Consider the following 115,343-nt stretch of genomic DNA (forward strand, 5'->3'; position numbering starts at 1 on the left):
GTGCTCGACGAAGGGCGCATCGTCGAGGAAGGCACGCACCAGCAGCTGCTGCAGGCGGGCGGCATCTATGCGGCGCTGTGGGCGCACCAGAGCGGCGGGTTCCTCGGCGAAACGGCGGATGCGGAGGGCGCGGCGCAGTAGGCGTCGTGCAATCGCAATCGGTTGCGGGCGCAACGACGAGGCGACATGCCCGGAAGGAAGGCGACCCATCGCATGGTTCGCCTTCCTCATAACGATCCGACAATTTATTGGTTCCCTTGACGATGCGCTGTCCGTATCGTTCACCGACTCGTCAGACAAATCGACCAACGGGGGAATCCAACAATGAAACGAATCCGCTCATTCGCACTGCTCGCGCTGCCGGCAGCGCTTTACGCCGCCGGCGCACACGCGCAAAGCAGCGTCACGCTGTACGGCATCGCCGACGCGGGTATCGCCTACGTGCACAACGCGCAGAACGCGAGCGGCGGCAACGCGTCGAGCCTCGTGAAGTTCAGCAGCGGCAACCTGTCGGGCAGCCGCTGGGGGCTGCGCGGCATCGAGGATCTCGGCGGCGGGCTGTCCGCGCTGTTCCAGCTCGAGAACGGCTTCAACATCGGCACCGGCGCGCTCGGCCAGGGCCAGCGCGAATTCGGCCGCAAGGCCGTGGTCGGCCTCGCGAGCAGCACGTACGGCACCGTGACGCTCGGCCGCCAGTACGATCCGGTCGTCGATCTGGTGCAGGGCCTCACGCAGGACAACTACTTTGGCGGCGTGTTCGCGACGCCGGGCGACCTCGACAACTACGACAACAGCCTGCGCGTCAGCAACTCGGTGAAATACACGAGCCCGCTGATCTCGGGCTTCCAGTTCGCAGCACTGTACGGCTTCGGCGGCGTCGCGGGCGCGACCGGCAACGGCCGCACGTACAGCTTCGGCGCGAGCTACGCGAACGGCCCGCTGTCGCTCGGCGCCGGCTTCTTCTACGCGAACGGCGGCACGACGGTTGCGAACGGCGTGCGCTCGTGGTCGAGCAGTTCGGACACGCTGTTCAACACCGTGATCAACCAGGGCTTCTCGAGCGCGAAGTCGATCCAGATCGTGCGCGTGGCCGGCCAGTACGTGGCCGGGCCGGCGACCTTCGGCCTCGCGTATTCGAATACGCAGTACGGCGCGGACACGCTGTCGGCCTTCAGCCAGAACGCGAAGTTCAACAACGGCTCGGCGTTCTTCAACTGGCAGTTCTCGCCGGCGCTGCGCGCGGGCGTCGGCTACAACTACACGTCGCTGACGGGCCCGGCTTCCGCGCACTACAACCAGGTCAACCTCGGCGCGGACTACGCGCTGTCGAAGCGCACCGACCTGTATGCGCTGTTCGGCTACCAGAAGGCGAGCGGCAACACGCTGAACGCGAGCGGCGCGACCGTGAAGGCCGCGGCGTCGGTCGGCTCGTACGGCGTGAACTCCGGCACCGATACGCAGGAACTCGCGATCGTCGGGATTCGCCACAAATTCTGATCGCGTCGCTGCATGACGGCCTGGCAGGCGCGCACCACGGTGCGCGCCTGCGCCGTTTACACTGGGCGCTTTCCCGTTCACGCGACTCGAGGAGGCCGGCATGCTGACCGTATGGGGGCGCCGCAATGCATTCAATGTCCAGAAGGTGATGTGGCTCGTCGACGAGCTGGCGCTCGCGCATCGGCACGTGCCGGCCGGCGGCCAGTTCGGCGTACTGGACACACCGGAATTTCTCGCGATGAACCCGCACGGGCGCGTGCCCGTGATCGACGACGGCGGCACGGTCGTATGGGAGTCGCACAGCATCCTGCGCTACCTCGCCGCGCGTCACGGGCGAGCGCACTTCTGGCGCGACGATCCCGCCGAACAGTCGCGCGCCGACCGCTGGATGGACTGGTCGCAAACGACGCTGCAGCCGGTGTTCCTCACCGGCGTGTTCCGGGGTTACTACCGGACGCCGCCGGAGCAGCGCGACATGGCGCGCGTCGAGCAGAGCGTCGCGCAGTGCGCGCAGCACTTCCAGACGCTCGATGCGGTGCTGGCCGGGCAGCCGTTTCTCGCGGGCGACGCGATCACGCTCGCCGACATCGCGGCCGGCACGCACCTGTATCGCTATTTCGAGCTCGACATCGCGCGGCCGCGCGTGCCGCACGTGCAGGCGTGGTACGAACGGCTGAAGGCACGGCCCGCGTATCGCACGCACGTGATGATTCCGTTCGACGACCTGCGCGGGCGGCTCGACGGCTAGATGACGGGCAGGCACCGTGACGCGTGCTCAGGATGTTCAGGCCGATTCGCGTTCGACCGCGCGATGCGGTTGCCGTACGGTGATACGCCAATACGCCGCGTTAATGCCGTCGCATCCCGCCAGCCCCGCTCATGCCGCCGAATTGATGCATCCCGCCGAACCCGTGCCCCTCGCCACCGCCGAACGCGCCACGATGAAACCCGGCCCCCATCGGCGTGCCAAAGCGGCGATGCTCGATCGGATTGAAATGCCCGATGTGATCAAAGTGATGGAAATGACGGAAGCGATCGACGAAGACGAAGCTCACGCCCGCGCCGATGAAAAGCGGCGGCCCCCAGTACCACGGGTCGGCGTACGGATAGCCCGCCGCCGGATACCACAGCACGCTGCCGTCGGGGCTCTGCACGATCTGCCACGTACCATCGCTTTGCAGACACGCGCGCCCGACGATTTGCTGCTCCGTACCGTCGATATCCGCTTGCGCGACCACCGCACGGCAGGTGCCGTCGTCCGTCACATCGTCGGCCATTTGCGCAAAGACGGACGCGGAAAAACCGAGACAGACGATACCTATCCCGGATCGAAACAAGTTGCACATGATCGGCTCCTGCATTGTTGCCCCCGACCACTTGATTCCCGGCGCCACTGACGGCGCCCGGCACATCGATTTGCTTGCGCAAGATTCATCGCGCGGCGGTAGCGGTCCGCCGCTTCGTATCGGGTCTCCTGACGACTAAACGTGCGGCGCGCCCGGTTATTCCAGGGGTCCGAGCACATGACGGAGGCGGGAGCCGCCGGCCCTCATGGCCGCGCTTGCCGTCTCACGAGGTGGAAGGTGGCCGCGGCCGTGATCCCGAAAACCAGGTGAGCGACCAGCGTGATCGCGCCGCGAACCGGAACGAACCACGGGAAGATCGCGGTGAAGGCGTACAGGTTGACGCCGTACAGGATGAGCCCGAACGCGCCGCCCGCGAGCAGCGCGACACCGCGCGACAGGTTGCCGATCAGCTTCGCCAGCGCGGCCGCATAGGCCAGCGACAAAGCACCATGCACGAGTGTCGCGACACCCATGACCAGCGGATCGAAGCCGGCGGACGAACCGAGCACGCGGCGCCCCATCACGATGGCGGCGGTCAGCCGCGCGTCGCGAAACAGGTTCCCGATGGTGTCGTCGCCGGCGATCGACCAGAGCAGCAGCTCGACGACGGTCGACACGACAGCCGCGCCAAACGCCGCCCAGAGAACCGGAACCAGACTGGACTGTTTCAATTGCCGCCCCCGTGGCGACCGGCTGGTGCATCGAAGCGGCATGCGACGCGTGCGCTTCGGCTCCGGTCAGACGACGTGTGCCCGTGCTGCCGCACCGGGCGACCGCGCGAAGTTACTTTGCCCCTTCGCAGTCCGTCCAGTACGCAAAAGGATCGCGATGTTTGGGGTAGTTCTCGTCGAGCCATTTCAGCAACGTCGCGCGGGCGTTGTCCATGTCGGCCTTCAACGACGAGGTCGTCAGTTCGTGCACTTCGATCGATTTTTCGCGATCGATCACGAAGCAGTTCCAGTCGGGGCCGTCCAGATCCGGATCGTCCGACGCCTTCGACGACTTGCCCCAGCCGAACCCCTTGCGGGCGTCGATGTAGTAGCGCGGGTTCACTTTCAGGTACGACATCTCGCCGCCCTGCAGGCTGCTTTCGGCGCGCAGCACGTCGTGCCCGTCGACGATCTGCGTGACTTCCGGAAGCCGGCGCGCGCGCCACCCGACGGGCAGCGACGCGATGGCCCGGACGCTGTCGTACATCCCCCACTCCAGCCCCCAGGCTTCGGCCATGCGCTTCATGAACGCGTTCGCATCCGGATAGCCGCGCAACTGGATTCGGGTCGACAGCGTGACTTCGACCCGGCCGCGACCGTCGACAGCAGCGCCTCCCTCGTCTCCCGCCGCTTCGAACGGATTGCCCGGGCGCGACGCGCGCTGCGCGTCCGAGGGCGCAACGCCCGAAAACAGCTGGTCGAGCGCTGCACGCGCTTTCGACGACTTGTCTGGCCTGTTCATCGCTTCACTCCATTGCATCCATGTAACTGCAAAAATTCCCGGTTTTCGTTCATCTCTCCCACCTCAATGTTCTTCGCGGACGCATTGTCCGCGATCCGGCGCCCCGCGCCTATCCCGGCGCGCAACGCCCGAACGGCGCGCCGCAGCAGGTTGCCGCGGCCACGCCATCTATCCCTGTTCCCCAACGCCGCGCGCATTCGCTCCATCAACGCCAGCACCTCCGGCCGATTCTCCCCCTTCGCGTGCACGAAGTGATACCTGAGCACCGAATCGACCTCGTGACGGCTCACGCGCACGAGGCCGCTGCGCTTCAGATATCCGTCGGCGAGCGGCACGCGCGCCAGCGCCACGCCGAGCCCCGCTTCGGCCGCCGCCAGCACGAGGTTGTAATCCTCGAAACGACGATCCTGCGCGCGCGGCTTGAACGACACGCCCAGCGCATCGAACCAGGTGCGCCAGCCGGTCACGTCGGAGTCGTGCAGCAGCGGCATCTCGAGCAACGCGGCATCGCCGGCCCGACGGCGCAACTTGGCGAGTTGCTCGGCCAGCCGCGGATGCGCGACCGGATAAAGCCGCTCCGGCATGAATGCGCGGGTTTCGAGCTGACGCCAGTTGCCGCGACCATACCGGATCGACAGATCCGCTTCGCCGCCGGCGATATCCACGTTACGGAGATCGATGCCGAGCTCGATGCGCAACGCGGGCGCTTCGCGCTCGAGCGCGCTCTGCCGCTCGAGCAGCCAGAGCTGCGCGAATGCGGGCACCACGCTCATCCTGACCAGCCGCGGCGTACGCGGCGAGCGCCATTGATCGGCCGCGCTGTCGATGATCGCGAACGCCTGTTCGATCCGGCCGACGAAGCGCTGCCCGTCCGGCGTCAGCCGCACGCCGCGCGCATGACGTTCGAACAGCGCCATGCCCAGCCAGTTTTCGACGGCGGCCACGCGCCGGCTGATTGCGCCGTGCGTCACGCCGGAGACGTCGGCGGCCGCCAGGAACGAACCTTCGCGCGCCACCGTACAGACGGTCTCCAGGCTGGCGAGCGGCGGCCGCGGGCCCGACGCCGATGATACGGCAAGCGCCTCCGCAACCTGGCTTGTACGCGCCGGGCCGCCAGCCCGACGCCGAATCGAGCTGTGAGCCATATTCATATCCGGGCGTTGATCTGTGCGCTAGCTTAGCATCTCGCGACATCGCACCATTGCCGCATGAACACTCTTTCCCAAGCTTCGTCGCGCGGCGCGCGACAGCCGCTGGTCGCGGCAGGCGCGGTAGCGTTCACGATCGTGTCGTGGGCTTCCGCATTTCCGTTCATCCGTATCGGTCTGCATGGCCTGACGCCGCTGCAGCTCGCGGCCGCGCGCTTCGCCACCGCGGCCGTGCTCGTGATCGCGTGGCTCGCGTGGCGACGGCCGCCGAGACCGACGAAACGCGACGCGTTGCGCTTCCTGCTGTGCGGTTTTCTCGGCATCGCACTCTACAACGCGCTGCTCAATACCGGCGAGCAAACCGTGACTGCCGGCGCGGCGAGTTTCATCGTGAACACGCTGCCGATCTTCACCGCGCTGCTGGCCACCGTGTTTCTCCGCGAACGGTTCAATCGCTGGGGATGGCTCGGCTCGCTGGTCAGCCTGGCCGGCATCGCGGTGATCGCGCACGGGCAGCCGGGCGGCCTCGTCCTCGGCTCGGGGAGCACGCTGATTCTCGGCGCGGCGCTGTGCTCGGCCAGCTATTTCGTGTTGCAGCGGCGGCTGATTCCCGTGTACGGCGCGCTCGCCTGTACCGCATACACGCTGCTGGCCGGCGCGCTGCTGCTCACGCCGTGGCTGCCCGGCGCGCTCGCCTCGCTCGGCGGCGCGTCGCGCGACACGGTGCCGGCGGTCTTGATACTCGGCGTGTTTCCCGCCGCGCTCGGTTACGCGGCCTGGACCTTCGCGCTCGGTTACTTCGGCGCGGCGCGCGCCGCGAACTTCCTCTATCTGACGCCGGCGGTCGCGACGGCGTTGTCGATGGCGCTGACGGGCGAGCGGCCCGGCATCGAGACGGTGTGCGGCGGCCTGCTGGCAATCGCAGGCGTGATCTTCGTCGCATTGCGCGGACGTTCCTAGGATCGCGATTGCATCGGATGACGATCCCGGCCACCGGCTCGACGAACCGCAAACGAGCCGGCCTATCCGGGCCTCCGCCTCTGCGTAGCTGAATGTACTGCCCAGGCTTGCGAATCCGCACCCATCCGCAGGCGCCGCCGGACTTGACCGTTAGTTGCATGAGAGGCATCGATCCCGATGAAACACAATCGTGAAACCCGGCGCGCGGTCGCGAACGGCCAAAGTGTGCAGACAAATCGACCGAACAGTTCCCGATTGATTGCATCGCACTGTCCATGGCCATCCGTATCGGCACGGTCGAATAATCGGAGCAATCGGCGATACACCCCCACCGCGATTGCACCGCCATCCGCCCGGCTACGCGATTCGCCGAAGCAGGCGGAAACGGGTTCGGATATATTCATGCCCATTGCATTTCGTCTGGAGAAACTGTCCGCTCGCCCGGGCAGCACACCGGCCACACGCATTCGGCCGGCCTGGCGGCGTGCAAGCGAACCCGTCATGGGTCTTGGAGACTCGTCCCGTCAGACCGATACCCCACGAGGGCAACCGGCTGCCCGGGACGTCAATAGAAATATCAATCGATTCGGAGATGGCAGATGGAACGAAGCACTGTCGGCATGCGCAGCAAACCCCTGATCACCGCCGTACTGGCCGCCGCCGCGTTTGCGGCCGCCTCGGCCGCGATGGCCGACCAGGTCGTGAAGATCGGCAGCGTCGAGCCGACCACGGGCGGGATCTCGCACCTCGGCAAGGACAATGAAAACGGCGCGCGCCTCGCGGTCGAGGAAATCAATGCGAAGGGCCTCACGATCGGCGGCAAGAAGATCACGCTGCAGCTCGACGCGCAGGATGACGCGGCCGACCCGCGCCAGGCCACGCAGGTCGCGCAGAAGCTCGTCGACGACAAGGTCGTCGCGGTCATCGGCCACCTGAACTCGGGCACGTCGATCCCGGCATCGAAGATCTACAGCGACGCCGGCATCGTGCAGATTTCGCCGTCGGCCACGAACCCGACCTACACGCAGCAAGGCTTCAAGACCACCTACCGCGTCGTGGCGACCGACGCGCAGCAAGGCCCGGCGCTCGCGAGCTATGCGCAGGCGAAGGGCGTGAAGAGCGTGGCGGTGGTCGACGATTCGACCGCGTACGGCCAGGGCCTCGCGAACGAGTTCGAGAAGAAGGCGAAGGCGCTCGGCCTGAAGGTGCTGTCGCACGACGCGACCAACGACAAGGCGGTCGACTTCCGCGCGATTCTGACGAAGATCAAGGGCGAGAACCCCGACGCGATCATGTACGGCGGCATGGACGCGACCGGCGGGCCGCTCGCGAAGCAGGCGAAGCAGCTCGGCCTGCGCGCGAAGATCCTGTCCGGCGACGGCGTGTGCACCGACTCGTTGGCCGACCTGGCCGGCCCGGCGGCCGACAACGTGCTGTGCTCGCAAGCCGGTGCGGCGCTCGAGAAGATGCCGGGTGGCGCCGACTTCCTCGCCAAGTACCAGAAGCGCTTCGGCCAGGGCATCAAGTTCGACGCGCCGTTCGCGTATGACGCGGTCTACATCGCGGTCGACGCGATGAAGCGCGCGAACTCGATCGACCCGGCGAAGATCCTCGCGGCAATGCCGGCGACGAAGTACGACGGCGTGATCGGCACGACGACGTTCGACGCGAAGGGCGACCTGACGCACGGGATCATCTCGATCTACGGCTACAAGAGCGGCAAGAAGACCTTCCTCGACCAGGTGAAGATGTAATCCGCCACGGAGCCGGCACGACGGGAACGCCACCCGTCGGCGCCGGCGCCGTGCGCGACGCATTCTGTTTTACGGAGACGAAGCAACATGTGTGCAATGGCGTATACCGAATTTCAGCAGGAGTTGAAAAAAGCGCAGCTGACGTCGCGCGAATTCGCGCGTCTGATCCGGATGAACGAAAGCTCGATCACGAACTATTCGAGCAAGGGCACGGTCCCGTCCCACCTCGCGGTCATCGCGAAACTGATCGGCACGCTGGCCGCGCACGAGATCGACTTCCGGCGCGTGATCCGGCAGATGCGGATCGAACCGAAACGGCCGCGCGGCGTCGGCGTGTTTCCGGCGGCCGACAAGCCGCGCGCGCGGAAAACCGCGAAAGCCGATTCCTGAGCCTCCGCATGCGTCGAGCGCGGCACGCATGCCGCCCGACGCACGATGCCGTCACACGGGCAACGCGAGACGCGCCGCCCGGTCGTCACCCCGCCGCACGCACGTGATCGAGCAGCGCCTGCAACGGATGGCGCAACTGCCGCGCGGACAGGCGCTTCACCTGGCTGCGGCACGAATACCCGGTCGCCAGCGCTTCGCCGTCTTCCTCCGGCGCCGCGACATGCGCCGCCCACGATTGCGCATAGATCGTCTTCGACGTCGCCAGATTGCGCGCCTCGTGCCCGTACGTGCCGGACATCCCGCAGCACCCGGTTGCCTGAACCTGCAAGCGCAGCCCGCAGCGCGCGAACACCTGCGCCCACTGCTTGCCGCTGTCCGGCGCATTGGTCTTTTCGGTACAGTGCGGCAGCAGCCGGTACGCGCGCGACACGCCGCCTGCGCCGGCCTCCGGCAGCGCCTGCAGCAGCCATTCCTGCGGCAGCGCGACCTGCGGCACGTCGTCCAGCCCCGCCACCTTCAGGTATTCCTGCCGATACGTGAGCGTCATCGCCGGATCGAGGCCGACCAGCGTAACGCCTGAACGCGCGAGCGCGGCAAGCTGCGCGGCATTGCGGATCGCCGCCTTCCCGAACGCGTGGAGAAAACCCTGCACGTGCAGCGCCTTGCCGTTCGGCGCGAGCGGCGCGAGCCACACCTGGAAACCGAGGCGCGCGGCCAGCTCGATCAGCGTCGCCAGTTGCGCGGTATCGAAATAGCGCGTGAACGTGTCCTGCACGATGACGACGCTGCGCGCGCGCTGCGCGTCGCTCAGCGCCGCGAGCGCATGCGGTTCGGCCGGCCGCACGCGCCATTCGCGCATCACGGCCGCGAGATCGAAGCGGCTCAGGAGCGGGCTGTCGACCATGCCGACGTGGCGCGCCAGCAGCGTGCGCACCCAGCCCGCGCCCATGAGCCCGTTGTACAGCGCGGGCACCCGCGCCATCCACGGCATCGTGAATTCGAGCGAGCCGATCAGGTAGTCGCGCAGCGGCCGCATGTAGCGCTGGTGATACAGCTCGAGAAAGCGTGAACGGAACTCGGGCACGTTGACCTTGACCGGGCACTGCCCCGCGCACGACTTGCATGCGAGACACCCGGCCATCGCGTCGTACACCTCGTGCGAGAAATCGGCTTCGCCGCTGCGCGCGGCGCGACTGTTGCGCCAGCGGGCGGCGAAACCGCGCAGGAACGGCTGCCGCTCACGCGCGGCCGCGACGACGTCGACGCCGGCCTGTCCTTGCAGGCGCAACCATTCGCGCATCAGCGACGCGCGCCCCTTCGGCGAATGCACGCGCTCGCGCGTCGCCTTCCACGACGGGCACATCGCGTCGTCCGGATCGAAGTTGTAGCACGCGCCGTTGCCGTTGCAATGCATCGCGGTGCCGTAGCTCTGCCACACGCGCTCGTCGATCTGCCGGTCGTGCTCGCCGCGCGTAGGCACTTCGTCGATCTTCAGCAGCCGCATCGTGTGGTCCGGCGGCGTCGCGATCTTGCCCGGGTTGAACTGGTTGTGCGGATCGAACGCGGCCTTCAGTTGCTGCAGCGACGGATACAGCTCGCCGAAGAAGACCGGCGCATATTCGGAGCGCACGCCCTTGCCGTGCTCGCCCCACAGCAGGCCGCCGTGGCGCTGCGTCAGCTCGGCCACCGCATCGGACACCGGCCGCACCAGCGCCGCCTGCCGCGGGTCCTTCATGTCGAGCGCCGGGCGCACGTGCAGGACGCCCGCATCGACGTGGCCGAACATCCCGTACTGCAGCCCGTGGCCGTCGAGCAGTGCGCGGAATTCCGCGATGTACGCGGCGAGGTTCTCGGGCGGCACCGCGGTGTCCTCGACGAACGGCTGCGGGCGCGCCTCGCCCTGCACGTTGCCGAGCAGGCCGACCGCGCGCTTGCGCATCGCGTACACGCGCTTCACCGCGTCGTCGCCGGCCGCGATCGTATGGCCGAGGCGTTCCACGCTCGTGTCGGTGCGCAGATGATCGACGAACGCGCGCACGCGCGCGTCGACGTCTTGCGCGTCGTCGCCGCTGAATTCGATCAGGTTGATGCCGAGCGTCGGCCGCTGGTCGTCCTGCGGAAAATACTCGGCCACGCTGCTCCACACGAAGTCCTTCATCGCGAGCATCAGCACTTTCGAGTCGACCGTCTCGATCGACAGCGGCCGGTGCGCGATCAGCGCGCGCGCGTCGCGCAGCGCGTCCATGAAGCCCGCATAACGCACGTTGACCAGCACCGAAACCTTCGGGATCGGCAGCACGTTGAGCTTCGCCTCGACGACGAAACCGAGCGAGCCTTCGGCGCCGCACAGCACGCTGTTCAGGTTGAAGCGGCCGTCGGGTTCGCGCAGGTGCGCGAGGTCGTAGCCGGTCAGGCAGCGGTTGAGCTTCGGAAACTTCGCTTCGATCAGCGCGGCTTTGTCGTCGCTGATGCGACGCGCGGTGCGGTAGACCTTGCCGATGCGGTCCTGCCGCGCGCAGCGGCGCTCGAGTTCGTCATCCGCCAGCGCGTCGCTGTGCAGTTGCTCGCCGCCCATCAGCACGAAATCCAGCTCGAGCACGTGGTCGCGCGTCTTGCCGTACGTGCAGCTGCCCTGCCCGCTCGCGTCGGTGTTGATCATCCCGCCGACGGTCGCGCGGTTCGACGTCGACAGCTCCGGTGCGAAAAACAGCCCGTGCGGCTTCAACGCCGCGTTGAGCTGATCCTTGACGACGCCCGCCTGCACGCGCACCCAGCGCCGCTCGACGTCGATTTCGAGGATCCGGTTCATGTTGCGCGACAGGTCGACGACCACGCCGTCGGTCAGCGACTGACCGTTGGTGCCCGTGCCGCCGCCGCGCGCGGCCACCTTGACGTCGCGATGCGCGGGTTCGGCGAGCAGCCTCGCCAGCAGTTGCACGTCGTCGGCATGCGCGGGACAGATCACCGCCTGCGGCAGGCGCTGGTAGATCGAGTTGTCGGTGGACTGGACCGTCCGGTTCGCATGGTCCGCGCGGATTTCCCCGGCGAAGCCGGCGGCCTGCAGGGCGGCCAGAAAATCACGGTACGGGCTCGCGGGCGGGCTGGCGGGACGGGGCAACGGGGCGATCGACATGGGGTGAAAGCGGGGCAAGAACACAATGTGGCTGGAACCGGTGGGCGGGCTTGCGTCAAAACATGAGTTTTGAGCAAGTTTCCGTGCAACCGGGAATTCCAGTATCTTGCTAATCTACGTGCGAAACAAACGAATTCTCGTCCGGCGAATATTGCATAAAACTCATGAATTACCGTCGCCTCACCCCGTCCATGTCGCTGCTGCTCGTATTCGAGGCCGCCGCGCGGCACGAAAGCTACACGCGCGCCGCCGAGGAACTGTCGCTGAGCCAGAGCGCGATCAGCCGGCAGGTCCAGACGCTCGAAGATCAGCTCGGCGTGCCGCTGTTTCGCCGCGAAGGGCGCTCGGTGAAGCTGACGGAAGTCGGTCGCCGCTACTTCGCCGAGCTGAGCGGCGCGCTCGGGCGCATCCGCGGCGCGACCTTGCAGGCAATGTCCCACCAGGCCGGTGCCGGCACGCTGCGGCTTGCGACATTGCCGACGTTCGGCTCGAAATGGCTGCTGCCGCACCTGCACGACTTCTACGCCGCGCACCCGGGCGTGACCGTGCACCTTCATTCGCGGATCGGCGCCATCGATTTCCTCAACGACGACCTCGACGCGGCGATTACCGTCGGCGCGGGCGACTGGCCCGGCCTGCACGCGCACCGGCTGTACAACGAGTTCCTGATCGCGATCGCGAGCCCCGAGGCGGGCAGCCGCAAGGCCGCCGCGCGCACGCCGGCGTGGGCCGCGAAGCAGACGCTGCTCGGCGTGACGAGCAACCAGCAGGCGTGGGCGGAATGGTTCTCGCACTATCGGCTCGACCATCGCCAGATGCGCATCGGCCCGAGCTTCGAGCTGACGTCGCACCTGATCCAGGCCGTCCGGGCCGGGATGGGGATCGGGCTGGTGCCGAAGGTGCTGGTGGAAGACGAACTGAGCCGCAACGAGCTCGTGTCGATCGGCGACGCGATTACCAGCCAGCGCAGCTACTACCTCGTCTACCCGCCGGGGAACGAGACGCTGCCGTCGCTCGTCGCATTCCGGGAATGGCTGCTGAAATCGTGCTGAACCGCCGCCGGCGTGCCGCTCAGGTGCGCCATTCGCCGAGAATCTGCTCGGCGAGGTAGTCGCACGGCGGGCGCGCGGATTGCGCGCTGCGCGCGAGCACGACCTCGAGTTCGCCCAGCGGCGGCAGCCCGTGGCTCTCCGAAAGCTGGACGAGATGGTCGGGCACGCAGCAGCGCGCGAGCGGCGCGACCGCGAGGCCGGCCTCCACCATGCTGAGCAGCCCGAGGTAACTCGGGCTTTCGTACGACATGCGGAACGGGATGTGCTGCCGGTTCAGCGCCTTGACCGCATGGTCGCGCGCCATGCTGCCGCCGTGCGTGAAAAAGGCGACCGGCAGCGGCCGCTCCTCCCACACGTTGCGTTTCGGCGATCCGGTCCAGACGATCGGCTCCATCCGGATCAGCTCGCCAGTCACGCCCTTGATCCGCGTGAGACACGCGAGATCGACCGTGTTGTCCTTCAGCATCGGCACGAGCGCGCTGCTCGGCTGGCCGATCACGCGCACTTCGACGCGCGGATGCGTCGCGGCGAATTTGCCGAGCACCTGCGGCAGCAGCGACGAGATGTAATCGTCCGGCACGCCGATCGTCACGCGGCCGCGGATCTCCGGGCGCACGACCGACGCCCACGCCTCGTCGCGCATCGCCAGCATCCGGCGGCCGTATTCGGCGAGCATCCTGCCGTCGTCGGTCGCCGTCACGTTGCGCGTATCGCGGATGAACAGCGGCTTGCCGAGCGCGTCTTCCAGCGTCTTGATCTGCATGCTCACCGCCGACGGCGACCGATGCACGGCCTGCGCGCCCTGCGCGAACGATCCGGACTCCGCCACGGCCACCACCATCGCCAGCACATCGAGGTCGAGCTTTTTCATCGCATTCAGAAAATCTGATCAATCGATTCAGTTTATCCCGTTTTACTGTTCACCTCCACGGTCGGACAATGCATTCCGTCAGCACTCACTCGTTGCAGGAATCGTCAGATATGCATACGTCCGGATCGCTCTACGGATTTCTCGTCATCGGCGGCATGCTCGCGGTGACGCCAGGGCCGAACATGGTCTACGTGATGTCGCGCTCGATCGCGCAGGGGCGCACGGCCGGGCTCATTTCGCTGGCCGGCGTGATGATCGGCTACCTGTTCTACATGTTCGGCGCGGCGTTCGGCATCACGACGCTGTTCATGAGCGTGCCCTACGCGGGCAGCGTGCTGGGCGCGGTCGGCGCGGCCTACCTGCTGTACCTGGCGTGGCAGGCGGTCAGGCCCGGCGGGCGCTCGCCGCTCGAGGTGCAGGCGCTGCCGAACGAACAGCCGCTGCGGCTGCTTGCGATGGGTGCGACGACGAGCGTGCTGAACCCGAAGCTCGCGATGCTGTTCGTGTCGCTGCTGCCGCAGTTCATCGATTACCAGAACGGCAGCGTGTTCGGCCAGTCGCTGTTTCTCGGCTCGCTGCTGATCGCCGCGTTCGCTTGCGCCAACGGCACGGTGGCGATCTGTTCGAGCAGCATCGCGAAATTCCTGCACGGGCGGCCCACGCTGCTGCTCGCGCAACGCTGGGCGATGGGCATCGTGCTCGGCAGCCTCGGCGTGCAGATGGTGGTGGAGGCATCGAAGATGGCGAGCGTCGCGTGACGGCGGCAAACGCACGCTTCAAATGAAACCGGCCAGCCGGCGACAAGCCGGCTGGCCGCGATGCATATGCAGCGTCGAAGTCTTGAAGCCTTCGCCGATGCCGCGCGATCACTTCGTCTGCAGCTCGGCCTCCAGCTCGCGCAAGCGCTCCGGAAACCGGATGCGCAGCAACACGAACCACCCGAGCCCGATCGCCAGCAGCGCGACGAACACATAAGGCAGCCACGCATAGACGCCGTCCGGCACCGGATACACGCTGCCGATGAGCGGAATCGCGAGCAGCACGACCGCGACGACACTGATCGCCACGTGCCGCGTCCGGAGCTTGCGCTGCCGGCGCAGGTAAAGCGGCGCACCGATCGCCACCAGCACGTAGGCGAGCAGCCAGCCATACGTCGCGATCGAGCTGAGATAGCCGTACGAGTCGAGCAGCGCCGTGCCGCGCGCGGTGAACACCAGCGCGGTAACCAGCGCCAGCGCCGCGATCAGCGCAACCGCGACGTGCGGCGTCGCGTTCCGCTCGTGTGCGCGCCCGGTCGACGCATGCAGCACGCCCTGCCGCCCGAACGTATAGACGATGCGCGCCGCCGCATTGATCGACGAGAAGAACGCCGCGAAGAAACTCAACGCCACGCCCGCGTCGATCAGCACGCCGACCCACCCGGCCCCCAGCCGATGCGCGAGCACCGCGAGCGGGCCGTCGACCCGATCGAGCGGCGGCGTCTGCCCGTGGAACGCGCTCACCATCCCGTACGCGCCGATCACGAACAGGATCGCGGGCCCGACGACGCTGATCAGCACCGCGCGCGGAATCGCGCGGAACGGGTCGCGCGCCTCGGCCCCGAGCACGGTCGCGCTCTCGAACCCCGTGAAGCTGAAGAACGCGAGCACCATGCCGAGCTGAAGCTGCGTCGGCTTCACGCCTTCGAGCGTCAGTTGCGCGCGATCGACCGGATGCCCGCCGAACGCGATCGTCGCGATCACGACGATGGCGATCAGCAGCAGCGTCGCAAGCTCGACGAACAGCGTGAAGCGCGTGGACAGCCGGATGTCGCGAAACGCGATATACCACGCGGCGAACGCGGTCACGATCGTGAGGCCGAGCACCGTGCCGACCGGCGTCGCGCCGCCGAGCAGCCCCGTTTCGCGGCCGAGCACGAGAAACGTGTTGATCGTTCCCTGCAGGATGCCGGCCGCGGCCACCGCATAAGCGATCAGCAGCGACCAGCCGCAGATGGCGCCCCAGATCGGCCCGATGCCGGCCGACACGTACGCGTACAGCGCGCCCGGCGATGCCGCATCCCGCGCGAACACCGAAATGCTCCACGACGAGAACAGCAGCGCGACGATCGCGAACAGGTACGCGAGCCACGTGCCGTTGCCGGCCGTCGCGAATACGGCGGGGATCAGCACGCCGATCCCGCCCGACACGCCGACGAGGCCGATCGACTGCGCGATCAGCTCGGGCAGGCTCAGGTAGTTGCGCCGCAGGCCGCCTGCCTGCGCTGCGCCGTCCGGCACAGGCAGCGCCTGTGCGGGGGTTGCTGGATGACTCATCGATCGACCTCGTCAGGAATGAAGCGGTGCGCCGCGTCGGCGGCATCGGTTGCCGCCGCGGCCGCGCGAAAGGGTGCCGTCATGCGTGCCGGAAAATCCGGCCCCGCGCGCGAGCAACGTGTCGCGCAGCATGCCGGTCAGTTCCAGGAATGGCGCGCGGGTTTCACGCCGTTGAGGTAGTAGTTGCCGATCGCGTGGTACTTCCAGCGCACGGGGTCGTGCAGCGTGTGCACGCGCGCGTTGCGCCAGTGGCGATCGAAGTTGTATTTCGCGAGCGTCGACTTGCTGCCGCCGAGTTCGAACAGCTTGCTCGCGGCGAGCAGCGACACTTCCGTCGTCGCGATCTTCGCCTCGCCGACCGCGATCGCGGCCTGCGCGACCGTTTCCTCGCGCGGCTCGCACTTCGCCGCGTCGACGAAGCGACCCGAACGCGCGAGCAACGCTTCGGCCGCGTGCACGCGGTATGCGATGTCGCCGATCTGCGCGACGGTCAACGGGTCGTCGCTCGCGCGCTCGACGCCGCTGTCGATCCACGGGCGTGCATGCTGCTGCACGAACGCGATCGTGTCCTGCAACGCGGCGCGCGCGATGCCGAGGTCGATCGCGGCGGTCGTGATCTGCGCGAACGGGCCTGCGAAGGTCGGGCGGTCGTATGAGCGTTGCGTATGGAAGATCTCGAACGGGCTCACGCGAACGTTCTCGACGATCACCGTGCCGCTCGCGGTCGTGCGCTGGCCGAAGCCGCTCCAGTCGTCGACGACCGTCACCCCCGGCGCGCCCTGCCGCACGAAGGCGAGCACCGCCTGATCCGACTCGTCGAGCGCGAGCACCGGAATCCAGTGCGCGAACAGCGTGCCGGTCGAATAGAACTTGCGGCCGTTCAGCACGAACGCGTCGCCGTCGCGGCGCACGCGCGTCTGGATGTCGAGCACGTTCTTGCCGCCGGCCTCGGAGAACGCATTGCCGTAGCGCGTGCCCTTCAGCACGAGATCGAAGAAGAAGCGTTTCTGCGCGTCGCTGCCTTCGAGGCGAATATCCTCGATCAGGCAGTAGTGGTTCTGCGGAATCTGGCCGAGCGACGGGTCGGCCTGCGACACGATCGCGATCACTTCCGCGAGCGTCACGCTCGACACCTCCGCGCCGCCGTATTCGCGCGGGACGGTAATGCCCCACAGGCCGCTCGACGAAAACAGCTCGATCTCGTCGAACGGCAGTTTCCGTTCGCGGTCGCGCAGCGCGGCATGCTCCTCGAGCCGTGCGGCGACCTGATGCGCGACGTCGATCGCTTCGGCATCGGAGCCGATGACGGGAACATGATTCGAATCTGCCTGCCGTGATGCGCCTGCTTCGATGATTTCCGTAGACATAGAATTTCCGGCAAAACCCATGAACCGATCGACGGCGCCGTGAAAGCCTCCGTCGATCTCCTGTTTCGATATCCGAAGAAACGTCGGACCGGGACAACCGGCGACGGCCCGTCGCCAGCCCCCTTTTTTCAATCGGCCCGCGTCACGCGGCCACCGCCTGCCGTTGCGCTTCGAGTTCGCGCACGAGCGGCAGCACGCGCTGGCCGAAGTACTCGACTTCCTCGATGAAATGCAGGAACCCGGCCAGCACGAGATCGACGCCGATCGCCTTCAGCGCGACGATCCGCTCGGCAATCTGTTGCGGCGTGCCGATCAGGTTCGTGCGGAAGCCGTCGTTGTATTGCACGAGATCCTCGAACGTCGATTTCGCCCAGTTGCCCTCGCCTTCCGGCGACGCCTTGCCCGCCTCCTTCACCGCATCGCCGAATGCATGCACGGCTTCGACGTGCGCGTGCCGGATGATGTCGTCGAGCACGGCGCGCGCCTCTTCCTCGGTGTCGCGCGCAATCACGAACGCGTTGACGCCGATCCGCACGCGGTGGTTGTTCGCGGCCGCCTTCGCGCGGATGTCGTCGATCTGCGCCTTCAGGTTCTCCGGCGTATTGCCGTTCGTGAAATACCAGTCCGACACGCTCGCCGCGTTGTCGCGCGCCGCGCGCGAGCTGCCGCCCTGGAAGATCTCCGGATGCGGCTTCTGTACGGGTTTCGGGCTCAGCGTGTAGTCGTTGAAGCGGTAGAAATCGCCCTTGAACGTGAAGTTGTCCTGCGTCCAGATGCCCTTCAGCGCCTGGATGAATTCCTTCGAGCGCCGGTAGCGCTCGTCGTGTTCGAGCCACGGCTCGCCGATCGCGGTGAATTCGCCCTTGAACCAGCCGCTCACCACGTTGATCGCGATGCGCCCGTTCGAGATGTGGTCGATCGTTGCGAGCTGCTTCGCGACCACGGCCGGATGCCACGGCCCCGGCAGGATCGCGGCGAGCACCTTGAGCTTGGTCGTCGCGTGCAGCAGCGCCTGGCTGAACGACACCGACTCGTGCTGGTATTCGGCGCCGTAGCCGGCCGTGAAGCGGATCTGGCTCAGCGCATAGTCGAAGCCGGCCGCCTCGGCCGTGCGCGCGAGCTGCTGGTTGTATTCGAGGCTCCAGTCGGTGCGCTGCTCGATCGTGCTGACGACGAGGCCGCCGCTGACGTTCGGCACCCAGTACGCGAATTTGACGCCGTCGTCGGAAGAATCGGTATGGCTCATGAGAGTGTCCTGGTCGAAGGGGAAACGGAAGCGACCTACGCGGCCGCGGCGGAAAGCGCATGCAGGCGCAGTTGCGGCACCGCGCGCTCCACGGCCAGCGCGATGCGCGCGCGCAGCGCCGGATTCGCGATTTCGTAGCGGTCGAAATCGCCTTCGGACGCATACACGCCGATCGGCAGCGTGCGCGCCTGGAAGAAGCTGAAAAGCGGGCGGAGCTGGTGGTCGATCACCAGCGCATGACGTTCGCTGCCGCCGGTGGCGGCGAGCAGCACGGGCACGTCGACGAGCGCTTCGTGATGCACGAGATCGAACAGGTGCTTGAAAATGCCCGTATACGACGCGCGATACACGGGGCTCGCGACGACGAGCGCATCGGCCGTCTCGATCGCGCGAATCTGCGCGTCGAGATCGGCCGGGACTTGCGCGCGCGTCAGCGCGCCGGCCAGCCGGCTGCCGATCTCGCCGAGTTCGATCAGCCGCGCATCGATCGGCAGCGCGGCGCCGAGCGCCGTGACGATCGCGTCGGTCAGCGCCAGCGTGCGTGACGGCCGTTGCAGGCCGCCCGAGATCGCGACCACGTTGAGGGTATGACTCATCGATTGCATTCCCATTGTCGAATCGGGCGCCGATGCACCCGTCACGTCATGGGTCAGCAAGGAGCGTGCCATTTCACCGATGCCAGCGAAAGACGATCGTCTGCATGACGAAATGCATCGCAATCGGCGGCCTGTCGCCGCGTATTCGCCGATCGCCGCACATTGATAAGCGTGCCAGGTGCCGTCTCACAACCATATTCCGCAGCGAGATGAACTTCGGGAAACAACCGTGCTGATTCGCTGCTGCCTGATCAGCAGCGTTGCGTATGTCGACCGCGCACTTCCGTTTCAACGCGGATTTCGCAACATGTGCGGCGCCGGTACGCCGCAATCCCGTGATGCCGAAGCACGTGATGCCATGCAGCAACGCCGAAGCTGCTGCTTCATCGGCATCTGCACGCCGCACGTCGCTTCACCGGACAGCGTCGCGTTGCACGACTGCCTCCAGCGCAGCAATCCGGCATTGGTTATCAGAAATCGATGTTTCCCGCGTTGCGCAAAACGTTGAACACTCTGCTGATCACGCAGCACCCGGCCAGCCACGTCCATCGTGCTGCAACCCGACGCCTTCACCGCCATGACACTCATTTCCGTATCGCCACGCACCGCCGACCTGCACGTCGTCGCGCCGTCCCGCGACGAGCCGGCCCCCGCCGATGCCCGGCAAACGGCCGAACGCCTCGCGGCCGGTTTCGCACGCACGGCGGCCGAACGCGACCTGCAGGGCGGCACGCCGAAGGCCGAGCGCGACCTGCTGCGCGAAAGTGGCCTGCTCGCGCTGAGCATTCCGGCCGCGTATGGCGGCCTCGGCGCAAGCTGGCACACGACGCTCGACGTCGTCCGCGTGCTCGCGGCGGCCGACAGTTCGCTCGCGCACGTGTTCGGCTTCCATCACCTGATGCTCGCGACCGTGCGGCTGTTCGGCGCGCCCGCGCAGTGGGAATCGTGGTTCGAGCGCACCGCGCGCCAGCACTGGTTCTGGGGTAACGCGCTGAACCCGCTCGACGAGCGCACGGTCAGCCGCTCGCGCGGCGCGTGGCGCGAATTCAGCGGGCAGAAAAGCTTCTGTTCGGGCGCGCTCGATTCGCAGATGCTGATCGCATCCGCCCACGACGCCGACACGCGCGCGTTCCTGATCGCAGCCGTGCCGACCCAGCGCAGCGGCATCTCGATCGCCGACGACTGGAACAACATCGGCCAGCGGCAGACCGACAGCGGCACGGTCACGTTCGAGAAAGTGCGCGTCGAGGATCACGAGCTGCTGACGGACCCCGGCCCGCTGTCCACGCCGTTCGCTTGCCTGCGCCCGCTCGTCGCGCAGCTCGTGCTGACCAACGTGTATCTCGGCATCGCCGAAGCCGCGTTCAACGACGCACGGCACTACACGCTGCACGAGGCCCGACCGTGGCCCGGCGCGCAGGTCGCGAGCACCGGCGACGATCCGTACATCCTCGGGCAGTACGGCGAATTCTGGATCGGGCTCGAAGCCGCGCGCGTGCTCGCCGATCGCGCGGCGGATCGGCTCGACGCCGCGTGGGCGCGCGACTCGGCGCTCACGCATGCGGAGCGCGGCCAGGTCGCGCTCGCCACCGCCAGTGCGAAGGTGTCGGCCGCGCGCACCGGGCTCGATCTCTGCACGCGCATGTTCGACGTCGCCGGCGCGCGCGCCACGCATGGCGCGCTGCGGCTCGACCGGCACTGGCGCAACCTGCGCACCCATACGCTCCACGACCCGCTCGCGTACAAGATCCGCGAGATCGGCGAATGGGCGCTCAAGCGAACCTGGCCGACGCCCGGCTTTTATTCATGAACCGTTCCCCTTCCGACACCTGGCCCGACACCGCGCCCGTCCTCACGCTGCCCGACCGCCCCGCGCTCGCGGCGTCGATCCGCGCGCGCGCGCAGGTGTTCGTCGATCCGCGCTCGGTCGCACTGCTCGAACGGATTCGCCTCGTCGCGCCGAGCGATGCGAACGTGCTGATCGTCGGCGAGACGGGCACCGGCAAGGAACTGATCGCGCGCCACGTGCACAGCCTCAGCCGGCGCAACAACGGGCCGTTCGTCGCCGTGAACTGCGGCGCATTCTCCGAAACGCTGGTCGAGAGCGAACTGTTCGGCCACGAGAAAGGCGCGTTTACGGGCGCGTTCAGCGCGAAGCCGGGCTGGTTCGAAGCCGCGAACGGCGGCACGCTGTTTCTCGACGAGATCGGCGACCTGCCGCTGTCGATGCAGGTGAAGCTGCTGCGCGTGCTGCAGGAACGTGAAGTGGTGCGGCTCGGTTCGCGCGCGGGCATCCCGATCGACGTGCGCGTGGTCGCGGCGACCAACGTCGACCTGCAGCAGGCGGTCGCGACCGGGCAGTTTCGCGGCGACCTGTTCTACCGGCTCAACGTCGTGCAGCTCGCGGTGCCGACGCTGCGCGAGCGGCCGGGCGACATCCTGCCGCTCGCGCGCCACTTCTTCGACGATTACCGCAGCCGCCTCGGCTACGGGCCGCGCAGCATCGATCCGCGCGCCGAGCGCCGGCTCGAAGCGCACGGCTGGCCCGGCAACATTCGCGAGCTGGAGAACGTGATTCATCATGCGCTGCTCGTAAGCCGCCACGATGCGCTGCAGGACACCGACCTGCACATTTCGTCGCCGAGCCTGCCGGCCGCCGCCGCGCCCGCGCCGGATGCGCCCGCCGGCGCGCAGGACGCGCTCGAACGCGCGCTGCGCGACCTGTTCGACGACGGGCACGGCAACCTGTTCGAGCGCATCGAGGACACCGTGATGCGCGTCGCGTTCGAGTTCAGCCACCGCAACCAGATCCAGGCGGCGCGGCTGCTCGGCATCAGCCGCAACGTGCTGCGCGCGCGGCTGATTCGCGCGAAGGAGATCGCCGCGGCGAAGTAGCGGCATCCGGGGCGGGCCATCGCCCCGGCACGGCACGATCGCGCCCGCGATCCGTGCAGCGACGTCCCGACCTGATGTATCGTGGCGCGAAGCGCGCCTCTCTCCGCATGCGGCCGGCAATACCGGCCCCGCCCGCGACGGCGCACCCGCACGATCATCCGTCACACGAAAGCCGGCCGGCGCCCGCGCGCGCCCGGTGCACCCCGTTCACCCGTCAGGAATCGTCGTCATGAAAAAGCTTGTGAACCGCCCGTCCGATGTCGTGCGGGAAATGCTGGAAGGCATCGCGCGGCAGTCGCCGCATCTCGCGATCCTCGGCGACGAGCACGTGCTCGTCCGCCAGCCGCTGCCCGCCCCGTCGGACCGGCCCGTCGCGATCCTCTCCGGCGGCGGCAGCGGCCACGAGCCCGCGCACGGCGGTTACGTGGGCGAAGGGATGCTGAGTGCGGCCGTCTGCGGCGAAGTCTTCACGTCGCCGTCCACCGACGCCGTGCTCGCCGCGATCCGCGCGAGCGCGGGCCCGAACGGCGCGCTGCTGATCGTCAAGAACTACACGGGCGACCGGCTCAACTTCGGGCTCGCCGCCGAACTCGCGCGGGCGGAAGGCATTCCGGTCGAGACGGTGATCGTCGCCGACGACGTGTCGCTGCGCGGCCGGGTCGAGCGCGGCCAGCGGCGCGGGATCGCCGGCACCGTGCTGATCCACAAGCTCGCCGGCGCGGCCGCCGCGCGCGGGCTGCCGCTCGCCCGCGTCGCGGCAATCGCGCGCGACGCAGCGGCCGAGCTCGGCACGATGGGCGTCGCGCTCGACGGCTGCACGATCCCCGGCGCCGACAAATCGGGCTTCAGCCTCGCCGATCACGAGATCGAGCTGGGCCTCGGCATCCACGGCGAAAAAGGCGTCGAGCGCCGCGCGCCGCTACCGGCCGACGCGCTCGTCGACACGCTGCTGTCGAGCATCGTCGCCGATCTCGTGCTCGATCGCGACGAACGCGTCGCGCTGTTCGTCAACGGTCTCGGCGCGACGCCGGACATGGAACTCGCGATCGTGCTGCGCGCCGCGCACGACAACCTGAGCCGGCGCGGCATCGTCGTCGCGCGCGCGTGGGCCGGCACGTTCCTGTCGGCGCTGAACATGCCCGGCTGCTCGATCTCGGTGCTGCGGCTGAACGACGAACGCGCGGCGCTGCTCGACGCGCCGACGCAGGCGCGCGCGTGGCCGGGCGGCGGCGCCGTGAACACGCGCATCCGCGTCGAGGCGGCGGCATCGGGCGACGCGACGCTACCGCCGCTCGACGCGGCCGGCCGCGCATGGGCCACGCGCCTGCAGCCGGCGCTGCACGCGGTCGCGCAAACGCTGATCGACCACGAGCAGACGCTGACCGACCTCGATGCGGCGGCCGGCGACGGCGATCTCGGCGCGAGCATGCTGCGCGCCGCGCAGGCGATCCTCGCATTGCCCGAAGCCGCATACGGCACGCCGGCCAGCGCGCTCGCGGCGCTCGGCGCCGCATTGCGCCGCGCGATCGCCGGCAGTTCGGGGCCGTTCTACGCGACCGCGCTGCTGCGCGCATCGCGCCGGCTGGCCGATATCGCCGAGCCGTCGGCGCGCGACTGGGCCGCGGCGTTCCGCGGCGCGGTGGATTCGATCAGTGAACTGGGCGGTGCGCATGCCGGCGACCGCACGATGCTCGATGCGCTGGTGCCCGCCGCCGATGCTTTCGACCGCGCGCTCGACAACGATCGCGATCCCGCGAGCGCATGGGCGGCCGCCGTCGAAGCGGCCGAACACGGCGCACAGGCAACGGCCAGCATGACGCCGCGCGCGGGGCGCGCGAGCTACCTCGGCGAGCGTGCGATCGGCACGCCGGACGGCGGCGCCGTTGCGGTGTCGTACTGGTTGCGCGCGTTGCTGCCGTACGTGCGGTAAACAGCGGTGCGTGCGATGCGGGCCGGCCACGCCGCCCGCATCGATCAGCCTGCCGCGCGCGTCGTCGTCTGCCCCGGCAACAACGCGGCGGCAACTGCGGCCGCGCCGAAACTCGCGAGCCAGCACCAGTAGCCGATCGCATCGAGATGCACGGGTTCGACGTCCCCGGCTTCGTTGACGAGGATCCGATGCTGCGTCAGGAAGCTCGCCCCGACCAGCAGCGCCAGCACGGCGAGCACGACCGCCTGCGTGCGATGCCGCTTCACCGTCAGCAGCCAGGCCGCCAGCACGAGCGGATTCGCGAGCCACGCGTAGATGCCGGCGAATACGCCCATCCATCCCGTCAGCAACACCTGCCAGCCGTCCGCCCACGGATGCGGTTGCGGCGCGCCCGTGCGGAACGGCGCGGTGAACATCGCGACCAGATAGAGCAGCAGGCTCGCCGCGAGCAGCGCGCGGGCGGCGCGGCCCATCGGCGGACGGTTGGGCGCTGGGGAAGGCGTCGTCGTGTTCATGGTGGCGTGGCAGGCGGGCGGGCGGGGGATCGCCGCGATTCTGCCACACGCGGCAGGCAGGCCGGCTCACCCGTTCCCGTCGAACCGGTACTGCGCCGCCGGCGTATCGACCAGCACCTGCCGGCGTCCGGCTTCGTCCGGCAACAGCGCCGTCATGTACCGGTACGCGAGCGCATCGTCGACGGCGGCCTCGTACCCGACATGCGGCCAGTCGCTGCCCCACAGCAGCCGCTGCGTGCCGAACGCGTCGCGCAACGCGCGCATCGCCGTCAGGCCGGACGCCTGCCAGCGATCGGCGCGGTCGTTCCGGTAGGCGCCCGACACCTTGACCCACACGCGCTTGCTCGCCGCCGTCGTCAGCAGATAGCGGAAGCCGGGATCGTCGATTCCGAGCCGCGGGTCGGGTCGGCCGAAATGGTCGAGCGAGACGTCGACGCCCGCGTCGAGCAGCGGCGGCATCAGCGCCGGCAGGCGTGCGGCCTCGGCATGCAGTTCGACTTGCCAGCCGTATTGCCGCAGCAGCGGCAACAGCGCGCGCCACGCCGGGCCCGCGAAATCGGGATCGCGTTCGCCGATCAGGTTCAGCCGGATGCCGCGCACGCCGAGCGGCGTCCACGCGGCGACCTGCTCCGCATCGCGCGCGGGATCGATCACGACGATGCCGCGCAGGCGTGCAGGCTGCGCACGCAGCGCGGCAAGCAAATAGCGGTTGTCGGTGCCGAGAAAGCTCGGCTGGATCAGCACGCCGTTCGACATGCCATGCCGGTCGAGCATCGCGAGGTACTGGTCGAGCGACGCGTCGTACGCGATCGTGTAACGATGGCCCGGCACGAGCGGCAGCGATTTCAGGAATACGTGCGCATGCGTGTCGACGCCGGTGATCGTCCGCCGGCCCGGCGCCGCACCGGCGCATCCGCCGAGCACTTCGGCCATCGCGAGTCCTGCGAGGGCGCGGTTGAACGAACGCCTCGAAATCATGGGTGTCTCCTGTGTCGTTGGTCTTTTTGAATGGCGCGGCCCCGCCGGCCGCGCAGCGGCGCATCAGCCTACATCGTGCGCGCCACGATGAATATCGGAACGAACGACAGCACCGTCGACAACGCGACGACGAATGCCATCAGCCGATGATTGCCGCCGTACTGCGTGGACAGCACGTACGAGTTGCTCGCGCACGGCAGCACCGAATAGAGCAGGATCAGGTTGCCGGACAGCGGCGGCACCGCGAATGCCTTCGTCGCGGTCAGCGCGAGCAGCGGAAAGCCGATCAACCGGATCGCGGTGGTCACGAGCCCCGCGCGCACGAGCGCCGCCTCCTTGCGCGGCAACGGCAGCCGCAGCGCGGCGCCGACGCAGATCAGGCTCAACGGCAACGCGGCGCCGCCGAGTACGTCGACGGTCTGGTCGAGCGCGGCGGGCAGGCGCCAGCCTGTCAGGTTGAGCACGATCCCGAACGCGCTCGCGACGATCAGCGGATTCGCGGCCACCTTGCCGACGATTCCCACGAACCCGCGGCCGCCGGCCTGGCCATGCTCGAACGACAGGAGCACGAGCGTGTTCGAGATCGCGACCATGTACGCGACGACGACCGCCGCGATCCCGTAGTCGGCACGGCTCAGCAACCCCGACGCGACCGACAGGAAAATGTAGCTGTTGAACCGGATCGAGCCCTGGACGATCGACGTGAAGGACGCGTGCGGCACCGCGCAGATCCGGCAGCCGAGCACGACCGCGGCCAGCACCGCGAGCGTGAGGCCCGTCAGCAGCAGGATCGTCGACTTCGACGAGGCGTCGAGCGGGCCGGCCAGTCCGATCGAATGCACGAGGAAAGCGGGAAACAGCACGTAATGGGTGAGCTTTTCGGCGGACGGCCAGAATGCCGCATCGACCAGCGCGATGCGGCGCACGGCAACGCCGATGCAGATCAGCGCGAAGGCGGGTGCGACGGCGACCCAGGCGAGTTCGGTATGCATGGTTGAACGGGTTCGGTGAAGGGAGTAATCGGTGACTCGGCGCGATCGTGCGCCGATGGCCAGGGCAGGGTCGTGGCGGGATCGGGTTCGAACGCCAGCCCGACGGCGGCAAGCGCTTCATACGCGAGCGCCGGCGCAAAACGCACGCCGGAGCCCGACGCGCCCGCCACCGAGCAGCCGTGGCGGCCGAACGGCGCGATCCGTGGATTGCGGTCGGCCGTGTAACCGTCCACGGCCGCGCGCGCGGCGAGATGGGCATCGCGCAGGCCCGGGAAATGACGCTCGAGCAGCCGGCGCGCCAATGCCCGCTCGTCGGCGCTCGGCGCGACGCGCGCGCCGGCGGCACAGCCCCACGCGTGCGACGTGATGCTCAGCAGCCAGCCGCGCCGCGCGTGCATCGGCGCAAGGAACGCCTGCGCATCCGGCAGGTAGACGACCGGCGCATCCGGTGCGGGCGGCAACGCGCGCCCGTCGACGTCGAACGCGACGATCTTCTTGGTGACGATGTCCGGTCGTGCGTCGCCGCCCGCTTCCGCGTCGACGGCCGGCCACGGGCCGCCGGCATGCACGAGCCGGTCGGCGTGCAGCGTCACGCCGTTGGCCACGACGATCCAGCCGCCGGCGCCTTGCGTCACGTGCGTGACCGGCGCATCGAAACGCTCGACGGCAGGCGTGCCGGTCAGGTAGCGCGCGACCAGCCGCGGCACGTCGACCAGCCACGCGCGCCCGCCTCGCCACAGACGCTCGCCGGCCGGCAGCGCGCCGAGCAGCGCTTCGTCCGCGCCCGGCGTATCGGCGGCGACCGGCGTCGCGAGCAACGGGCCACCCGCATCGGCTGCGGTCGCGACGAATGCGAACGGCGCGTCCCGCACGCAACATCCGGCACGCGCCCACGCGCCGTAATACGCGTTCGCGACCAGCGATCGCGCCCGGCGCTCGCCGGTGCCGCAGAACGGCGTGATCACGCCGGCCGACAGCGCCGTGGCGGTCTGCACGGCCGGCCGCGCATCGAACACGGCGATGCGCAGTGCGTCCGCATGCCGCGCCGCCACGTGCGCGATCGTCGCGCCCGTCACGCCCGCGCCGACGATCGCGAGGTCAACCCGCATCGGCCTGCCACCAGACGGTGCTGATCACGAGCGGTGTCGAGCCGTCGTTCTGCACCTGATGAGAGCGGTGCGATTCGAAATACAGCACGTCGCCGGCCCGCACGCGCACGGGTTCGCCGTCGTAGGTCAGCCGGCCGCTGCCCTGCGCGATCATCCAGCATTCGCGCACCGCGTGGACGTCCAGCCGCGACGTACAGTTCGGCTCGACCGTGAACAAACCGCCGCGAAACGGAATCTCGCCGTCGCCAAGCCCGGCGAAATCGGCCTGGCGCAACACGACGCCCGGCACGTGCGATTCCGGCGGCATGGCGGCGACGTGCGGAAACCTACGCGCGTTCATCGTGCACCTCCTCTCCAATCAGGCCCAGCTCCGCGAGAATCGCGTCGCGATCGCGATCGAGCGCCGGCGCGGCCCGGCGGGTGGACGGATCGGGGCAGCCCGAAATCTTGATCGGCGTGCCGACGAGCCGGTACGGGCCGACCTCCGGATCGTCCACGTCGATCAGCATGTTGCGCGCGGCCGTCTGCGGATGGACGACGGCCTGGTCGACGCGGTTGATCGGGCCGGCCGGCAGCCCCGCTTTCGCGAACCGCTCGCACCAGACCTCGACGCCGTGCGCCGCCAGCAGGCCGTTGAGCGTGCGCTCGAGCTCGGCCTCGTGATCCTTGCGCGCCTCGCCGCCCGCGAAGCGCGGATCGGCCGCGAGCGCCGGCACGCCGAGCGCGTCGCACAGCAGCCGGAACAGCTTGTCGTTGCCGGCCGCGATGATGAGCGGGCCGTCCGCCGCGCGATAGACGCCGAACGGCGGCGCGATCGCCGGCCGGTAGCTGCCGACCGGCCCCGTGACTTCGCCGGTCGCGAAGTAACGGCCGATGAAGTACTCCATCAGCGCGAGCTGGCAGTCGAACATGCCGATGTCGACCTTCGAGCCTTGCCCGGTCCGGCCGCGCCGCACGAGCGCCATCAGCAGCCCGGTCGTCAGGAACAGGCCGGCCGCCAGGTCGCCGATCGACGGCCCGACCCGCACGGGCACGCGTCCGGGCTCGCCCGTCACGCTCATGATCCCGCCGAGCCCCTGGACGATCATGTCGTACGCACGGCGGTCGCGATACGGTCCCGTGTGGCCGAACCCCGATGCGCTGCCGTAGATCAGGCGCGGGAAGCGCGCATGCAGCGTGTCCCAGTCGTAGCCGATGCGCGCCATCGTGCCGGGCCGGAAGTTCTCGGTGACGACGTCCGCCTTCTCGAGCAGCGCGTCGAGCACGCGACGATCGGCCGGGTCCTTCAGGTCGAGCGCGATGCTCTCCTTGCCGCGATTGAGCGACGCGAAGTACGCCGACTTGCCGCCGTACCACGGGCCGTACGCGCGTGCGTCGTCGCCTGTCGACGGCCGCTCGACCTTGATCACGCGTGCGCCGTGGTCGGCCAGCAGCATCGTGCAGAACGGCCCGGCCAGCACGCGCGTCAGGTCGACGATCACGAGCCCTTCGAGTGCGCCTTCCGTCATGCGACCTCCTGCATGCCGGCAGGCAGGACCGCCGCCAGTTCGCCGGGCGTGACCGGGTCGAAACCGGCCAGCGGCGTGACGACCGGCGCCGACAGCCGCCCGAAATCGCCGGCGTTCGGTTCGCCGCGCAACCCGAGCGCCCGCCACGCGCTGCGCGCGAGCGCCGGCATCAGCGGGTAGGCCAGCAGCGCGAAGCCCTTCGTCCAGCCGTACAGGTCGCCGGCCGCGCGCGCGCCGTCGAAGCGCGCGCTCCAGCGCTCGACGATCCGGGCCAGCGCCGTCGGGTCGAACGTCGCGAAATCCATCGCGCGCTGCGCGTCGTTCCACGCCGCCTCGCCCGCGCGAACCGTTTCGTCGGCCGGCACGCGCGCCGCGAGCGGCCCGCCGATCGCCTCGGCCACGTGCCGCCGCAAGGTTGCGTACGGCCCGTTCACGAAGCGGCAGAACGCATCGCGGTCGAAGTCGGTGCGCGCGTCGACCGGGTTGGTCGACGCGACGAAGAAACGCACCGCGTCGGCCGGCACACGCGTGCGCGCCGCGAGATCCTCGACCCAGATCGCCCAGCGCAGGCTCGTCGAAAACTTGCGCCCTTCCAGCGTGTAGAAATGATTGATGACGAAGCGGTCGAACGGCTTCGACACGCCGTCGGCCATCGCCATCGCCTGGATGCCGACGAGATGCGAGACGCAATTGTCGATCCCGAATCCGTTCACGGTGATCACGTCCGAATCGCGATCGAACGGATTCGCGCGCAGCCCGTGCTTGCGCGCATAGAGATCGCCGACGAGGCGGATCGCGCCGAACAGCAGGCCGTGACCGAACAGCGTGCGCGGCTCGCCGCCCAGCGCATACGGCAGCCCCCAGCCGGCATGGTTCGTCAGGCGAAAGCGCGCACCGTCCCGCTCGAGATGGCGGCGCGCGATTTCGACGAACACCGGCGCGGTCCCGGTGCCCGTCAGTTGCGCGATCAGCGCGGCCGGGTCCGCGATGTCGAAGAACAGGTTGTCCTGTTCGCGCATCGCGAGCGTCTCGCCCCAGCGGGCCGACGGCTCGCGCACATCCTCCGGCTGGAAATGCGCGCCGCAGTCTTCGCAGAAGAATCCGGAGACGCCCCGCGCGCACTGCGGGCAACGGCCGAGCAGGAAGCTGCCGGTCACGTAGCGTTCACGCGCGGCCGAATACGGCACGCGTTCGCGCACCGTCGACACGCGCTGCCGCGCGGCAAGCCGCGCGACGAGCCCGTCATGCGCGGCGAGGTACGCGTCGTGATGCGCGTCGCCGAGCGGATCGACGAACAGGTCGACGTCGATGTTCATGTCGGCGAGATCGTCGACGATGCCCGCGCAGCTCTGCCGCGCGAGCGCGGCCGCGTCGATGCCGGCCTGCTCGGCGCGCAGCGGGATGTAGGAATCATACGGGTCGCTCGCACACGCGATGCGCGCGCAGTCGCCGCGGCTGCGCAGGTGGCGCGCGAGCATGTCGAGCCGCAGGTACGGGCCGGCAATATGGCCCAGGTGCAGACGCCCGTTCGGCGCCGGCATCGCGGGCACGAGCAGGTAGTGGCGCGGGTGGCGGATCGTGTCGATCGGCATGATGGCCTCCGGGTCAGTCGAGCGTCACGGTCACGTCGGCCGCGAGGTCGCGCAGCAGCGCCGCGATGTCGCGGTCGAGCTCGCACTGGGCGATCAGGTACGCGATCTCGTATGCCTTGAACACGTCCTTCGGCAAGGCCATCTGCGCGCCCTTGCCCGCGACGATCTGCAGGAAGCGCAGTTCCGGCCGGCGCCACAGGCGCTCCAGGCCTTCGACGCGGGCGATGCGGCCGATCCCCGGCGGCATCACGATGCGCTGCCCCGCGCGCGTCGACGCGGTGCCGAGCCGGTCGTCGAGCGGGCCGTCGATCGCGCCGCGCGCGAGATCGAGCACCGTGCGATACGGCGAAAAACCCGCGACGCTGTACGGAATCAGATGCGAGTTGATGAACTCGCCGCCGAGCCGCCCGCCGATTTCGAGGATTTTCGGGCCGTCGCGCGTGACCATCACGTCCGCATGGAAGCCGCACCAGTCGATGCCGGTCGCGGCGACGCCCGCCCGCACCATGTCGCGAATGGCCGCCTGCGTGTCGGCCGGCAGCAGCGACGGCGTCACGTTCTCGTACTGGATCGGGATCGACCGGTCGAAGGTCTTGTCGATGATCGCGTTGATCGCGACGCGGCCGTGCGCGACGACCCCGGACACCGAGTGCTCGCTGCCCGTCAACTGCTCCTCGAGCAGCGCGTGGTCGCCGTACAGGCTGAACATCTCGCCCTTCTCCGGCGAGTTGTACGCGCGAAACGCGCGATAGACCTCGGCGGGATCGTCGTGCGCGCCGACCGGAAAGATGCCGCGGCTGCCGGAGTTGCCGGCCGGCTTCAGCAGCGCGGGCGTACCGATCCGCTTCAACGCGGCGGTGAACTCCGCTTCGCTGCCGACCACCGCATAGCGCGGGTTCGCGTTCGGCACCGCGTCGAGCACGCGGCGGGTCGCCGCCTTGTCGCGCACGTTGAGCGCGGCGTCCGGCGCGGTGCCGCGCAGGCCGAGCCGCTGCGACAACCGGCTCGCGAGCACGACCTCGAGATCTTTCCACGCGACGACGCCGGACAACTCGACGCGATGTTCGCGCAGGTACTCGAGAATCGTCCGCTCGGCGGCGTCATAGTCGCCGAGCCGCGTCGGAATGATGCCGGCGCAGCCGAACGAGCGGAACGCGTCCGGCGTCGGCGTCGCCACATACAGGTCGAGCCCGAGGCTGCGCGCCGCGTCGATTTCGGCGATCCGTTCGCCCGCGAGCGCGCGCGTGTCGAGATACAGCATGGCCGGTGCTTGGGTCATGGCGGTGTGCTCCTGTCAGTTCACGAGTTGTTGGGTGGCGGCCTGCGGCGCGGCGCCGTGCGGCCAGTCGACGAATCCCGGCGGCGTGCCGACCTCATAGACGGATGTGCCCGCGATCGCATTCGCGATCCGGCCGCTGCGCCACGCGGCCAGGCTCAGGTTCGGATCGGCGATGCCGCGCGTCGTGCGCGCGGCGTTCTGGAAGAAAATCCGCGCGGCGCTCGGCCGGTTCCAGCGCACCGCATAGTCGTCGTCGAGTTCCGGAACGCCGTTGCGCGTGTGCATTTCGAAGCGCAGCGATTCGAGCGCGCCGGGCATCTGGAATTCGCTGCCCGTGGCGAGCAGCACGACGTCGGCATGCAGCGGCGCATGCACGCCGGTGCCGTCATCGACGCTCAGCACGAAGCCGCCGTCCGCGCGATGCAGGTTGGCCATGTTGCGGCCGGGCATCAGCGCGCAATGCCCGGTGCGCCCTTCGATGTGCGTGATCTCGTAGAGCCGCTGGTAGATCGCCGTCAGCAGCGGCAACGTAACGCCGTCGCTCGCGAGACGCTGCGTGTCGAGCGCGTCGCGCTTGCGCTCCGGCGACAGCCGCGAGAAATGCTCGTTGTATTGCGGCACGAACCATTCGTTGACGAACGGCGAGTCGTCCATCGGCAGGAAGTTCTCGCGCCGCGTCAGCCACGCGACGTGCGCGGGCGCCGCGTCGCCCGTCAGCCCGAGCAAGTGCAGCGCGAGCTCGGCGCCGCTCTGGCCGCCGCCGACGATCGCGACGCGCCGGCCGGCGAGCGCCGGCTGCACGGTGCAGAACTGCGACGAATGCAGCACGTCGGCGCCCAGGTGCGGCCGCGCGCAGGCGGGAATGGTCGGACGCAGGCCGACGCCGACGACGAGATTCGACGTGCGTACGACACCGTGCGAGGTCGTGACGCGCAACGCGCGCCCGTCCCGCACGACGCTTTCGACTTCGCAGTCGAACCGCAGGTTGTCGAGCGACGCGCACACCCATTGCATGTACTGCTCGAACTCGCGGCGGCGCACGGTCGGAAAGCGCGCGTTCGCGAACGAGTACAGGCGTTCAGTGCGTTGCAGAAACGCAATGAACGAGTAGCGGCTGCACGGATCGGCCAGCGTGACCAGATCCTTCAGGAAGCTGGTCGTCAGCGACGAATCGGCGAGCATCAGCCCCGGATGCCAGCGGAACTCGGGCCGGCGCTCGACGAACAGCGAGCGCAAGCCGCCCAATGGCGCCAGCAGCGCCGCCAGGCTCAGGTTGAACGGGCCGACGCCGATCCCGAGCACGTCGACTTCTTCCCCCGCAAGGGCCCTCGGCTTCGCGCCGTCGAGCGTCTGGAATTCGAAAGGGTTCATCGCGCCTCCCCGGCACCGGTGATCGAATCGTGAAAGGCGGCCCGGCCGGCACGGTCGAGCACGCGCCCGGCCAGCGCCGCGCCGCCGTGAACGGCCGCGGCGATCCCGCTGCCGCAATAGCCGCCGCACCAGCCCAGCCGTCCGGCCATGCCGACGTGCGGCACGCCGTGCGCCGTGAAGCCGAGCGGCGCGGACCATACGCGCTCGACGCTCACGCGTTCGAGCGCCGGGAAATACGCAGCCAGCCGCGCGCGCAACGCGGCTTCGGCGCCGGCGGGCGGCGCGTCGGCCGCCAGGCCGAGCCGGCTGCCGAACAGCAGCCGCCCTTCGTCGAGCCTGAAATAGTCCTTGTCGGCGGACACCGTGCCGTACACGCGCGGCTGCATCGAAATGCACCGCTGCGTCGCCTCGTCGAGCACGCCGGTGGCCAGCAGGTGCGTACCGTAACGTTCGAGCGGCGGGCGTATGCCGTCCGGCAGCAACGGCCACGCGTCCTCTGCGCACACGAGCGCGGAACCGGCGATGAGCGTCGCGCCGTCGAGGTCGAGCGCGACCGCATCCGGCGTGAGCCGCAACGCGTTCACGCGGGCCCCGCGCCGGATCCGCACGCCGAGCGTCGCGGCCCGCATCCGCATCGCATCGCGCAGCGCGCGCGGCTGGATCAGCGCGAAGCGCAGGTTCAGCAGCCCGGCCACCGCACGCGCCGCGCCGGTCTCCCGCGCGACGGCCTGAGCGTCGAGCCACGCGACGCGCGCATCCGGCTGCGCCGCGTAATACTCGAACCGGCGCGCGAGCTGCGCCGCGGACGCGTCGTCGCACGCCAGCGTGATATGCCCCGGATGCGCCCAGCCGCACGCGAGGTTGCGGCTGTCGACGAAGCGCTGAAGATAGGCGATGGCCCGTGCCGCCTCGCGCTCCGCGGCCTGCGCATGCTCCGCCGAGCGCGGGCCGCGCGGCAGCGCCGGCGCGACGCTCGCCACCGAGCCGAAGTTGAATGCGCTCGGCACGTCGCCGGGCGGGTCGGCGTCGCAGACCTCGACCGTCGCGCCCTGTTCCGCGAGGTGGATCGCGGCGGATAACCCCGTGTAGCCGCCGCCGACGATCGCGACGTCGGCGGCTTGTTTGCCGGGCGCCATCATGCGTGCTCCGGCTGGTGCTGATGGGCGTCGACGAACGCGCGATACGGCGCGTCGAAAAAGAACGCGGGCTCGCCGTCCGGCGGTTCGAGCTGGTCGAGCCAGCAGGCCGTCGCCGAATATTTCGCGAGGAACGGCCGGCGCAACCAGCGCGGGTCGCGCGCCTGCAGGAAATTCAGCAGGAAGTAGCGTTGCCCTTGCAGCTCGAGCGTGCCCGCGACCTCGACCTTGCCGGGGCCCGCGCTCATCGACGGGCCGCGCGCGCTGCGGGCGAGCCCCGACACCGATGCGATCGCCGCGTTGTAGATCTCGAGCGCCCGCGCGAGCGGCAGTTCGAAATAGGCGCGCGGCCCCGTATCGCGCTCGACGAACATGTAGTACGGCACGATGCCGAGCCGCACCTGCCCGACCCAGTTGCGCCGCCAGACTTCGGCGTCGTCATTGATATGACGCAGCACCGGCCCTTGCGAGCGGATCACGACGCCGATGCGGCGCAGGTTCGTCACCGCCTGCTCGGCGATCTCCGTCGACAGCTCGCGCCAGTGGTTCAGGTGCGCCATGAAGGTCACGTTGCGCCCGGCATCGATCAGTGTGCGCAGCAGCGCAAGCAGCTCGGGCGTGTCCGGATCGCTGACGAAGCGGTACGGCCAGTACGTCAGCGCCTTCGTACCGATCCGGATGTTGCCGATATGCTCGAGCCCCGGCTCCAGCAGCGGCATCAGGTACTCGCGCAGGCGGGCCGCGCTCATCACCATCGGATCGCCGCCCGTCATCAGCAGGTCCGTGACTTCGCCATGCGCGCGCAGGTAACGATGCAGCTGCGCGGCTTCGCTCGACGCGAATTTCAGCGACGCGTCGCCGACGAACTGGGGCCAGCGGAAGCAGAACGTGCAATACGCATGGCAAGTCTGCCCGTGGCTCGGGAAATACAGCACGGTCTGCGCATACTTGTGCTGAATGCCGGGGCAGTGTTCGCCGTCCAGTTCCGGCTCGTTGAGCCGCTGATCCGCCGGATGCGGGTTCATCTTCGCGCGCAGGCGCCCGACCAGCGCGTCCAGTTCGTCGTGACGCGCGGCGTCGCGCGACAGCACGGCCAGTTGCTCGAGATCGTCGGGCGCGAGCATGTCCGGTTGCGGAAACGTCAGCCGGAACAGCGGATCGTCAGGCACGCGGGTCCAGTCGATCAGTTGCTCGACGACATAACGGTTGACCTTGAACGGCAGCACGCGCGCGACCAGTCCGATCTGCTCGCGCATCTGCGGCGGCAGCGTCGCGAGCTGCGGGATATCGTCCAGCTTCGAACGGTTGTACGCCTTGAATACAGGATGGACCGGAATCGACTGCAGTGGCGGCGCGCCGCCGGAAGCGGCATCGCGCGCGGATATCCGTTGGCCCTCGGATAATTCGATCATTGACTCGACTCCATTTTTTTAGATGTACTAATGTAGGTCGTGTGTCTCGTCTGCTCTCCACCGACGGCCAGGCAGCCCGTCGGCGTCCTGCAGATACTAGAAGCAATTGCGGCGGCGAAGCATCACTGCCGTGTTATTTATCCATAAGCGTTTCGCATGCGGCTTCGCACCAATTCAGCGGGGCACGGCCGCGCCCGCCGCCTGCCGTTCCGCCCGCATGCGTTTCGCCGGATGGGTTTCCGGCATCCGCCAGTACACGACCAGCGAAATCGCCGCACAGGCCGCGACGTACCAGAAAAACATCGGCTCGTTGCCGTCCGCCTTCAGCCGCAGCGCGACGAATTCGGTAGTACCGCCGAGGATCGCCGTCGTCAGCGCATAAGGCAGCCCGACTGCCAGCGCGCGGATCTGCGGCGGGAACAGCTCGGCCTTGACCAGCATGTGCACCGACGTGAACCCGCTCAGCACCACGAGCCCGGCGAACACCAGCAGGAACGCGGCGAGCGGCTCGTGCACGTGCCCGAGCGCCGTGAAGATCGGCACCGACAGCAGCGCGCCGCCGATCCCGAACCACAGCAGCACGGGCCGGCGCCCGACACGGTCCGACACGAGGCCGAACAGCGGCTGCAGCGGCATGTACAGCAGCAGCGCGATCGTGCAGACCCAGGTCGCCGTTTCCTTGTGCAGGCCGACCGAGTTGACCAGGTATTTCTGCATGTACACGGTGTACGTATAGAACGCGACGGTGCCGCCGATCGTGATGCCGATCGCGAGCAGCAGTTCGCGCCAGTGGGCCGCGAGATCGGCCGACACGCGCGTTTTCGCCGCGCGCGCCCGGCTGGCGATGAACGCATCGCTTTCGACGACGTTGCGACGCATGTAGAGCGCGAACAACGCGAGCAGGCCGCCGACGAAGAACGGAATCCGCCATCCCCAGCGCTCGATGTCGTGCGTGCCCGCGAAGATCCGCTGCATCGCGAGCATCAGGCCGAGCGCAACGAGCTGGCCGGCGACCACGCTCACCTGCAGGAACCCGACGTAGAAACCGCGCCGGTTCGGCGGCGCGATCTCGCTCAGGTACGTCGCGCTGGTGCCATATTCGCCGCCCATGCTGAGCCCCTGCAGCAGCCGCGCGGCGACCAGCAGCGCCGGCGCGAGCACGCCGATCGTTGCATAGCCGGGCGTGACGGCGATCAGCATCGAGCCCGCGCACATCGCGAGCACCGACTTCGTCAGCGCGGCCTTGCGCCCGCGCCGGTCCGCATACAGGCCCACGAGCCAGCTCCCCGCCGGCCGCGCGATGTATCCGACGGCCGCGATCGCCGCGGTGTTCATCAATTGCACGGTCGGCCGGTCGGCCGGAAAGAACGACGGCGCGAAGTAGATCGAGAAGATGCTGTAGGCGAGAAAGTCGTACCACTCGATCAGGTTGCCGGCCAGCCCGCCGACGATCGAACCGATGCGCGGCGGCTCGCCGGCCGCTCCGGCAAAGGAAGTTGCCACGGGCGTCTCCTGTTTTAGTTGGTTCGTCCGTACCGGGCGACCGCCGGTATTGCCGGCGCCGCCCGTGCCGGCGGCTTACGCGCGGTCGGCCGCGTAGCGGGCGTCGAGCGCGTCGAAGCGCGCCTTGTCGACGAGTCGCTGCCGTTCGGCAAACGGCGCGACGAGCGCGGGGTTTTCGTCGAGCCGGCCCGTGTCGCGCAGCTCCGTCAGCGCGGCCTGCATGCCGCGCACCGCGCCCTGCAGCGCAGCGTTCGCATACAGCACCACGCCGTAGCCGAGCCGTGCGAGTTCGTCGCGTGAACGCGTCGGCGTCTTGCCGCCGATCACGATGTTGATGAGCTGCGGCGTATCGAACAGCGCCGGCAGCCGCTCGACGTCCTCCGGCGTATCCATCGCCTCGATGAACAGCACGTCGGCGCCTGCTCGCGCATAGCGGTGCGCGCGCTCGATCGCGTCGTCGATGCCGTGGACCGCGGCCGCGTCGGTGCGCGCGACGATCAGCAGGTTCGGGTCCACGCGCGCGTCGACGGCCGCCTTCAGCTTGCCGACCATCTCGGCGGCCGGAATCACTTCCTTGCCTGCGAAATGCCCGCATTTTTTCGGCAGCACCTGATCCTCGAGCTGGATCGCGTCGGCGCCGCTGCGCTCGAGCGTGCGCACCGTATGCAGCACATTGAGCGCATTGCCGAAACCGGTATCGGCATCGACGATCAGCGGCAGATCGACGGCGTCGCGCACGCGCGCGGTGTGCTCGGCCAGCTCGCCGAGCCCGACGAAGCCGAGATCGGGCAGGCCGAGCGACATGTTGGTCACGCCAGCGCCGCTCAGGTACAGCGCGCCGAAGCCGAGGTCGGCCGCGACCCGGGCGCTGAGCGCATTGAAGGTGCCGGCGACGAGCAGCCCCTGGCGGGCGGCGATGCTGCGCCGGAATGCGGCGCGACGAAGTGCGGTGTGATCGGACATGCAAGGCCTCATTGGTCGAAACGAAACAGGGTTCTCGGTGCGTCGCGCAGCACGCGCGTGCGCTCGTCGGGATCGGGCAGCCAGCGTTCGAGCGCCGCGCGGGTCGCGTCGAAATCGACACGCTCGCGATGCTGCGTATGCGGCCAGTCGCTGCCCCAGACCAGCCGCTCGGCCGTGAACGCCGCGCGCAGCGCCTGCGCGGCGCCGAGCGCCGCATCGGTGCCGGCGCCGGACAGGCTGTTGCGATACGCAGCCGACAGCTTGACCCACACGCGCCCGGTGTCGGCGAGCGACAGCAGGTGACGGAAACCGGGATCGCGCTCGCCGAGCGACGGCGAAGGGCGCCCGAAATGGTCGATCACGAGCGTGCACGACTGCGCGAGCAGGCTCGCGGCGATCGCATGCAGATCGGCCGCCTCGCGATGGATCTCCACGTGCCAGCCGAGCGCGTTGATGCGCGCGAACAGCGCGCGCCACGCGTGCGCGCCGAAATCCGGGATCGGCAGGCCGACCAGGTTGAGCCGCATACCCACGACGCCCGCGCGGTCCAGCGCGCCCAGCGCGTCGTCGTCGATCCCGGGATCGACGACCGCGACGCCGCGAAAGCGGCTCGGGTAGCGTCGCAGCACGTCGACGAAGAAGGCATTGTCGGTGCCGAGAAAGCTCGGCTGCACCAGCACCGCGTGCGTGATGCCGTGCGCGGCGAGATGGCCGACGTACGCGTCGAGCGACGCGTCGTAGTCGGGCGCATGACGCACGACCGGCGCGAGCGGCAAGTCGCGCGCAAACACGTGCGCATGTGCGTCGACCGCCGCGACGGCGCCCGTCGATGCGTACCACGCGGCCGCGTTCGGCGCCGATGAAACCGGTTCGACCGGCGGATTCACTGCTCGATCCATGACGACTGCCTGCAAGATGTTGCCCGGCCCGGGTAACGGGTGGCGGGCGGCGGGATGAACGAAAGACGAAAACTACAGCGATGCGCCGGCGTGCGCGTCGGCGTCGGCGCCCGGCCCGGCGGCCGGGTCGGGCAGGCGGCGCCCGCGCGTTTCCGGCAGGAACCAGACCGCGATCACGACCAGCCCGTACGCGATGCCTGCATCGATGCCGAGCGCCGTGCCGAGCGGCAGCGATTCGCCCATGCGCCCGACCAGTACCGGAAAACCCGCCGACACGATGCGGCCGAAGTTGTAGCAAAAGCCGACGCCGCGCCCGCGCACGTTCTGCGGATACAGCTCGTTGAACAGCGTGCCGAGCGTCGCCGGAATGCCGGCCGAGAACAGGCCGAGCGGAAACCCGAGCAGCAGCATCGCAATGTCGTTCAGCGGCAGGAACACGTACAGGTTGACCATCACCGCGCAACACGCGGCGAACAGCATCACGTTGCGGCGCCGGCCGAGCCGGTCCTGCAGATACGCGCTGACGAAGCAGCCGCAGATGAACGCGACGATCACGACCGCGAGATACGCGCCGGTACCGAGCACCGACAGATGCCGCTCGGTCTTCAGATAGGTCGGCAGCCAGATCGTGATCGCGTGATAGCCGCCGTGTGCGCCCACGCCGATCAGGCCGCCGACGATCGTCGCGCGCAGCACCGACCGGTCGAAGATGCCGACCGTCGGCGCATCGTCCGCCTGCGCGGGCGTCGGCTGTGCGCGCGGCGGCTCCGGAATCGCGCGGCGGATATACAGCACCAGCAGTGCCGGCAGCGCGCCGATCGCGAACAACGCGCGCCAGGCCCATTCGGGCGGCAGCCACGCGAACACGATCATGTACAGCAACACCGCCGCGCCCCAGCCGAATCCCCACGCGCTCTGCACGACGCCCATTGCCTTGCCGCGATGGCGCGCGCCGACCGTCTCCGCGAGCAGCACCGCGCCCGCGGTCCATTCGCCGCCGAAGCCGAGCCCCTGCAGCGCCTTCAGCATCAGGAGCTGTTCGAAGTTCTGCGCGAACGCGCTCAGGAACGTGAAGGCGGAGAACCAGCACACGGTGATCTGCAGGGCCCGCACACGCCCGTAGCGATCCGCGATCACGCCGGCCAGCAGGCCGCCGAGCGCGCCCGACACGAGCGTCGCGCCGCCGATCAGTCCGGCCTGCCCCTTGCCGATGCTCCAGGTCGCGAGCAGCGCCGGGATCACGAGGCTGAACATCTGGGTGTCGAGCCCGTCGAGCGCCCAGCCGGCAAAACAGCCGCGCAACGTGCGCCGTTCGGTCGTCGATAGTTCGCGCGTCCAGTTCAACGGAGGTCTCCTCGTGTCGTCGCCGTGCGCCGCATCGTCGCGCCGCTACCGGAAGCACCGCCCGCAACGGCGACGCCCGATGAGCATCCTATGAATCATTTGGATAATTCGCTACTATGTTTCGAATAATTATTCATAACACACGCTTATGGAAATCAGGCACGTCCGCTACTTCCTCGCGATCGCGGATTCCGGCAGCTTCACGCGCGCCGCCAGCGAGCTCGGGATTGCGCAACCCGCGCTCAGCCAGGCGCTGAACCGGATGGAAAAGGAGCTGGGGGTTCGGCTGTTCGACCGGTCGAGGCGCGGCGCGACGCTCACGCCGGCCGGGCTCGCGATGGTCGACGACTTGCGCCTGAGCGTCGCGCGGCTCGACGCCGCCGCGCACCGGGCCGGCGAGATCGGCGCGCAGCGCGCCGGGCGCCTGACGATCGGCTTCGTCAGCGCCGCACTGTTCGATACGCTGCCGCGCACGATCCGCGCGCTACGCGAGAGCGCGCCCGACGTGGAACTCGTGATGAGCGAGATGAGCAATGCCGAGCAGGCGATCGCACTCGAGCGCGGCGAGATCGACATCGGGCTGCTGCATACGCCGGTTGCGGTCAACGGCAGGATGCGCGAGAAGCTGATCCGCCGCGATCCGCTCGTCGCGGTGCTGCCGAAGGATTTCCCGCGCCAGCCCGACGGCACGGTCACGCTGGGCGATCTCGCCGCGGCCGGCCTCGTGTGGTTTCCGCACGATCAACTGCCGTTGATCCGCGCAGGCATCCTGAGCGCGTTCCGCCAGGCCGGGCATCCGGTGGACATCGTGCTCGACGTGAACCGCACGCTGACCGTGGTCGCGTGCGTCGCCGCCGGGTGCGGCGTGTCGCTGCTGCCGCGCTCGATCCACGCATTCGCGTTCGACGGGGTCGCGTACAGCCCGATTCGCGACGGCGCCGCGCTGCCGAATTTCGAACTGAGCGCGATCTGGCCCGCACGATCGCGCCCGACGCTCGCGGACCGCTTCGCCGCGCTGCTGCCATCCGCCGATACGCGTTCCTGAACGGCCGGCGCGGCCGCCGCTCCTGCTTCCCATAAACGGCATCCATTGCGTCGCCCGCCGTCCCGTCCGTTACCGGGCGGCGGGCGATGCGCATGTCGCGTCTAGCCGCCGCTCCGCGCGAAACCGGCGGCGGTTGCCCTGCCGCCGGCACGGCGCAGCACCTGAACGCCGAACCCGATCATCCACAGCGGCAGAAGCACCACGATCGCCATCTCGATGCCAGCCGTCACGCCGCCGAGTGGCGGAAACAGACCCGACACGAAGAACGCGCCGACCAGCACCGCCAGGAATCGCAGCAGACTGCCGCCGCCCCACGCCGCCTGTTTCAACCGGCGGCCCGTCGTCATCATCCAGAAGCACATCACCGGCCCTTCGAACCACCAGAGCCCGCGCTGGGCGACGTGCGCGATCGTCGTCCACGACACGGCCGCCGCCGTCCTCGCTTCGGGCGTGCCGTGCCCATACGCGTCGGACAGCGGGCCGATCGCCGCGATCTGCAACGCCGCGCCGCACACGCCGAGCGTCACGAACATCGCGAGCGCGATCAGCGCGGTCACGCCTTTCGCTCCGGATTCCTGATCGAACGAGTGCCACAGATAAACGCCGACCGGCACGAACGAAAGATAGAACCCGAACACGTCCGCAAACATCGCCCACCTGAATGCGTCGATCGCTCCGGCGGGCAGCGCCAGCATGTCGACGCCGCGAAACACGCGTTCGGTGTCCACGCCTGTCGCCATCGTCGACAGGCCGGCCGTGACGTAGATCAGCAACGCGCCGAGAATGGCGCTCCAGCCGGCGAAGCGTGCGGTGTCGGGCGAGGTTGGGTTGCGCATCATGTGCTCCGATACAGAAAACGTTGAAGGTCGAGGTCGGCAAACGCCGCGATACGTCCGCGCTCGCGCACGATTCAGCACGGCGCCGCGCCGGACGCGGTGCGCGGATGCAGGTGTTCGTCGAAATCGTCGAGCGACGGAAACGACAACGTCGGCCGCGTGCGCCAGTTCGCGACGTCATGCCGGAACGCGTCGAAAATCGCCGCGCGCGCGGCATCGTCGAGATACGGAATGTGATAGCCGAAGAACGGCTCGAGCACGTCGAAGCCGACGTAACCGAGCGTGCCTCGCAGCAGGTGCGCGAGCATCGCGTCGATGTCCCCATGGACGGCATCCTTTCCGAACATGTGCGGCCGTCCGCCGAGGGTCGCGGTCACCCATGCGCGCTTGCCCTTCAGCCCGCCGCGATCGTAAAAGCGCATGCCGCCGTAGAACGGGCCCGACAGAAAGACACGGTCGATCCAGCCTTTCAGGATCGCCGGCGCCGAGAACCAGAAGATCGGGAAGTTGAGGATCACGAGATCGGCCCACAGCACCTTGTCGACTTCCTCGTCGATATCGGTGGCCAGCACGCCGTTGTCGCGCGCAGACCGCTGTTCCTTCGCATAAACGAGATAGTCCGGGTTGTCGCGCGCGAGAAAGTCCGACGCGCTCGCCACCGGATTGAAGTTCATCGCGTAGAGATCCGTGGTCCGGACCTCGTCGCCGGCCTGCAGCAGCACGTCGCGCGCCGCATGAAACATCGACGACGTGAACGATTGCGGCTCCGGATGCGCGTGGACCAGCAGCACCCGGCGCGGGGTGTCCTCTTTGAGTATCGACATGAATGTCCTCGTGGATAAAAGTGGCGTGACGGTGTAGCGAACGTCAGCGCAGTGCCTTCAGGTAGCAGATCGTCGACGCGCGGTCGGCGTCGTTCCTGATGCCGGCAAACGGCATCGACGTGCCGGGCTTCGCCACGGCCGGCGCCTTCAGGAACAGGTCGAGCGCCTTCGCGTCCCATGTGCCGTCCGACGCCGCAAGCGCCGGGCTGTACGTAAAGCCCGGTAGTTTGCCGACGGGCCGCTCGAACACGCCGAAGAGGTTCGGGCCGACGATCGTGCCTTGCGACTTGTCGGCGGCATGGCACATCGCGCATTTGGTCGCGAAGACGTGCCGGCCGGCTTCAGGCGCGCAACCGGGTTCGGCCATCGCAGTGCCGTGCAGCGCGACGAGCGACGCCGCGGCGGCCGCGAGGAAAACGGAGAGGCGATTCATGTTTCAGCCCTGGTCGAGAAACGCGTGGACTTCCTGCGCGGTGCGCGTGCCGCTTTCGATCGCGCCGTCGATGAAGCCGCGCCAGCCGAGTGCACTGTCGGCGCTGGCGAAGAAAATCGCGCCTTCGCGCGTGCGCAGCGGCGTCAGCGCGTTCTCCATCTGCCCGGGGTGGTAGAAACACCACGTGCCTTGCGAATAGGGATCGGCGGTCCACTGATAGCCGGTCGTCGCGACAACGTCGACGCCGGGCAGGATCGTGCGCAGCGCCTTCTGCACGGCTTGTTCGTCGTTGATGTCGAGCAGCCCGGGCGGGCCGAACGCGACCAGCAGCGTGCCGTCGTCGCGCTCCTGTTCGGTCCAGGTCATCGTGATCGGGTTCGGGAACGCGCCGCAGCCCATCCATTTGCCGATCTTCTGCCGGATGTGCACGTAGCATTTCGCGCCCTGCCCGGCGACGCCCGCCTTCGATACCTGCAGCTTGCGCGGATCGAGCGGCGGCGAGAATTCGATCGTCTTCAGCACGTTCACCGGCACCGTGCAGATGACCGAGCCCGCCGAATACTGCGCACCGGCAGTCGTCGTCACGATCACCTTCGTTTGCTGGCGCTCGACTTTCGCGACCGGCGCCGACAGCATCACGTCCGCGCGGCCGTCGGCGATGATCGAATGCGCGAGACCCGACATGCCCTGTTCGATCTTGTAGCGCGAGCAGTCGAACAGCAGCCCCATGTCGTAGTTCACCAGCGACATCAGCCTCAGGTGCTCGACAAACGCGCCCGACGCGGGATCGCGATTGCAGAGCGTCGTGAGCTGCGCGCTGATGAGGCCGTCGGCTTCCGGCGCGAATTTCAACGCGTCGAGCCGGTCCTTCAGCGACATGCCGGCAAACTTCCGCACGCCCTGCTCGTTGAACGACGCATCGTAGGGCCGCGGAAATACCGACCGGCCGCCCATCCCGTCCACGTCGCAGAACTTCGCCATCGCATCGGCCAGGATCGGAAACGCCTTCGCGACGTCGCCGTTGAACACGCGTGCGCCCGAACGCCACGTCAGCCGGTCGGGGCTCGCGCCCGCGCTTTCCACCAGGCCCAGCCCGTAGCGCGACACCTCGTTCCACACGTTCGGCTGCGTCCAGTGGATCCACGTGCCGCCGAGTTCGAGCCGGTGATCCTCGTACGACGATGTAAACGTGCGCCCGCCCACGCGCGAGCGGGCCTCCAGCAGCAGCGTCTTCATTCCGCGCAACGCGCAATCGCGGGCGGCCGTCAGGCCGGCGAACCCGCCGCCGATGACGATCACGTCGTAACGCGCGCCGGACGCCACCTTTTTCGACTCGGGCCCGGCGGGCACCGCGTTGCCCGGTGCGTCCATCAAACCGTGAGCCATCGCGGTGCCCGCCAGCGCAGACGCCGCAAGCGCCGAACCGGCTCCCCGCAGGAAGGTGCGACGGGTCACGCCGGGGGATTGATCTTCTGTCATGACTGACACCTCCATATTATGTCATTTGACCTAGTCAGCGTTATACGCACGGCCAATCGATGTCTCAAGTCGGGTGAAACCCTCACATGCAAAAGGCCGCATGCTGTTACCGATCAGGATCAAATCATCGGTTTTTCTCGAGTTTAATGAACATTTCATTCGTCTATCGGCGTCTACCGGCCTGTCGCCGGGCCACTTCAATACGGTTGGCGAGCACAGCCAGCCATCCCGTCATCCTGAATTTATAGGTTGAACGACCTAATGATCGGTATTACGTTCCGATGGCTTGCGCCCAAGGCGCGATGACAGGCGAAGCATGGGAAATCGCACCTGCCGGACGAGGCAAAAACACGTGTGAGGCCTTGCAAATCGGTGATCGAGAGCCCGGTGAAACGTGCGCAGACAGGCAGCAGCGACGCGCGCCGAACCACCCGGCGCGCGGACGGAACCCGTTCAGCTTGAGCCACTAGGTCGAATAACCTACAATTCGCCTGACTATCCGCAAGACCCGGGCATGCGTTGCCTGCTGGAGGAGATACTTCGATGGAACCGAAATCGGCGAGCCCTGACGACATTCGTGCGGAACCCGCTTCAGACACCGCCGCCGGCGACGTCCCGCGCGCGTTGACCCAGCGCGGGCGCAATACGGTCGGCCGCATTCTCGAGAGCGCGATCGAGATCTTCATCGTCGACGGCTACGGCGGCCTGACGATGCGCAAGGTGGCGGCAGGCGCGGGGCTCGCGCTGTCGAACCTGCAGCACTACTTTCCTTCGCGCGAGGATCTCTTCGCGGCGATCATCAGCGAGACCATCGCCGAGTATTCGAAGACTTACGACAGCGTCAGGACCGACGAGACCCTGTCGCCCGAAGCCCGGCTGGAGAAAGTGGTCCGGATGCTGATCGAGGATGCGAAGCTGCCGAGAACGCAAAGCCTGTTCGTAAACATCTGGGCGCTCGCGCATGCGCACGAGTTCGCGCGGCAGGCGATGGAAGACTCGTACCTGTTCCAGCGCCAGATGATCGCGGGCTTCGTCACGGCGGTGAATCCCGGCCTGACGCCGCTTCACCTCGCGCGCCGGTCGGCGCTGATCACCGCGCAGATCGAAGGGCTGAGCGTGCTGATCCCGCAGCGCAACCGCTTCCCGTCCGATATCAAGGGAATGGAGGACGAGGTGGTCAAGGCCGTGCTCGCCATTGCAGCGCTGCCGGGTTGAACGCGCGCGCGGCAGTCAAGTCGTCTCGCCCCGAATAAAAACGCCGCCGCACTGCCGTGCGACGGCGTCTTGTTACATGCGGAATGCGTCGCGCCGGCCTGCCGGCGCCTCGGCCCGTCTCATTTCGATGTCAACGGCGTGGCTGCCGCATGGCCGTCCGGAAATTCATCCCGACAATATTGTCCTGGTGCAATCGGCGCGCCCGGCGCGAATCGTGCAGGATTTCGACCTGTCGCCCCGTCACACCACGGTCGCAGTGGCCTGCATCGTCAGCCAGCCATCGCAATCCTTCGCCCACAGCTCGATCGTACTTCCGTCATCCGACGGCTTGCCGCACAGCGTGAACGGCTGCCCGTCGAACGTCGGGCGCACCGCGCGGAATGCAAAACTCGCGAGCATCGCGTCGGGCCGCTCGCGGTGTACGAGATCGACGAGCAGCGTCGCGATCAGCGGCCCGTGCACGACGAGCCCCGGATAGCCCTCCTCCTGCGTCACGTAGCTGCGGTCGTAGTGGATGCGGTGACCGTTGAAGGTCAGCGCCGAATAACGGAACAGCATCACGGCGTCGGCGGTGACGGTGCGCGACCACGTTTCGCCCGTCGGCGCCGCGATCGGTTTCGGCGCGCTCGCGCCCGGCTGCGGCGCGTCGCGATAGACGATGTCGTGCTCCTCCTCGACGCACAGCGCGCCGTCGCACTCGATCCGGTGCTGCACCGTCACGAATACGAGCCGGCCGCTGCGGCCCGTCTTGTCCTCGATATTCTCGATCGTCGATTCGCGCGTCGCGCGGTGCCCCGCGCGCAGCGGCGCATGGAACGTCAGGCGGCCGCCGGCCCACATGCGGCGCGGCAGCGGCACGGGCGGCAGGAAGCCGCCGCGCTTCGGGTGGCCGTCGGGGCCGACGTCGGCCAGCGGCGCGACGGGCAGGAAGTAGAGCCAGTGCCACATCGGCGGCACCACGTCGCCGGGCGACGCGCGATCGAGCGTGGCGGCCAGCGCATTCAACGGGAACGCGGTGATGTCGTCGCCGAGCGTTTCGGTCTTGCCGAGCCACGCGTCGATCGACGCGGCGGCGGGCCGGGAGGATGAGGTTGACACGTGCGAAGCCTCCGATGCGATTGCAATGTCCCTAATATGCACGCCGCGCGCCGTTTCGCGAAGCCGGTTTTCCCGAACCCTTGCTTCGCGTGTGCCTGACATGCGCGGCCTGCCGTGTCGGGCGGTTCTCGTCTGACCATTCAATATAGCCGCGCCTGCCGCGCGCTGTTCACGTAGGCCCACCTTACAGGTTGACCATCTCCGGCGCGCCGCCTAAATTGCTTCAGACGGGCCGACCGTGCCCGAGCGATGTGTCATCCGGGTGACAAAAACCGATAGTTTGCTATCGAACTGTTTTGCCCCTATCATCTCGCCCATGACCAATCTGCACGATCTCCGCCTCGCCGTCAGCAGCCTGCTCGTGCTGTCCGCGCGCAAATGGCGCCGTACCAGCGACGGTGTGCTGAACGCATACAACGTGTCCGAAGCCTGCGCGACGCCGCTGCTGATCGCCGGCCGCCTCGGCGAAGGCGTGCGGCAGGGCACGCTCGCCGAACACGTCGGCATCGAAGGGCCGTCGCTCGTGCGCCTGCTCGACCAGCTGTGCGCAGCGGGCCTCGCGCGGCGCGACGAAGATCCGTACGACCGCCGCGCGAAAACGATCTCGCTGACGCCCGCCGGCCGCGCGGTCACCACGAAGATGGAAGAAGACCTGCGCGTGCTGCGCGCGCAGGTACTCAAGGGCGTCACGCGCGCCGATCTCGAAACGACGCTGCGCGTGCTGAACGCCTTCAACGCGTCCGACACGGCGCACCCCTCCCACGCCGCCGATTCCGCATCATGACCTACCCGAGCCTTCGCGACTGGCTGTTCTCGGGCAAGACGTTCGCCGCAGCGATGCTGGCGCTGTACCTCGGCCTGTATTTCCAGCTGCCGCGACCGTACTGGGCGATGGCGAGCGTCTACATCGTGTCGAACCCGTTCGTCGGCGCGACGCGCTCGAAGGCGTTGTATCGCGCGCTCGGAACCGCGCTCGGCGCGGCCGCCGCGATCCTCTTCGTGCCGCCGTTCGTCGAGACGCCGCTCCTGTTCAGCGTCATCGTCGCGACGTGGTGCGGCACGCTACTGTACCTCGCGATCTCCGACCGCACCGCGCGCAGCTACGTGTTCATGCTCGCCGGTTATACGATGCCGCTGATCGCACTGCCGACCGTCACCGATCCGTCCACCGTGTTCGACGTCGCGATCGCGCGCACCGAGGAAATCGTGCTCGGCATCGTGTGCGCGAGCGTGGTCGGCAGCGCCGTGTTCCCGAACCGGCTCGCGCCGACGCTGATCGAGCGCACCGACGCATGGTTCAAGGACGCCGCGTTCTACGGCCGCGAGACGCTGTCCGGGCACCTCGCCGGCAAGGCGCTGTCCGCGTGCCGTCAGCGCCTCGCGGCGACCATCACCGGCCTCGAATTCCTGCTGAGCCAGTTGGGCTACGACCACGCGCATCCGCGCATCCTCGCGCGCGCGCAGGCGCTCGCGGGCCGCATGCAGCTGTTCCTGCCGCTGATGTCGTCACTCGCCGATCCGCTGATCGCGCTGATGCGCGACCTGCACGTGCGGCCGCCCGCGCTCGACGCACTGCTGGCCGACGCCGCGAAGTGGTTCGACGCGCCGCTGCCGGCCGTGAAGACCGGCACCGACGGCGACATGACCCACGATCCGGTCGCCGAGAACCTGCGCGAGCGCATCGCCGCGCTGCAGCCGCCCGACAGCGCGCTGGCGAGCTGGGACGGCGCACTGCTGTCGAATGCGCTGTGGCGGCTGCGCCAGGTCATCGACATCTGGCAGGACTGCCGCTCGCTGCGCGCGCTGATCGCGAACGAATCGGGCGTCTGGCAGCCGCGCTACCGGCACTGGCGGCTCGGCGGCACCGAACGCTTCTTCGATCGCGGGATGATGCTGTTCTCGACGCTGACCGTCGTATTCGCGATCGTATTCGCATGCTGGCTGTGGATCTCGTCCGGCTGGCACGACGGCGCCGCGGCCGTCACGCTCGTGGCCGTGTCGTGCAGCTTCTTCGCCGCGCTCGACGAGCCGGCGCCGCTGGTGTTCAAGTTCTTCCTGTCGACCGCCGCGAGCGTCGTGTTCGCGGGCCTGTACCTGTTCGTCGTGCTGCCGCACGTGCACGATTTCGCGATGCTCGTGCTGATGTTCGCCGGCCCGTTCATCCTGATCGGCACGCTGTTGCCGCGCCCGCAGTTCAACATGGTGACGATGCTCGTCGCGGTCAACACGGCCACCTTCATCAGCATCCAGAGCGCATACGAGGCCGATTTCTTCGTGTTCCTGAACAGCAACCTCGCCGGCGTCGCCGGGCTGCTGTTCGCGTACGTGTGGACGCGCGCGACGCGGCCGTTCGGCGCGGAACTCGCGGTGCGGCGCCTGCTGCGTTCGGGCTGGGAAGATGTCGCGCGCTCCGCGTCGACGCAGCCGCTCGACGACCAGCGCAACCACGCGTCGCGGATGCTCGACCGCGTCACGCAGCTACTGCCGCGCCTCGGCGCATCCGACGACCACCGCCACCCGTCGATCGAAAGCTTCCGCGACCTGCGCATCGCGCTGAACGCGCTCGACCTGCGCCGCTCGCGCCGCCGGTTGTCGGGCGACGTACCCGACGCGATCGACCGCGTGCTGGCCGGCGTCACCGATCACTACACGCGCTGCGCAGCCGCGAACGCACGCCAGCCGGCGCCGCCCGCGCTGCTCGCGACGATCGACGACGCGCTGCACCGCGTGGCCGGCCGCAACCTGCCGGACCACCCGCCCGGCGTCGCACCGGCCGACGACGGCGCAACGCCTGCCGCGCCTGCCACGCCGGCGACGCACCGCCGGCTGCGCGACACGCTGCACGCGCTCGTCGGCCTGCGCCTGTCGCTGTATCCGGCCGCGGCCGGGCAAGCGCCGCAGGCGCCGAACGGAGCGCGCGCATGATCCGCCTTTCCAACCTGTCTTTCCGAGCGCGACCATGATCGGCGAAATCGACATCTTCGGCGTATTCGTGCCGGCTCCGCTCGTGCTGATGCTGATCGCCTACCTGATCAACATCGTCGTGCGCGCCGCGCTCGAGCGCGTCGGCTTCTACCGCCTCGTCTGGCACCGTTCGATCTTCGACCTCGGCATCTACGTGTTCGTATTTGCCGTCGTCGTGATCGTTTCCCACCATCTCGTGGCTACCTAACGTGAAAAAAACCTGGCTCTCGGCAGGGCAAATCCTGCTCACCCTGATCGTCGTCGTCGTGGCCGGCCTCGTGCTGTGGCGAATCATCAACTACTACATGTTCTCGCCGTGGACACGCGACGGTCACGTGCGCGCCGACGTGATCCAGGTCGCGCCGGACGTGTCGGGTCTCATCACGTCGGTGCAGGTCGCCGACAACCAGGAGGTCAGGCGCGGCCAGGTGCTGTTCGTGATCGACCAGGCCCGCTACACGCTCGCGGAACGGCTCGCCGAAGCGACGCTCGCGCAACGCCGCGCGACGCTGGCCCAGGCGAAGCGCGAATACGCGCGCAACCTGCAGCTCGGCAACCTGGTCGCGAGCGAACAGGTCGAGGAAAGCCGCACGCGCGTCGAACAGGGCGAGGCCGCCGTCGCCGATGCGCAGGTGTCGCTCGACACCGCAAAGCTGAACCTGCAGCGCACGACGATCGTCAGCCCCGTCGACGGCTACCTGAACGACCGCGCGCCGCGCGTCGGCGAATACGTGCCGGCCGGGCGTGCGGTGCTGTCGGTCGTCGATCGCAATTCGTTCCGGGTCGACGGCTACTTCGAGGAAACCAAGCTGCGCGGCATCCATATCGGCCAGCCGGTCGACATCGTCGTGATGGGCGAGCCGCATCCGCTGCGCGGCCATGTACAGAGCATCGTCGCCGCGATCGAGGATCGCGACCGCACGCAGGGCGCGAACCTGCTGCCGAACGTGAACCCGGCGTTCAGCTGGGTGCGGCTCGCGCAGCGCGTGCCGGTGCGCGTCGTGCTCGACGAGGTGCCCGACGACTTCCGGATGATCGCGGGCCGCACCGCGACCGTCGCGATGCGTTCGCCCGATGCGCGCCGCGACGACAAGGCGAAGCCTGCGGCCGGTGCTTCCGCGGCGGCAGCAAGCGCGACACCGGCAGCGGCGTCGGCGTCGGCGTCGGCGTCGACAACTTCCGGAGCTGCCTCCGGCGCGGCGGGAGCATCGCAATGAAGCGGCACGATCTGCGCCTCGCGGCGGCGCTCGCACCGCTCGCGCTCGCACTCGGCGCATGCAAGTCCGTCGGCCCCGATTACACGCTGCCGCAGCAGGCGTACGTCAACGCGCCGCTCGCGAATCATGCGCTCGACGATGCGAACGGCGCGCTCGTGTCGCGCAACGCGGTGCCCGGCAACTGGTGGCAGCTGTACGACGATCCCGTGCTCAACGGGCTCGTGCGCGATGCGCTGAAATCGAACACCGACCTGCGCGTCGCCGCGGCCAACCTCGCGCGCTCGCGCGCGGCGCTGGAAGTCGCGAGCCAGCAGGGCGGGTTCTCCGGCGGCGCGGAAGCAGCCGTGCAGCGTGCGCAGGAGTCGGCCGAACAATACCTGCTCGAAAACAAGCTGCCGGTCGTCAACGAAGGCACGGTCGGCATCAACGTGTCGTACGAGATCGACCTGTTCGGCAAGTTGCGGCGCGGCGTGGAAGCCGCGCGCGCGGACAGCGAGGCCGTGAAGGCAGCCGGCGACCTGGCGCGCATCACGGTCGTCGCCGACGTCGTGCGCGCCTACGTCGAATCGTGCTCGGCCGGCGACGAGCTGGCGATCGCGAAACAGTCGCTCGCGCTGCAGAAGCAGCGCGTCGCACTGTCGCAGCGGCTTCGCGACGCCGGGCGCGGCAACCAGACCGACGTGACGCGCGGCGTGACGCAGGTGCGCACGCTCGCGGCCGACATCCCGCGCTTTGAAGGCCGCCGCAAGGTCGCGCAATACCAGCTCGCCGCGCTGCTCGCGCGCTCGCCGGCCGACCTGCCGAAGGCCGTCGCCGAATGCGAGCGCCTGCCGCACTTGCGCCAGCCGATTCCGATCGGCGACGGCGCCGCGCTGCTGCGCCGCCGCCCCGACGTGCGCGAAGCCGAGCGGCAGCTCGCCGCCGCGACCGCGCGCATCGGCGTAGCAACCGCCGCGCTGTATCCGTCGATCAGCATCGGCGCGTCGGCCGGCTCGGTCGGCGTCGCCGCCGACCTGTTCTCGTCCAACACGAATCGCTGGTCGTTCGGACCGCTGATCAGCTGGTCGTTCCCCGTCAACGGCCAGCGCGCGCGCGTGCGGGAAGCCGAGGCCGCGACGGGCGGTGCGCTCGCGCGCTTCGACGGCGTCGTGCTGAACGCGCTGCGCGAAACGCAATCGAGCCTCGCGACCTATGCCGCCGACGTGCAGCGCACGGACGCATTGCGCACGGCCTACGAATCGGCGCGCAATTCCGCCGACGAAACGCACCGCCTCTACGCGGCCGGCCGCGAATCGTTCATCTCCGATCTCGATGCGACGCGCACGCTCACGAGCGTGCAGGCGCAAGTCGCCGCAGCCGAAGGGCAAGTCGCGGCCGATCAGGTGCGGTTGTTCCTCGCGCTCGGCGGCGGGTGGGACGGCGACAATGCGGCGACCGCGCAGGATGCCCGGCCCGACGCCGCGCGCGCCGCTTCGACACCCGCGGTGAACGAGTAATCGCGCGAGCGTCATAGAGTTCGGTATATAACGCCGACGTCGAAAAACGCCTTGTACAAAGGGGTTTTCCTGATTCGCGACATAGCATCCGGAGGGCGACGAGCGCCCGCATTGGCGGTAAACTCGCCGATGCATTCCATTCATCTTTCGCTGCCGGTCCGGCAGCGACACCCACTCCGGAGATTCATCATGCGAACCAGCGCCCGTAATCACTTCGCCGGTCAGGTCAGCGCCGTCAAACCCGGCGCAGTCAATGACGAAATCACGCTGCGCACGCAGGACGGCCTCGACATCGTCGCCGTGATCACGCACGGCAGCGCGGCTTCGCTGGGCCTCGCGGCCGGCTCGAAGGCGTTCGCGCTCGTCAAGGCGTCGTCGGTCATCGTGATGGTCGACGTCGACAGCAGCAAGGTATCGGCCCGCAACTGCGTCGCAGGCACCGTGGCGTCGGTCGCGAAAGGCGCCGTCAATTCGGAAGTCGTGATCAAGGCCACAGGCGGCGCAGAGATCGTCGCGATCGTCACCAACGACAGCGTCGATCGTCTCGGCCTCGCGAGCGGCACCGCCGCATCCGCGATCTTCAAGGCATCGAGCGTGATCGTCGGCGTCGAGTGATCGCGTGACGATCGCGATGGCGATCTGCTTCAAGCCGCGCATACGCGCGGATCGTGCAGCCCGGCCGTCATGCGGGTGCGCACGATGACACCCGCGTCCGAACCGGCATTGCAGGCGCTGCTGTCCGCAACGAACAGCAGCGATTCTTCCGATGCACGCCTGTTCGGCACCCTCGTTGCGGCGCGCGCGTGCCGCAATGAACTCTCGCTGCTCGGCCTGTCACCGGGCCAACTGACCGGCCTGCTGGCCCGGCAATTTCCACGCCTGCCTGCCACCGATGCCGCCGAATTCGCGCCGACCATCGCGATGGCGCTGTTGCCAGCCGAACACTCGGCATTCGTCGCAACGCTGCACGCGCGGCTGATGGGCGACGCGAATCCCGCCGTCGCCCGCGACGACGCCGACTGTCTCGCGTCGATCATCGCGCACGCGTGCCTGCGTCCCGATCACCTGTGGCGTGACCTCGGGCTTGACGGACGCGATGCGGTTTCCGCGATGCTCGATCGTTACTTCCCTGCGCTCGCAGCACGCAACGTCGCCCACCTGCGCTGGAAGCGATTCCTCGCGCAGGAAGTCGCGGCCTCGCTCGGCGTGCCGCCGGGGCCTGCCCCGGATGCCCGGGCTGCGAGGATTTCGGTTTCTGTTTTCCTCCCGCGCGATAGCGGCCACGGCGGCTCGTGCTGCCCGATCGTTTCATCGCATCGCCAACCGGAGAAACGCCTTGACCGATATTGCGAGCCCCAACCTGCCGTCGCGCGACTTCGAAGCCACGTCCCGCTTCTACGAAAAACTGGGCTTCACCGAAACCTGGCGCGACGACGGCTGGATGATCCTCAAGCGTGGCGACCTGTTGCTGGAATTCTTTCCGCACCCCGAACTCGATCCGGCGACGAGCTGGTTCAGTTGCTGCTTCCGGCTCGCGCATGTCGGCGCGTTCTTCGACGACGTGCTCGCGGCCGGCATTCCGGAGCAAGCGACCGGCTGGCCGCGTGCACACCGGCCGACACGCGAAGCGTGGGGCGGCATGGTCGGCGCGCTGATCGATCCGGACGGTTCGCTGATCCGGTTGATCCAGACGGAAGACTAGGCCCGCATCTTCTGCCGCCGCCGCGATCGAGCGGTGATGGAATGCACGGGCGCACGCTTCGGCGCACGTCCCATAAACGGTCACCTTGCGACATGCGTCGCATGCTGCGCGTCTGTCTGCCGTTCATCACGATCACGCAATCAATGCCGGTGCCGGTGATGAATGTCCGGAAAATGCGCGTGGCTGTGCGTGATCGGCAGGTGCACGTGCGGATGCGTGTGCGGTTCGTTGCCGTCGTAGGGAAAGTCGTGCGCATGCTGGTGGTGTTCGTCGTGCCGATGCCGGTGCGTATGCTCGAGCCGCTCATGCGCATGCGTGTGTTCGTGCCGTTCACGCACGTGCAGCCAGATGCCGAGCGCCATCAGCGCGGCGGCGATCCAGAACGTCGCGGGCGGCAGCGCGGGCCAGATCAGCAGCGACAATACGACGCCGAACAACGGCGCGATCGAGAAATACGCGCCCGTGCGCGCGCTGCCGAGATGACGCAGCGCGACGACGAACAGCACGAGGCTGATCCCGTAGCCGCCGAGCCCCGTGAGCATCGCAGCGGCCGTCACCGGTACGGCAGGCAGCGTCGCCCCGGTCGCCAGCGCGATGCCGATATTCACGGGCCCGGCGACCAGCCCTTTCACGCACGCGATGACCATTGCGTCGTTCGCGGCGACCTTGCGGGTCAGGTTGTTGTCGATCGCCCAGCACAGGCATGCGCCGACGATCAGCAGCGCACCGACCGGCACGCCGGCGTGCCCCGGCGTCCACGACAGCAGCGTGCCGCCTGCGACGATCGCGACCATCCCGAGGAACACCTGCGTATCCACGTTCTCGCGAAACACGACCCACGCGATGACGGCCGTCAGTACGCCTTCCAGATTGAGCAACAGCGCGCTCGTCGCAGCGGGCGTGCTCGACAGCCCGAGCATCAGCAACGCCGGACCGGCCACGCCGCCCGCCGCGATCGCGCCGGCCAGCCACGGCAGGTCGGCACGCTGCATCGGCGCGGCGGCGGCCGGAGCGCGACGGTTGTGCAGTCGGCGCAGCAGGATTCCCGTGCCGAGCCCGACGCCGCTGCCGAGATAGAACAGGCCCGCAACCATGAACGGCGACATTGCGCCGATCAGCACCTTGGCGAGCGGTGTCGCGGCGCCGAACAGCGCGGCAGCGGTAAGCGCGACGAAAATCGCGGAGTGTCTCGGGTTCATGATCCGGTTCGAGTCGATGTGTGAAAACGGAGGTAGCTTCAGGTCGTGCCGGTGCACGCTTCCCGTACCTTTCCAAATGCAAGCTGCATCGCGGCGGGTAACGGGTTCGTCGAATGTCGAACCTGGTGAGATTATCGCGCGTCATCGTGTCACGATGGCTGCGTAGCATCGCTTACTTGCGAATCGATGATCCCGGCATCATTACTTCAGGAAACCGAACTATCTGGTTGAAGCGTCGCTGCATTCACGCATGCATAACGTTCATGCGCAAATGACAACGCCGATGCCTCGCACGTGCGGAGTCAATTGACGGACGGGCGTTGTCCGGTCGCGTTGTCTGTCCGATGCTGGATAGTGCGTGCCGGCAAGTCAGGCGCCGGTGGAGGCAGTCCTGACCTGCCTCTGTCGAGGCAGGTCAGTCTGTTGTGTCATGCGCCGCATCCGGAAAGCATGCGGGCAAGCGCCGTGCAGTCAGCGGCGGTGCAGTGTGTGTTACTCGTTTCCGGCCGTTTGCTGCTCGACCTGCGGCACGACGTCGGTCTGCGCTTGCGCGCTCGCCGGTTGCGGTGCGGCGACGGCCTCGGCTTGCTGCTCGGCTTGCTGCTCGGCTTGCTGCTCGGCTTGCTGCTCGGCTTGCTGCTCGGCTTGCTGCTCGGCCTTCGGCTGCTGCGCGCCCTTGGCCTGTTGCGCCGCACCCTTGCCACCGGGGCGGCGTGCCTTCAGGCGGCGTGCGCGGGCGGCGTCGTCATGCGTCACCCGCCCTGCTTCGTTGCCCTGCAGATCGACGCGCACCGCGTCTTCGACCAGGCACGACCAGTAACGGTTGCCGCGGCACCACGTCGACATCGCTTCGCGCAGTTCGGCCTCGTTGAGACCCACGGCCTGTGCCTCGCGTGCGAGGTCGTCCCAGATGCCGACCTTAAGCGGCACTTTGGGGGCCGGATTCTTCGGGAACGCATTCGGAAACTTCCGCTGCAGTTTGCCGATCGCAACGATGACCGGATCGACCGGCGCGGACGGCTTCGCCGAAGCGGGCTTCGCACGGTGCGGCGCTTTGGGGCCCGCACCCGGTTTGGCGCCACGCGGCGGCTGGCCGCCGGACTTCGGCTTCGCGCCGGCGTCCGTCGGCGCTGCCGGCCGCTTTGCGTTGCGCTCCTGCTTGGCCTTCGCTGCGAGCTGCGCCCGCAATTCGGCAAGTTGTTCAAAACCCATAAATTCAATCCACCAGGAATATAAGGTGTGTTTCGTGCGGCCATTCCGTGCGGCACAAATGCTTCGCCGCCACACGTACGACCCGTCTGCCGACGATGCGGAACACTACGGGGCCGCATCGCGCACGCCACTCTGTTTTCAGGCACCCGGCCACGATGCCGGACAAGGCAGGAGTGGAAGTATACCGGTACGCGCGGCAGCCGGCTGACTCGCCGGTCTGCAATTGCCCGATCCGGGGGGCGGGAAATGCGTCCGCGCGGTCGTGTTGCGCATTATATGGATACGTTTCCGGAAGTCACGCCGTTCGCGCCGTCATCGGAAATCGGGTCAGTTTCACTCGACACGATCGGCCCGGTTTCGGCGTCCGCCAATGACAGACATGTGGCATTCCGCGTGGCGGGAGTGCAGCTATTCCGCGTAACGACGGATCGGTGCAACGTCGCACGACATGTCATCCACCCTTCGATCAGACCGGCATCCGCACGCGACTCGTTGCGTCCGCATCGATCGCGTGGAGTACGAAAATACCGGAAATTGCGTAGTATGGCCGGATCAGCGTCGTCGGCAGCGTACCTCGGCTCGTTTCGCTGCGCGCCCGGTTAGCCCTCGACGCCCCTTGCCTGCAAAAAACCGGTTGTACGAAACGGAGCGGATACATGGTTCCCCGACACGACATCCCGCGCGACGGCGTCACGCGCGAGGAGATTCACCATCGGCAGATCGACATGCGCGGCTATCGGCGCAGCGACGGCCTGTTCGAAGTGACGGCCTGCCTCGCGGACCGCAAGACCAGCGATTTCACGCCGCCGGGCGGCACGCGGACCGTCACGGCGCTGTCGCCGGTCCACGACCTCGGCGTGACGCTGGTCTTCGACGCCGACATGGTCGTCCGGGACGTATCCACGTTCATCCGTTCGCATCCGTATGCGGAGTGTCCGGGCGGCGGCGACTCGCTGCAGGCGCTTGTCGGGCTGAACATCGGCGCAGGCTGGAACAGCGAGGTGCGCAAGCGCCTGCCGTCCTGCGATACGTGCACGCACTTGAAGGAATTGCTCGGGCCGATCGCAACCACGGCCTATCAGACGATGGTCGGCATGCGACGGTCGTCGCTCGACTACCGCGACAGCGAAGGAAAGCCGCTCAAGATCGACAGTTGCCATGCGTATGGCGCATCGCGCGATCTCGTGAAACGTCTTTGGCCCGAATACCACCGGCCTGCTGCGCCGGCAAAGGGCGGCTAGCGCCTCGCCCGACGTCCGGTCCGGCATCCGCGGGCGGTATCGCTCGAGGGTGTGTGCGTTGTCTGCATGGTCGCACGCCTCTTTTTTCACGAGCCGCCACTGCCGCCACTCGGGCGATCAGAAGACGCCCAGCGCGAGTCCCGCGGCGAGACCTGCGCCCAGTTCGGCGCAGCGCGCGAGGTCTTCGCCGTCGATCGTCTTCGCGGCGAGGATGCGCTCCGGCGTCTGCGCGTGAGTACAAACAATGAGGCCGGGCGCGACGTTCTTCAGCCGCCATCCGGTTGCGATCCGGTCGATCTGGCGCAGCGCGTTCTGTCCGTCGCTGCCCGCGCAGATCATTGCCGCATATGGGCGCCCGTTCACGCGATCGAGCGCCGCGTAGTAACAGCGATCGAAGAAGTCTTTCATCAGCCCGGACATCGCTGCCAGGTTCTCCGGCGTCGCAAACAGGTAAGCGTCGGCGGCCAGCACATCGTCCGCGCTCGTCGCATCCGCGCGCTGCAGCCGGACGTCGACGCCGGGCTGCTCGCGCGCCGCGCCCGCAGCCGCTTCGGCCATCTGCTGCGTGCCTCCGGTCATCGTGTGATAGACGATCAACAGCATCTTCATTCGTAGTCGCTCGCGTTCGGCTTCAGGTGTGCCGGCGACATCGCCGGTTTGCGCTGGATGGCCGGTGATCACGTGTGGGGGCGGTTCTGCATTCGCTTTTGCGGGTCAGACGGTTCGCCGGCATGGTCGATGCAAGGCATGCATCGACCATGCGCTCGGCTGTGGCTTCGGCTCGCACATGACTTTCCGCATGCGCGGTCAGTGCGATGCGGTGGGCGGTGCGCCGCCGTCGTCCGGCCGCGCATAGTACGCAAGAAACATGTCGGCGGCGGATTCCGCGACTTTCTGCTGCTCCGGGGCCGTGAGCGGCGGCTGGCCCATCGTGATCTGCGGCCAGAACGCAAATGCCTTCACGACGCCATGCAACTGATGCGCGGCGAACACCGGATCGGTGACCGACAGGCGGCCGGCCGTCGCGGCCGTACGCACCCAGACCGTCATGTCTTCCTCGCGCTCGCCGAGTCGTTCGACCATGTCGCGCGCACGTTCCGGCGAGTGGATGGCCGCGCCGATCGCGACACGCGCGAGCGCAAGAAACGCGTCGTCGTTCAGCAGGCGCAGTTTGCGGTTCAACAACGCGAGCAGTTGCTCGCGCAGCGGGACGTCGGTGCGATAAGCGGGCGAGCTGCCTGTCCGGGTCGCATCCCACAGCTTGTGCAGGATCGCGGCGAACAACGTTTCCTTGCCCGGGAAGTGGTTATAGACCGTGCGCTTCGACACGTCCGCACGCGCAGCGATGCGATCCATGCTGGTCGCGTCGTAGCCCGCCGCGAGGAATTCCTCGATGGCCGCGTCGACGATGGCCGCGCGCTTTCGATCGGTCAGGCGCTGGGGGGAGTGCTGGTATCCATGCAGAAATTTTACACCGGGCAGTTTACTTTTCCCAAGAATAAACTACACTGTTTAGTGTACTTTCTCTCCCGGACACACCGACATGGCATCGCCTCTCGTCTTCATTCATCGCATGCTGGGTTTTGCGGCCGCCAAGCGCGGCCGCGCGCAATCCGCCGGGTCGCCGCAGCACACGGGCGAGCGCTTCAGCAATGTCGCGCCGCGTCCGGTCGAAGGTATCGGCAAGACGCTCGGGATCGCCTGGAACATGCTGGTCAACAAGCCGCGCAATACCGTGCCCGCCGGCGCACTGCCCGTCGATTCGCTGACCCGCGCGGAGCTCGATGCGGCACCTGATCGCAGCCTGTACCGGCTTGGGCATTCGACGATGCTGCTCAAGCTGCGCGGCGAATTCTGGCTGACCGATCCCGTATTTGCCGAGCGTGCATCGCCGTTTCGGCGTATCGGCCCCAAGCGCTTCCATGCGCCGCCGATCGCGCTTGAAGATCTTCCGCCGCTGCGCGGCGTGATCCTGTCGCACGATCACTATGATCACCTCGACCGCGACACGGTGCTTGCCCTTGCGGCAACCACCGATGTGTTCGTCACGACGCTGGGCGTCGGCGACCGACTGATCGATTGGGGCATCGACGCGAAGAAGGTTCGCCAGCTCGATTGGTGGCAGAGTGTCGACGTGGCTGGCCTGACGCTGACCGCGACACCGGCACAGCACTTCTCCGGGCGCAGCCTGTTCGACGGCAACAGCACGCTGTGGGCGTCCTGGGTCATCGTCGACGGCGACCTGCGCGTGTTCTTCAGCGGCGACACGGGTTACTTCGACGGATTCCGGACGATCGGCGAGCGCCTCGGGCCGTTCGACGTGACGCTGATCGAAACAGGCGCATATGATGCGCAATGGCCGTATGTGCACATGCAGCCGGAAGAAACCGTTCAGGCGCACATCGACTTGCGCGGACGCTGGCTGATCCCGATCCACAACGGCACGTTCGATCTTGCGATGCATCGCTGGCAGGAACCGTTCGAGCGCGTGACGGCACTGGCGCTCGTGCGCGGCATCGAGCTGTCGACGCCCAGGATGGGCGAGCGCCTCGATCTCAACCAACCGCATAGTGGCGAACGGTGGTGGCGCACGGTCGACGAGCGTGCGAAGACTCCGGCAACGAAATCGCGCCGCTGGCAGCTTTGCGCGTCGCAGACGACGAAGTAGGCCCACCGATCGTTTGCACATTCCTTCCGGGATCGCGGCAATGCCGCGACCCCGGAAGGCGCGTTGCCGAAGCGCCTGTACGTTGACGGCCGGCCTGTAGACCCGATTACCTGAGTAGAGAAGTCATGCATCCGGCACCCGCCCGATACACCCCTGGTCAACGAGACGACGACGCAATCGCTGCATTCAATCATGCAGGACACCGGTCCACGAGCCGCGAGAGCGATCTCCGGCAAACGCTGGCGGAGCGCGTCGCGAGATGGACCGAAGGCGTCGATCACCTCACGACCGCCATTCCGAACCTGAGCTTCCATCGAAGGGAAGCGCCAACGCAACCGATGGAATGCATGGTCGAACCGAGTTTCGGCCTCGTTGTTCAGGGCGCGAAGCGCGTCATTCAAAGCGGCGACGCGTATATCTACGACGCCAACCGCTTCCTGATCACGTCTCTCGATTTGCCGGGATCGACGCAGGTCATCGAGGCCAGCCACGAAAAGCCGTTTCTCGGGCTCGGGCTCAAGCTTGATTTTCGCGTCATGGCCGAACTGATGGCGCAGGTCACGCCAGAGCGTGACGAAGCGCCCGCCGGCCGCGGCCTCGTGGTCGGCGACATGACCGAACCGCTATACGACGCGCTGAACCGATTGCTGGCACTGCTCGATGACCCGGGCGCCATTGCCGTTCTCGCACCATACGTCGAGCGGGAAATCTATTACCGTCTGCTGACGAGCGATCAGGGTGCCCGCCTGCGTCAGATCGCGTCCGCCGGCAGCCAGGGCAACCGCGTGTCGCGCGCAATTCAGTGGCTGCGGACCCACTATGATGAGTCTTTGCGAGTCGACGATCTCGCAGCGCAAGTTCAGATGAGCAGTTCGACTTTCCATCACCACTTCCGCCAGCTCACCGGCATGAGTCCGCTCCAATATCAGAAATGGATACGACTCAATGAGGCACGTCGGCTGATGTTGTCCGAGCGGCTCGATGCCGCATCCGCATCATTCAGGGTCGGGTATGCGAGCCCGACCCAGTTCAACCGCGAGTACAGCCGGTTGTTCGGCAATTCACCGCGGAGAGATATCGATACCTTGAGGGGACGGTCGGATGCCGCCCTGTCGATCGCGGCAAGTTATTGAATACGATGGCCGTGCGGAAGACGCGTGGCGCTAACCTTGGCGAGATGCGCAGAATTCCCGAATCGACTTCGCTGGTGGGGAATCGAGCCCGTTGAATCGAACGAGTGGGCAGGACCCGTACTTCCTGCCCACTCAAAAATTGATCGCTTAGCGTCTGCCTGGGCTCAAGCCTCAAACTCACAAACATCAATCGGCTACTGATGGCCTCGGCCATATCGACCACATCTGAACAGGTGTCGACTTCGTCTCCCCTCCAAAGACAAAGCGCCATTGCTGCTTTTCAAATTCTTTGTCGTAACTTCCCGGCAGCCAATTTCTCGCGAAACGCATTGATCCAACGCCTCGTGCAACTTCGTGTAGTGCGTTGTCACGTGACAACTCGTGCCGAGTATTGGCGTTACGCACCAGAACTAAGGTACGTGAGAGTGCCGCGATGGACTGTACGAACGGTAGATTGATTGCTCGCTAGTGCGAGGGGAATCAAATTCGTTTCAAAAACTACGAATCACGTGTTGTACGTGACAGTTTTCGCTAGGCTCATACAGAACAACGATAGCGGCGCGCAGAAAAAGCATACGCCCCCATTTCCCCAGGCAATCTTGTTCAGATTGCGTGAAACAACATGAAGAATCTGGCGCAAGCCATTGCTGGACAAGGGTTTCTAGCGCGACCCTGTTTTTCGCGAATGTTTCACGATCCAGTCTGTTCGTATTGTCGCGTGGCTCCGACGCGCGAATTTACCCCCAAACAGGTCTGCGTAGACGCATGGGTCAGAGCGATATCGCATCGCGCTGATAGCAGCATCGGATTACCGATGGAAAGCCCTCCCCTCCCCTGCGGCAAGGGTCCATGATGAGTCGAAGCTTTGATTTCCCCATAAATAGGGCCATATCGAATCCTAATTTGAAGAGAATTCATCAAGCAGCCGAGAGCTCATAGTCGCCTCAACAGGCAACTAAGCAGCGACGAAAGATCGATCGACCTCCCTCTCCTCCGTAGCAACGGACACTCATGACGATCATTCAGGTCCTTCCTGCGCCTCGCATTCGACTCCCTGGTGGAGGCCCTGTTGTCACGTGACAACTCGACAATCCACTCACAACGCATACGGTGTTGAGCGGCAAGGTGTTGTCTGCGAGCTTCTCGCCCATTGATAGTGATCCGCTTGTATCCCGCGTTCCGGATAACAGTTGCAGCGCCACGGAGCGATTGTCACGTGACAACTCCGCTCGATGCCAAGTAATCGCTCCTCGCAACAGTGGTGTGTCGGACACTGAAATGGTGTTATCTCGACTGACACCACGATCGAATCAAGAGTCTCGTACTGCAACATTCAACGTCGACCACGCCCATATGCTGGCGACTTGTCACGTGACAACTGCACTTATCGTCAGGACTCAAGAAATCAATTAATCGGAGTCAGGGCGAGTTTCATCGGACACCAGGGCATGGCCCGACGAGCGGCCTCTACGAGTCAACGTCATCATTGACACTTAAGACGTTCAAATTTTCCTTCAGTCGTTGGCAATTCTTCTTGATCTCGGCCTGTAATTTTATTTTTACTCACCTGTTGGCCGTGATTGATTCATTGGCCATTCGGTCCACTTGTCACGTAACAACCACATCCGTCATCAATATGTGCATCTCATCGAACGCTTTTCTGGACATTTCGATAACATCTGCATATATTACGAAAAACTCCGTGGAGGAATTTAATGGCTTTCAAGATCGCCGTCAGTAATCAAAAAGGTGGTACTGGAAAGACAACCATCTCCGTCAATATCGCGGCTGCGTTCGAGGCGGGCGGCAACAAGGTCGCATTGATCGATGCCGACCCTCAAGGAACTTCCGTCCGCTGGGTGACGAGCGGCGAGAACACGTTGCCGATGACGGTCCTTTCGCTGGCGCCCGCTGGTCGTGGCATCGGCGGCGAGATCAAGAAGCAGGACGCGAACTTCGACGTCATCGTCGTCGACTGTCCGGGCAACCTCGAAGATCCGCGCATCGCGTCCGTGCTCGAGGTGGCCGACTTCTGCCTCGTGCCGCTCTCGCCGTCGCCAGCGGACCTGTACAGCACCGTTGCGATGATTCGCATGATCGAGTCGATGCGGGCCGTTCGTAACCCGAGTCTTTCTTCCGCATTGATGCTGAATAGTGTCAATGGAAAAACTAAAATGCGTGAAGAAATTTTAAAAATTCTAAGAGCTGAAGAAATAGGGGAGCATCTGCTCGACAGCCAGATCGCGCAACGCGAGGTCTACCGTCAGACGTTCGCCCTCGGCACCACGATCCATCATCACAATCGGTACCTGAAGGGTTTGAAAGAAGCGCGCGCGGAGATCGAAAGGCTGGTCACGGAAATGGCCCAATACATCGCGTCGACGCGAGCTACCGGAGCCGCCCATGGCTAAGGACACATCGAAAGACAAAAAGCCGACCGGCAACCTGCATCTCGCAGCCGGCCTGTTGCGCGGACTCGCGCAGGAAAATGCCGCACTGGAAACCCGGTTGCCCGAACCGCCGGCCACGCCGGGCGTCACCATGGAAGCGGCACCCGCCGCGCCCCCGGCCGCGGCCACGCCCGGCGGTACTCCGGATCTTGGCGCGCCGCAGAAGGTCCTGGTCAAGGATTGCATCCCGAACCCGTTCAATCCGCGCGTGTTCTATTCGGAGTCGAGCCTGCACGAGCTCGCGCTGACGTTGAAACGGGAAGGGCAGATCGAACCGATCAAGGTCACGCGGCTCCCCGAGTTTCCCGGCAAGCTCGTCGTGATCGACGGGCAACGCCGGCTGCGCGCGACGAGCATCAACGGCGACGAAACCATCAACGCCACGTTCCGCACGGACCACACGCCCGAGCAGCTCTATACGATCGCGTATCGGGCGAACCACGACCACGAGCGGCAGACGATCTTCGACGATGCGGTCGCGTGGAAGCGTCTCCTCGACGAGAAGGTCTTTCCCGACCAGAACACGCTGGCGGAGAAAATCGGCAAGGACAAGGCATCGATCAGCAAGACGCTGTCGCTCAACGCACTGCCCAACACGCTCCTGGAACGGATGGCCAGCGCGAACGACGTGGTCGGTCTGCAGGCCGCGTACTTCCTGAAGCTGATCTTCGAGCGTCTGGGCGAACCGACGGCCGACCGGCTGCTGACGGCCGTCATCGACCGGAAAAAATCGGTCCGCGATCTCGAGAATTTCCTGCGTGCGCAGAGCGACGACAACAAGAAAGCCGGGCGCACGCGTTACAGCGTCCGTCACGACTTCGCGCTCGAATCGCGAGCGATCGGCCAGTTGAAGACCTACCCCGACGGCCGCCTGGATCTGCAGCTCAAGGGCGTCGACGCGTCCCACCAGGAAGCACTCGCCGACAAGCTCAAGACCGTCATCGATGCCTACGTGGCCGAGCTCGCGGCAGTCGCACAAAAGTAACGCGCCCAAAGCAGAAGGCCTCGCCTCCGCGTTGCGCCGCTAAGCCGGACGACGAAGTCCGGCACACGACGCACACCCGGCTGCGAGGCCTCGTTCAGTTGCCTGCGAGACTGCTCTTGAGCAGGAATTCCAGCAGGTCGTCCGACGTCGGCTCGCCCCAGGTATCCAGCGCCAGCCATCGGAAGAAGCTGGTCTGCGCGAGCTTGCTCGCCTTCTTCTTCGGCGACAGCGTCAGGTCCTTCGAGCCGGCCACCGTCTCGTTGTAACGCTCGATCAGCTTGGTCTGGTCGTCGATCTCCAGCTCGCGGAAATACGCGCCGGCTTCCTCGACCTTCGCCGCCAGATATTTGTCGCGGATCTGCTCCTGCTTGCTCTGCGCGGATTCCTTCGCCGGCGCGGCCGCCTCCGTGCCCTGCCCGTCGGCCAGCGTGTAGCCGTGCGTCAGCGCCTTGCGGAAATACGCGGCCACGTTGTCGACCGGCGCCGCATTCTTCTTCGTTGTCCGATTGAGCGTATAGGCAATCGCCGCCTTGATCCGCTGCACGCCGTATTGCGTGATCAGACGGCGGGCTTCCGAACGCGGAATGCCGAACTTGGCGACTTCCTCGACGAGCGCTTCGTTCTTGACGTCGCCGTCTTCGACCGTATCGGTGCTCTGCTTGCGTGTCACCTTGAACTGAACAGCTTCCACGCTGCGGCCCGACTTGTGCTCGATCAGCTCGAGCGTGTGATCCGATACTTCGTTCACCTCCTGAATGCACGGCACCAGGACCTTGCTCTTGAACAGCTTGTATTCCTTGTAGGACTGAGACGCCTTGTCCTGGCCGAGAATGAGGTCACGAAATTTCGGCAGCGGGATCTTCGCGGTGATGCCGATCCCTTCATAGCGCACCGTGTTTTCCCACAGCGCGAGCGAGTGCGACCGCCGGAACTCGCGGGCGATCCGCATATCGATCAGCGCGTAGATTTCGGGATTGAGCAGTTCGCTGCGAATCTGATCGGAGAAGCTGTACTTCAGCACCGATTGCTCGAGCTCCGCACCCGCAAGCAGGCCCGACGCCTTCCAGACCGTCGAACGGTCCGCGGCCAGGTAGTCCCAGTTGACGACGGTACTGATCAGCGAATTGACCGTGTCCTTCACGTACTTCGTGTTGTTGCTGTTCAGACCGCTCTCATGCGAAAGCGAGGCGAGCGAAATCGAGAAGCTCGTCCTACCCGGCTCGAACGCCTCCTGCCGAAGCGCGTTCTTGATCAGCGAACTGAACATCTTGCGCTGCTGCAGGCCGATCTTTCCCGACTTGGGCGCGATGTGAATCGCCTGGACCGCCTTGCGCAGCAAGTCGGGAGGCTCTGGTGTCTGAAACAGCGAAACCTGCTTGTCTGAGCCTTTGCTTGCGGGCTTGCGCGGCATCGTGATGTCCGGATAAGGTGACCTTGTTGATGGTGGACTTTATACCTCTTCACGCGGCGGAGCAACGCCCTTGCTCCTGCATCACTTACACTATCTCGGCTAACCTTCAGATATAAAAGGGAAATCTCAAATCAATCTATTTGCAGTGAGCCCCATATCCATCTACCTTTGGACCGAAACGTTTCCCACAAGCCGCTACCTTTCATCTCCCGGAACCGAAACCCGGCACGAGATTTGCCCTCGGGAAGGTACCCATCCATGGGGAGCAAACGAGCGAAATCGGGATCGTCGGCCGGATTCGTGGTGCCCTGCAGCACAGCCCCGTTTTTCTCCCATAACTTGCTACCCATATCAAATCCCATAGACAGGTACCTGTCGACGAGCATCGGCTTTGTCGTGTGCCGTTCTTCCCGTCTTGACTCTCCCATAAACGGCAACCATCCGGTTTCCCCATAAAAGGTTACCTGTCCATGGTAACGAACCTGTCTGTGGGAGCACGACACGACACGTCCCGACGAAACGCGACCGATCGGCCCCAACACGGTCCCATAGAAGGTTACCTTTGAGACAACCCATAAACGGCTACCCGACGAAAATCGCTGTGCACTCAAGCACTTAAGGATCGACAAAGATGTCCCATAAAAGGCTACCTGCATGTGTTCCCATAGACAGCTACCCAATGCGTTTCCGGGTTGATTTCCCATAACCGGGTACGTTCTCCCCATATCCACAACCCTCATTCCCCACAACACGGTACCCAAAACCCCAAATCCACAGACCTGAAACCCCAAACCCTTCCACCTGTGCTCCCATAAATGGGTACCGAACACCCCTCAAACCCTTATGGAATAAGGCTGTGAGCCGTCTAAAAGTAGTTAAAGAAGTAAACGTGGTTTACCAAAGATGTAAACACACGTGCGTTCGCACAGAAAGACGGCCCCCATAAACCGCTACCCATGAGATCCGTCCTTCGTACCTCAAGCGCGGGAATGCTTCGTTTCCATCCCTTCGACCACTACCTGGCGCCCCGTTTCAGGCACGTTCCAGGCCCGACAAGGCCTTTCGGAGATGTGAGCACCTACTCACAAACCCCGAAACGTAGAAACTTATGGGAGAAAAACGGGGGAAAGTGCCCTTTCTCGCGTACAGGTTCCCGTCTATGGGACCCGAAAACTGGCGTCGTGCGCGCCTTCGGTTCCGGTGATCGGCCCGCAAAACGGATCGGCGACTGAAAACGCGAATATCCCGGGTTGCACTCGCTGCAGTTCGAAATCGTCCCGCACAGCGCCGGCGTGGTTTTTTTACCTTCTTGCGTCGCGGTCTGTGGACAAGTTTTTGCCGATCGGTCGCCGGCGCTTCTCCACAAATTCAACCTGTGGACTGTGCACAGAAGAAAACAGTCTGCGTCAGTCCGCCACCCTGTGAGCTTCCAACTTTCTACCTTTGGATTCACCGACAAACAAGACTGTGCCTCCCGGATCACGAGAAGAGGTCGGCGCGGCTACCAACAGAGAACATCGTGTGCACCCCGGTATCTGCAGGCACCGTCGGCTCCTGGGCCGATCTGGCGATTGTCGAGAGCCAACGTGAAGATACCGGCCACGGTGAGGCTCACCGTAATCAAATCCGGGCAAGCATCCCGAACATTCTCACCTTCCGATATTCCCGACTCCCGTAAAACCTCACCGATACGGCAGACTCACAGGAATATCCAAGCTGTGCAGACCTGACGGCAGTGCGGATGCCGATCTGTCGATTCGATCAAATGAAAAGCCTGTGGCGTCCGGGGGCGTCGTCAGGTGTGTTTGCAAGCGGGTTCGCGTGAACCGGCACGTCGTGTCAAGACCTCAACACCAACGCAATGGTCGCCTCGCAGGCATCGCCGATTCGTGGGGTCTCCCCGGCAAACGTCTCGTGAGGTGATTCCGGTCAACGTCCTCACCGCGCGTCCGCCATCGCTCCTTTTCGTCATACATGCCGGTGCCCCAGCTCACCATGCCGCCTGCCGACCACATCGTGCGGCGATCGATCGCCCGAACGGTCAACGCGCCTGCAGCGCGCCAATGCAATTGCCGTGATCGCCGAACGAACCGAATCGTGGTCGTTTATGGGAAGAACCGCCGCTCGAGCCGCGTCGGATGACAACATGGCCCACAGATAGACGGTTGCTGCGGTGATCGAACGTCGTGCGATGAAGCTCACGTCGAGCATGAGCGTGTCGGCGACACCATCCATGAAACAGCGATCGGTGTCCCACATCGCCTCGCATCGCATCGCACCGCACGACCCGTCCTCTTCACTGGAGCACGCGGTACCTCGAACGTTTCAACCTTCTGCAACAGCGCGATCCTCACACACCCCGAATCGCGATACGCCGTCTCCGCTCTGCGGGAAGACGGTAGCGCACCGTCCGCGTTTTCTCCCATACGTGTATCCCTAAAACGGACTGCACGATGGCGCCACATTCTTTGCAACGCGGTTATGATGCACAGGTCCCGATCGCGGCAGGATCGCCGGTCAGGGCAGGGGCGGTATCTCGATGGTCTTTTCAATCCGTGATAAATCAGAAAAGAGAGTTCAGCGATGCGAATCCAGATCAGAAAACTTACGCTGGCTGCTACTGCGGCCGCTTTCCTGTTCGGCTCGGCAGTTCCTGCGTTCGCGCAGACCGACGCCAGCGCGCCCGCTGCACAGGACGCCAAGGCTGCGAAGAGCGAAGCACGCAAGGCGGCCAGGGCCAAACGCAAAGCCGAACACAAGGCTGCTCGCGCGAAGAACAACGCCGAACTGAAGAAACTCGAAGACGCCGGTTACAAGCCGGCGGCTAATGATCCGAACTATCCGCAGAACCTGCAGAATGCGGAGAAGAAGGCCAACGCCGGCGCAAGCCAGTAAGCGTCGTCCAGGCGGCGGGCCGCAGTCACGCGGGGCACGTCGAAAGCAGCATGCTTCACCCGAGCGATAACGAATACGGGTTGCCCGTTCGAGTCATTTGATTCGCAATCCTGCATTTAAATGAAATGCACACGCGACCTTCACGCCGGCGCGGTCAGTGCCGTTCGCCCGATGCCGTTGCGTTCCCCGTTACCTTCAGCCAGTCCTTGAACGCGCGCACGGCGTCGTCGTTCGCGCGCGCGGATGCCACGTACGTGAAGTAGCGCCACGGCGGCAGCGCCGGCTCGCTGAACGGCTGCACGAGCCGGCCTTCGGCGATGTCGTCCGCGACGAGGGCGATCGGTCCCATCGCGACGCCGAGCCCGTCGAGCGCGCCTTGCAGCGTCAGGTAGAAATGCTCGAGCGTGAGCGAGTGCCGGGGGACGAGATTCGCGTGCCCGGCTGCCGCGAGCCACTCGGGCCACATGCCGGGATAGGTTGCCGCGTGCAGCAGCGTGAAGCCGGCGAGATCGGCGGGCGTATGCAACGGCCTGCGCTCAAGCAGCTTCGGCGCGCACACGGGCAGCCGGACTTCGGACAGGAATTCCTCGGCGACGTAACCGTCGATGGCCTGCGGGCCGCCACGGACGATCAGGTCGACCTTGTCGCGCAGCTTTTCGATCGACTCGTTCGACGTCGACAGCCGCACCTCGATGGTCGGGTGGGCTACCTGGAACGACGACAGCTTCGGCACGAGCCAGCGCAACGAAAACGTCGCGGGTGCGCTGACGCGCAGCACGCGCTGCTGCGCGTGGCTGAAATGCTGCGCGGTGGCGAGTGCGATCCGGTCGAACGATGCACCGACTTCCGCGAGATAGGCGCGGCCGGCGTCGGTCAATTCGACCCGCCGGTTGTGGCGCTCGAAAAGCGGCCGCCCGAGCCACGCCTCCAGTTGCTGCACGTGCCGGCTGATCGCGCCGTGCGTCACGCACAGCTCGTCGGCGGCAAGCGTGAAACTGCCGAGCCGCGCGGCTGCTTCGAATGCGCGCAGCGAATTCAACGGAGGGAGTCGTCGGGCCATTGCGTCGTTTCGTGTGAGATTTACTCACGCGATTTCTCAGATTTAATCGTTTGATCGGGCGATCCAGCTCCGCCAATATGGCACACAAACGTCCGGCTTAGCCGAACGAGTGTCTGAATTTCTCACATGGAGTGCGGAGCATGCCGAACGTGGTGGTGGTGGGGGCCCAATGGGGCGACGAGGGCAAGGGGCGTGTCGTGGACTGGCTGGCGGCACAGGCCGATCTCGTTGCACGCTACAACGGCGGCCACAACGCGGGCCATACGCTGGTCGTCGGCGGCAAGACGTACAAGCTCGCGCTGCTGCCGAGCGGTGTCGTGCGCGGCAAGCGCGGCGTGATCGGCAACGGCGTGGCGCTCGATCCGGAGGCGCTGCTCGCGGAGATCGGGCGGATGGCCGAACTCGGGCTGTCGGTGACGCCGGACAATCTGTCGATCGCCGAGAACGCGACGCTGGTGTTGCCGATTCACCGCGCGCTCGACGAGGCCCAGGAGCGTCTGCGCCGCGAACCGATCGGCACTACGCTGCGCGGGATCGGGCCGGCCTACGAGGACAAGGTCGGGCGCCGCGGGCTGCGCGTCGGCGACCTCGCTGAACCCGGCCGGCTCGCCGACAAGCTCGACGTGCTCGTCGACCATCACAACGCGTGGTTCCGCGGCCTGGGGCTCGAAGCATGCTCGCGCGACGCAATGCTGGCGACGCTGGTCGACCTCGCGCCGAAGATCCTGCCGTTCGTGCGCCCGGTCTGGGCCGACCTGAACGACGCGACCGATCGCGGCGAGCGCATCCTGTTCGAGGGCTCCCAGGCCGTGATGCTGGACATCGACTGGGGTACCTATCCGTTCGTGACGTCGTCGGGCACCGTGGCGTCGGCGGCGGCGGCCGGCACGGGCCTCGGCGCGTCGAAGCTCGGCCACGTGCTGGGCGTGACCAAGGCGTATGCGACGCGCGTCGGCGGCGGGCCGTTCCTGACCGAGCTGACCGATGCAACCGGCGAAACGCTGCGCGCGCGCGGGCAGGAATTCGGCGTCAACACGGGCCGGCCGCGACGCTGCGGATGGCTCGATGCCGCGCAATTGCGTCAGGCCGTCAGGATTTCGGGCATCGATTCGCTGGCGCTGACCAAGCTCGACGTGCTCGACGGCTTCGAGTCGATCGCGCTGTGCGTCGGCTATGAACTCGATGGCGCGCGAGTCGACCATCTGCCCGCGAGCCTTGATGCGCAGTCGCGCGCAAAACCCGTGTACGAGCAGTTCGACGGCTGGAGCGGCACCGTGAAGGGCGTGCGCGAGCGCGCGGCGCTGCCGCGCGCCGCGCAGGATTTCATTGCGCGCGTCGAGGCGGTCGCGGGGGCACCGGTATCGATGATCACGACGGGTGCGGAGCGCGACGACACGATCGTGGTGCGCAATCCGTTCGACGTGGCGGCGGCCGGTTAATACGTCGTTGGGCATGACGAGTGGTCGCCAGGTCGTTTTTGCCGACCCGATGCCGTTGGCGTACCGGCCCGTTCGTGTGTGCAGGCCCCCCGGTCCGGATGCTGCGTACAGGGTTGCCTGGCGACACGATTCGGCGTCCGGATCACGTCGTGTACGGCGAACTGGACACGCCTGCAGTGCTGCTGTACTGTTCCGCACAATTCGCGCCAGACCGGCCTGCGCCGGAGCCGCCGGCATCATCGCCGCACGGCGGCGCGACGTGATCTCAATCCCCGGGGACAGGTCGATGGACACGTTACAGATGATGCGCATTTTCGTCCGGGTCGCGGAGGAGGGCAGCTTCACGAGCGCGGCCCAGCGCCTGGACATCACGACGGCCTACGCATCGCGCTCGGTCGCGCAACTCGAAACGCATCTGCGTACGCGCCTGCTCAACCGCAGCACGCGCCGCATCGCGCTGACCGACGCCGGGCAGCGCTATCTCGACCGCTGCCAGCGCATCCTCGGCTATATCGACGAAGCGGAAGCCGAGGCGGCGGATGCGCAGGCGAAGCCGTCCGGCCGGCTGCACGTTCACGCGACGACGAGTTTCGGCCAGGCCTACGTGGTGCCCGCGGTCGTGCGCTACCGGCAGCGCTATCCGTCGGTTGCGGTCGAGCTGACGCTGTCGCAGCACGTGCCCGACATCATCGACGAAGGCTACGACGTATCGCTGCAGTTGAGCGCGACGGAGCTGCCCGATTCAGGGCTCGTGTCGCAGCGGCTCGGCGAGGTACACAGCGTGCTGTGCGCGTCGCCTGCATACCTGAAGGAGCGCGGCACGCCGCGCACGGTTCGCGACCTCGAGGGGCATGCGTGCCTGCAGATCGTCACATCCGTGTTTCCGCGCGACCGCTGGCATCTCGACGGCCCGGACGGCCACGAGACGTTCGACCTGCCGTTGCCGGATTTCCAGGTGAATATCGCCGATGCGCTGGGTGCCGCACTGCGCGCCGGCCTCGGGATCGGCTCGTTGCCGATGTCGTCCGCATTGCCCGCGCTCGCGAGCGGTGCGCTCGTGCGTGTGCTGCCCGACTACCGGTTGCAGACGCTGACGGTCTACACGCTGTACGCGTCACGTCAGTATCTCGATGCGAAGATCCGCACGTTCGTCGATTTCCTGCGCGAGTGCGTGCCCGAAATGCTGGCCGCCGACGAGGCTGCGCTGAACGCATCCTGTCGATCCTGAGTCAGGCACCGCCGGCGTGCGAGCGCCGCGCATCGCGTTTTCGAATCAAATAATCTGTAGTCCTGCCATTCAGGCTCGCATCGAAGAAGCATCCGGGATCGGTTCCTCAAACCGGCGCGCCCTTATGAAAACGCTTGCTTTCGATATCGAACATCGTTGGTTCGACGCGCGGCGCCAACCTTCTAGAATCGGTTCGACGTGCTTCATCGCATGGGTGCGGCGGTTTCCGCTGCACGAAGCCGAGCCCTCCTCATCGAACACGAAACGACATGGCAGACCAACCATCCAGAATCCGCCGCCGCCTCCTTCATGCCGGCCTGGCGATCGCGGCGGGCGCCGCCGTGCAACCGGGAATCGCGCTGGCGAGCGCGTCCGGCACGCGCACGTTGCGCATCGGCTATCAGAAAGGGCCGCTCAGCCTGCTGAAGGCGCGCGGCACGCTGCAGGGCAAGCTCGCGACACTCGGCGTGAACGTCACGTGGACCGAGTTTCCGTCGGGGCCGCCGCAGCTCGAGGCACTCAATGCGGGATCGATCGACTTCGGCGATGTCGGCGAAGCGCCGCCGATCTTCGCGCTCGCGGCCGGCGCGCCGCTCGTCTATTACGCCCAGACGCCGGCCGGCCCCGCGGCCGAGGCCGTGGTCGTCGCGAAGGACTCGCCGGTCAGGACTTTCGCCGACCTGCGCGGCAAGCGCATCGCGCTGGTGAAGGGATCGAACACGCACTTCCTGCTGGTGCGGCTGTTGCAGGCCGCGAAGCTCAACTATGCGGACGTCTCGCCGGTCTGGCTGTCGCCGTCCGATGCGCGTGCCGCGTTCGAGAACCGCTCGGTCGATGCGTGGATCATCTGGGACCCGTTTCTCGCGGTGGTCCAGCAGGCGTTCGGCGCACGCATCGTCGCGGACGGTACGGGGCTCGTCGAGAATCGCGGCTACTACTTCGCGTCGCGTACGTATGCGCAGCATAATGCCGACGTGCTGGACGTAGCCGTGTCGGAGCTGACGGCAGTCCAGCGATGGCTCGATGCGAACCGCGCGCAGGGCGCGGCCGAATTCTCGAAACTCTGGGGGATTCCTGAGCCGGCCGTGGCGCTCGCGTTCCGCCGCGCGCGCTTCGGTGTCGAGCCCGTCACGCGCGATACGCTCGCGTATCAGCAGCGCATCGCGGACGTGTTCTATCAGGCCGGCGTCCTACCGAAACGCGTCGACGTCAGCCTCGCTGCGCCGCCTGCGCTCGCGTGACGGCGCCGGCCCGAGATTCGCTCAACGGCGGAACGGCAGTGCGACGTCGTCCGGAATCGGGCACACGTACGGCTTGCCGCCGCGTCGCTCGAGCAGTTCAGCCTTGGCTCGCGCGAGCGTGTCGGGTGCGCCGAGCAGGTCGATCGTGGTCGCGGCCATCGTTTTCGCCGCAAGCAGCATGCCTTTGTGCGCGAGCGGCGTCTTGCCTTGCGCGACCCACTGCCACGAGTGCGGCGGCGTGCCGAATGCGTAGCAGCTCGTGTGGCATTGCGCGGTCGGCGTGACCCAGCTCACGTCGCCGACGTCCGTCGAACCGCAGATCGGGCGGCCCTTGCCCGGCTCGTACGGATCGATTCCGTCGAACAGCGCCTTCGGATCGCTCCACGCCTGGTTCAACGAACGCGACGATGTTTCGATATCCTGAGCAGTCAGCGTCTGGCGCTGGTACGCGTCGGCGAGCGCCGCGTCGTCCGCGTCGTAACCGGCGGTGCCGATCGCCTGCAGATGGCCGTACATGACCTGGTTCAGCACCGCATTTTCCAGCAGGTTCGAGCACGCCTTGTCGAACACGATCTCGAGCCGGCAATCGGTCATCAGCGCCGCGCCGCGCGCGACGTTCTTCACGCGCTCGAACAGTTCGGCGGCCTGGTCGTTGCGTGCCGCGCGCACGAGGTACAGCACTTCCGCATTCGCCTGCACGACGTTCGGCGACAGGCCGCCCGTGTTCGTCACCGCGTAGTGCACGCGCGCTTCGGGCAGCATGTGCTCGCGCAGGTAGTTGACGCCCACGTTCATCAGCTCGACCGCATCCAGCGCGCTGCGGCCGAGATGCGGCGACGCGGCGGCGTGCGACGCCTTGCCGGTGAAGCGGAAGTACGCCTGGATGTTCGCGAGCGAGCCGGCCGGGAAAATGCCCGTGTACACGTGCGGGTGCCACGACAGCGCGGCGTCGAGATCGTCGAATACGCCCGCGCGCGCCATGAAGGTCTTGCCGGAGCCGCCTTCCTCGGCAGGGCACCCGTAGAAGCGTACGGTGCCGGGCTGGCCCGTGCGCTCGAGATGCACCTTCACCGCGGCCGCGGCAAGATGCGCGGCCGTGCCGAGCAGGTGGTGGCCGCAGCCGTGGCCGTTGCCGTTCGAGATCTCGCCCGACGGCTGGCACGTGAGTGCGCCGGCTTCCTGGCTGAGCCCGGACAGCGCATCGTATTCGCCGAGGATGCCGATCACGGGGCCGCCGTGGCCGGCTTCGGCGACGAACGCGGTCGGGATGTCGGCCACGCCGCGCGTCACGCGAAAGCCGGCTTGTTCCAGCATCCGGATGTGCAGGTCGGTCGACGCGAATTCCTCGTAGCGCAGTTCGGCGAGATTCCAGATCCGGTCGGACAGCTCGGTGAATTGCGCACGCTGGCTGTCGATGAAATCGAGGGCGGGTGAAGTCATGAATTGCTCCTGTGAAGAGGCTGGCGCGGTCAGAATTTCTGCCGGAGGCCAAGGGCGAAGACGGTGCTGCTCATGCCGGGTGCGGACATCGGCGCGGAGCCGAACGACAGCGCCGACTGTCCGGTGTTCCTGAAGCCGCCGAGCCGCGCGTACACGCCGGTGAGCTTCGAGAACTGATAGTCGTAGCCGAGCAACGCGCCGAGCGCGTGGCTCGTCTGGCCGGCGATCGTGCGATAGGCGAGATCGGCGCGCAGCGCATGCGGGCCGCTTTGCCAGATGGCGCCCAGCGAGTAGACCTGCGCGACGAGCGTGCCGGGCGCGGTGGGGCGCATCAGCGTGTATGCGAACGATGCGAGCGTCGGGCCGAACGCATAGGACGCGCTGGCCATCACCGAGTCGGTGCGCGGGCCGTCGGGGGCGCCGCCCGGCGTCGACGACGTGGCGGCCCAGATCGCGTTGTACGCGCCGCTCAGGATCACCGGGCCGCGCGCGAAATTGACGACGGTTCCCGCGGTGCTCGCGATCGGGCTCGCGCCCGCCGCGTTGCGGAACGCATAGAGCACGGTGACGTCGAGCCCGCCGTAGGTCGGCGTCTTGTAGCTGATCGCGTTCTCGATGCGGCCGGGCAGCGTCGCGGCGCCGCGCCCGAGGTCGCTGCCGATCAGCGCGGTGCTCGCGAACGGCGACAACTGGCCGACGAGGTAGAACGGGTCGGCCGCTTCGGGGACGATCGCCGGATACTGTTTGCCCAGTTTGATCGTCCCCCAGTCCGCCGAGCCGATCGCAACGTTCGCTTCGCGGTTGTAGAACGACGCCGCGCTTTGCGGGCGGCCTGACATCAGGTCGAAGCCGCTTTCGAGGCGGAAGCTCGCGCGCAGGCCGCCGCCGAGATCCTCGCTGCCGATGAAGCCGAAGCGCGACGTCGATGCGCCGCCGCTCATCAGGCCGACGCTCGTCTGGCTGCCGATGCGCGCGTATTGCAGGAAGCTGTCGAGCGCGCCGTAGATCTGTACGCCGGCGCGGGCCGGTGCGGCCCACATGCAGGTTGCCGCGCAGCACGCGGCCATCAGGGTTGAATTGCGCACGTTTGTCTCGTGGTGTCGCGATCGTCGGCGCGCGAATCGCAGGCGTGCAACCGCCCGCCCGCGCACGCGTCGACGTCGCGGATTCTGTCGGCCTGCCGAAGCAGGCTTGATCGGATGCAGGGTGGCGGAGCCGGTGCCGGACAGGCGGGCCGGGAGGCGCCGGGAATGAAGCGGCGCGCCGTTCAGCGGCCGTCGTCGTGCGAGCCGGCCGGGCGTTCGCGGAAGCGCCACAGCGCGAGCATGCTGACGGCGCCGCACGCCAGCACGTACCACGCGGGCGACATCGGGTCGCCGGTGCGATGCAGCAGCCACGTGACGTTGAATTGCGCGAAGCCGCCGAAGATCGTCACGCCGAAGCTGTAGATCGTCGCGAGCGCGGTGGCGCGCACGCGCGGCGGGAACGCTTCCATGATGAGCAGCAGGAACGCGGAACTGCCCGCGGTGGCGAAGGCCATCACGACGGCGACGATCGCGACCATCAGCCCGACCGACGGCGCGGCGATCAGCAGCCGGAACGCGGGATACACGCACGCGAGCGACAGCAGCCACGTCACGGCGATCAGCGGTTTGCGGCGCGGCAGGCGATCGATGATCCACAACCCCGACACGAGGGCGGCGACGATCATCGCGAACCCCGATGCGCAGCCGGCGAGCAGCGACGTCGCCATCGGCAGGTGGAGCGTGCGCACCGCGTAGGCGGGCATGTAGAACACGAAGATGTACAGCGTCGACGTGCCGCCGATGATCATCAGCGTGCCGAGCACGACACGGCCGAAGTAGCGCGTGAAGACTTCGCGAACCGCGCTGCCGCCTGCGTCCTGCGCCGGCACGTGCGTTTCGTCGAGATGCCGGCGGATGTAGAAGCCGACCGGCCCGAGCAGCAGGCCGAACAGGAACGGCACGCGCCAGCCCCAGCTTTCGAGCGCGTCGGCAGACAGCACGGCCGACAGCAGCGCGCCGCTGAGCGCGCCGAACAGCGCCGCGGCGCCCTGGCTGATCATTTGCCAGCTCACCATGAAGCCGCGGCCGGACAGCGGACCGGATTCCATCAGGAAGGTTGTCGACGCACCGATTTCGCCGCCGGCCGACAGGCCTTGCAGCAGGCGGCCGATCACCACCAGCACGGGCGCGACGATGCCGATGCGCGTGTAGGACGGCGTCAGCGCGATCAGCGCCGTGCCCGCGATCATCAGCTGGATCGTCAGCGTCAGCGCGGCGCGCCGGCCCGCGCGATCGGCGTAGTTGCCGATCAGCACGCCGCCGAGCGGGCGCATCACGAACCCGACGCCGAACGTCGCCATCGCGAGCAGCAGCGGGCCGGCGCCTGAATCGACGGGAAAGAACGTCTTGCCGATCAACGCGGCGAAGTAGCTGAACACGGTGAAGTCGAACATCTCGAGCGCGTTGCCGGCCGAGGTGGCGATGATCGTCCGGGTCTGCGCCGAGCGGCGGCGCGGGGCTGGCGGCGCGTCGACGAGCGGCGTGGCGGCGTCTTGCATCGGGGATGTCTCCATGGATATCGGTATCGTGAGCGCCGCGCGGATCGTCAGGCATCCTGCGAGAGCTGGGCGCATGTTAAGACCGGTGAAAACATCGCGATACGCGCAAATTTTTATCCTGATAACATCCGTTTATCCCCTGATGTCCGACTGCTGCTCCCTTCCATTCGTCGCATGAAACTTCACCAGCTCCGCGCGCTCGTGGCCGTCGCCCGCTCGGGCAGCATCCATGAAGCCGCACGCACCTTGCACCTGACACAGCCGGCCGTCACGCGCTCGCTGCGCGATCTCGAGGACGAACTCGGGCTGATGCTGGTCGCGCGCAGCTCGTCGGGCGTCACGCTGACCGACGCGGGGCACGCGATGCTGCGGCGGGCCGAGCTGGTCGTCAACGAGGTCGCACGCACCGAGGAGGAGATGGCGCAACTGCGCGAGAACCGGCAGGGCCGGCTCGCGATCGGGATGACGCCGCTGGCGGGTATCACGGTGCTCCCGGCTGCGTACAACCGCTTTCGCCGCGCGATGCCCGACGTGCAGCTCGAATTCGTCGAGGGCAGCCCGTCGCAACTCGTCGAGCAGTTGAAGAATGGCGCGCTCGACTTTGCCCTGGGGCAGGCGCGGATGCGCAGGACTTCACGTCCGTGCGCTGCGAGCATCTCGACACGTTTCCGATGTGGTTCGCGGTGAGCAGCAAGGGCAAGCTTGCCGGCGCGACGTCGCTCGCCGACCTGCAGGACGCGGAGTGGCTGCATACGGGGCCATCTGCGGAGTTCCGCGCGTTTCTCGGCGAGCTGTTCGGGCAGGCGGGTTTGCCGGTGCCGCGACGCGTGACGCGCTGTGCGTCGCAAACGCTGTTTTATGCGCTGGCCGCCAACAGCGACGTGGTGACGGCCTGGACGCAACTCGCACTGCGCGGCGACGCATCCGACACGCTGAAGACGCTCGACCTCGTCGGGCAGCCGCCCGCGCGCAACCTGTATCTGCTGTTCCGCGACAGCGCGGTGCTCACGTCGTCGGCCGAATACTTCGTACGCTGTATCGGCGAAGCCTTGCAGGCCGAGCGTGAGGATGCGGGCCGGACGAAACGCGGCGCGCGTAAGGCAGGCCGCGCGTAAGGCAGGCGGTCTAAGGTGCGACGCGGGACAGCGGCACCGCTTCGCCGCGCAGCTTCGCGACGTCGCGCCCCGGCGCCTCGCCGAAGAGCCGCGCGTATTCGCGGCTGAACTGCGACGCGCTCACATAGCCGACGCTGCGGCTCGCCTGCCGCGCATCCATCGCCGACAGGCACATCAGGCGGCGCGCCTCCTGCAGCCGCAATACCTTCTGGCATTGCAACGGGCTCATCGACGTGACCGCACGAAAGTGGTGATGGAACGTCGACGGGCTCATGTCCACCTGTCGCGCGAGCGAATCGACCGTCATCGGGTCGAGATAGTGATCGCGAATCCACGCGACGGCACGCGAGATGCGCTGCGTCGTCGAATCGGCCTGGCCGACCTGTGCGACGCACGCGCCCGACGGGCCGCGCAGCAGGCGAATGAGGATTTCGTCGACGATCAGCGGCGCGAGCAGGTCGAGGTCGTCGGGTTGCGCGATCAGCTGCATCAGCCGCGCGACGGCATCGACGATTTCCGGTGGCGCATCGTGCGTGTCGACCGCGCTGCAGTCGATGGCCTTCGGCAGCCCGCGCGGAAACACGCGCGGCGTGAGCGCCGCGATGCGGGCCGGGTCGAGTTCGAGTTGCACGGAAAGAAACGGCTCGGCCGGGTTCGCGTGCGTCACGCGGCCGGTGACGGGCAGGTCGGCCGTCGCGACCAGCATCCGCGATTCGTCGATGACGTAGGTGTTGTCGCCGATTCGCATCGACTTCGCGCCTTGCCCGACGACGCTCACGCACGCGTGGTGCACGCCGTGGTTCCAGTGCGTCGGCGACGCGGATGCGCGCACGACGCGCATGCCATGCACCGGAAGCTCGAACACGCCATCGTGCGGCGCGTAAGCGGCGATCAGCGCCGCGAGCCGGGCCGTGGACGACCGGTCAGGCGGCCGAGGGGCGTGGCCGGGCAGGGTGCGCTGTTGCGGCGGCGTTCGGGCATCGATTTCCATGTTGCGTGAGCGGATGGCGAAGTGGTCGGTGCAGCGTGCGCGGCGGCGATTTCATGATTCCCGGTGCGGGGTGCCGGCACGGCGGTCACATCGTACGGCGAGTCGCGTGCGCGGGATTGCCTAAACCTGTCGGAAATTAGCCCGATCATCCGGACCTGAGCGGCAAACGGTGGCATCGCGTGTCGTTGCCTGGTGTGCAGCGCACAAATTCGGAAATTAAGGCAAAACAATCGCAGGATCAGGCAAGCCATTTTCCGGCGGTTTTCATACCATTGCACCTGCTGAAAGAAACGTATTCCGGCGCGCCCGGGTGATGCGCAGATGAACGCCGCGTCGCTCGCGGGTACAGCCGGTGTTGCCGCCCGTTCGGCCGCCGCGCACCGCTGGAAAAGACTCAGGACTGCTATTGGAATGATCGAGCATCGGGCCAGCCGAGGCCGGCTTGCGCCCGTTGCATGCCGGCACGCACCTGTTGCGGGCGTGCCGACCGACCCGGCGTGACCGGCGTCGATGCCGCCGCATCGGCCGGACCGATGCCGGCCGACCGCGATGTCGCGGCCGGTGCGTGCGCACAGGCAGTCGTTCGCGCAGGGGAATCCGGACTAATGGACCAACTTCAATCGATTCGGGCATTCGTGACGGTGGCAAGGGAAGGCGGTTTTCGCCGGGCGGCGACTCGGCTGCGCGTGTCGACGGCGATGGCGAGCCGGCTGGTCGATGCGCTCGAGACGCGTCTCGGCGCGCGCCTGCTGCAGCGCAGCACCTGCCACCAGTCGCTGACGGAAATCGGCGAGCTGTATCTCGCGCGCGTCGAGCGGATTCTCGGTGCGATCGACGAGATCGACGGTTGTTTCGTCGCAATGGGCAGCAAGCCGGAAGGCGAGTTGCGCGTTGCCGCGCCGGTCGCATTCGGGCTCAGCCAGTTGAGCGTGTTGCTCGATCGCTTCGTGCACCGGTTCCCGGACGTGCGGCCGACCGTGACGCTGACCGATGCCCATGTGGATCTGACATCCGAAGACATCGACGTTGCGTTCCTGACCGACGGGATGCCGGTTTCCGGTGCGCACGCGCTGCATACGCTGGCTGCTTACGAATCCGTGCGCGTTGCCGCACCGGAATACGTTGCCGCGCAGGGTGGCCCCGCCGCCTCGGGCGACTGGCCGGACATCGCGGCCGTGCGGCTCGATCTGCCGGCGGGTGGTGACGAATATGCGGCGGGGCTGCGACCCGACGCGGCGCCCGGCAATGCGGGCGTCGGCCATCTCGAGATGGCGCGGCGGCTGGCCGTGGCCGGCATGGGTGCGACGGTGCTGCCTGCGTATCTCGTCGACGCCGACCTGGCGGCCGGCACGCTGGTTCGCGTCGCGCCGGTCGGTCCGCTCGCGCCCGTCACGCTGAAGCTCGCGCACGCGCGTGCCGCGCATCTGCCGGCCGCCGCACGGGCGTTCGTCGAATTCGTCGGCGCGGCGTTCCGGCCCGCGAGCTAGCACCCCGGCGTGTTGTCGCGACAACGCGAGCCCGCGCGAGCCGCGGGCGCGCCGTTCATTTTTTTACGGAAGCAGTTCGGCAAACGAACGCTCCGCAGGGCGCAGTGCACGCCCGACACACGCGCCCGCATCCGCGGCGGAAAGCAAGCGTCAGCATTCCGCCCGCGCACGCAGGCCATGAGGAGATCTGGTGATTCCCATTGAAGGTCGTCTATTTGTGAGAGGTCGCTCCATGCGCGTCGAACGGGTTCCATACCGCTTAATCACTGCTGCAACGGCTGCCGTTTTCCTGGCCGCGTGCGGAAAAAAAGAATCGGCGCCGCCGCCGCAAACGCCGGAAGTCGGCATCGTCACGGTGCAGCCGCAGGCCGTGCCGGCAGTGACTGAACTGCCGGGCCGTACCAGCGCGTTCCTCGTCGCGCAGGTGCGTGCGCGCGTCGACGGCATCGTGCTGCGCCGTGAATTCACCGAAGGCACCGACGTCAAGGCCGGCCAGCGCCTCTACAAGATCGATCCGGCGCCGTACGTCGCCGCACTGAACAGCGCGAAGGCGACGCTCGCAAGGGCGCAGGCGAACCTCGCCACGCAGAACGCGCTGGTCGCTCGCTACAAGGTGCTGGTGGCCGCGAACGCGGTCAGCAAGCAGGACTACGACAACGCGGTGGCCACGCAAGGCCAGGCCGCGGCAGACGTCGCGGCCGGCAAGGCAGCGGTCGATACCGCGCAGATCAACCTCGGCTACACCGATGTCGTATCGCCGGTTTCGGGCCGCGTCGGCATCTCGCAAGTGACGCCGGGCGCGTACGTGCAGGCGAGCCAGGCGACGCTGATGTCGACGGTGCAGCAGCTCGACCCCGTGTACGTGGACCTCACGCAGTCGAGCCTCGAAGGCCTGAAGCTGCGCCAGGACGTGCAGAGCGGCCGTCTGAAGACGACCGGCCCGGGCGCGGCGAAGGTGTCGCTGATCCTCGAAGACGGCAAGACCTACGCGGAGCCGGGCAAGCTGCAGTTCTCGGACGTGACGGTCGACCAGGCCACCGGCTCGGTGACGATCCGCGCCATCTTCCCGAATCCGGGCAAGGTGCTGCTGCCGGGGATGTTCGTGCGCGCACGGATCGAGGAAGGCGTGAACGAGAACGCGTTCCTGGTGCCGCAGATCGGCGTCACGCACGACCAGAAGGGCCAGGCGATCGCACTGATCGTGAGCGCGGCCGACAAGGTCGAGTCGCGCCCGTTGACGACGGCCGGCACGTACGGTCAGGACTGGATCGTCGAAGGCGGTCTGGAAGCGGGCGACCGCGTGATCGTCCACGGCGTCGACAAGGTGCGCCCGGGCGCGACCGTGAAGACCGTCGCGGCACAGCTCGCGCCGGCGCAGGACGCGGCGTCCGGTGCGCCGGCAAGCGCTGCGAGCGCGTCCGGCGCCGCACCCGCGAGTACCGCCGCCAATGCTGCTGCGAGTTCGGCCGCCGCGTCGGCCGCGCAATAACAGGGAGTCCGTTTCATGGCCAAGTTCTTTATCGATCGCCCGATCTTCGCGTGGGTGATCGCGATCGTGCTGATGCTGGCCGGCATCGCATCGATCTTCAAGATGCCGATTGCGCAGTATCCGACGATCGCACCGCCGACGATCCAGATCCAGGCGAACTATCCGGGCGCTTCCGCGAAGACGGTGGAAGACACGGTGACGCAGGTGATCGAGCAGCAGATGAGCGGTCTCGACAACTTCCTGTACATGTCGTCGACGAGCGACGATTCGGGCAACGCGACGATCACGCTGACCTTCTCGCCGGGCACGAATCCGGACGTCGCGCAGGTGCAGGTGCAGAACAAGCTGTCGCTCGCGACGCCGAACCTGCCGCAGGTCGTGCAGCAGCTCGGCATGCAGGTCACGAAGTCGAGCAGCAACTGGCTGATGTGGTTCGCGTTCAACTCCGAAGACGGCAGCATGTCGAAGGAGGATCTGACGAACTACGTCGCGTCGCACGTGCTCGATCCGCTCAGCCGCGTGAACGGCGTCGGCCAGACGCTGCTGCTCGGCTCGCAGTTCTCGATGCGGATCTGGCTCGACCCGATCAAGCTGACCAACTACAGCCTCACGCCGACCGACGTGTCGGCCGCGATCGCGCAGCAGAACGTGCAGATCGCGGGCGGCCAGATCGGCGGCACGCCGGCGAAGCCGGGCACCATGCTGCAGGCGACGATCACCGAATCGACGCTGCTGCGCACGCCCGAACAGTTCGGCAACATCCTGCTGAAGGTCAACCAGGACGGCTCGCAGGTTCGCCTTAAGGACGTCGGCCGCGCGGCGCTGGGTTCGGAGAACTACACGTTCGACACGAAGTACATGGGGCAGCCGACGGCCGGCCTCGGCATCCAGCTCGCAACCGGCGCGAACGCGCTCGCGACGGCAACCGCGCTGCGGGCCAAGATCGACGAGCTGTCGAAGTACTTCCCGCACGGTCTCGTCGTCCACTACCCGTACGACACGACGCCGTTCGTGCGCCTGTCGATCGAGGAAGTGGTCAAGACGCTGCTCGAAGGTATCGTGCTCGTGTTCCTCGTGATGTACCTGTTCCTGCAGAACCTGCGGGCGACGATCATCCCGACGATCGCGGTGCCGGTCGTGCTGCTCGGCACGTTCGCGATCATGGGCCTCGCCGGGTTCTCGATCAATACGCTGTCGATGTTCGGCCTCGTGCTCGCGATCGGCCTGCTGGTCGACGATGCGATCGTGGTGGTGGAGAACGTCGAGCGCGTGATGGCGGAAGAGGGCTTGTCGCCGAAGGAGGCGACCAAGAAGGCGATGAGTCAGATCACCGGCGCGCTCGTCGGGGTGGCGCTCGTGCTGTCGGCGGTGTTCGTGCCGGTCGCGTTCTCGGGCGGGTCGGTCGGCGCGATCTATCGCCAGTTCTCGCTGACGATCGTGTCGGCGATGGTGCTGTCGGTGCTCGTTGCGCTGATCCTGACGCCAGCGCTGTGCGCGACGATCCTGAAGCCGATTCCGCAAGGGCATCACGAAGAGAAGAAGGGCTTCTTCGGCTGGTTCAACCGGACCTTCGACCGCAGCCGCGATCGCTACACGGGCGGCGTGAATCACGTGATCCGGCGCTCGGGCCGCTGGCTCGTGATCTACCTGGCCGTCCTCGTCGCGGTCGGCGTGATGTTCGTGCGCCTGCCGAAGTCGTTCCTGCCCGACGAGGACCAGGGCTACATGTTCATGATCGTGCAGACGCCGTCGGGTTCGACACAGGAAACGACCGGCAAGACGCTCGACGACATCAACACGTACCTGACCACCACGGAGAAGGATGTCGTCGATTCGGTGTTCACGGTCAACGGCTTCAGCTTCGCGGGCCGCGGCCAGAACGCGGGCCTCGTGTTCGTGAAGCTCAAACCGTACGCGCATCGCCAGCGTTCGGAGCAGAAGGTGCAGGCGCTGATCGGCCGGACCTTCGCGCACTACTCGCAGTACAAGGACGCGATGGTGATTCCGTTCAACCCGCCGTCGATTCCTGAACTCGGTACGGCCGCCGGCTTCGACTTCGAGCTGACGGACAACGCCGGTCTCGGTCACGAAGTGTTGATGGCTGCACGCGGCCAGTTGCTCGGGATGGCGGCGAAGGACCCTGCGCTGGCGCTCGTGCGCCCGAACGGCCTGAACGACACGCCGCAGTACAAGGTCGATATCGACCGCGAGAAGGCGAATGCGCTCGGCGTGACGGCCGCCGCGATCGACCAGACGTTCTCGATCGCATGGGCGTCGCAGTACGTGAACAACTTCCTCGATACCGACGGCCGGATCAAGAAGGTGTACGTGCAGTCGGATGCGCCGTTCCGGATGACGCCGGAAGACATGAACATCTGGTACGTGCGTAACAGCACGGGCGGGATGGTGCCGTTCAGTGCATTCTCGACCGGCCACTGGAGTTACGGTTCGCCGAAGCTCGAACGCTACAACGGCGTGTCGTCGATCGAGATCCAGGGGCAGGCCGCGGTGGGCAAGTCGACGGGCCAGGCGATGACCGCGATGGAAGCGCTCGCGAGCAAGTTGCCGGAAGGCATCGGTTACTCGTGGACGGGCCTGTCGTTCCAGGAAATCCAGTCCGGTTCGCAGGCGCCGCTCCTGTACGCGATTTCGATCCTCGTCGTGTTCCTGTGTCTTGCGGCGTTGTATGAAAGCTGGTCGATCCCGTTCTCGGTGATCATGGTCGTGCCGCTCGGCGTGGTCGGCGCGCTGCTCGCGACGATGCTGCGCGGCCTCGAGAACGACGTGTTCTTCCAGGTCGGCCTGCTCACGACCGTGGGCTTGTCCGCGAAGAACGCGATCCTGATCGTCGAGTTCGCACGCGAGTTGCAGGCGAAGGAGAACATGGGGCCGGTGCGCGCGGCGATCGAGGCGGCGCGCCTGCGATTGCGGCCGATCCTGATGACGTCGCTCGCATTCATGCTTGGCGTGTTGCCGCTCGCGATCAGCAACGGCGCGGGTTCGGCAAGCCAGCACGCGATCGGCACGGGCGTGATCGGCGGGATGATCACGGCGACGTTCCTCGCGATCTTCATGATCCCGATGTTCTTCGTGCGGGTTCGCGCGATCTTCAGCGGCGAGACGGAAAACGTCGACGACGCATGGCGTCTGGTACAGGGCGACCTGCACCGCGGCCACGACGACGCACACGATTCGAAGGGGCAGTAACGATGCAAAAACACGCTTTGACTGCAACTGCAGTCGCACTGGCTGCCGCGCTCTTTGCCGCGGGTTGCACGATGGCGCCGCATTACAAGCGGCCCGACGCACCGGTCGCACAGGCGTTCCCGGCGGGCGGCGTCTACGCCACGCAGCCGGGTGCGACCGGCGCGCGCAGCGCGAACGGCCAGGCGGCGGCTGCCATCGGCTGGCGCGAATTCTTCGTCGATCCGCGCCTGCAGCGGCTGATCGAGATTGCGCTGAAGAACAACCGCGACCTGCGCGTGTCGGTGCTGAACATCGAGGCGGCGCGTGCGCAGTACCAGATCACGCGTGCGGGCCTGTTCCCGACGCTCAGCGGTACGGGTACGGGCAGCATCCAGCGTTTCCCGGCCGGCGTGTCGACGACGCAGCAACCGTTGATCACGCGCAGCTACAACGTCGGGCTTTCCGCGTCGTGGGAGCTCGACCTGTTCGGCCGCGTGCAGAGCCTGAAGGACCAGGCGCTCGCGCAATACCTGTCGACCGCGTACGCGCGGCAGGCGTCGGAAATCTCGCTGGTGTCGTCGGTGGCCGATCAATACCTGACGGTGCTGTCGACCGACGATCTGCTGAAGGTCACGGAGAACACGCTGAAATCCGCGCAGGCGTCCTACGACCTGACGAAGCTGCAGTTCGACAACGGCACGGGCTCCGAGCTCGACCTGCGTCAGGCGCAGACGGTCGTCGAGACGGCGCTCGCGAACCAGCAGGCTCAGGCGCGCGCACGCGCACAGGCCGTGAACGCGCTGGTGCTGCTGATCGGCGAGCCGCTGCCGGACGACCTGCCGCCGGGCATGCCGCTCGACGCGCAGAACCTGCTGACGGACGTGCCGGCAGGCCTTCCGTCGGACCTGCTGACACGTCGTCCGGACGTGATGCAGGCCGAGCAGACGCTCTTGGCCGCGAATGCGAACATCGGCGCGGCACGCGCGGCGTTCTTCCCGAAGATCTCGCTGACGGCGGCGTTCGGCACCGCGAGCCCGACGCTGGGCGGCCTGTTCAAGGCCGGCACGGCGGCGTGGTCGTTCGCGCCGAACATCGCGCTGCCGATCTTCGAAGGCGGCTCGAACATCGCGAACCTCGATCTTGCGCACGTGCAGAAGCGCATCGAGATCGCGAACTACGAGAAGGCGATCCAGTCGGCGTTCCGCGAAGTGTCGGACGGGTTGGCCGCACGCGGCACGTACGACCAGCAGATTGCGGCGCTGGAGCGCAACGAGCACGCGCAGCAGCGCCGTTTCGACCTGTCGGACCTGCGTTACAAGAACGGCGTGGACAGCTACCTGTCGGTACTGACCGCGCAGACGGATCTGTACTCGGCGCAGCAGTCGCTGATCAGCGCGCGACTGGCGCGCTGGACGAACCTGGTCGACTTGTACCGCTCGTTGGGCGGCGGGTGGATTCAGCGGGCCGGCGAAGCGCCGCGCGCGCCGGATGCGCCGGTCGACTACGACAAGGTCGCGACGAACGGGTAAGCGGGAGCAGCGCAGGCGCGGGCAACCGCGCCTGTTCGCCGGTCTGCTGTCGGCAGAAACGAAAACGCCACGGAGGGAAAGTCCGTGGCGTTTTTTTTGCGTTGCCGCCCGACGCACGCACGGCGGCGGCCTGCGTCGGAAGCGGTGCGACGTTACCCTTGCTTCGTCCAGAGCGTGCGGCCGAAGAACGTGAGCGTACGATCCCAGGCGGTTTGCGACCACACCGGATCGAACTGCGTGCCGGCGATGCGGCCGGGGCCGACGGCCTCTTCGTTTGCGAACGCGTGATGCGCGAGATAGCGATGGAATTCGAACCCGACCTTCGCATCGGTCAGCTTCTTCTCGAGCGCATCGACCTGGTCGATCGCAAAGAACGCGTCCTGCGTCGCCCAGTGGCCCATCAGCGGTACCTTGAGCTTCGCCGGATCGATGTAGTCGAGCGGCGGCAGGCCGTACCACGTGACACCCGCATCCGCGTCGGCGTATTGCAGCGACAGCAGCGTGAGTGCGCCGCCCATGCAGTAGCCCGTTACCGCGACGCGCGGCGCAAGCGTCTTCAGATAGGTCACGGCGCCGGGAATGTCCTGCGACGCGGCGTCGCCGAAATCGAGCCCGGTCATCAGGTGGTGCGCTTCTTCTTCTTCGACCGTCGACTTGCCGCGATACAGGTCGGGCACGAGCGCGAAGTATCCGCAGCGCGCGAGGCGATCCGCGACGCCGCGGATCTGATCGTTCAGCCCCCACCATTCCTGGATGACGACAACCGCGGGCGCGCCTTCCGTCTTTGCCGGCGTGGCGAGATAACCCTGCAGTTCCTGGCCGTCCGGGCGGCGAAACGTAATCATGGAACCCGATGTTTGAGACATGAAACCGCTCCTTTTCGAAAAATGCGATGCGTGCGACATCGGGCCGGCCAGCGGGCGTGTCGACGACCGGACATGCCGCGCGTCGTGGTTTCGCTCGCGTTCGTTTCGGCCGACGCCGACCACGCGGCCATTCTATGCGCAAACACCTGCAGCATGCGTGGACGGCATCGCGCGATCCGCGCGTGCGCGTCGCTCGGACGCCGCCGTTCGGTTGCTGACGGCCGAAAAGCAAACACCCCGCCCCGATGAACGGGAGCGGGGTGTCGGCCTGACACGCGCGGATCGAAATCCGCGCGCGGGTCCGGCTTACTGACCGAAATACACGGAGTCGCGGCCGTCCTGCTTCACCGCGATCGCGCGGCCGGCGCGCACGCCGGCGGCGGCTTGCGCGCCATAGCCGGTTTCATCGGCGTTCGTCACGCGGGCCTGCGCCGTTTGCAGCGCACGCGGGTAATACTGGTCGGAGACTTCGGGCTTGTAACCGGCCTGCTCGAGCTGGACGAGTTCCGCACGCACCTGGGCACGCGTCAGCTGGCCCGACGGGTTCGACTGGGCGAAGGCGCCGTACGAGGCGGACAGGGCGGTTGCGGCGACGACTGCGTAGATGAACGACTTCATGATGACCTCCGGTTTCATTGATTTCGCGCTTCGCTTGTTGCGTTCAGCGGTTGATTGCATCGTAACGATCGCGTTACCGGTCGGAAATACATGTTCCAGCGAATCATTATTGCAACTGGGTAAACGATCCGTGCGGAAGGCGATTTCGTCTGATGATTGCAGGCGCAGCGGCTCGCGGGCCGGTGCGGGATGGAGACGCCGCGCACCGCTTTTCGGCGCGCGATGGCGAAGATCGGCCGGCGTCGGATGTCGATCGATTGAGTCGTATTCCGAAGCGTTTGAACGAGCGCATCGGCGTCGCGGAGACTGCCGCGTCACTCGGCGAGGACCGCCTGCCGCTTTCGGTATTCGGCGGGCGTGATCCCGACGTGCCGGGTGAACGATCGCCTGAGCGTATCGGCATTCGCGAAGCCGCATTTCGCGGCGACCTGCTTCGGCGTGTCGTGGCCGTTCTCGAGCAAATGACGGGCCGCCGAGATGCGGGTTGCCTCGACCCACGCAGCCGGCGTCATACCGACCTCCGCGCGGAACAGCCGCGCGAAGTGGCGCGGGCTCATGCCTGCATGTTTCGCCATCTCCGCCACCGAATGCTCGAGCTCCGGATTCGCCGCGATCCAGCGCTGGACCTCCTGCAGTACCGAACGCCCGGCGGGGCGCGCCTCGCCCTTGCGGCTGAACTGGAGTTGCCCGCCCGGGCGCTTGAAGAACATGACCAGTTGCGCGGCGACGCGCCGCGCGATCTCGCGGCCGAGATCTTCCTCCACGAGCGCGAGTGCGAGATCGAGCCCGGCCGTGACGCCGGCGCCGGTGCGCAGCTTGCCGTCGCGCACGTACAGCGCGTCCGCATCGACGGCGAGCGACGGGTAGGCTTCGGCCAGCGCGTCGGCGGCGGCCCAGTGCGTGGTCAGGTGGCGCCCTTTCAGCAGGCCGGTGGCTGCGAGGATGAACGCGCCGGTGCAGATCGACCCATAGCGCCGGCTTTGCACGGCCGCCGATCGCAGCCACGCGAGCACGTCGGTGCGCAGCGCGATCCGGGCGGCGTCCGGCGCGCCGGCCACCAGCAGCGTGTCGATGCGCTCCGGGATGTCGGGGACGATCCAGTCGGGCAGCAGCCGTGCGCCGGATGAACTGCGGATCGGGCCGGACTCGCCGGCGATGACGCGCAGCGCGTAGAACGGCTTCCCGCATTCGGCGTTCGCTTGCGCGAAGACGTCGAGCGGCGCGGAAACATCGAGCAGTTGGACGCCGGGAACGGCGAAGATACCCACGACCTTCGGCATGATCGGTTGCGTGCTGTGTCGAACGTGACGCGTAGCAGTATAGAGGCGTCGTTTTCACCGTGCCGGCGCCGTGGCCGTCCGGCGCGTGAAATGGCAGAATATGGCGTAATACGTCCGTTGAAGACAGCTATCGGGCGCCGGAGAATCGGGGGTGTCTTCAATGGAGGTCGATCATGACTGTGAACGTTGCCGGCATCACCCTTCCCGATAGTCAGCTGACGCGCGAGATCACCGAGCTGGTGCGCGATACCGAGTCCGAGCTGCTGTTCCACCATTCGAGCCGCGTTTTCTATTTCGCGGCGCTCGCGGGCCGGCGCCGCGGGCTCGCATACGATCCCGAGCTGCTCTACTGCGGCTGCATGTTCCATGACATGGGGCTCACGCACCGCCACAGCAGCGCATGCGAACGCTTCGAAGTGGACGGCGCCAACGCCGCCCGCGATTTCCTGAAGGGCAAGGGAATTTCGCAGCAGGACATCGACGTCGTGTGGACTTCGATCGCGCTGCACACCACGCCCGGCATCCCGCAACACATGCACCCGGTCGTCGCGCTCGTCACGGCGGGCGTCGAGATGGACGTGCTGGGCCTGACCTATCCGGAATACGGCGACGCCGAGCGCGAAGCGGTCGTGAGCGCGCATCCGCGCACGCCGCATTTCAAGGAGGACATCATCCAGGCGTTCTACGACGGAATCCGCCACAAGCCCGACACGACGTTCGGCAACGTGAAGGCGGACGTGCTCGCTGACAAGGACCCGCAATTCCGCGCCGGCAACTTCTGCAGCGTGATCCGCTCGTCCGCGTGGGCGGGCTGACCGTTGTCGCGCGCCGGGGCGTGCGTCGATGCCGGTCGCCGCGCGCAGGCGACCGGCGCCGCATCAGCCGACGTTGATCGACTGCCCGGCGTACAGCACGTTCGGCGCCGACGCCAGGCCCGGATTCAGCTGCAGGATCTCGTTGAGCGCGCGTGCATCCTGCTGGGCGCGCGTCATCGTCTTCTGGTCGGCCGGCGACACATGCGCCGCGTCGAGCAGCGACTGACGATGCGCGTCGGCGATCACCCATAACGAATCCCCCGAGACGACGATGTACGGTTGCGCGGCCGGCGATGGCGGCGCGGAGGGCTGGGCGGGTGCCGTGCTGCCGGGCGTGCCGCTCGTGCCGCCCGGTGTGCCGGTTCCGGGCGGCTGCGTCGCCGTGGCGCCCGGCGCGAGCCCGGTCGTCGGCGTACCGCCTGTCTGCGGCGGTGGCTGATGCGATGGCGACGATGGCGTCGGCTGCGGTTTGTGCGTGGACGACCCCGATCCGCCCGACGGCGATCCGAAGAACAGGCTCTGCAACTGCGTGAAGCCCCAGATGCCGATCGGCACGAGGATGAGCGCGGTCGGGTATTTCCTGACCCAGCGCGTCGCGTTCGGGAAGTGCGTGTTCAGGCGCGCGCCGAGCAGGATCACGGTCGACGTCGCCGCCGTCACCGCGAGCCCGGCGTGGCCCTTGTCGTATTGCGCGATCGTGCCCGCGATGCCGCTCGCCACGCCGACGAAATCCGACGTCGAGTCGATCAGGCGCACGACGCGGCTGCGCTTGTCCGCGTTCACGCGATGTGCGCTCACGGCATAGACGAGGCCCGTGTACGTCGCGGCGAGCGCCGCGCTCGCGGTCGTCAGCGCGCCCGCGACCGTCGGCGTGCTCATGAGTCCGTGCACGCCGACGGCGATCGTCCCGGAATAACCGACGATCGCGCTGCCGCGCCCGACGAGACCGAGCAGCCGGCGGGAATTGCCGCGATGCAGCTGCGTGAGCGACGTGCCGCCAACCATCCCCTGCATGTTCGCGAGCAGGTCGGCCGACAGTTCCTTGATCTGCGCGGTCGCATCGTCGAAGCCGATGAGCCCTTGCCGGTGCATTTCGACGAAGTGGCTCGCCTTCACGCGGGTCTCGTTCGCGAGCAGGTCGAGCTGTTCGAGCCGCGCCGGATTGTAGCCGTGCACCGATGCGCTCAGTTGCTGCGCCAGCGAGCGCTGCAGGCGGTCGAGCACGTCGTGCACCGCGCGCGGGTCGCCGCTCTGCAGGCTCTGTACCGCGCCCTGGTGCATCGCGCCGAACACGCGGCCCGCGCGCGCGCCGACGAAGAGCGCGGTGTTCGCATGGCTCAGCGCATCCGAGCTCATCATGTTCATGCCGTTGAACACGTTCAACGCAACGAGCGTGCTCGCGCCGGCCATCGTGCCGCCGAAGCCCAGCGACCACATCCAGTCGCGCTTGCCGAACGACGGCCGGTGGACGCGCAACGCGTTGAGCTGCGCGAGCGCGGCCTGCTGCGCGGTGACGCGCTGGTGGCTCGGCTGCGCGGCGATGTCGCGGTTCACGATGACGGGTTTGGTCTCATCGATCGCGAGCTTCGGGTCGGCCGCCACCGCACGCCAGAAGGCGGTGCTCGACGCGCTCTGGCCTGCCTGCGCGTCGATCTTGAGCTGGACGGGTTCGGTGGCCGGCTTGCCGTAGTCGCCCAGCCAGGTGTCGCCGGCCTGACGCGCGCCGTATTGGGCCGATTTGACCCGTTTGGTCACGGGGCCGGCTTTCACGGGATGATCCTTCGAATACTGGATCGTCGCCTGACGCGCACGGTCCATCAGTGCGGTCGTATGGCCTTCGTACAGATCGGTGCGCAGCGCCGCGAGTGCGTCGGGCGTCATCCCTTGCGCGAGGCCGACGCGTTCGACTTCGGCGAACAGCACCTGATGCTGGTTCGCGAGCGTCTGCGTGCCGACACGTTCGAACACGCGCGTGAGCGCGTCGGCGCCGTGCAGGCGCGCGAACTTGTCGGGCGCGTGGAGTTTGTACTCGACGAGCTTGCGGGCGAGTGCGGCGGTGAGGTCCTGGTTCGCGATGAAGTCGGCGCCGTGCGTCGCGTACGACAGCCCGAGGTGGACCCAGTCGAGCGCCTCACGATCGAGCACGGCCTCGACGAGTTTCATGTGACCGTCGCCCGGCGCCGGTTCGAGCACGGCATCCCAGCCGTGGAAGGTGACCATCACGTGCGGCGCGTCCTGGTCCGGGTGCTTGCGTGCCCACGATTCGAGCGCGTCGAACGTGCGCACGTAATCGTGATACGCGTCGTTGGTACCGGCGAGCGTGCGCTGGTCTTCGGCCGACACGAGCGCGCGCGACGGCGCGGTTTCGAGGCGCAGCACGAAGCCGCCCTCGGACGCCGCGTCGAGCCATTTGAACAGGTGGTCGAGATCGTCGAGTTCGAGATGGCGATTCTTGCCGCCGATCTCGATGCGTGCGTTCGCTTCGTCGAAGTGCGCATTGTCGAGCTTGCCGAGTGCGCGCACGCGGCGGATGAATGCCGGATCGTGTTTCCTGCCGAGCGCGGCGGCCAGCGAATGCGGATCGACCGCGATCGATACGACCGGCATCGCGCCGCCGTAGCGCTTCACGAGCGCGAGCATCTCGTCGGGGTTGTCGCGCAGCGTGAAGCCGCGCGCCATCAACGCGATGCGGTCCTGGATCTCGACTTTCGCGCGCGCGTAGGCCTGCAGCATGCGCCGGTCTGCCGCCCGGGCGGGCGACAGGTACGTGATCGCGCTCTTCGCGTGGCGGGACAGCACGTTGCGCGCGTGATCGGGCCGCGACAGCGGCCCGTGCCACGGCATGCTCGACACGTCGCGCGCGAGCCACAACGGGATGCCGAGCGCCTTCATCATCACGCTGTCGGCCATGACGACCTGCCGTTTCGTGCCGAGATCGAGCGGTTCGCCGCGCCGGCCCGCAAACGCCTTGACGCGCTCGTGTTCGGGGAACCAGTTGTCGACTTTCGCCTTGCCGAAGCGAACGATCCATTCGGCGATGGTCGCGCTCGTCAGGCCGGGCTGATAGGTCTTGATGCTGAACGGGTCGCCGGCGGGAAGCGCCGGCGACGCGGACGGTGCGGGTGCTGGAGCAGGAGCAGGCTGTTTCCCCTGCTTGCGGCGCGAGCCTTTCTTCGGTTTCGCGCGCTTGCCGCCAGCGGCGGCGCCGGGCGCCGGCGTGCCGGTGAGTTCGGCCTCCTTGTTCTTCGCGGCCGTCAGTTCCGCGGTGATGTGGCTCTCCAGTTCGCCGAACGGCGCGGACGATTCTGCCGCGGCTTTCTTCAGTTGCTTGTCGAGTTCCGCCTGTTTCAGTGCATAGGCCGCGATCTGCGTCGGTTTCGCACGTGCATCGAACGCGGCCGGATCGAGTTGCGTCACCAGGAAATGCCGGTTCGAGCCGTCCGGGCCGGTGCCGATCTTCGTCTTGTCGAGATCGACGCCGGGCCGGCTCGCATCGTTGAAATGCGCGGCGTCGTCGAACCATTGCAGCGTGTCGTTGCGTGTCGCGATGATGCCGTCGGGCTGGTCGAGCTTGTCGATCAGCGCGCCTTCCGTGTCGTAGACGTAGATGAAGTACGCCGGGCCGACCTGATCGAGCTCGATGACGCGCCGCAGATGCAGCGTGTTCGCGCCGTTGAAATCGTGCACGTCGTCGGCCGATTTCGGCAGCAGGTTCGGCGCGATCCATCGGTTGGCGAGCGGCGTCGCGCCTTCGGGCGGCTTGCCCAGCGCCTGGATCTTGCCGAGCCGGCGTTGCACGCGGTCGCCCAGTTTCAGCCGTGGCGGCTTCTGTTCGGCCACCGGCACGGCGCGCTCGGCAGGCTCGAAGCCGCCGTAGCGGGACACCGCCGATTCCGGCAGCGCGGATGCGACGAACACGACGCCGCGCCGCCCGTCGGGCAGGCCGCGCGCGCGGCGGCGGAATGCGGTCCCGAGATCCTGCGGGCCGATCGATGCGTCGCCGACCGCGGTCTTCTCGTGATAGGTCCAGCCGCCGCCCGGCTTGGGCTCCGCGTAGCCGAGCACCTTGCCCGTCTTCTTGTCGACCGCGAAGAGCGTCGTGCCTTGGGGCATCGCTTCCGCCGCGCTGGCGGCCGCTTTGGGTCGCTTGTACTGCGGTGCGCGGGCGAGCGCGTCGATCTGCTCGACGACGTCGTCGGCGGGCGCCTTGCCGGAAGGCGCGGCATCCCACACGCGCTTCGTGTCGACGGCTTCGACCTTCGCCGCGCCGCCGAATTGCCGCAGTTCGTCGAGCGACACCGGCGACAGGTAGAAATCGAACTCCGCGCGCGCCGCATGCGGCGCGTCGCCGCCTTTGCGTTTGCGCGCACGCGTGCCCGGATACACCGCGTCGCGCAGTTTGTGCGACAGCGTGCCGCCGGGATCGGCCGGCTCGGGTTGCCCGGGCTGGCCGTGCGCGTCGGTCGTCAGGCTCGCGACGAAGTCGGGTTGCGGATGCGTGCCGTCATTCGCCGGCCGGTCGAGATGCTTCGCGATCAGTACGTGTGTGTTCGGCCCCGCGTATTGCGCGAGGTCGCGGATGTCGGCCAGTTGCGTCCCGTCGATCCGCTTGAGGTCGCGCTTGCCGTGCGCGTCGAGCCAGTCGGCCGCGCGCGCTTCGGGCGCGAGCGCGGGCGCGGCCGGCATGAAGGCCGACGGGTCCGGCACGGGCCACATCATCATCGACGGCATCGTCCGCGGTACCGCGCCGGTGCGGCCGGCTTCGGCGTCGCGCATGGCCTGCTCGGCCTGCGCACGGTACAGCGCGCGGTAGACGGGATTGCCGGGCAGCGACGTGCGCGCATTGCCGAACGCGTCGGCGAGCCGCGCGAGGCCGGCTTCGTCGCCGGGCATCACGTGGTCGGCCTCGCGCGCGATCGCATCGGGGAGTACCGCGTGCTCGGCGATGTCGATGCCGGTTGTGTCGAGGATCTGCTTGCGCACCGCGAACGCATTGGCCTGCGCGCGCGCCTCGGCGCGCAGCGCGCTTTCGGCGTACGCGTCCGGGCTGCTCGTGTCGAGGTCGAGCCGGTTCTGCGCCACGTCCACGGCGTGACCGATCTCGTGCGCGAGCACGTAGACGATCGTGCCGGCCTGGCGCAGGCTGCCGTCGATCACGATCCGGCGCCGTTGCGCGTCGATCTTGCTGCCGGCGCCCGCACGACCCTGCACGATCTCCCAGTGGCCCGGGCTCAACAGCCGCATCTGGTCGGCGAGCAGGCTCGACTGCCCGGCGAGTGCGTAGGCGGCGTCGGACAGCGGCGCGCCGCCGAACCACATCCGGATGCGCGTGAAGAGCGACGGCTTCTGGACGAACGCGCCGTCCGGCAGCGATTCGCTGATCTCCGGATGCGCGAGCTCGATGCGGCCGTTTGCGATGCCGCGATCGAGCGGCTCGATGACGGCATCGATCATCCCGGGCGTGCGGTTGGTGGCCGGGTCCGGATGCGGGAGCAGGACGGAAGGATCGCTGAAATGGAACGTGCCTTGCGCGTCGAACAGGCCCTCGAAGTCGAACGCCACGCCGTGCTGCGCGGCGAAATCGCGTGCGACGACAAGCTGGCGCATCGATTCGCGCGTCACGCGCTTCGGCAGGATGCCCTTCATCACGTCGAGGGTGCCGAGTTCGGCAAGCGGGCCGTACAGCACCGCGGTGCGGCCGTGGTACGTGAACGGCCCGTCGACGGTGACCGTGCGCAGCCCGAGCTGACTCAACTGCTGGAGCCCGCGTTTTTCATGGGCGAGCATCGAGCGGGCCTTGTCGCCGCTCGCGTAGAACAGGCCGATCGCGTTGCGTTTGCCGAGTTCGAACACGGCTTTCGCGGTGCCCGCGCCGAGGAACGGGCCGAGCAGTGCGTCAGGGTCCACGCGTCGCGACGGATCGCCCGCGATGTGCAGGCCGTTCGCGTCGGCGGCGAGTGCGCCGTAGTCGATCCGTTCGCGCGGCGAAGGGGTGTAGCGGGTCCAGGTGCGCGGGCCGCCGAACTGCATGCGATGCGTGCCGCCTGCGCCCGGTTCGCCGATCGTGCGAGCCGTGCCGACGTCGGGCACGTAGATCGCGCGTTGCCAGAGGTTCGCGAGCCATGCGCCGTGCGCCGCGCTGTTGCCGCCGACGTCGAGAATCAGGCTGCTGCCCGTTCTGTCGGGCCCGAGCGCGTAACGATGGTCGATCGAGTAATCGATCGGCGTGGCGGGACGACCGCGTGCGTCGAGCAGGCCGCCCGCGGCGTCGGTCCGTGCGTGGACGACCGTGAGCGGTTCCCCGTTCGCATAGGACACGGCACCGTGCCGGGAGAAGGTCAGCTTCGGTGCGCTGCCGCCGAGCCAGCGCCTGGGGAACGGCGACACCCGATCCGCATGTTCGGTGCTCCACTGCACCTGTTCGTCGAGCGTGCGCGGCAGTCGTGCGCCGCCGGTCGATTCCGTCGTGTGCGGCGCGGGCATGTGCAGCGATGCATCGCCCGACTGCTGCCGGCCCCAGGTCCGGCCGTAGAACGTGCTGTAGCGCTCGCCGTTGCGGCCCGACACGGGCGCGTTGCCGAACGCGTCGGCGAGCCTTGCGAGGCCCGCTGCGTCGCCGGGCATCACATGGTCGGCCTCGCGCGCGATCGCATCGGGGAGCACCGCGTGCTCGGCGATGTCGATGCCGGTTGCGTCGAGGATCTGCTTGCGCACCGCGAACGCATTGGCCTGCGCGCGCGCTTCGGCGAGCAGTGTGCTGTGCACGTACGCTTCCGGGCTGCTGAAGTCGAGGCCGAGCCGGTTGTTCGCCACGTCGGTCGCGTGGCCGGTTTCGTGCGCGAGCGTGTAGACGAGCGTGCCGGCACTGAGCAGCCCGCCGTCGATCACGATCCGCCGTTGCCCGACGTCGGTACGGCTGCCGCGTCCCGCGCGGCCCAGCACGATCTGCCAGCCGTCCGATTGCAGCAGCCGCATCTGGTCGGCGAGCAGGCTCGATTGCCCGGCGAGCGCATAGGCGGCGTCGGACAGCGGCGCGCCGCCGAACCACATCCGGATGCGGGTGATGAGCGACGGCTTCTGGACGAATGCGCCGTCCGGCAGCGATTCGCGGATCTCCGGATGGGCGAGGGCGATGCTGCCGTCCTCGATGCCGCGCTTGAGCGGCTCGATGACGCTGTCGATTTCCGCGATCGTCCTGTTGACGTCCCGGGTGACGTGCGTGCTGGCCACCTCCAGCGGATCGCTGAAGTAGAAATTGCCCTGCGCGTCGAACAGCCCTTCGAAATCGAACAGCAGCCGGTCGCGCGCGGTGATGCCGCGCATCTCGATGAGCTGATCCATCGATTCGCGCGTCACGCGCTTCGGCAAGCCGCCGCCGGCCGTGATTTCCCGGGTGCCGATTTCGGCGAGCGGCGTGTACAGGATCGCGACCCGGCCGTCGACGGAGAACGGGCCGTCGATGGTCAACGTGCGCATGCCGTAGCGGTTCTGCAGCACGTCGAGTCCGCCGCGCTCGATCCCGATCGATTCGTGGATGCCGGCGTACTGACCGATCTGTTTCGCGAGCGGCAGCGACCGGTCGACGTCGTACAGGCCGATCGCGTTGCGCGCGCCGAGTTCGAATACGGATTTTTCGATGCCGGCACCGAGGAACGGGCCGACGATCGACGCGACGTCCAGATGCTGCGACGGATTGCCGGCGACGTAGAGGCGATCGCCGGCGAGGGCGAGTTCGCCATGATCGATCCGGGTGCGCGGCGATGGCGCGTAGCGGGTCCATCCGGGCGGCTGGTTGAACCGCACGCGTTCCTGCGTGCCCGGCGGCCTGTCTGCCATCGCGCCGAGCTTGCGGGCGGTGCCGCCGTCCGGCACGTAGACCGGACGCTGCCAGATGTTCGCGAGCCATGCGGCGGCCGCGTGACCGTCCTGCGTCGCGAAGATCAGGTCGCGTCCCGAGCCGGGGCGTGTCGACGTGGCCAGGAACGTGTGGTCGAGCGTGTAGTCGACGAGCGTCGCAGGGCGGCCGTGCGCGTCGAGCAGGCGGCCGGCGGGGTCGGTTTGTCCATGGACGATCGCGACCGGCGCCCGGGTGCCGACCGAATAGTCGCCGCCCCGGCGCCTGAGTGTCATCTGCCCCGGATCGTGGCGCCCGCGTTCGGCGAACGGCGAGATTTGCTCCGCATGCGCGACGCTCCATTGCACCTGTTCGTCGAGCGTGCGCGGCAGGCTTGCGCCGCCGGTCGATTCCGTCGTGTGCGGCGCGGGCATGCGCCGCGGCGCGCCGCCGTGCCGCTTCTGCTTGTCCCAGATGCCGTCGTAAAGCGCCTGGTAGGTCTCGCCGTGGCGGCCCGACACTGGTGCGTCGGCGAACGCGTCGGCGAGCCGTTCGACCGTGCCCGCGTAGTCGCTCGACGGTCCCCAGCGGTCGGCTTCGTGCTGGATCGCGTCGGGCAGCGTCGTCTTCGCCGCGATGTCGCCGCCGCCCGCGAGATCGATCTCGTAGCGCGCTTCGAACGCGTTGATCTGCGCGCGCGCTTCGGCTTCGAGCGACTTGCGCGTAAAGCGGCTGCGGCCGCTGTAATCGAGCCCGTCCAGCGTGCCGTCGATCGCTTCGACCGCATGCTTGGCCTCGTGCGCGAGCGTGTACGTGATGCTGCCCGAATCGTGCAGCGCGCCGTCGATCGTCACGCGGCGCCGCTTCGGATCGATCCGGCTGCCGCCGCCGCGCTTGCCGAGGCTCACGCGCCAGCCGGCGTCGCTCAGCATCCGCAACTGTTGCGTGAGCGTGTCGGATTGCTGCGCGAGCGCGTGGACCGCCTCCGGCAGCGGCGCGCCGCCGAAACGCATCTGCAGCCGCGTCAACAGGCCCGGGCCGGCCAGCGACGGGTCCGGCGGCGCTTCGGTGATTTCCGGGTGAGCGGCCTGCGGGAGCGCGTGGTCCTCGGCATGCGTGTCGCGCGCCGGGTTCGGACGGGAGGCGTCGTTCGCGTCGCGTGCCGCTTGTGATGCCGTCCGTTCGGCCGGCTTGACGAGCACCAGGATGCGATTCGGCGCGCTGAAGGCGCCGTCCAGCGCGCGCGCCGCGCGAGCGGGCGGCTGCGGCGCGGCCGCGCTGTTTTCCGGGTCGGCGGTGTTGCGTCTGGCCGACGCGAGCACGATGACGGTGTCTTCGTTCGCGGGCGGCGGCGGGCGGCGGACCGCGGGCGCGTCGGGGTTCGGCGCGTGTGCTTCGGCTTCGGCGACGCCTGCCGTCGCGTCAGTGTGCTGCGCCTGCGCGTTCGTGCCGACCACGCGGCCGCCTGCCGCCACGGTATCGGGCGCGGGCATGTAGCGCGTCAATGGCGCATCCGCGCGCAGCGTGCCGTCCGCGTGCAGCGCATCGGGCGCGGCGGCGAACACCGGGCGCTGCCAGCGGTTCGCGAGTTCGGGCGCGACGTGCGCGTCCGCGCCATCGGCGATGACGACGATCGGCTCCGCGACGTCGGCGGGCAGCGATCCCGTCGCGCGAGGCCGTGCCGTGTCGGGCGTGACGGCCGCGTGATCTTCGCCGTTGCGCACGATGAAGAGCGTGTGTTCGCCGTAGTCGAGTGCTTCGACCGACGGGCCGCGCGGTATGGAGACGCCGGCCGGGTCGAGCGTCGTGGGCCGGGACGCCGGTTCGGCGTCGGTCAGGTCGATCACGCGGACCGGCGTGCGCGGCGCGACGCTGGCCGGTTCTTCGCGCGCGCCGGCGCCGGGTGCGCCGGGCGCCCGCGCGACTGACGGATCTTCCGCCGCGCGCAGGTCGCTGCTGCGGCGATTCTGCGCGGCGACGTGCGAATCCGATGACCGCGTTTCCTGCTGGTTCTCGTCGCGGGCGGCCTGTGCCTCGCTCGTGTGCTGTGCGTTGCGCGCGCTGGCGGCAGTGGTCGCGGTGGCCGTGTTGCTCGCTTCGGTGGCGCGCGTCGCGGCCGCGTCGGCGGGGAGCGCGTTCGACGCGGTGTCGGCTGGCGGCGCGTGGTCGTTCGCCTGTTGCTGCAGGTCGTCCTGCCACTGGGTGGGCGTTTTCGCGACGAGCTTCGACGGCGCGTCGATCTGGCCGTCGCTGCCGAACGACAGCCGGTCGCCCGTCTCCGTGACCGAGCCGATCTTCGTGCCTTCGGTCCAGGTCTTGCCGGTCAGCTTGACGATGCTCAGTTCGCCGTTCTCGCCGAGTATCACCGAGGTGCCCTTCGGCAGATTGTTCAGGTCCTTGTTGTTGAGCGAATCGAGCACGCGCACGGGCATGTTGTCGTAGGTGAGCACCTTGTCGCCCGCCATCAGCGTGCCGTCCTTCGCGACCTTGATGTCGACGCCGTCGAGCGTCGCGCGCGTCGCGCCGAACGCGAGTTGCGGCGGCTCGTTCTTGCTCAGGATCTTCTGCAGTTGCTGGCCGTCGATCGAGATGCGTTCGCCGCCGGCCGAGCGGGCGACCACCGGCCGGCCGGTGACGCGGATCGCGCGATTGACCACGCGGTCCCGCACGCCGCCCGCGCCCATCAGCGCGACGTTGGTGACGCCGGACTTGAGGGCGTCCCAGCCTTGCGCGCTGTTTCCGTGCGCGAAATCGATACCGGCTTCGACGAAGCTTTCGCCCGCGGCGCCGACGCCGGTGACGAGCGACGTGCCGCGCACGATCGCCGTGGTCACGCGCGCGGCTTTCGCCGAACCGGTGAGCGCCGTGACTGTCTTGCCGAATACTTCCGAGCCTGCGAACTTCGCCGCGCCGGCCGCACCCATCGGCACGAGGTTGAGCCAGTCGCCTCGCGCGCCGGCGTCGGTGAACGGATTGATGCTCTGGTTGTGATCCCAGCGCGAGCCGATATCGAGCGCGGATTTCGTCATGCTCGAACCGATCGCGGTGTCCATCATCACCGCGCCCCCGAAGTTCAGCGCGGCACCGGCAAACGCGCCGACGCCCGTGGCGTCGAGCAGCACGCCGGCGCCTTCCATCAACAGCCCGAGACCCATCATCCCGAGGTTCACCTTGCCGCCGGTCAGCGTGTTCAGCGCGCTGTCGAACCAGTCGTCGTGATGCGCGGCCTTCTGCTGGAACTGCGCGTGACCGTTGCCGTCGTAGCCGGTCACGAGGTCGAGCGTGCCGCTCGACGCAAGCTGGTTGTTGTCGAGGTAATCGCCGACGTTGTCGTACTTCGCCGACGTGTCGTCGACGTACTGCACGTTGCCCTTGCTGTCGGTGACCTTGAAGAGCGCGCTCGTCACCATGCCGGACGTCTTGTCCGAATAGATCAGCGGCAGGATGTTGACCTGCGTGCCGCTGCCGCCGCCGAGCTTCAGGATTTCGTCGCGCACCTTGTTGATCGTGTCCAGCTTGTCCTTGTTGGTGTAGCGCGCCGTGTCGTCGTTGACGGGCGCCGTGGCCGTGCCCGAGTCCGACGACGGCTGGACGTCCGGCGCGACCCCGATCGCGGTGCCGATCAGGTTGCGCTGCTCGTTGTCGGTCAGCTTGCCGAAATCGATCGTCGCGGCCTTGTTCGTGCTCGCGCCTGCCTGGTCGAGCAGCGATTGCGACAGCTCGCCCTGGTGCGCCCGGAAGAACTTGTCCAGCGCATTTGCATAGGCATCCTTGTCATCCTGACTCTGCGGATTGCGCAGGTTTTCGGCGAGGCTCGCGTCGAACTGGTCGAGCAACACCTGCTGATGCGACATCTCCGTGAGCAGCTGCAGCTTGTTGATCGTCGCATCGGCCTGCTGCAGGTTGCTGCGCGCCTTGTCGAGGTCGCTTTGGTACGGATTCGCGCGCAGCGGCGTCGGCATCGGAATCTCGTCGCCGTTCACCATGCGCAGCCGCGTTGGCGTCGGGTTGTTCGCGTACCAGTCGTCGTAGGTTTTCTGCATGTCCGCGAGCTTGCCCTTCAGCACGCCTTCCTGCTTTTGCGCGTTCGCAAGCTGGAATTTCGCGGCCGCGTCGTTGTACGTGTTCGACAGCCGGCCATCGGCCGCACGCAGCGCGCCCGCGACGACATGAAGTTTTTTCGCGTCGAGCGCGGTCTGGCCGGTCGCGGTGGTCGGCACCGACGTGTTCGAGCCGGGCGGCTGCAGCACGAACGACGGATTCGTGAACAGCGTCGTGGGGGCAAGCGACGTCGACAGGGGGCTGGCCGGCGCCGACGTGCTCAACGATGACGACGGTGTCTGCGTGGTCGACGGTGCCGGCGTACCCGATGTCGCTGGCGTACTCGATGCGCTCGGCAGCGACGTGCTCAGCGACGGCGCCGGTGCGGCCGACGGGGCCGGCGGTGTCGGTGTCGTCGTCGGTGGCGGATTCGTCGACAGCGTCGGCGTCGGGTTCTGCAGCACGAACGGCACCTTCGGCTTGAGCTGCGCGTCGATCTGCGAGCCGGCGTCGTCATACTGCTGCGCGAGCGTCTGCCCGTATGCGACGACGAAGCCGTCGTGCGCGAGGCCCGCGGCCTGCTTCGCCTGTGCCAGCGCATCGGACGCGGTGGCGAGATCGGCGTCGACCTGCGGATGCGGGTCGAGCGATTTCGGGTTCGCGGTATGCCAGTCGTCGGACGCGCTTTTCGCCGAGTCGTATTTGGCCTGCAGGTCGTCGACGTTGAGCTGCGCGCCGAGCATCTGCATGTAGCTGCCGCTCGTGTTCGCTTGCGTGGTCGCGCGATCGAGCGCGGCCTTGTCGTCCTTCGCCGCGCCGGGCGTCGAACCGATCAGGCACGCGCTGTCGACGTCGTATTTCTGCTGCAGCGTCGTGACCTGCTGCGCGTCGAGCGACGCGGCATAGGCCGCGTTCGAGTAATTCGCGACCTTCGCCGCCTGCGTGACGTTCGCCTGCACGGCATTCATGTCGACGTTGCCGTTCTGGTCGGCCGCGGGCGGGTCGGGCAGGTCGACCTGCAGTTGCAGCGGCGCGAGTGCGTCGTTCAGCTTGCCGACGCCGGTGTCGATCGCGTCCTTGTACGCGGGGTCGCCCATGTACGACTGGAACTGCGTATAGGCGAGATTCGCGTTGCTGACGTCTGCCCAGTACTTGGCCTGGCCGACCGTCGCGCTCGATGCCGCCGACTGCCAGTCGTCGTAAGCCTGGACCTGGTCGGGCGTCTTGCAATCGCCCTGTTGCGGAATGAAGTTCGGGTTCGCCTTCGTCTGGTCGGGGAACAGTTTCTGCAGCGCGGCGAGTTTCGCGTCGGCCTGCTGCTGCGCGGGGCCTTCGAGGTTCTGGTTCGTCGGGTCGGCGCTGTATTGGTCGGCCTTTGCCTGTTCGCCGTACAGGATGCGGTAGCCGGCGTCGGTCGTCACGTCGAGCTGGCGTTGCGCGGTGTCGGCGGCGGTGCGCGCTTTCGTGTAGTTGTCGACGGCCGCCTTGTGCTCGTCGGGCGTCGAGTCGGGGTCGCGGCTCGTCATCCGCAGCACGCCTTGCGCGCTCCGCAGAGCCTGCTGCGCGTTGTCGTATTTGGTTTGCGCGTCCTGGATCACCCCCTGGACCGCATGCGTCGTGTCGTTGTCGACGGTGATCTCGGGCGGCGTCACGCGATATTGATCGGCCATGCTCTGCAGCAGCGCGGTGGCCGAACTGATCTCGGGGTTGGTCGGCTTGGACGGGTCGGTGCCGAGGTCGGCCTGCACGGGAATCGGCGGCGCGGCGGTCGGGTTGACCGGATTGGCGGGGCCGTCGTTGGACGTGCCGTCCGCATTTTGCGGCGGCTTCGGCGCGAGGTCCGGATTCAGCGTTTGCGACAGGAAACGCTGCCAGTTCAAACCCAAACCCATTCCATCGATGGACAACATGCAAGGCTCCCGTCAGGCGCGGCCGTACGCGGGATGCACGCCGCCTGCGCCGCATGGCGCGATTTCGAGTGTACGGAAGCGGGGGGAGCGGGCACGGGGGCGATTCGTAGCGCGTGGCGGCAGGGCGGCGGCTCGTCGGAACGGCGCTACGAGAAGCGGTCATGTGCGGGCACGATGCCGCGCACGTGGCGGCGCGGCGATGGGGCGGGGGCGGCGTTTCGCGTGGTTTCGCGCGTTACAGCCGCCTTTCGGTGGCTCGGTGCATGCTTACCGTTTGCTTTCGTTTTTTGGCGGTCAGGGATGTGAGAGGGGGATTGCAGTGGGGGCGTTTGGGAGGGGGGGACGTCGTGTGCAACGGATCGACGGAAGCGACACGCGTCGGATTCTGCGAAATGCGCTAACTGCACGGTTTCGCGCTGCCGACCCGGCTGGAGGACGAACCGGGGCCGATTGCGCGGGTTCGGTTTGATCGTGGCAGGCACGGTTGCGGGCCTTGGCGTTTTGGCGTGCAGTCGCGTGACGTGGGGCCGGTGCGCGAACGACGGGCTTGCTCCGGCGCTTTGTCGTTAAAAGGTTGTTACGTGACAACTGCAAGACACAGCGGATGACTTTATATACTGAATTTCTGCCTCACCCCTGCGAGGCGAATCTTCGATTCGCGCACGCCCACTACCTCCGGCCTTCAAGCCGGGCGGGAACACCCGAACCCCGCGATCCACAGGTTTTCGGCAAAACGCCTATAATGATTGGGCAAATTGCCGGAGAGAGGTCATGAGCACCATTGCTTTTCATCCTTCGGGCGTCGCGCATCCGCGTCAGGCCGAATTCACGATTCTCGAGCAGCTGCTGGCGATCCGCGTCCGATCGGGGGCCGATCTTGCCGAGCTGGCGAGCGCACGCGTCGACGTGTCGGTGATCGACCGGCTGTCGGAGCGCGGGCTGAAATCGGACGAGCTGGCCTTCATCATTCCGCGCCGCACGCTGAGCCATCGTCGCCAGGCGCACGAGCGGCTGTCGCCGGAGGAATCCGACAAGGCGATCCGCCTCGCGCGCATCGTCGCGCAGGCGACGGCCACGTTCGGCGACCAGGACAAGGCGATGGCGTGGCTGCGCAACGGGCTCCAGCGCTTCGGCGGCCGCACGTCGCTCGACATGGCGAGCACCGAGCACGGCGCGCGGCTCGTCGAAGAGGTCCTCACGCAGATCGACGAAGGGTACTTCGCTTGACGACGCTGTGGCGGATCAGCAATTACGCGGACCTGAAAGGCATCGGCGGGTTGCGCGCGGGCGGCCGCTGGCATTTTGCCGGGCAGCCCGTCGTGTATCTCGCCGAGCATCCGGCGCTCGCGTTGCTCGAGACGCTCGTTCATTTCGAAATCACCACCGTCGCGCAATTGCCGAGTGGATACCAGTTGCTTCGTATCGAGGTGGCCGAGTCGGTGGACGTCGCCGAAATCGCGGAAGGCGACGCGCCCGATGACTGGCGCACGAACGTCGACTGGACCCGCAGCGCCGGCACCGAGTGGCTGCACACGCAGCCAAGCGCGCTGCTGCGCGTGCCGAGCGTCGTCGTGCCGCACGCGCACAACTTCCTGCTGAATCCGCTGCATCCGGCTGCGTCCGCGGTTCGCATCGCGGAAGTCATGCAGTCGCCGTACGACAGCCGGATTCTGCGGCTGATCGAGTCGAAGCCGGGCGAATAGGGAACAGGAACGGACCGGGCGCGGGCCGGGCGTCGTCGTGTTCGTGCGGCGGATCAGCGCTCGTGCGCGGCGCGATCCGCGGCCGCGTCCGGCGGCAGCGTTTGCCGGATGCGCGTGACCGTTCGCGAGCTGACGAGACCGAGCATCGCACTGACATCGGCGTGCGCATGACCGGCGAGCAACTGGCGGCGCGCATACGTGTTGCGCAGCACGCGCGGGCTCATGTCCGCCGCGTGGAAGCCGATCGCGGCCAGCGCGTCGCGCACCACGAGCAGCAGAAACATGTCGTTCATCGCGCCGCCGCCGCGCGGCGCGGGAAACAGCAGGGCGGAGGCCGGCTCGTTTGCCGGGCGTGTGCGCCACGCGGCAAGCGGCGCCAGTGCGAACCCGGCGAGCTCGATCCGGCGCGCCGGCCGCGCGCGATCGCGCGGCACGGACAGCGACGGCGGTTGTGCATCGAGATCGGGCGCGTCGCGCGTCGTCGCGCGAATTTCGGCCGACGTGATGCCGCTCGCGAGCAGCAGTGCGACGATCGCGCGATTCCGGCATGCGGCCGGCGTATCGTCCGGCCGCGGCTGCACATGGCGTTGCAGCGCCGCGTCGGCGTCGGGCGGCAGGTAGCCCGGTTCGGGCTCGCTGTCCGGCCACGCGAGATGCTGCGTCGTCCGGCTGGCCGGATGGATCGTTCGCACGCCGGTGTCGACCAGATGCCGGCACAACCGGTCGATCAGCTTCGCGTAGCGCATGCGCGTCGATGTACCGGGCTCGCATGTGCGATCGAGGTCGGCCAGGAAGGCCGCGACGTGGTCGGGCCCGAACGTGGCCAGCGATGCACGGTGCGCGCTCAGGTGCCGCAGGAACCGTTCGAACATCGCGACGTGCTGCACCACCGAGCGCGGCGCGAACGGCTGCTTGCCGGCGCCGGTCGCGGCGGTTTCCTGCCACGCGCGGAACGCGCCGACGGGGTCGTGAATCCAGCGATTCGTATCCATGCACGATTTATAGCCGGACATGATGGCGCCGGCAATCGTCCGGATGTCCAGCCGGCCCGTCGGCACGATGCGACCGGCGCGTCAGTGCGCGGCGCGTGTCTCGTCGATGCCGTCGTTGTGCATCGTCACGTAGACGAGCACGAGCAGCAGCGTGATGAAGAAACGGAACGCGTCCGGCACGCCGTTCCATTGCTTCGACATCCACATTCCGAACCATTCGCCGCCGACCGACATGAAGCCGACCTGCCACGTGAGGAAGCCGAGCGTCAGGCCGGCGATTGCGCAGGACTTGGCCGCGCGGAACGCCGCATCGCCGGCGCGCCGCGCACGCAGCAGACGCACGCCGCCGAGCCAGCACAGCACGGCCGTCAGCGTTTCCATCGAGATGATGGCGACATAGCCGGCGTGATGGAACCATGTTGCGTCGATTGCGCGATACATGATTCCGTTGCCGGGAAAGGTCGTGTCCATCAGGAACACGTGGTGCACGAATGCGAAATTCGTCGCGTAGTCGGTGATGTTGCCAAACGCGACGAGCGATGCGAAGAAAGCCATGGCCAGTACCATGGCCGCCTTGGACAGACGGACGATCATAATGGACTCCGAAATGAACGGGCAAACGAAAGCGCGAGCGCACGGCAATGAGCCGGCGTTCGGGGCGATACCTGCGTAAGCGTTTCCGGCGGGGCCGGCGGGTTTGCGTGCGTGTGCACGGCGGCGCGGAGATCGGGACTGGAAAACCTGAAGCCGGTGCGGCGTCGAGGAGACGCACGCGCCGGCTGGATCGAGTGCCCGCGCCAGGAGGGAGCGCCGATTGTCGGTCGAACTGCTGGTGTCGTCAAGCAGGGCTGCGCGTGTGCCGAAGGCTGGTCGGCACGCTGCAATGCCGCGTGCGTGCGGCGCGTACGGCGGCCATCAAGCGTCGCGCGAAGGCGCCGTCGCCGCCGGTGCTCCCGCACGTGCCTGCCTGCCCGGCCGCGCGAGCGCGGCGAACATCAGTTGCGTCGCAATGGCCGCGAGCGTGCCGGCCGCCATCCCGTTGCCGAGCACGATCTGCACGGGCGCACTGAAATGACGATACAGGTTCGGCACCAGGATCGGCGCGAGTCCGACGACGAGCGCGGCCGCGAGCGTGTACTGGTTGGCGCGCGCGTGCAGGTCGACGCTCGCGAGCAACCGGATGCCCATCACGCCGATCATCGCGAACACGACCAGCGCGGTACCGCCGACCACGGCGGCCGGAATCGCATACGCGAGCCGTGCGAGCGGCGCGAACAGCGCGATGACGATCAGGATCGCGCCGGCGGCGGCGGTCACGTAGCGCGAGCGCACGCCGGTCGTCTGCACGACGCCGATGTTCTCGGCGCTGGTCACGATCAGCGGCGTGCCGAACAGCGCGCCGACCAGCGACGCCAGCGCATCGCCGCGTATCGTCTTCGGCACGTCGCGCTGCAGCGAGATCGCCTTGCCGCAGGTTTCGCCGACGGCAACCGTCTGCGCGGTAGCCTCGGCCATCGAGATCGCACTGAAGATCAGCAGCGGCAGCGCGGCGAGCACGTCGAAGCGCGGCATCCCGAACGGCAGCCACACGGGATGGGTGAACAGCGGGCCGCGCCACACGTCGGTGAGCGCCGGCATCGCGTCGAGCGCCCAGCCGAGCGTGGCGCCGGCCATCAGCCCGATCAGCACCGCGAGGCGCCCGAGCGTGCCGCGGAACGCGCCCGCGATGGCGACGGTGCACACGATCGTCGCGAGCGCGAGGCCGAGCGCCCGCGGCTGCGCGAAGTCGGCCGAACCGGGCTGGCCGACCACGATCGTCGCATAGATCCGGATCAGGTTGACCGACACGAGCAACAGCATCGCGCCGACGACGACGCGAGGAAAGAGCCGCAGGCAGCGCGTGAAGACGGGCAGCAGCACCCAGTAGAACGCGCTGGCGAGCAGCGCCGCGCCGGCGGCGGTGGGCAGGCCCGATTGCGCGGCGATACCCGCGAACAGCATCGTCGGTGCGCCGCCGGGCACCATCACGAATGGCATGCGCGCGCCGATCGGGCCGGCGCCGAGCGATTGCAGCAGCGTGCCGATGCCGCAGGCGAAGAACGTCGCACCGATCAGCTGGACCGTCAGGTCGGCCGGAAGCGCGAGGACTTTCGCGATCAGGAATACGGCCGTGATCGGGGACGCAGCCATCGACAGCACGTGCTGCAGCCCGAATAACGCAAGCTGCCACGCGGGCAGCCGTGCATCGACGGGCGGTGAGATCGGTTCGTGCGACACGGCAGGCCCCTCGGAGGCGAACGGCGACGATGGCCAGAAACGGGCGGTGAGCGGAGCGTCAGGTCCGCAGCCAGGGCAGTTGCGCGGCGCTGTAGCGGAACGTCTGGAACACGCTGTTCAACTGGCCGGGGCCGGTCTTGCGCGCGGCTTCGTCGGGGTATTCGGCGAACCACGGGATCACGTATTCCCAGACGACTTCGCCGGCGGGGGTCACTTCGAACAGCCGGCCCGTCGACGATTCCGTGACGTGCGTGTTGCCGTTCGGCAAGCGCTGCGCGTTGCCCATGAACGGCGTGTAGAACAGGTTCACGACGTCGTCCGCATACGACCACACGACGCGCCGCGTCGCCGGGTCGATCTCCACGACGCGCGAGAACACCACGTGCGCGCCGTGGCGGAAATTGCCGTTGTCGAACGCGAGGATGTTGCCGTTCGCGAGCGGCACCGGCGCATGCTGGTGCGACACGACGTCGGGCCCGATGTGCAGGTCGACGCGGCCGGTTTCGCGGTTCACGCCGATGATGCCCGACGTCGTGCGCAGGCTCATCAGCACGCGGCCATTCGCATCGACCGCGAGACCGTTGACGAGCGGCCAGTGATAGCGGCCAAAGCCGGCCGCGATCGGGAAATCCTCCGGCCGCAGATGTTCGCGCGCATGCCATTCCCACACGATCTGGCCGGCCCGGTTCACTTCGCGGATCACGTCGGTGACCATCACTTCGTCGTCGCCGTGCGGCGTGCCGCCCGGCACGCGCCGCGCGAACGCGGCATCGACCGGCTCGCACGCGGCGTAGAGCAGGTTGCCGTTGGGCAGCCACTGCGCGTCGTGGTGATGCGCGGGATCTTCGTAGCGCCACACGGTTTCGCCTTGCGGCGTGACTTCGTAGAAGTCGCCGCCATGCCACATCGACCATGGCGCATAGCGCGATTCGGACTGCGGATGATTGCCGTTGTAGCCGAGGTTGCCGTTCGCGAGGATCACGGCATGGCGGCCGGGGCGCACGGGCATTTTCCATTGATGGGCGACTTCGCCGTCGATGCCGACGAGATAGACGTTGCCGTTGGCCGTTTGCGGCGCGATGAGCGTATAGCCGCCCGCGGACAACGCGGGATCGTGGGCGATGAGGCCGACGCCACGGCGGCGCTGGGTGATCTGGTCGACGGTCGTCACTGCAGTCTCCATTCGAATCAAACACGAGGATGCAGCGGAATCTAGACGATCCGGCCGGTCAATAAAACTGGATTATTCTTGACGGCCTGTTCGGAAAAAACTAACGGTACCTTCATGCGTTCGATATCGCAGACATTCCGCTGTTTCGACGAAGTCGCGAGACGCGGCTCGATCCGCAAGGCGGCGGAAGCGCTGCACCTGACCGCCGCGGCGGTGCACCAGCAAATCCGCAATCTCGAGGAGCAGGTCGGCGTGCCGCTGTTCGACCGGCTGCCGCGCGGCATGCAGCTGACGCTCGCCGGCGAAATCGTCATCGCGGCCGTGCGGCGCGGCCAGCGTGATTTCGACAATGCGCTGACACAGGTCGAGGATTTGCGCGCGCTGCGGCGCGGGCACGTGAACCTGGCGGTGCCCGCATCGACGGCGGAAAAGCTCGTGCCCGACGCGATCCTTGCCGCGCTGCAGCGCTATCCGGGCGTCACGTACAGCGTGCGCTCAGGCAACGGCGAGAATATCGTGCGCTGGGTCGAGACCGGCGAGGCCGACATCGGCTATGCGCTGCGCCGTCGTACGGCGTCGGGCGTCGTCGAGGTGCGCGCGTTCGCCCAGCCGCTCGGCGTCGTCACGGCGCCCGGCCATCCGCTGGTGTCGTCCGGCGGCAAGGTGCGGCTGCGCGACTGCTTCGCGCATCCGTTGATCCTGATGACGCCCGACACGGAGTTGCGCGCGATGTTCGACCAGATCGATGCGCGGCAGCCGCGCAACGTGCGGCCGTTCGTCGAGACCGGGTCGGTGCCGATGGTGCGGCGCCTCGCGGCCGAAGGGGCGGGCGTCGGCTTCCTGATCGCGGAGAACGTCGCGGACGACGTCGCCGCCGGCCGGCTCGCGTGGACGCCGCTCGCCGATCCGGGCGCCCGCTCGTTCAGCTGCATCTACCAGCGGGCGGACATGAGCGCGACCGTCGCGATGACGATGTTTCTCGAGTTCTTTGCCGAGGCGATCGACGCGATGGAGCGCGGTTTCGCCCGCGACGGGCGCGCGACGGCCAAGCGTCGCCGGGCGGCACGTTAACGACGTCGCGACACCGTCCGCGCGAGCGCGTTGCGATGCACTGCAACACGCGAATCCGCATGCGGATCGGGTGGCGGTGCACACACGACGGCCGGCCGCATCGCCTTATTTCCTTATTGCGGAAAAAAATTTGTTCATGGGACTATCGAACGCGTTGCCTGCGTACCGAGGGGGTTGCAGGCAGCGTGACACCCATCGCAACGACCGACAAGAACATCGACACAATGAACAAACCGGCGATTCTCCCGTATGCATCCGCGTTGCTCGCGGCCGCCATGATGACGGCCTGCGGCGGCAACGACATCGATACCGATACAGGCTCCACGACGACACCCACGGCCGACACGAGCTGTCTCGCGATCGACAACAGCGGCTCGACCGTCGTGGTGGGCTCGAACCAGCCGGGCGACCCGTCGCTGCCGGAAGCGTCGTCGGGCTATCGCACCGGGATGAAACCCGTCTATGCGAAAACGTACCTGGTGGCCACGTCGAACGCCTACGCGAGCGCGGCCGGCTGCGCGGTGCTGAAGAAAGGCGGCACGGCCGCCGACGCGGCGGTCGCCGTGCAGGCCGTGCTCGGGCTGACGGTGCCCGAGGCGACGGGCCTCGGGTCCGGCGGCGTGCTGCTCTACTACGATGCGCGCGGCAAGACGCTGCAGGCGTACGACGGCCGGGAAACCGCGCCGGCCGCCGCGACCGAGAACTACCTGCGCTACATCGACGACCAGACCAATCAGTCGGCCCCGCTGCCGAACGCGCGTGCGAGCGGCCGCTCGATCGGCACGATCGGCGTGCCGCGGCTCATCGAGGCGCTGCAGCAGGATCACGGCCGGTTGCCGTGGCAGAGCCTGTTCGGTGATGCGATCACGCTCGCGACCAACGGTTTCCCGATCGGCGGCCGGCTCGCCGACGCGATCGCGTCGAACGCGCCGAACCTGAAGCGCGACGCCGAGGCTGCCGCATATTTCCTGAACGCCGACGGTTCGCCGAAGACGCTCGGCACCGTGCTGAAGAACCCCGCCTACGCACACACGCTGACGCTGATGGCGCAGTCGGGCGCGAATGCGCTGTACACGGGGCAGATCGCGCAGGACATCGTCGCGAAGATCGCGACGACGCAGGGCGCGGACGGCTCGACGCTCACGCCGGGCAAGACGACGGTCGCGGATCTGGCCGCGTATCAGGCGAAGCGCCGCACACCCGTGTGCACGACTTATCGCAGCTACTGGGTATGCGGGATGCCGCCGCCGTCGTCGGGCGGCATCGCGGTCGCATCGGCGCTCGGCATTCTCGAGAACTTCGACCTGAAGTCGCTGAAGCCGACGGCGATCGACCTCGAAGGCGGCAAGCCGACCGTCGCGGGCGTGCACCTCGTCACCGAGGCCGAACGGCTCGCGTATGCCGACCGCGACAAGTACGTGGCCGATACGGACTTCGTGCCGCTGCCGGGCGGCACGTGGGACACGCTGCTGAACAAGCCGTACCTGAAATCGCGCGCGGCGCTGATCGACACGAGCAAGAGCATGGGCACCGCGCAGCCCGGCAATCTCGGTGCGGTGCCGCTCGGCGTCGACACGACGCTGATCGAGCACGGCACGAACCAGTTCACGATCGTCGACGGCGACGGCAACGTGCTGAGCGCGACGACGACGGTCGAATCGAGCATGGGCTCGTTCCACATGACCAACGGCTTCCTGCTGAACAACCAGCTGACCGATTTCTCGGCCAACCCGGTCGACAGCGCGGGCAATCCGGTGGCCAACCGCCTGCAACCGGGCAAGCGGCCGCGCAGCTCGATGGCGCCGACGATCGTGTTCGGGCAGGCGGCCGACGGTTCGCGCGGCGATTTCGTGATGGCGACCGGTTCGCCGGGCGGCGGCACGATTCCGCAATACGTGGTCAAGACGCTCGTCGGTGCGC

Annotated in this window: 88 protein-coding genes and 3 pseudogenes (2 of these 91 only partly in view); 41 read left to right on the forward strand and 50 right to left on the reverse strand. The window is 67.3% G+C overall.

Annotation, left to right across the window (positions count from 1 at the left end):
* The 3 genes from BBJ41_RS34165 to BBJ41_RS34175 form a co-directional block, all read left to right on the forward strand.
* Positions 1 to 141, forward strand: partial view of an ABC transporter ATP-binding protein gene (locus BBJ41_RS34165; protein WP_069750749.1) — the final stretch only. It extends 1,713 nt beyond the left edge of the window; 141 of the gene's 1,854 nt are visible here — the last part of the coding sequence; the start codon falls outside the window, past its left edge; the stop codon is at positions 139 to 141.
* A 183-nt stretch (positions 142 to 324) separates the two neighbouring features.
* Entirely contained in the window at positions 325 to 1,497 is a 1,173-nt protein-coding gene (locus BBJ41_RS34170) for a porin (protein WP_069750750.1), read from the forward strand.
* A gap of 100 nt (positions 1,498 to 1,597) precedes the next feature.
* Positions 1,598 to 2,245, forward strand: coding sequence for a glutathione S-transferase family protein (locus BBJ41_RS34175; RefSeq protein ID WP_069750751.1), 648 nt, complete (start codon positions 1,598 to 1,600; stop codon positions 2,243 to 2,245).
* Between the two features lie 100 nt (positions 2,246 to 2,345).
* On the opposite strand, the gene BBJ41_RS34180 is transcribed toward BBJ41_RS34175, so the two are convergent.
* The 4 genes and pseudogenes from BBJ41_RS34180 to BBJ41_RS34195 form a co-directional block, all read right to left on the reverse strand.
* On the reverse strand, positions 2,346 to 2,843 hold the full coding sequence (locus BBJ41_RS34180) for a hypothetical protein (RefSeq protein WP_069751446.1): 498 nt from the start codon (positions 2,841 to 2,843) through the stop codon (positions 2,346 to 2,348).
* A 203-nt stretch (positions 2,844 to 3,046) separates the two neighbouring features.
* Entirely contained in the window at positions 3,047 to 3,556 is a 510-nt protein-coding gene (locus tag BBJ41_RS34185) for a sodium:proline symporter (protein WP_418222332.1), read from the reverse strand.
* A 70-nt stretch (positions 3,557 to 3,626) separates the two neighbouring features.
* A complete protein-coding gene (locus BBJ41_RS34190; RefSeq protein ID WP_069750753.1) occupies positions 3,627 to 4,295 on the reverse strand; it encodes a nitroreductase in 669 nt (222 codons plus the stop codon).
* 179 nt (positions 4,296 to 4,474) lie between these two features.
* Positions 4,475 to 5,446 (reverse strand): annotated as a pseudogene (locus BBJ41_RS34195) (LysR substrate-binding domain-containing protein); the annotation flags it as partial.
* 57 nt (positions 5,447 to 5,503) lie between these two features.
* On the opposite strand from BBJ41_RS34195, the gene BBJ41_RS34200 reads away from it, so the two are divergent.
* From BBJ41_RS34200 to BBJ41_RS34210, 3 genes are all read left to right on the forward strand, one after another.
* Entirely contained in the window at positions 5,504 to 6,403 is a 900-nt protein-coding gene (locus tag BBJ41_RS34200; RefSeq protein WP_069750754.1) for a DMT family transporter, read from the forward strand.
* Positions 6,404 to 7,002: 599 nt separating this feature from the next.
* Positions 7,003 to 8,157, forward strand: coding sequence for a branched-chain amino acid ABC transporter substrate-binding protein (locus BBJ41_RS34205; protein ID WP_069750755.1), 1,155 nt, complete (start codon positions 7,003 to 7,005; stop codon positions 8,155 to 8,157).
* An 87-nt stretch (positions 8,158 to 8,244) separates the two neighbouring features.
* Complete coding sequence (locus BBJ41_RS34210) at positions 8,245 to 8,547, forward strand: DNA-binding protein (RefSeq protein WP_069750756.1); 303 nt, start codon at positions 8,245 to 8,247, stop codon at positions 8,545 to 8,547.
* 85 nt (positions 8,548 to 8,632) lie between these two features.
* On the opposite strand, the gene ydiJ is transcribed toward BBJ41_RS34210, so the two are convergent.
* A complete protein-coding gene (gene ydiJ / locus BBJ41_RS34215; protein WP_069750757.1) occupies positions 8,633 to 11,680 on the reverse strand; it encodes a D-2-hydroxyglutarate dehydrogenase YdiJ in 3,048 nt (1,015 codons plus the stop codon).
* Between the two features lie 164 nt (positions 11,681 to 11,844).
* Here ydiJ and BBJ41_RS34220 point away from each other — a divergent pair, with 164 nt between their 5' ends.
* Positions 11,845 to 12,732 carry a LysR substrate-binding domain-containing protein gene (locus BBJ41_RS34220; protein WP_069750758.1) on the forward strand — a complete coding sequence of 296 codons (888 nt, stop codon included), beginning with the start codon at positions 11,845 to 11,847 and terminating at the stop codon, positions 12,730 to 12,732.
* Positions 12,733 to 12,751: 19 nt separating this feature from the next.
* Here the strand turns inward: BBJ41_RS34220 and BBJ41_RS34225 are convergent, their stop codons facing one another.
* On the reverse strand, positions 12,752 to 13,603 hold the full coding sequence (locus BBJ41_RS34225) for a LysR substrate-binding domain-containing protein (RefSeq protein WP_069750759.1): 852 nt from the start codon (positions 13,601 to 13,603) through the stop codon (positions 12,752 to 12,754).
* 110 nt (positions 13,604 to 13,713) lie between these two features.
* Between BBJ41_RS34225 and BBJ41_RS34230 the strand changes: the two genes are divergently transcribed.
* The gene (locus BBJ41_RS34230) at positions 13,714 to 14,361 is read left to right on the forward strand and encodes a LysE family translocator (protein WP_069750760.1); all 648 of its coding nucleotides are present in this window, start codon (positions 13,714 to 13,716) and stop codon (positions 14,359 to 14,361) included.
* A gap of 108 nt (positions 14,362 to 14,469) precedes the next feature.
* Here BBJ41_RS34230 and BBJ41_RS34235 read toward each other — a convergent pair whose 3' ends face one another.
* From BBJ41_RS34235 to BBJ41_RS40865, 5 genes are all read right to left on the reverse strand, one after another.
* A complete protein-coding gene (locus BBJ41_RS34235) occupies positions 14,470 to 15,918 on the reverse strand; it encodes an APC family permease (RefSeq protein WP_083282100.1) in 1,449 nt (482 codons plus the stop codon).
* 137 nt (positions 15,919 to 16,055) lie between these two features.
* Positions 16,056 to 17,285: an SfnB family sulfur acquisition oxidoreductase gene (locus tag BBJ41_RS34240; RefSeq protein WP_069750762.1), complete on the reverse strand. Its 1,230-nt coding sequence runs from the start codon at positions 17,283 to 17,285 to the stop codon at positions 16,056 to 16,058.
* A gap of 142 nt (positions 17,286 to 17,427) precedes the next feature.
* Positions 17,428 to 18,531, reverse strand: a complete 1,104-nt coding sequence (gene sfnG, locus BBJ41_RS34245; protein WP_069750763.1) for a dimethylsulfone monooxygenase SfnG — start codon at positions 18,529 to 18,531, stop codon at positions 17,428 to 17,430.
* 35 nt (positions 18,532 to 18,566) lie between these two features.
* Positions 18,567 to 19,127 (reverse strand): FMN reductase, encoded by a 561-nt coding sequence (gene msuE / locus BBJ41_RS34250; protein ID WP_069751447.1) that lies wholly within the window; start codon positions 19,125 to 19,127, stop codon positions 18,567 to 18,569.
* 288 nt (positions 19,128 to 19,415) lie between these two features.
* Positions 19,416 to 19,706 (reverse strand): hypothetical protein, encoded by a 291-nt coding sequence (locus BBJ41_RS40865; RefSeq protein ID WP_156814965.1) that lies wholly within the window; start codon positions 19,704 to 19,706, stop codon positions 19,416 to 19,418.
* On the opposite strand from BBJ41_RS40865, the gene BBJ41_RS34255 reads away from it, so the two are divergent.
* The 3 genes from BBJ41_RS34255 (at position 19,705) to BBJ41_RS34265 (ending at position 23,952) form a co-directional block, all read left to right on the forward strand.
* Entirely contained in the window at positions 19,705 to 20,937 is a 1,233-nt protein-coding gene (locus BBJ41_RS34255; RefSeq protein ID WP_083282101.1) for an acyl-CoA dehydrogenase family protein, read from the forward strand. The two genes, BBJ41_RS40865 and BBJ41_RS34255, sit on opposite strands and share 2 nt — an antisense overlap.
* Positions 20,934 to 22,022: a sigma-54 interaction domain-containing protein gene (locus BBJ41_RS34260; RefSeq protein WP_069750764.1), complete on the forward strand. Its 1,089-nt coding sequence runs from the start codon at positions 20,934 to 20,936 to the stop codon at positions 22,020 to 22,022. The genes BBJ41_RS34255 and BBJ41_RS34260 overlap by 4 nt, the downstream gene beginning before the upstream one ends.
* Before the next feature lie 229 nt (positions 22,023 to 22,251).
* The gene (locus BBJ41_RS34265; protein ID WP_069750765.1) at positions 22,252 to 23,952 is read left to right on the forward strand and encodes a dihydroxyacetone kinase family protein; all 1,701 of its coding nucleotides are present in this window, start codon (positions 22,252 to 22,254) and stop codon (positions 23,950 to 23,952) included.
* Positions 23,953 to 23,996: 44 nt separating this feature from the next.
* Here BBJ41_RS34265 and BBJ41_RS34270 read toward each other — a convergent pair whose 3' ends face one another.
* The 15 genes from BBJ41_RS34270 to BBJ41_RS34340 all read right to left on the reverse strand — a co-directional run bounded on the left by BBJ41_RS34270 (position 23,997) and on the right by BBJ41_RS34340 (position 40,553).
* Positions 23,997 to 24,467, reverse strand: coding sequence for a hypothetical protein (locus tag BBJ41_RS34270; protein ID WP_156814966.1), 471 nt, complete (start codon positions 24,465 to 24,467; stop codon positions 23,997 to 23,999).
* Between the two features lie 66 nt (positions 24,468 to 24,533).
* Positions 24,534 to 25,445 carry an amidohydrolase family protein gene (locus BBJ41_RS34275; protein WP_069750767.1) on the reverse strand — a complete coding sequence of 304 codons (912 nt, stop codon included), beginning with the start codon at positions 25,443 to 25,445 and terminating at the stop codon, positions 24,534 to 24,536.
* Positions 25,446 to 25,513: 68 nt separating this feature from the next.
* A complete protein-coding gene (locus tag BBJ41_RS34280) occupies positions 25,514 to 26,437 on the reverse strand; it encodes an AEC family transporter (protein ID WP_069750768.1) in 924 nt (307 codons plus the stop codon).
* Positions 26,389 to 27,546, reverse strand: a complete 1,158-nt coding sequence (locus BBJ41_RS34285) for an NAD(P)/FAD-dependent oxidoreductase (RefSeq protein WP_069750769.1) — start codon at positions 27,544 to 27,546, stop codon at positions 26,389 to 26,391. Before BBJ41_RS34285 ends, BBJ41_RS34280 begins: the two co-directional genes overlap by 49 nt.
* On the reverse strand, positions 27,536 to 27,886 hold the full coding sequence (locus BBJ41_RS34290; protein WP_069750770.1) for a cupin domain-containing protein: 351 nt from the start codon (positions 27,884 to 27,886) through the stop codon (positions 27,536 to 27,538). Before BBJ41_RS34290 ends, BBJ41_RS34285 begins: the two co-directional genes overlap by 11 nt.
* Positions 27,873 to 29,054 (reverse strand): CaiB/BaiF CoA transferase family protein, encoded by a 1,182-nt coding sequence (locus BBJ41_RS34295; RefSeq protein WP_069750771.1) that lies wholly within the window; start codon positions 29,052 to 29,054, stop codon positions 27,873 to 27,875. Before BBJ41_RS34295 ends, BBJ41_RS34290 begins: the two co-directional genes overlap by 14 nt.
* Entirely contained in the window at positions 29,051 to 30,646 is a 1,596-nt protein-coding gene (locus BBJ41_RS34300; protein WP_069750772.1) for a methionine--tRNA ligase, read from the reverse strand. Before BBJ41_RS34300 ends, BBJ41_RS34295 begins: the two co-directional genes overlap by 4 nt.
* 13 nt (positions 30,647 to 30,659) lie before the next feature.
* Positions 30,660 to 31,925: an ATP-grasp domain-containing protein gene (locus tag BBJ41_RS34305; RefSeq protein WP_069750773.1), complete on the reverse strand. Its 1,266-nt coding sequence runs from the start codon at positions 31,923 to 31,925 to the stop codon at positions 30,660 to 30,662.
* A gap of 15 nt (positions 31,926 to 31,940) precedes the next feature.
* The gene (locus BBJ41_RS34310) at positions 31,941 to 33,296 is read right to left on the reverse strand and encodes a lysine N(6)-hydroxylase/L-ornithine N(5)-oxygenase family protein (protein ID WP_069750774.1); all 1,356 of its coding nucleotides are present in this window, start codon (positions 33,294 to 33,296) and stop codon (positions 31,941 to 31,943) included.
* Positions 33,293 to 34,435 carry an NAD(P)/FAD-dependent oxidoreductase gene (locus BBJ41_RS34315; RefSeq protein ID WP_069750775.1) on the reverse strand — a complete coding sequence of 381 codons (1,143 nt, stop codon included), beginning with the start codon at positions 34,433 to 34,435 and terminating at the stop codon, positions 33,293 to 33,295. The genes BBJ41_RS34310 and BBJ41_RS34315 overlap by 4 nt, the downstream gene beginning before the upstream one ends.
* Positions 34,432 to 35,844, reverse strand: coding sequence for a KamA family radical SAM protein (locus BBJ41_RS34320; RefSeq protein ID WP_156814967.1), 1,413 nt, complete (start codon positions 35,842 to 35,844; stop codon positions 34,432 to 34,434). The genes BBJ41_RS34315 and BBJ41_RS34320 overlap by 4 nt, the downstream gene beginning before the upstream one ends.
* A gap of 174 nt (positions 35,845 to 36,018) precedes the next feature.
* The gene (locus BBJ41_RS34325) at positions 36,019 to 37,347 is read right to left on the reverse strand and encodes an MFS transporter (RefSeq protein WP_069750776.1); all 1,329 of its coding nucleotides are present in this window, start codon (positions 37,345 to 37,347) and stop codon (positions 36,019 to 36,021) included.
* 75 nt (positions 37,348 to 37,422) lie between these two features.
* Positions 37,423 to 38,310 carry an isocitrate lyase/PEP mutase family protein gene (locus tag BBJ41_RS34330; RefSeq protein WP_069750777.1) on the reverse strand — a complete coding sequence of 296 codons (888 nt, stop codon included), beginning with the start codon at positions 38,308 to 38,310 and terminating at the stop codon, positions 37,423 to 37,425.
* 8 nt (positions 38,311 to 38,318) lie between these two features.
* Entirely contained in the window at positions 38,319 to 39,209 is an 891-nt protein-coding gene (locus BBJ41_RS34335) for an amidohydrolase family protein (protein ID WP_069750778.1), read from the reverse strand.
* Between the two features lie 72 nt (positions 39,210 to 39,281).
* Positions 39,282 to 40,553 (reverse strand): MFS transporter, encoded by a 1,272-nt coding sequence (locus BBJ41_RS34340; RefSeq protein WP_069750779.1) that lies wholly within the window; start codon positions 40,551 to 40,553, stop codon positions 39,282 to 39,284.
* 148 nt (positions 40,554 to 40,701) lie between these two features.
* Here BBJ41_RS34340 and BBJ41_RS34345 point away from each other — a divergent pair, with 148 nt between their 5' ends.
* The gene (locus tag BBJ41_RS34345; RefSeq protein ID WP_069750780.1) at positions 40,702 to 41,598 is read left to right on the forward strand and encodes a LysR family transcriptional regulator; all 897 of its coding nucleotides are present in this window, start codon (positions 40,702 to 40,704) and stop codon (positions 41,596 to 41,598) included.
* Between the two features lie 101 nt (positions 41,599 to 41,699).
* On the opposite strand, the gene BBJ41_RS34350 is transcribed toward BBJ41_RS34345, so the two are convergent.
* From BBJ41_RS34350 to BBJ41_RS34365, 4 genes are all read right to left on the reverse strand, one after another.
* On the reverse strand, positions 41,700 to 42,434 hold the full coding sequence (locus BBJ41_RS34350) for a hypothetical protein (protein ID WP_069751450.1): 735 nt from the start codon (positions 42,432 to 42,434) through the stop codon (positions 41,700 to 41,702).
* Between the two features lie 74 nt (positions 42,435 to 42,508).
* Positions 42,509 to 43,258 carry an NAD(P)H-dependent oxidoreductase gene (locus BBJ41_RS34355; protein ID WP_069750781.1) on the reverse strand — a complete coding sequence of 250 codons (750 nt, stop codon included), beginning with the start codon at positions 43,256 to 43,258 and terminating at the stop codon, positions 42,509 to 42,511.
* A 43-nt stretch (positions 43,259 to 43,301) separates the two neighbouring features.
* Positions 43,302 to 43,691 (reverse strand): c-type cytochrome, encoded by a 390-nt coding sequence (locus BBJ41_RS34360; protein WP_069750782.1) that lies wholly within the window; start codon positions 43,689 to 43,691, stop codon positions 43,302 to 43,304.
* Between the two features lie 3 nt (positions 43,692 to 43,694).
* On the reverse strand, positions 43,695 to 45,170 hold the full coding sequence (locus tag BBJ41_RS34365; RefSeq protein ID WP_167362244.1) for a flavin monoamine oxidase family protein: 1,476 nt from the start codon (positions 45,168 to 45,170) through the stop codon (positions 43,695 to 43,697).
* Between the two features lie 543 nt (positions 45,171 to 45,713).
* Here BBJ41_RS34365 and BBJ41_RS34370 point away from each other — a divergent pair.
* Entirely contained in the window at positions 45,714 to 46,385 is a 672-nt protein-coding gene (locus BBJ41_RS34370) for a TetR/AcrR family transcriptional regulator (protein WP_069750784.1), read from the forward strand.
* Between the two features lie 240 nt (positions 46,386 to 46,625).
* On the opposite strand, the gene BBJ41_RS34375 is transcribed toward BBJ41_RS34370, so the two are convergent.
* Positions 46,626 to 47,483 carry an HTD2 family dehydratase gene (locus tag BBJ41_RS34375; protein ID WP_069750785.1) on the reverse strand — a complete coding sequence of 286 codons (858 nt, stop codon included), beginning with the start codon at positions 47,481 to 47,483 and terminating at the stop codon, positions 46,626 to 46,628.
* A gap of 316 nt (positions 47,484 to 47,799) precedes the next feature.
* Between BBJ41_RS34375 and BBJ41_RS34380 the strand changes: the two genes are divergently transcribed.
* The 8 genes and pseudogenes from BBJ41_RS34380 to BBJ41_RS34415 all read left to right on the forward strand — a co-directional run bounded on the left by BBJ41_RS34380 (position 47,800) and on the right by BBJ41_RS34415 (position 54,862).
* A complete protein-coding gene (locus BBJ41_RS34380; RefSeq protein ID WP_069750786.1) occupies positions 47,800 to 48,267 on the forward strand; it encodes a MarR family winged helix-turn-helix transcriptional regulator in 468 nt (155 codons plus the stop codon).
* Entirely contained in the window at positions 48,264 to 50,408 is a 2,145-nt protein-coding gene (locus tag BBJ41_RS34385) for an FUSC family protein (protein WP_069750787.1), read from the forward strand. The genes BBJ41_RS34380 and BBJ41_RS34385 overlap by 4 nt, the downstream gene beginning before the upstream one ends.
* Positions 50,409 to 50,442: 34 nt before the next feature.
* Positions 50,443 to 50,655 carry a DUF1656 domain-containing protein gene (locus BBJ41_RS34390; RefSeq protein ID WP_069750788.1) on the forward strand — a complete coding sequence of 71 codons (213 nt, stop codon included), beginning with the start codon at positions 50,443 to 50,445 and terminating at the stop codon, positions 50,653 to 50,655.
* A gap of 1 nt (position 50,656) precedes the next feature.
* Positions 50,657 to 51,664, forward strand: a complete 1,008-nt coding sequence (locus BBJ41_RS34395; RefSeq protein WP_069750789.1) for an efflux RND transporter periplasmic adaptor subunit — start codon at positions 50,657 to 50,659, stop codon at positions 51,662 to 51,664.
* A complete protein-coding gene (locus tag BBJ41_RS34400) occupies positions 51,661 to 53,160 on the forward strand; it encodes an efflux transporter outer membrane subunit (protein WP_069750790.1) in 1,500 nt (499 codons plus the stop codon). The genes BBJ41_RS34395 and BBJ41_RS34400 overlap by 4 nt, the downstream gene beginning before the upstream one ends.
* Positions 53,161 to 53,349: 189 nt before the next feature.
* Positions 53,350 to 53,775: a TOBE domain-containing protein gene (locus tag BBJ41_RS34405; RefSeq protein WP_069750791.1), complete on the forward strand. Its 426-nt coding sequence runs from the start codon at positions 53,350 to 53,352 to the stop codon at positions 53,773 to 53,775.
* Positions 53,776 to 53,859: 84 nt separating this feature from the next.
* A pseudogene (locus BBJ41_RS39955) lies at positions 53,860 to 54,437 on the forward strand (nitrogen fixation protein NifQ).
* A 59-nt stretch (positions 54,438 to 54,496) separates the two neighbouring features.
* A complete protein-coding gene (locus BBJ41_RS34415; protein WP_069750793.1) occupies positions 54,497 to 54,862 on the forward strand; it encodes a bleomycin resistance protein in 366 nt (121 codons plus the stop codon).
* 140 nt (positions 54,863 to 55,002) lie between these two features.
* Here BBJ41_RS34415 and BBJ41_RS34420 read toward each other — a convergent pair whose 3' ends face one another.
* Together BBJ41_RS34420 and BBJ41_RS34425 are read right to left on the reverse strand one after the other, a co-directional pair.
* The gene (locus tag BBJ41_RS34420) at positions 55,003 to 56,061 is read right to left on the reverse strand and encodes a DMT family transporter (RefSeq protein ID WP_069750794.1); all 1,059 of its coding nucleotides are present in this window, start codon (positions 56,059 to 56,061) and stop codon (positions 55,003 to 55,005) included.
* 492 nt (positions 56,062 to 56,553) lie between these two features.
* Entirely contained in the window at positions 56,554 to 57,273 is a 720-nt protein-coding gene (locus tag BBJ41_RS34425) for a ProQ/FinO family protein (RefSeq protein WP_069750795.1), read from the reverse strand.
* Between the two features lie 656 nt (positions 57,274 to 57,929).
* Between BBJ41_RS34425 and BBJ41_RS34430 the strand changes: the two genes are divergently transcribed.
* The gene (locus BBJ41_RS34430) at positions 57,930 to 58,514 is read left to right on the forward strand and encodes a DUF2889 domain-containing protein (RefSeq protein ID WP_069750796.1); all 585 of its coding nucleotides are present in this window, start codon (positions 57,930 to 57,932) and stop codon (positions 58,512 to 58,514) included.
* A 117-nt stretch (positions 58,515 to 58,631) separates the two neighbouring features.
* On the opposite strand, the gene BBJ41_RS34435 is transcribed toward BBJ41_RS34430, so the two are convergent.
* Positions 58,632 to 59,123, reverse strand: a complete 492-nt coding sequence (locus tag BBJ41_RS34435) for a flavodoxin family protein (protein WP_069750797.1) — start codon at positions 59,121 to 59,123, stop codon at positions 58,632 to 58,634.
* 198 nt (positions 59,124 to 59,321) lie between these two features.
* Positions 59,322 to 59,974, reverse strand: a pseudogene (locus tag BBJ41_RS34440) (TetR/AcrR family transcriptional regulator).
* 83 nt (positions 59,975 to 60,057) lie between these two features.
* Between BBJ41_RS34440 and BBJ41_RS34445 the strand changes: the two are divergent.
* The 4 genes from BBJ41_RS34445 to BBJ41_RS34460 all read left to right on the forward strand — a co-directional run bounded on the left by BBJ41_RS34445 (position 60,058) and on the right by BBJ41_RS34460 (position 65,750).
* Entirely contained in the window at positions 60,058 to 61,182 is a 1,125-nt protein-coding gene (locus BBJ41_RS34445; protein ID WP_069750799.1) for an MBL fold metallo-hydrolase, read from the forward strand.
* Between the two features lie 125 nt (positions 61,183 to 61,307).
* Positions 61,308 to 62,315, forward strand: a complete 1,008-nt coding sequence (locus BBJ41_RS34450) for an AraC family transcriptional regulator (RefSeq protein WP_069750800.1) — start codon at positions 61,308 to 61,310, stop codon at positions 62,313 to 62,315.
* A 1,715-nt stretch (positions 62,316 to 64,030) separates the two neighbouring features.
* A complete protein-coding gene (locus BBJ41_RS34455) occupies positions 64,031 to 64,726 on the forward strand; it encodes a ParA family protein (RefSeq protein WP_069750801.1) in 696 nt (231 codons plus the stop codon).
* Positions 64,719 to 65,750 (forward strand): ParB/RepB/Spo0J family partition protein, encoded by a 1,032-nt coding sequence (locus BBJ41_RS34460; protein WP_069750802.1) that lies wholly within the window; start codon positions 64,719 to 64,721, stop codon positions 65,748 to 65,750. The genes BBJ41_RS34455 and BBJ41_RS34460 overlap by 8 nt, the downstream gene beginning before the upstream one ends.
* A 94-nt stretch (positions 65,751 to 65,844) precedes the next feature.
* Here the strand turns inward: BBJ41_RS34460 and BBJ41_RS34465 are convergent, their stop codons facing one another.
* The gene (locus BBJ41_RS34465; protein ID WP_069750803.1) at positions 65,845 to 67,161 is read right to left on the reverse strand and encodes a replication initiation protein; all 1,317 of its coding nucleotides are present in this window, start codon (positions 67,159 to 67,161) and stop codon (positions 65,845 to 65,847) included.
* Positions 67,162 to 69,129: 1,968 nt separating this feature from the next.
* Entirely contained in the window at positions 69,130 to 69,420 is a 291-nt protein-coding gene (locus BBJ41_RS40870) for a hypothetical protein (RefSeq protein ID WP_156814968.1), read from the reverse strand.
* Between the two features lie 324 nt (positions 69,421 to 69,744).
* Here BBJ41_RS40870 and BBJ41_RS34475 point away from each other — a divergent pair, with 324 nt between their 5' ends.
* Entirely contained in the window at positions 69,745 to 70,056 is a 312-nt protein-coding gene (locus BBJ41_RS34475; protein WP_069750805.1) for a hypothetical protein, read from the forward strand.
* Between the two features lie 154 nt (positions 70,057 to 70,210).
* On the opposite strand, the gene gcvA is transcribed toward BBJ41_RS34475, so the two are convergent.
* Positions 70,211 to 71,116: a transcriptional regulator GcvA gene (gcvA, locus tag BBJ41_RS34480; RefSeq protein WP_069750806.1), complete on the reverse strand. Its 906-nt coding sequence runs from the start codon at positions 71,114 to 71,116 to the stop codon at positions 70,211 to 70,213.
* A 140-nt stretch (positions 71,117 to 71,256) separates the two neighbouring features.
* Between gcvA and BBJ41_RS34485 the strand changes: the two genes are divergently transcribed.
* The 3 genes from BBJ41_RS34485 to BBJ41_RS34495 all read left to right on the forward strand — a co-directional run bounded on the left by BBJ41_RS34485 (position 71,257) and on the right by BBJ41_RS34495 (position 75,024).
* Positions 71,257 to 72,555 carry an adenylosuccinate synthase gene (locus tag BBJ41_RS34485; RefSeq protein WP_069750807.1) on the forward strand — a complete coding sequence of 433 codons (1,299 nt, stop codon included), beginning with the start codon at positions 71,257 to 71,259 and terminating at the stop codon, positions 72,553 to 72,555.
* A gap of 286 nt (positions 72,556 to 72,841) precedes the next feature.
* On the forward strand, positions 72,842 to 73,783 hold the full coding sequence (locus BBJ41_RS34490; protein WP_069750808.1) for a LysR family transcriptional regulator: 942 nt from the start codon (positions 72,842 to 72,844) through the stop codon (positions 73,781 to 73,783).
* A gap of 269 nt (positions 73,784 to 74,052) precedes the next feature.
* Positions 74,053 to 75,024 carry an aliphatic sulfonate ABC transporter substrate-binding protein gene (locus BBJ41_RS34495; protein ID WP_069750809.1) on the forward strand — a complete coding sequence of 324 codons (972 nt, stop codon included), beginning with the start codon at positions 74,053 to 74,055 and terminating at the stop codon, positions 75,022 to 75,024.
* A 21-nt stretch (positions 75,025 to 75,045) separates the two neighbouring features.
* On the opposite strand, the gene BBJ41_RS34500 is transcribed toward BBJ41_RS34495, so the two are convergent.
* The 3 genes from BBJ41_RS34500 to BBJ41_RS34510 all read right to left on the reverse strand — a co-directional run bounded on the left by BBJ41_RS34500 (position 75,046) and on the right by BBJ41_RS34510 (position 79,063).
* Complete coding sequence (locus BBJ41_RS34500) at positions 75,046 to 76,464, reverse strand: M20 family metallopeptidase (RefSeq protein ID WP_069750810.1); 1,419 nt, start codon at positions 76,462 to 76,464, stop codon at positions 75,046 to 75,048.
* Positions 76,465 to 76,493: 29 nt separating this feature from the next.
* Positions 76,494 to 77,549: a porin gene (locus BBJ41_RS34505; protein ID WP_156814969.1), complete on the reverse strand. Its 1,056-nt coding sequence runs from the start codon at positions 77,547 to 77,549 to the stop codon at positions 76,494 to 76,496.
* A gap of 182 nt (positions 77,550 to 77,731) precedes the next feature.
* On the reverse strand, positions 77,732 to 79,063 hold the full coding sequence (locus BBJ41_RS34510; RefSeq protein ID WP_069750812.1) for an MFS transporter: 1,332 nt from the start codon (positions 79,061 to 79,063) through the stop codon (positions 77,732 to 77,734).
* Between the two features lie 159 nt (positions 79,064 to 79,222).
* Here BBJ41_RS34510 and BBJ41_RS41875 point away from each other — a divergent pair, with 159 nt between their 5' ends.
* Entirely contained in the window at positions 79,223 to 79,735 is a 513-nt protein-coding gene (locus BBJ41_RS41875) for a LysR family transcriptional regulator (RefSeq protein ID WP_069750813.1), read from the forward strand.
* Positions 79,720 to 80,163 (forward strand): LysR substrate-binding domain-containing protein, encoded by a 444-nt coding sequence (locus BBJ41_RS41880; protein WP_069750814.1) that lies wholly within the window; start codon positions 79,720 to 79,722, stop codon positions 80,161 to 80,163. The genes BBJ41_RS41875 and BBJ41_RS41880 overlap by 16 nt, the downstream gene beginning before the upstream one ends.
* A 10-nt stretch (positions 80,164 to 80,173) precedes the next feature.
* Here the strand turns inward: BBJ41_RS41880 and BBJ41_RS34525 are convergent, their stop codons facing one another.
* On the reverse strand, positions 80,174 to 81,154 hold the full coding sequence (locus tag BBJ41_RS34525; RefSeq protein ID WP_069750815.1) for an AraC family transcriptional regulator: 981 nt from the start codon (positions 81,152 to 81,154) through the stop codon (positions 80,174 to 80,176).
* A gap of 605 nt (positions 81,155 to 81,759) precedes the next feature.
* Here BBJ41_RS34525 and BBJ41_RS34530 point away from each other — a divergent pair.
* The 4 genes from BBJ41_RS34530 to BBJ41_RS34545 all read left to right on the forward strand — a co-directional run bounded on the left by BBJ41_RS34530 (position 81,760) and on the right by BBJ41_RS34545 (position 88,845).
* A complete protein-coding gene (locus tag BBJ41_RS34530; protein ID WP_069750816.1) occupies positions 81,760 to 82,641 on the forward strand; it encodes a LysR family transcriptional regulator in 882 nt (293 codons plus the stop codon).
* Between the two features lie 232 nt (positions 82,642 to 82,873).
* Positions 82,874 to 84,130: an efflux RND transporter periplasmic adaptor subunit gene (locus tag BBJ41_RS34535; protein WP_069750817.1), complete on the forward strand. Its 1,257-nt coding sequence runs from the start codon at positions 82,874 to 82,876 to the stop codon at positions 84,128 to 84,130.
* A gap of 15 nt (positions 84,131 to 84,145) precedes the next feature.
* Positions 84,146 to 87,337: an efflux RND transporter permease subunit gene (locus tag BBJ41_RS34540; RefSeq protein WP_069750818.1), complete on the forward strand. Its 3,192-nt coding sequence runs from the start codon at positions 84,146 to 84,148 to the stop codon at positions 87,335 to 87,337.
* Between the two features lie 2 nt (positions 87,338 to 87,339).
* Positions 87,340 to 88,845, forward strand: coding sequence for an efflux transporter outer membrane subunit (locus BBJ41_RS34545; RefSeq protein WP_069750819.1), 1,506 nt, complete (start codon positions 87,340 to 87,342; stop codon positions 88,843 to 88,845).
* A gap of 152 nt (positions 88,846 to 88,997) precedes the next feature.
* Here the strand turns inward: BBJ41_RS34545 and BBJ41_RS34550 are convergent, their stop codons facing one another.
* The 3 genes from BBJ41_RS34550 to BBJ41_RS34560 form a co-directional block, all read right to left on the reverse strand.
* A complete protein-coding gene (locus BBJ41_RS34550; protein WP_069751451.1) occupies positions 88,998 to 89,711 on the reverse strand; it encodes a dienelactone hydrolase family protein in 714 nt (237 codons plus the stop codon).
* 306 nt (positions 89,712 to 90,017) lie between these two features.
* Positions 90,018 to 90,329, reverse strand: a complete 312-nt coding sequence (locus tag BBJ41_RS34555; protein WP_011349305.1) for a DUF4148 domain-containing protein — start codon at positions 90,327 to 90,329, stop codon at positions 90,018 to 90,020.
* Positions 90,330 to 90,643: 314 nt separating this feature from the next.
* Positions 90,644 to 91,609, reverse strand: coding sequence for a GlxA family transcriptional regulator (locus tag BBJ41_RS34560; protein WP_069750820.1), 966 nt, complete (start codon positions 91,607 to 91,609; stop codon positions 90,644 to 90,646).
* A gap of 173 nt (positions 91,610 to 91,782) precedes the next feature.
* Between BBJ41_RS34560 and BBJ41_RS34565 the strand changes: the two genes are divergently transcribed.
* A complete protein-coding gene (locus tag BBJ41_RS34565) occupies positions 91,783 to 92,424 on the forward strand; it encodes an HD domain-containing protein (RefSeq protein ID WP_069750821.1) in 642 nt (213 codons plus the stop codon).
* A gap of 63 nt (positions 92,425 to 92,487) precedes the next feature.
* Here BBJ41_RS34565 and BBJ41_RS34570 read toward each other — a convergent pair whose 3' ends face one another.
* Positions 92,488 to 106,209 (reverse strand): LWXIA domain-containing protein, encoded by a 13,722-nt coding sequence (locus BBJ41_RS34570; RefSeq protein WP_069750822.1) that lies wholly within the window; start codon positions 106,207 to 106,209, stop codon positions 92,488 to 92,490.
* A gap of 771 nt (positions 106,210 to 106,980) precedes the next feature.
* On the opposite strand from BBJ41_RS34570, the gene parS reads away from it, so the two are divergent.
* Positions 106,981 to 107,436, forward strand: coding sequence for a type II RES/Xre toxin-antitoxin system antitoxin (gene parS, locus BBJ41_RS34575; protein WP_031403156.1), 456 nt, complete (start codon positions 106,981 to 106,983; stop codon positions 107,434 to 107,436).
* Positions 107,433 to 107,912 carry an RES family NAD+ phosphorylase gene (locus BBJ41_RS34580; RefSeq protein WP_069750823.1) on the forward strand — a complete coding sequence of 160 codons (480 nt, stop codon included), beginning with the start codon at positions 107,433 to 107,435 and terminating at the stop codon, positions 107,910 to 107,912. Before parS ends, BBJ41_RS34580 begins: the two co-directional genes overlap by 4 nt.
* A 53-nt stretch (positions 107,913 to 107,965) precedes the next feature.
* On the opposite strand, the gene BBJ41_RS34585 is transcribed toward BBJ41_RS34580, so the two are convergent.
* From BBJ41_RS34585 to BBJ41_RS34600, 4 genes are all read right to left on the reverse strand, one after another.
* Positions 107,966 to 108,904 (reverse strand): tyrosine-type recombinase/integrase, encoded by a 939-nt coding sequence (locus BBJ41_RS34585; RefSeq protein WP_069750824.1) that lies wholly within the window; start codon positions 108,902 to 108,904, stop codon positions 107,966 to 107,968.
* An 81-nt stretch (positions 108,905 to 108,985) separates the two neighbouring features.
* Positions 108,986 to 109,498 carry a DUF2165 family protein gene (locus BBJ41_RS34590; protein WP_069750825.1) on the reverse strand — a complete coding sequence of 171 codons (513 nt, stop codon included), beginning with the start codon at positions 109,496 to 109,498 and terminating at the stop codon, positions 108,986 to 108,988.
* A 321-nt stretch (positions 109,499 to 109,819) separates the two neighbouring features.
* Positions 109,820 to 111,181: a uracil-xanthine permease family protein gene (locus tag BBJ41_RS34595; RefSeq protein WP_069750826.1), complete on the reverse strand. Its 1,362-nt coding sequence runs from the start codon at positions 111,179 to 111,181 to the stop codon at positions 109,820 to 109,822.
* 58 nt (positions 111,182 to 111,239) lie between these two features.
* Entirely contained in the window at positions 111,240 to 112,364 is a 1,125-nt protein-coding gene (locus BBJ41_RS34600; protein WP_069750827.1) for an aryl-sulfate sulfotransferase, read from the reverse strand.
* 102 nt (positions 112,365 to 112,466) lie between these two features.
* Here BBJ41_RS34600 and BBJ41_RS34605 point away from each other — a divergent pair, with 102 nt between their 5' ends.
* Both BBJ41_RS34605 and BBJ41_RS34610 read left to right on the forward strand, forming a co-directional pair.
* Positions 112,467 to 113,423, forward strand: a complete 957-nt coding sequence (locus tag BBJ41_RS34605) for a LysR family transcriptional regulator (RefSeq protein ID WP_069750828.1) — start codon at positions 112,467 to 112,469, stop codon at positions 113,421 to 113,423.
* Between the two features lie 224 nt (positions 113,424 to 113,647).
* Positions 113,648 to 115,343: the 5' portion of a gamma-glutamyltransferase family protein gene (locus tag BBJ41_RS34610; protein WP_069750829.1), read on the forward strand. Its footprint extends 293 nt past the window's final position; 1,696 of the gene's 1,989 nt are visible here — the first part of the coding sequence; the start codon lies at positions 113,648 to 113,650; its stop codon lies beyond the right edge, outside the window.

This window comes from Burkholderia stabilis, from assembly GCF_001742165.1.
Lineage (GTDB): Bacteria > Pseudomonadota > Gammaproteobacteria > Burkholderiales > Burkholderiaceae > Burkholderia > Burkholderia stabilis.

What these genes read in the sequence shown, in the direction of transcription:
- BBJ41_RS34565 (WP_069750821.1), top strand. Translation starts at nt 91,783, where the DNA reads ATGACTGTGAACGTTGCCGGCATCACCCTTCCCGATAGTCAGCTGACG.
- BBJ41_RS34450 (WP_069750800.1), top strand. Translation starts at nt 61,308, where the DNA reads ATGCATCCGGCACCCGCCCGATACACCCCTGGTCAACGAGACGACGAC.
- BBJ41_RS34405 (WP_069750791.1), top strand. Translation starts at nt 53,350, where the DNA reads ATGCGAACCAGCGCCCGTAATCACTTCGCCGGTCAGGTCAGCGCCGTC.
- BBJ41_RS34225 (WP_069750759.1), bottom strand. Translation starts at nt 13,603, where the DNA reads ATGAAAAAGCTCGACCTCGATGTGCTGGCGATGGTGGTGGCCGTGGCG.
- BBJ41_RS34465 (WP_069750803.1), bottom strand. Translation starts at nt 67,161, where the DNA reads ATGCCGCGCAAGCCCGCAAGCAAAGGCTCAGACAAGCAGGTTTCGCTG.
- BBJ41_RS34490 (WP_069750808.1), top strand. Translation starts at nt 72,842, where the DNA reads ATGGACACGTTACAGATGATGCGCATTTTCGTCCGGGTCGCGGAGGAG.
- BBJ41_RS34485 (WP_069750807.1), top strand. Translation starts at nt 71,257, where the DNA reads ATGCCGAACGTGGTGGTGGTGGGGGCCCAATGGGGCGACGAGGGCAAG.
- BBJ41_RS34285 (WP_069750769.1), bottom strand. Translation starts at nt 27,546, where the DNA reads ATGCGGGTTGACCTCGCGATCGTCGGCGCGGGCGTGACGGGCGCGACG.
- BBJ41_RS34180 (WP_069751446.1), bottom strand. Translation starts at nt 2,843, where the DNA reads ATGTGCAACTTGTTTCGATCCGGGATAGGTATCGTCTGTCTCGGTTTT.
- BBJ41_RS34495 (WP_069750809.1), top strand. Translation starts at nt 74,053, where the DNA reads ATGGCAGACCAACCATCCAGAATCCGCCGCCGCCTCCTTCATGCCGGC.
- BBJ41_RS34300 (WP_069750772.1), bottom strand. Translation starts at nt 30,646, where the DNA reads ATGCCGATCGACACGATCCGCCACCCGCGCCACTACCTGCTCGTGCCC.
- BBJ41_RS34550 (WP_069751451.1), bottom strand. Translation starts at nt 89,711, where the DNA reads ATGTCTCAAACATCGGGTTCCATGATTACGTTTCGCCGCCCGGACGGC.
- BBJ41_RS34460 (WP_069750802.1), top strand. Translation starts at nt 64,719, where the DNA reads ATGGCTAAGGACACATCGAAAGACAAAAAGCCGACCGGCAACCTGCAT.
- msuE (WP_069751447.1), bottom strand. Translation starts at nt 19,127, where the DNA reads ATGAGTCATACCCTCAACGTGGTCGCGATCTCGGGCGGCCTGCAACGG.
- BBJ41_RS34535 (WP_069750817.1), top strand. Translation starts at nt 82,874, where the DNA reads ATGCGCGTCGAACGGGTTCCATACCGCTTAATCACTGCTGCAACGGCT.
- BBJ41_RS34255 (WP_083282101.1), top strand. Translation starts at nt 19,705, where the DNA reads ATGACACTCATTTCCGTATCGCCACGCACCGCCGACCTGCACGTCGTC.
- BBJ41_RS34335 (WP_069750778.1), bottom strand. Translation starts at nt 39,209, where the DNA reads ATGGATCGAGCAGTGAATCCGCCGGTCGAACCGGTTTCATCGGCGCCG.
- BBJ41_RS34275 (WP_069750767.1), bottom strand. Translation starts at nt 25,445, where the DNA reads ATGATTTCGAGGCGTTCGTTCAACCGCGCCCTCGCAGGACTCGCGATG.
- BBJ41_RS40865 (WP_156814965.1), bottom strand. Translation starts at nt 19,706, where the DNA reads ATGGCGGTGAAGGCGTCGGGTTGCAGCACGATGGACGTGGCTGGCCGG.
- BBJ41_RS34390 (WP_069750788.1), top strand. Translation starts at nt 50,443, where the DNA reads ATGATCGGCGAAATCGACATCTTCGGCGTATTCGTGCCGGCTCCGCTC.
- parS (WP_031403156.1), top strand. Translation starts at nt 106,981, where the DNA reads ATGAGCACCATTGCTTTTCATCCTTCGGGCGTCGCGCATCCGCGTCAG.
- BBJ41_RS34510 (WP_069750812.1), bottom strand. Translation starts at nt 79,063, where the DNA reads ATGGAGACATCCCCGATGCAAGACGCCGCCACGCCGCTCGTCGACGCG.
- BBJ41_RS34190 (WP_069750753.1), bottom strand. Translation starts at nt 4,295, where the DNA reads ATGAACAGGCCAGACAAGTCGTCGAAAGCGCGTGCAGCGCTCGACCAG.
- BBJ41_RS41880 (WP_069750814.1), top strand. Translation starts at nt 79,720, where the DNA reads ATGTGGTTCGCGGTGAGCAGCAAGGGCAAGCTTGCCGGCGCGACGTCG.
- BBJ41_RS34350 (WP_069751450.1), bottom strand. Translation starts at nt 42,434, where the DNA reads ATGCGCAACCCAACCTCGCCCGACACCGCACGCTTCGCCGGCTGGAGC.
- BBJ41_RS34220 (WP_069750758.1), top strand. Translation starts at nt 11,845, where the DNA reads ATGAATTACCGTCGCCTCACCCCGTCCATGTCGCTGCTGCTCGTATTC.
- BBJ41_RS34205 (WP_069750755.1), top strand. Translation starts at nt 7,003, where the DNA reads ATGGAACGAAGCACTGTCGGCATGCGCAGCAAACCCCTGATCACCGCC.
- gcvA (WP_069750806.1), bottom strand. Translation starts at nt 71,116, where the DNA reads ATGGCCCGACGACTCCCTCCGTTGAATTCGCTGCGCGCATTCGAAGCA.
- BBJ41_RS34380 (WP_069750786.1), top strand. Translation starts at nt 47,800, where the DNA reads ATGACCAATCTGCACGATCTCCGCCTCGCCGTCAGCAGCCTGCTCGTG.
- BBJ41_RS34290 (WP_069750770.1), bottom strand. Translation starts at nt 27,886, where the DNA reads ATGAACGCGCGTAGGTTTCCGCACGTCGCCGCCATGCCGCCGGAATCG.
- BBJ41_RS34555 (WP_011349305.1), bottom strand. Translation starts at nt 90,329, where the DNA reads ATGAAGTCGTTCATCTACGCAGTCGTCGCCGCAACCGCCCTGTCCGCC.
- BBJ41_RS34355 (WP_069750781.1), bottom strand. Translation starts at nt 43,258, where the DNA reads ATGTCGATACTCAAAGAGGACACCCCGCGCCGGGTGCTGCTGGTCCAC.
- BBJ41_RS34430 (WP_069750796.1), top strand. Translation starts at nt 57,930, where the DNA reads ATGGTTCCCCGACACGACATCCCGCGCGACGGCGTCACGCGCGAGGAG.
- BBJ41_RS34260 (WP_069750764.1), top strand. Translation starts at nt 20,934, where the DNA reads ATGAACCGTTCCCCTTCCGACACCTGGCCCGACACCGCGCCCGTCCTC.
- BBJ41_RS34185 (WP_418222332.1), bottom strand. Translation starts at nt 3,556, where the DNA reads ATGCCGCTTCGATGCACCAGCCGGTCGCCACGGGGGCGGCAATTGAAA.
- BBJ41_RS34320 (WP_156814967.1), bottom strand. Translation starts at nt 35,844, where the DNA reads ATGATCGAATTATCCGAGGGCCAACGGATATCCGCGCGCGATGCCGCT.
- sfnG (WP_069750763.1), bottom strand. Translation starts at nt 18,531, where the DNA reads ATGAGCCATACCGATTCTTCCGACGACGGCGTCAAATTCGCGTACTGG.
- BBJ41_RS34330 (WP_069750777.1), bottom strand. Translation starts at nt 38,310, where the DNA reads ATGTCCGATCACACCGCACTTCGTCGCGCCGCATTCCGGCGCAGCATC.
- BBJ41_RS34360 (WP_069750782.1), bottom strand. Translation starts at nt 43,691, where the DNA reads ATGAATCGCCTCTCCGTTTTCCTCGCGGCCGCCGCGGCGTCGCTCGTC.
- BBJ41_RS34600 (WP_069750827.1), bottom strand. Translation starts at nt 112,364, where the DNA reads ATGGAGACTGCAGTGACGACCGTCGACCAGATCACCCAGCGCCGCCGT.
- BBJ41_RS34435 (WP_069750797.1), bottom strand. Translation starts at nt 59,123, where the DNA reads ATGAAGATGCTGTTGATCGTCTATCACACGATGACCGGAGGCACGCAG.
- BBJ41_RS34455 (WP_069750801.1), top strand. Translation starts at nt 64,031, where the DNA reads ATGGCTTTCAAGATCGCCGTCAGTAATCAAAAAGGTGGTACTGGAAAG.
- BBJ41_RS34235 (WP_083282100.1), bottom strand. Translation starts at nt 15,918, where the DNA reads ATGAGTCATCCAGCAACCCCCGCACAGGCGCTGCCTGTGCCGGACGGC.
- BBJ41_RS34525 (WP_069750815.1), bottom strand. Translation starts at nt 81,154, where the DNA reads ATGGAAATCGATGCCCGAACGCCGCCGCAACAGCGCACCCTGCCCGGC.
- BBJ41_RS34345 (WP_069750780.1), top strand. Translation starts at nt 40,702, where the DNA reads ATGGAAATCAGGCACGTCCGCTACTTCCTCGCGATCGCGGATTCCGGC.
- BBJ41_RS34585 (WP_069750824.1), bottom strand. Translation starts at nt 108,904, where the DNA reads ATGGATACGAATCGCTGGATTCACGACCCCGTCGGCGCGTTCCGCGCG.
- BBJ41_RS34530 (WP_069750816.1), top strand. Translation starts at nt 81,760, where the DNA reads ATGGACCAACTTCAATCGATTCGGGCATTCGTGACGGTGGCAAGGGAA.
- BBJ41_RS34280 (WP_069750768.1), bottom strand. Translation starts at nt 26,437, where the DNA reads ATGCATACCGAACTCGCCTGGGTCGCCGTCGCACCCGCCTTCGCGCTG.
- BBJ41_RS34425 (WP_069750795.1), bottom strand. Translation starts at nt 57,273, where the DNA reads ATGGGTTTTGAACAACTTGCCGAATTGCGGGCGCAGCTCGCAGCGAAG.
- BBJ41_RS34370 (WP_069750784.1), top strand. Translation starts at nt 45,714, where the DNA reads ATGGAACCGAAATCGGCGAGCCCTGACGACATTCGTGCGGAACCCGCT.
- BBJ41_RS34400 (WP_069750790.1), top strand. Translation starts at nt 51,661, where the DNA reads ATGAAGCGGCACGATCTGCGCCTCGCGGCGGCGCTCGCACCGCTCGCG.
- BBJ41_RS34570 (WP_069750822.1), bottom strand. Translation starts at nt 106,209, where the DNA reads ATGTTGTCCATCGATGGAATGGGTTTGGGTTTGAACTGGCAGCGTTTC.
- BBJ41_RS34210 (WP_069750756.1), top strand. Translation starts at nt 8,245, where the DNA reads ATGTGTGCAATGGCGTATACCGAATTTCAGCAGGAGTTGAAAAAAGCG.
- BBJ41_RS34200 (WP_069750754.1), top strand. Translation starts at nt 5,504, where the DNA reads ATGAACACTCTTTCCCAAGCTTCGTCGCGCGGCGCGCGACAGCCGCTG.
- BBJ41_RS34545 (WP_069750819.1), top strand. Translation starts at nt 87,340, where the DNA reads ATGCAAAAACACGCTTTGACTGCAACTGCAGTCGCACTGGCTGCCGCG.
- BBJ41_RS34305 (WP_069750773.1), bottom strand. Translation starts at nt 31,925, where the DNA reads ATGACCCAAGCACCGGCCATGCTGTATCTCGACACGCGCGCGCTCGCG.
- BBJ41_RS34420 (WP_069750794.1), bottom strand. Translation starts at nt 56,061, where the DNA reads ATGAACCCGAGACACTCCGCGATTTTCGTCGCGCTTACCGCTGCCGCG.
- BBJ41_RS34590 (WP_069750825.1), bottom strand. Translation starts at nt 109,498, where the DNA reads ATGATCGTCCGTCTGTCCAAGGCGGCCATGGTACTGGCCATGGCTTTC.
- BBJ41_RS34270 (WP_156814966.1), bottom strand. Translation starts at nt 24,467, where the DNA reads ATGAACACGACGACGCCTTCCCCAGCGCCCAACCGTCCGCCGATGGGC.
- BBJ41_RS34240 (WP_069750762.1), bottom strand. Translation starts at nt 17,285, where the DNA reads ATGTCTACGGAAATCATCGAAGCAGGCGCATCACGGCAGGCAGATTCG.
- BBJ41_RS34310 (WP_069750774.1), bottom strand. Translation starts at nt 33,296, where the DNA reads ATGAACCCTTTCGAATTCCAGACGCTCGACGGCGCGAAGCCGAGGGCC.
- BBJ41_RS40870 (WP_156814968.1), bottom strand. Translation starts at nt 69,420, where the DNA reads ATGTGGGACACCGATCGCTGTTTCATGGATGGTGTCGCCGACACGCTC.
- BBJ41_RS34605 (WP_069750828.1), top strand. Translation starts at nt 112,467, where the DNA reads ATGCGTTCGATATCGCAGACATTCCGCTGTTTCGACGAAGTCGCGAGA.
- BBJ41_RS34560 (WP_069750820.1), bottom strand. Translation starts at nt 91,609, where the DNA reads ATGCCGAAGGTCGTGGGTATCTTCGCCGTTCCCGGCGTCCAACTGCTC.
- BBJ41_RS34540 (WP_069750818.1), top strand. Translation starts at nt 84,146, where the DNA reads ATGGCCAAGTTCTTTATCGATCGCCCGATCTTCGCGTGGGTGATCGCG.
- BBJ41_RS34230 (WP_069750760.1), top strand. Translation starts at nt 13,714, where the DNA reads ATGCATACGTCCGGATCGCTCTACGGATTTCTCGTCATCGGCGGCATG.
- BBJ41_RS34365 (WP_167362244.1), bottom strand. Translation starts at nt 45,170, where the DNA reads ATGACAGAAGATCAATCCCCCGGCGTGACCCGTCGCACCTTCCTGCGG.
- BBJ41_RS34175 (WP_069750751.1), top strand. Translation starts at nt 1,598, where the DNA reads ATGCTGACCGTATGGGGGCGCCGCAATGCATTCAATGTCCAGAAGGTG.
- BBJ41_RS34475 (WP_069750805.1), top strand. Translation starts at nt 69,745, where the DNA reads ATGCGAATCCAGATCAGAAAACTTACGCTGGCTGCTACTGCGGCCGCT.
- BBJ41_RS34295 (WP_069750771.1), bottom strand. Translation starts at nt 29,054, where the DNA reads ATGACGGAAGGCGCACTCGAAGGGCTCGTGATCGTCGACCTGACGCGC.
- BBJ41_RS34500 (WP_069750810.1), bottom strand. Translation starts at nt 76,464, where the DNA reads ATGACTTCACCCGCCCTCGATTTCATCGACAGCCAGCGTGCGCAATTC.
- BBJ41_RS34315 (WP_069750775.1), bottom strand. Translation starts at nt 34,435, where the DNA reads ATGATGGCGCCCGGCAAACAAGCCGCCGACGTCGCGATCGTCGGCGGC.
- BBJ41_RS34445 (WP_069750799.1), top strand. Translation starts at nt 60,058, where the DNA reads ATGGCATCGCCTCTCGTCTTCATTCATCGCATGCTGGGTTTTGCGGCC.
- BBJ41_RS34385 (WP_069750787.1), top strand. Translation starts at nt 48,264, where the DNA reads ATGACCTACCCGAGCCTTCGCGACTGGCTGTTCTCGGGCAAGACGTTC.
- BBJ41_RS34170 (WP_069750750.1), top strand. Translation starts at nt 325, where the DNA reads ATGAAACGAATCCGCTCATTCGCACTGCTCGCGCTGCCGGCAGCGCTT.
- BBJ41_RS41875 (WP_069750813.1), top strand. Translation starts at nt 79,223, where the DNA reads ATGAAACTTCACCAGCTCCGCGCGCTCGTGGCCGTCGCCCGCTCGGGC.
- BBJ41_RS34265 (WP_069750765.1), top strand. Translation starts at nt 22,252, where the DNA reads ATGAAAAAGCTTGTGAACCGCCCGTCCGATGTCGTGCGGGAAATGCTG.
- ydiJ (WP_069750757.1), bottom strand. Translation starts at nt 11,680, where the DNA reads ATGTCGATCGCCCCGTTGCCCCGTCCCGCCAGCCCGCCCGCGAGCCCG.